Below are 112,364 nucleotides of genomic sequence, written 5' to 3' on the forward strand. Positions count from 1 at the left end.
GATCAACCCCGTTGCCCACGTCACGAGGGCCGCGTAACATTCATTCCGGCAACGTCGGCCCGACCTAGTTCAACAGCGATCGGGACATCCCCCCGCTGGCTGGCGGCTGGAAAAATCCCGCAGCCGCGTAAGCTTGGTCACCTGAACCGGTGGCTTGAAACCGGTATCACCTCAGTCAAAGTGATGCGCGGAACCGATGTCGTGTGTGCGTGGGCCGCGCCGGTACGATGACACGGCGCCTCAAGCGCGCCCGGCGCGGACACGCCACATGGGACACCACGATGGGCGGTCGGGAATACGTCAGCCCGGGTTCTTTTGAACGAAGGCTACCAGAGCTAGTTTATCTAAATCACCGGCCAAGGCTCTGGCCTAGGCGTCGGGCTTTCTACGTGCCACGCGACCTTTTTGCCTTCGATCCGCAACAGCCGCCGCATCTGGATCATTCCCGGCACCACGCCATAACATCACAGTCACCGATGGACGAAATCGCCCGCTACCTCGCCGACCTCGATCGCGTGCTGCTCAAGAGCCCGCGACACCTGAAGCGCTTCATGCGCTCGCGTAGCTTGAAGCCGCCCTCCAGCGACGAGCTTGTGGAGCTGACGTTCCACAAGGCCATCACCGCGAGCCGGTCGCTGCCGATCGAGTACCGGCGCAAGAGCAAGGCTTGGCTGATCGAGCGCGGCTATGAGCCGCTCGATGACGGGGAGCTATGAACGTCGAAGTGATCACGTAGTAACGCCGCCTCAGTTGGAGGCCTCGTGTTCGTGGTTCGTTAAATCAACCCGCCCGGCGCGCTTAGCATCAAGGCGCGAACTCGATAATTTCTTCGCCCGCCAAATCGGTTTCAGTTCCAAAGATCACATCGAAGTGGCCCCACGCAGGCGCATCCGCGCGTCAGATTTTTGGACCGCCTCTAGCGGATCAGCACTGCGATGGCGGCCATAAACCCCAGCACCAGAATGGTGCCAGCCGCGAGGGCAATTAAATCGACCGAAGGGTTATGAAGGTGAAGGCGCACCGTAGCCTCCTCGCGTATTGTCCTGCATCAGGCCCCGCCGCATTGGGGCGTCTAGGTGGGGTGCGACGATGGGACCACGCGGCCGAAGGGGAGGGCCGCGCATTAGGCAACGGTCGCGGTGGTGGTCGGTTCCAATCCGATGATTTGTCGTTAACCGGACGGCCATCGGCCTCGGGCGCGCCGCGGACGCTGGACAGTCATCAACGCCGCGATGGCGATGATTCCGATGGCGTCGACTACGAGCGTGTAGGTCTCCAACAGTCGCTCCCTCGTATGGGTGCCCAGCGTCCGCAGCCTAATCGATTTTACCATCGCCCCTCGGTTCGCTTTGCGACATAGCCCAGGCATCTGCGCCCGCAGGAAAATTTTCCCTGGTCTAAGGCCGCCTCAGTTGGCGGCCTTTCATTTTGGCTTGCCCAGTCTGGTGCTGTCCTAATTAGGACACCCGAGAATCCGAATTAGGACCTCAGAATTTAGTACCTTTTCCGTTTTACGGGCATAGAGTTAGCAGGCGGACCGGACTAATCCAGCCCCACTGTCCGGGAAGCAGGCGGCCCTACCGCGCGCCCCCGCGAGGCGGGGTCGCTGCACGATGGCCAATAAAAACGCCGCCCGCTTAAATTGAACGCGGGCGGCGGTTTATCCAGCCCCGAGAGGGAAGACGCAAAATCTCGGTAACGGCTAGTCTACCAGAATTAACCTCTGGTTCACCAAGATTTAGGAGCGAGGGTTAAGGCTCATCGTTCAAACAAATAGGTCTTAGCGTCCTCTAGGGCCGCCCCTGTTGCGACACGCCGACGGCGTTACCGAGGCGCGAAAAGGAAGTTGTTGCAATAGCCTTCCTTCTTCCAAAACCACTCGCCATCCCGGCGTTGGTGAATGGCCTCAGCGAACATTGAGACCGGCAGCAACCGTCCGGCGGACACAAAGCGCCCCTCATACCCACGCGATTGCAGGAAGGAGAGCACGGTGCTCACCGATGCGTCGCCAAGGTGGCGCCCCTCGCACTCGAACAGCAAAAGCGGCCTGTCTCGATCGAGTATCCGCGTGGCGCCGCGGAAAACATCGAGCTCGGCTCCCTCGACGTCGACTTTCAAGAAGGACACCCGCTCCGATGCCGGAAAGAAGTCATCAAGCGCGACCACTGGAACGGTCGCCTTGGTGAATGCGAGGTCGGCCACGGCGAACCGGTTGAGCGAGGCGCCCGGCTGATGGCCGTCCGGGATGAAGAGTGGAAGAAGGCCCGGTGCCGCAGAGACGGCCTTGGCTTCGACCTGGACATTGTGCAGGCCGATCGAGGCACAGGTGCGCGCGAGGCGCGCGGCCAGATCTATTTGCGGCTCGAAAGCAACCACGCGGCCGCCGCGGCACCAGCGCGACAACCAAAGGGTAAAGCTTCCCTTGTTCGCGCCGATGTCGCAGGCGATCCCGGCCCGATGGGCGATGTGCGATCGAACAATCGAAAGCTCGGCCCTGTGATCCCGGAACCGTGTCTTGAGAGACCGGACGAAAAAACGAGAGATTTCGGCGAGGGATGCCCCAGCGTCATCCATTGGTGGTGCCCCCTAAGTTGCAACCCGCATGCATGTCACGAATTCATTTGCCACAATAAATAGAAGCGCAACCGGTTTCGGTGGCCTTTGGTTTGGTCTTTGCCACAAAGACAACGAGTGCCGCGCCTGGGAGACGAGGGCGCTGATTGAAATGATTTCGTTGGATCCAATATTCGGCGTCTGGACTCAATGTTCTCGTTATGTTCTAGTGATGATGATCCTTGGAGGTGACTCATGGACATCGAGAAGCAGCGTGAAGTGATACGGCTCTGGAATCAGCTCAGGAAGGTCGAGGGCCCGGCGGCGGAAGAACTCCGCATCCAGATCCTCGAGGCCTTTGCGGAGCGGGGCAAGACGAAGCGAGCCGCTTGAGTAGCTCGAACGGGATATTGGGGGTTAGCGCAGATACCTGACCACCATCCGCGTCGTCTCATCAACGAGGGTCCTGACCACCTTGTCCGACAGCGTGTCGGTCTGGTTCAGGACCGCGTTGTGCGCGACCGCCTCGATCGCGCTGACGCAGACGAAGGCCGCTAGCTCCGGATCGATCTAGCGCAGCTCCTTGCCGCGGCTCTCGAGGTAGGCGCGGACGAGTGCGAGAATCTCGCGTTGAAGGCCTCGACATCCCTGAGCTGTCCAGTGCGCGGGATCTGCTCGGCAAGCACGCGATGCAGCTTCGGGTCGATGCGGTGCGCCGCGACCGCGACCGCAACGAGTTTGCGCACGGCCTTCTCGATCGGCAGCGCGATCGCCTCCGCGAGTGCCGCGCGGACGATGGTGGCCTAGCGGCCGGCGCGATCGCGATCAGAACGGAGCGGTCTGTCGGGTGACGTGACGGCATCGACCGCCGCGCGGCGGCGAGATGGGGCCGTCTCCCCTTGAAGCCCCTTGGGGCGTTTCCTCCGACCCGGATTCTTGCGGGCCTAAGCTTATGCGTGGCCCTTGATCTCGTAGTGGCCGGGCACGCATTTGTAGCGCTCGATGCGCCAGTTGACGTGATAGATCGGATGCTCGCCCATCCATTTCGCAAGGCCTGCCTGTGCGCCGGTCGCGCACTGCATCATCGAAATCTCGGGCGTCATGTTGCTATCGGTCACGATTTCCTCGACGCAGCTGCCTGAGGCAGCCGCGCCAAGTCGGCAGAGTACTGCTACGACGGTCACAAACATGCATGTCACCTCTCGGGTTGTTTCAGGCCACGAGGAAGATGCAAGCGGAGTGCCACAGCCTGTGTCTGCGGTGACACGCCGGCCATGCGGACATGAGCCAGCTTCCAGTCCATTTGACGATTCGGATCGCAAAGGAATGCCTCTCAACCCGAAGCCGGACAAATACGGGGAGGCCACAGGAATGAGCGTTCGTGAGAGCTGCGTCGCGGGGACTGTGCTTCTTGCGGACAGCCGTCAGGCTCGATGCTGCGGATACCCGCCAAAAGAGTAGGCCGCCACGAATGATCAGGAAACGCGAGGGTCCACGTGGAAGTAGGTCCGACCGGGACCTGATGGCTGTGACGGTTGAGACGGTGAGGGGACGCATTCCAGTGATCGCCGGCATCATCGCCGATGCCACGCGCGCGCCGCGGCAAGCTGGTGCGCGACATGAATGTCGCCGCGCTTCAACAGTTCGCAGACCCCGTGATGATGGCACCCGACAAGCCGATCTCCCGCGCCGTCGGTGCGTTGATGGATTCCTCCTGCACGCTCGGTGCTCATGGCTCGATCGCCGCGATCCACAAGCGGCTCTTGACGCTGTGGAACGCGATCATTGTCGACAATAGTCCGCCTGTCGAAATAACCGATGGTCCGATGCCGCGCCGATCCGCTTTTACCTGCGGATGCGGCGCTGCTACATTTTACGCGTGATCCGGCACGGCCCGTGCGGACGCAACAGGACGAAGAAACAAACCGATAAGGGAGGGGCAGACGTCCCATGAAGGATTTTGCAGGAAAGATCGCCGTCGTCACCGGGGGCGGAACGGGGATGGGGCGCGAGCTCGCGCGCCAGCTCGTGGCCGAGGGCTGCAACGTCGCGATGTGCGACGTCTCGGAGGCCGCGATGGCCGAGACCAGGCGGCTATGCGAGGCCGAGAAGCTGCCGCAGGGCCTGCGTGTCACGACGCATGCGGCCGACGTCTCGATCGAGGATCATCTGACGCGCTTTCGCGACGAGCTCGGCGAGCAGCAGATGACCGACAGGATCCATCTCCTGTTCAACAATGCCGGCATCGGCGGCGGCGGCAGCCTGTTCACCAACACGCGCGAACAGTGGGAGCGCACCTTCAACATCTGCTGGGGCGGCGTCTATCTGGGGGTGCGCACCTTCCTGCCCATGCTGGTCAAGGCTGACGAAGCCCATATCGTCAACACCGCCAGCGTCAACGGCTTCTGGGCCTCGATCGGCATGAACCAGGCGCACACCGCCTACAGCTCGGCGAAGTTCGCGGTGAAGGGATTTACCGAGGCGCTGATCAACGATCTTCGCCTGCATGCCCCGCACGTCAAATGCTCGGTGGTGATGCCCGGTCACGTCGGCACCTCGATCGTCTCCAATTCGCGCAAGGTGCAGAGCGCCGACGGCTCCGAGCGTCTCAACTCCGACGAGGTCGCGCTGACGCGCAAGCGCATGGTCGCGGCCGGCGTGCCAGATGCTGACAAAATGGCGGACGAGGACATCCAGGCGGCGTTCGCCGAGCGTGCTCGCAGCTTCCTCGAGGACGCGCCGACGACCGCCGCGGAGGCAGCGCGAACCATTCTCGACGGGGTGAAGGCAGAGAGGTGGCGTATCCTGGTCGGCGAGGATGCGAAGCGTCTCGACGAACGCGTGCGCGCCACGCCCGAGCAAGCCTATGATCGCGCCTTCTACGAAAGTTTTACGCAGGAGGTGGGCTGGCGGCTGGGATGAGTCTGCGCGCGAGTGCGCGCGATATAGGAATGATGTTCATCATGGCAAGAGGCGCGCCCGTGAATATCTTTGCCGAATGTCGCGCGCGTGTGTCTTCGTATGAAGAAACGGAATGTCACGCATGCGACATCATCCGTGCGTTCAAGCGATGGTGATCTCAAACGAGCTTCTGTTGAACAGAGCCAGCTTGGTTGTTGAACTAGAATAGTTTAGTCAATCAATCGAAATACCAGCGATGAAGCGCTCACGATGATACCCGCATGCCTCTCCGATGACTGGACCCTGTGGCCGGAGAGGGAGGACCTCTCCGCCGAATTCACGCGGCTGCTGACGGCAGCTCAGGAAGGCGGCGCCACGATCGCGGAATGCCTGCTGATCGCGCGGCGCTTGCGGCGGGGCGATGAATTATCCTGGCATCGCGAGTGGAAGAAGCTCGCGCGGGTCAATCGCCAGCGCGCCGAGGCGGCGTTCGCCGAAGGCCACAGGGCGAGCGCACAGCGTAACTGGCTGCGGGCGATCAACTACTACAGCGCCGCGGCCATGCCGCTCGATCCGGCCGACGATCGTCGCTGGGTCGCGGTGCTCGCGATGCAGGAATGCGCCCGAAGCTATCTCGCTGCGCGCGATCCGGCCGGCGAGGTCGTGACGCTGCCCTGGACGGACGGTCATTCATTGCAGGGTTATTTCCTGCCGCCGCCCGCGGCGAAGGGGCCGACGCCGACCGTGATCTGCATCGGTGAGCCCGGTCATCGCAAAGAAGAGTTCCTGTACAAGCTTGCGCCGCATGCGCGCGAGCGCGGATTGTCTCTGCTTGCGATCGATCTCTTCGGCGAGCAGCGCGACGATTATCTGGACGAGCTGTTGCGCCGGCGCGACCTCGAGAGCTCGATCGCCAGCGCGATGGACTATCTGGCAACGCGGAGCGACGTCGATTTCGGTCGCGTCGCGATCGTCGCCGACGGTTGGGGCTCGTCCTTCGTGGCCCGTGCGGTGCTGCAGGAGCCGCGGCTCGCCGCAGCGGTGTGCGATGGCGGCTTGTGGGACCTTCATGAGCGCGCGTTCCTGGCGAGCCGTTTCGCGATGAGCGATGTGAGCATCGTCCCGGTGCCGCATTCGCCGCTGATGGCAAGCAGCCTCGATTGTCCGGTGCTGATTACAATAGGCGACGAGGGCTGGCTGAAGCCGGAGCGGGCGCGCCAGATCGTCCGGCAATCCCGTCCCGGCTCGCAGGACATCATGCTGAAGGTGTTTTCGTCGGAGGAGACCGGCGCGGCGCAGGCCCATGCCGACAATCCGACGCTGGCCAACGAGTACATCTTCGATTGGCTCGAATCACGGCTCGGGCTGGCCGGCCGGCACATCTAAGATGTCGGCTGCGGCGTCGTCAGAGGTTGTGAGAGATCCGGACGCAGGCCTTTTCCAGGCGCATCTTCAACGTCGCAAGCTTGGCGGTGAATTCGGTCAGCTCGTGCTCGTCGAACTCCTGAAAGACGAATTCGCGGATCGTCTTGTATTGCTCGTTCAGGCTGGCGATGTGCTTCTGGGTCTTCTCGACCAGCGAGAGCCGCACCACCCGGGCATCGGTCGGTGACGGCCGGCGGCGCAAGAGGCCCTTCTTTTCCAGGAGCTTGGACTGGGTGGTGACGAACGACGGATCGACGTGGAGCAGTTTCGAAACCACGTTGACGGGTACGCCGTCGTCCTTGTCGAGGTCGGAGATGGCCATCAGGATCAGCCATTGCGGTCCGCTGATGCCGAGCGTCCTGGCCCAGAACTGTCGCAGCTCCTCGAGGTACATGTTGATCGACGATATCTCCCAGGTGAAGCGCCTGATGATATCCAGATTTCCGATGGAGCGCAGGCGCGCTCCCTCCTTCCTCGTCGCGGACACTGCCTCACTCCCGTGAACTGATTCTTCTGGTCGGTGTCATTGTCATCGACCGCATACTTCACGCAAGTCTGCCCTGACGCAAGTGCAGAGCAAAGTAATTGTGTCACGAAAATTACACAGGTGACCAGCTCAGCGGATTGACTCAAGGGGAAGTGTTGCCCCGGGAGCACAGAGGTAGTGAAACCACAAAGCTGATCTAATAAACTATTTTGATTAATGGAATGGCGCAGGCATATTCGGCTTCGACGGTGGGGGGTACTCAATCGTCCCGTTGCAGGTGGTTCGCCAAGTCCCTCGCGTTCAAGCGGGTGTGTCCGAAGGCGCGAAGCGGCCGAGCGGTTTTAGAGGCGGGGATCTGGGGGGCCTGACGGTCCTGTCTCCGCAAAAATGAGCAACTTGGAGGTTTAAATGAGAGTGGCGAAGAGCCTTTTGCTCGGCACTGCGGCGGGTCTGATCGCCGTCGGCGGAGCCCAGGCGGCCGATCTTCCGGTCAAGGCCAAGGCGGTCGAATACGTGAAGGTCTGCTCGCTGTACGGCGCGGGCTTCTACTACATCCCGGGCACCGACACCTGCGTGAAGCTGGGCGGCTATCTGCGTGCGGAAGTCGCGCTCAACGCGGGCGGCAACTACAACGGCCAGTACAGCAACGTATTCGCGGCGAAGAACCGCCTGGTCAACTACTACTCGATGCGCGCTCGTGAAGATCTCAACATCGACACGCGCACGGCGACCGAGTACGGCGTGGTCCGCACCTATTTCGATGCGGTCTTCACTTGGACGACCGGCAACTATGTCGGCACCGGCAGCGCGACGGGCGCCACCCAGTACAGCGGAACGCTCGGTCTCAACGCCGCCAATAACGGCCTCGTGGGCTCGACCAGCGGCAATGTCAACGGCACCGACGGCAATCTCTCGGGCGGCGCGCTCGGCGTCTATTACGCGTTCATCCAGTTCGCCGGCTTCACGATGGGTAAGTCGGTGTCGCAGTTCGACGCGCCCTGGATCAACTATCCCGGCAACAACTTCGACCAGCTGGTCGGCGGCAGCGGCTCGACCAACGGCGTCAATCAGTTCACCTACACGGCCGATTTCGGTCAGGGCATCACGGCCGCGATCTCCGTGCAGGACCCGACCCAGGTCTACCAGACCGCGATCTGGAACACCGCCGGCATGTCGACCACGGGCGTCCTCGGCGGCGCCTACGGCACGAACAATTTCGGCGGCACCACATCGCCCGACATCGTCGGCATGGTGCGCGTCGACCAGGCCTGGGGTCTGTTCCAGGCCTCGGTCGCAGCGCACGACAACCACGCCGCCTACTATGGCGCGACCGAGGCGACGGGCCATCCGGAAGACAAGTGGGGCTGGGCCGTTCAGCTCGCTCTGTCGATCAAGAACATCCCGACCGGCGCAGGCGACGTGATCAACGTGTCGGGCGTCTTCACCGAGGGCGCGAGCCGCTACAACTTCCAGGAGCTGGCGGCGACCAGCTACTCGATGTTCGGCAGCTCCAATGCCGCCTATCAGAGCATCGGCTTCGCCGGTGTGTCGGATGCGGTGTTCGGCCCGAACGGCAACCTCGAGCTGACCAAGACCTACGGCTTCCGCGGTGCCTACACCCACAACTGGGATCCGTACTGGAACACGGCGCTGTACGGTGCCTGGGCTGCGGTCAGCTACAGCGGCACGGCGAAGGGCCTGATCTGCGGCAGTGCCGCGTTCGCCACCCTGACAGGCACCTGCAACCCGGACTTCAACATCGGCCAGGTGGGTGTCATCACGCGCTGGACGCCGGTGAAGGGGCTGACCTTCTCGGCTGACTTCACCTACAGCCATCTCGACCAGAAGTACTCGGGCTTCATCACGACGACCGCTCTGACGTCGGTCGCCAAGCCCGCGGCTACCTACGAGCTGAAGGACCAGGACACCTACAGCCTGCTGCTGCGCGCCCAGCGCAATTGGTAAGTCCTGACATTCGGATCTGACGCGAGCCCCGGCGGGAAACCGCCGGGGCTTTTTCCAGGGGGGAGACGTTCGGAAAATCCGGCAGCGTCTCCACGCAAGCGACGAAGACGAGCTATGCGATTCGATCGTCTTCAAACTTATTTACTTACCTGAGTTACTAAGCTATATGGCTCTTAGCCGATTACGAAAGTCACGGCTCTTAGCTTCATGCTAAGCCTCCAGAAACCTCCGGCAATGCCCTGCCGGAGGTTTTTAAGTTTTTGGCAGATCGCGGTTCGCCTCAGCCGCGCATCAAGCGCGCGCGTGAATTCGGCCGGTAGGCGAGGCGGCTGTGACCGGCGCAATAGGGCTGGCCATCGGGCGACGCATTGCCACAGAAGCAGAAATCGTCCGCGCCCGGCGTCGAGATCGGCCAGCGGCAGCGGTTCTCGCCGAGCTCCATCAGCGAGCAGCGATTGGCTTCGTCGATTGCCTCCAGGATCACGGGCGGTTCGGCCTCGCCGTAGATCGTGGCGAGCATCTGATATTGCAGTCGCGGCACTGCCTTAGGTGCGCGTGCCGGCGCGAAGCTCCTGTCCTGGAGCTTGCGCTCGTCGCTGGTCCTGCCGCGCGTGAGATTGAGCCGGGAGAGCTTGCCGATCACGGCATTGCGGCTGACGCCGATGTCGGCGGCGATCTCGCGGCAGGAGAGGCCGGCTTCGAAATGTTGTCTCAGGAGTGCAATTCGTTCGTCGGTCCAGGTCGGTGAAAGAGCAGGCATCGGTGACGGTCCCAGGTTGCAGATGATCGCCGGCCGCCGTCCAAGATCCGTCAGCTTCCCTCGCTCCTGCGCCTCACGTCCTGCCATTGTCGCGAATCGACAGCAGCCCGTCCTTGATGGCGAGACGGATGCCTTCCTCGATCAATGTACGTGCGACGCCGGGAACGCTGGTGCCGTGGGTGCCCTGTCTCACCAGTTTTTCGAGATACGTGATGGTCGAGAGCGCCAAGGTAACTGGAATGCGGTCAGTCTCGGCTTTTTCGGTGGCCATGGCCCGAACGCTAGCCTCTTACTCGGATACATAAAAGTAACGATTAAGACTCTATTTAGGTTTGAGCCTGGAAGTCAAATCCGGACCACAGCAGAGCCAGAGGCCGTTGGAATCGCTTGGAAAAATCCTCACGCGCCAGCCGCGCCGCGCGGAGGCTCCGGGCGGCGGACAAGCTGGACAAGGGGAAAGAGGCGGTGCGGGCCTAGCCGTGCACGACCGATTTGGCGATCATGCAATGGATGCCCTTGGAGCCATTGACCGTCTGCGTCACGCGCAAATCGGCGGCCAAGCTGCATAGCGTGTAGGCGTCCGCGCGCGACAGGTTTCGCTTCTCGCCGAGCAGCGCGATCATGTCGCGCAGCGCCCGCACCACGCACTGGTCGAGGTCCGGGTCCATCGCCATGGTCATGTAGTGCGACGGCGTCTCCGCGCGCGGATAGTCGAGCTTCATGTCCTTGCGCAGCGTGAGGCGGAAGCGGCCTTGCAGCGCGGTCTCGATCGCGGTGACGCAGACCTCGCCGTCGCCCTGCACGCCATGGCCGTCGCCACAGGAGAACAGCGCGCCCGGCACGAACACCGGCAGATAGAGCTTCGCGCCCGGGACCAGCTCCTTGTTGTCGAGATTGCCGCCCATCGCGCGGGGAATGAGCGAGGAGATGCGGCCCCAGGCCGGCGGCGGCGCCACGCCCATCACGCCGAAAAACGGCTTTAGCGGCAAATCGAGGCCCCAGGGCAGGCGACCAACCATGCGCGTCCGATCCAGCGGGATGTTGAGGATGCGCGTCTCGTGGAAATCGTCGGGCAGGGTGCCGGACAGCGGCTTGATCAGATTCCAGCCCCAATCCTGCCGGAGCTGAATGTCGAGGATATCGACTTCGAGCACGTCGCCGGGCTCGGCGCCGCCGACCGCGATCGGGCCGGTGAGGATGTGGCCGGGCAGCATGCGTTCGCATTTCGCATGCACGTCGAGCATCTCGGGCGGGACGTGAAAGCGGTCGCGGTCGGGCATCACGTCGGGCCCGCCGCTGATGGTGTCGACCGTGACTTCATCGCCGCTTTGGATCGTCAGCGCCGGCCTGAGTTTCGCCTCGAAGAAGCCCCAGTGGCAGGTTTCGGCGCTCGAATGCAGGTGGTGATGGGTCATTGGCCACGTCCCGGTTTCATCAGAACTCGTCATGCCGGGCTTGACCCGGCAATCGATCCTCTTTCAAGAAGATTTCTGAAGATGGATGGGCCGGTCAAGCCCGCACGTGACCTCATCGATCATTCCAGCGAGGCTCCCCCTGTTTTTCGTCCTGTCCAAGACGCTCGGCGTGGCATTGTTGCCGATCAATTTCATCGTCGAGCTCGGAATTCTATCGCTCATTCTGCTGTCGACGCGCTATGCGGCGCTCGGCCGCAAGCTCGCGGCTACCGCACTGGTTCTGCTGGCGCTCGCTGCTTTCTCGCCGCTCGGCAATCTCCTGCTTTATCCGCTGGAGTCGCGTTTTCCACCGTGGGATCCGTCGCGGGGCGCGCCCGACGGGATCATCATCCTCGGCGGCTCGGTCGATCCGGATTTGTCGGCAACGCATGGTACGCCGATCGTGCGCCACGCCGCCGATCGCATATTGGCACCGGCCGAGCTGGCGCGGCGCTACCCGAACGCGCGCATCGTCTTCACCGGGGGCAACTCCGACCTGATCTCGGGCGACGCCAAGGAGGCCGACTGGTCCGGCATCGCCCTTGAGAATATCGGCATCCCCAAGGAACGCCTGATCCTGGAGCGGAACTCGCGCAATACCTATGAGAATGCGCTGCTCACGAAGCAGCTCGTTGCTCCGAAGCCCGGCGAGCGCTGGCTCCTCGTCACCTCGGCTTTCCACATGCCGCGTTCGGTCGGACTGTTCCGCAAGGTTGGATTTGATGTCGAGGCCTATCCGGTGGACTGGCGGATGGGAGGTCGCGAAGATCTCTTCAGCTTCAGCAATTCGGGCCGTGATGGATTGAGCCGCACCGATGTTGCCGTGCGCGAATGGATCGGGCTCGTCGCCTACCGCCTGATGGGCCGGACCGCCGATTTGCTTCCGGGCCCGCGAAGAGATTAGAAACGAGGACAACACAACAATCACCGGCGCAGCAAACGCCGGGCCGGAGGATGCCATGCAGCAAGCGAGTGCAGAGACGATCGATCTTGCCGGCCTCGTTGCCGATCTCAACAGCCTGTTGCGGCTGAAGACGACGGTGATCGGCATGAAGCTGTTCGCACGCGCCGCCGACATGGAGGCGATCCCGAAAATCCGGCGGCCGAGTTCGATCCACACCACCGACCAGATCGTCAGCATGGCGGCGCGGCTGGGATGGACCGTCGGCATCACCGCGGACGATCTCGTCGGCGCGCAGTGCCGCGCGGTGATCGGCCTTGCGCCGCAGGACGAGAAATGGCTCGCCGGTGAGAATTATGTCGGCGTCTGGCACGGCACGGCGGAGGATGCGCGCAAGCGTCAGGAGGCGCTTGATGTGGTGCCGTTCGGCCAGTATCAGGCGCTCGCGGTCAGCCCGCTGGCGAGCGGCCGGCTCGTTCCGCCCGACATCTGTCTCGTCTACGCGACGCCGGGGCAGATGATCATCCTGATCAACGGGCTGCAATATACCGGCTACAGAAAATTCGAATGGGGTGTGGTCGGCGAGACCGCGTGCGCGGATTCCTGGGGGCGGGCGCTCAAGACCGGAGAGCCTAGCCTGTCCTTGCCATGCTATGCCGAACGGCGCTATGGCGGCGTGCCGGACGAGGAGATGCTGATGGCACTGAAGCCGGAGCATCTCGCCAAGGCGATTGAGGGCATGAAGGCGCTGGCCAGGAACGGCCTGCGCTACCCGATCCCGCCCTACGGTATTCAAAGCGACGTCCGTGCCGGCATGGGCGTGAGTTACGGAAAGAAGTAAGGGTCGCACATGAGCTCTACGAAATTCGACATCGTCGTCTACGGCGCGACCGGTTTCACCGGCCAGCTCGTCGCCGAATATCTGGCGGCGCACTACAAGGGCGACAAGGCACTCAAATGGGCGATGGCCGGGCGCAGCCTCAACAAGCTCAAATCGGTGCGCGACGCAATCGGCGCGCCCGCGGACACGCCTCTGATCGTGGCCGATGCCTCTGACGCGGCATCGCTGAAGGCGATGGTTGAGCAGACGATGTCGGTGATCACGACCGTCGGACCGTATCAGCTCTACGGTGAAGAGTTGCTCGCAGCCTGTGTTGCCACCGGCACGGATTATTTCGACCTCTGCGGCGAGCCGGTCTGGATGCGGCAGATGATCGACAAGCACGAAGCGGCGGCCAAGGCGAGTGGCGCCCGCATCGTGTTTTCTTGCGGCTTCGATTCCGTGCCGTTCGAGCTCGGCGCGTTCTTCGTGCAGGAACAGGCCAAGCGCGTGTTCGGCGCGCCCGCCTCGCGCGTGAAGGGCCGCGTGCGTGACATGCGCGGCACGCTGTCCGGCGGTACTGCGGCGAGCGCGAAAGCGACCTTCGATGCCGTTGCCAAGGATATCAGCCTCGTCGCTATCCTGAACGATCCGTTTGCGCTCACGCCCGGCTTTACTGGCCCGAAGCAGCCGAAGGGCAACAGGTCTATCCTCGAGGAGGACCTGCAGTCCTGGGCCGCACCCTTCATGATGGCGCTGATCAACACGCGCAACGTCCATCGCTCCAACATGCTGATGGGCTTTCCCTACGGCAAGGAGTTCGTCTACGACGAGATGGTCCTGACCGGTCCCGGCGAGAAGGGCGAGGCGAACGCGAAGCGCGTGATGGCAGCCAATGCCGAGAAGACCGGCCCGAGCGCGCCGAAGCCGGGCGAGGGGCCGTCGAAGGAAGAGCGGGAGAACGGGCTCTTCAATTTGCTCTATGTTGCAATCGCGCCGGACGGCCGCATGGTTCGTGCCGGTGTCACCGGCGACCGCGATCCCGGCTACGGCTCGACCTCGAAGATGATCTCGGAATGCGCGATCTGCATGCTGCGTGACACGACCGACGTTGCCGCCGGTTTCTGGACGCCGGGCGCAGCGATGCAGCACAAGCTGATCAAGCGGCTCCAGGATCACGCTGGGCTGACGTTTGCGGTAGAGGCGTAAGGTCCGCGGTCTTGCAGGAAACGTGATCCGTGTCGTCAAAGTTCGACATCGTCGTCTATGGCGCAACCGGATACACCGGCCAGCTCGTCGCCGAATACCTCGCTGCGCAATACATGGGCGACGGCGCGCCGACATGGGCGATGGCTGGGCGCAGCAGAGACAAGCTCGCTTCCGTTCGCGACGCGATTGGCGCACCCGGCGATACGCCGCTGATCCTTGCCGATGCCGCCGACCCCGCGTCGTTGCGGGCGATGATCGATCAAGCCAAGCTCGTAATCACCACTGTCGGTCCATACCAGCTTTATGGCTCCGATCTGCTCGCCGCCTGCGCCGCATCGGGCACCGACTATATGGATCTCTGCGGCGAGCCGATCTGGCTGAAGCAGATGATCGACCGGCACGAGGCGGCAGCCAAGGCGAGCGGCGCGCGCATCATCTTCTCCTGTGGCTTCGATTCCATCCCGTTCGAGCTCGGCGCTTTCTTCGTGCAGGAGGAAGCAAGGCGCGTGTTCGGAGCGCCAGTGCCCCGCGTCAAGGGGCGCGTCCGCGACCTCAGCTGGAAGTTCTCCGGTGGCACTTCGGCGAGCGCAAGGCTCACCTTCGAAGCGGTTGCGCAGGATCTCAGCTTGGTGTCGATCCTCAAGGACCCCTTTGCTTTCACGCCCGGATTCGAGGGGCCCAAGCAGCCGCGCGGCAACAAGCCTGTTTTCGAGGAAGACCTGCAATCCTGGTCCGCCCCGTTCGCGATGGCGACGCTGAACACTCGCAATGTCCATCGCTCCAACATGCTGATGGGATTCCCCTATGGCCGGGATTTCGTCTACGACGAGATGGTGCTGACGGGAGCGGGGGACGAAGGGCAGGCCAACGCGAAGCTCGTCATGGCCGCCAACAGCGAGAAGACTGGCCCCGAGGCGCTCAAGCCGGGCGAGGGGCCGTCGAAGGAAGAGCGCGACGCCGGTCACTACGACCTGCTCTATGTCGCGATTGCGCCCGACGGCCGACAGGTTCGCGCGGCGATCAAGGGAGATCTCGACCCGGGCTACGCATCAACGGCGAAGATCATCTCCGAATGCGCGATCTGCCTGTTGCGCGATGCGACGGATGTCCCGGCCGGCTTCTGGACGCCCGGTGCGGCCATGCAGCACAAGCTGATCAAGCGCCTAGTCGATTACGCCGGGCTGACGTTTGTGGTGGAGAAGTAGCCGCAAATTGTAGGGTGGGCTAAGCGACCTGTCCGCCGTAGCTCGGAGAGCGAAGGCGGAAGCGTGCCCACCATTTCCATCGCAACTGCGGAGAGATGGTGGGCACGGCGCGTTGCGCCTTTGCCCACCCTATGGCAGCGTGCCGCTACACCGCCCGTGCGTCATACGCGTACATGAACTCCATGCTTTTCGATCCCAGCGGCAGCAGCCACTTCATCATCTGATTGCGGATGAACGCGCCGGTGGCGCTGAATTCGCGCTTGCTGTTGCCGTTGCGGCGGGCGATCGCGACGATCTTCTCGGCGCGCGGGCGACGCTCGGCCTCGAAATTCTGGAAGGTGACGCCGAGCTCCTGGCCGTCCTGCATCAGCCGCGCCAGCCGCATCGCGTCCTCGAGCGCGAGCGAGGCGCCCTGGCCGGCATGCGGGCTCGTCGCATGCGCGGCGTCGCCGATCAGCAGGGACCGCTTGCGCGACCAGGTCGGCAGCGTCGCGACGTCGAGCGTATCCGTCACCACGATGTTCTCGGCCGCCTCGAGGATGGCCGGAATGGGATCGTGCCAGCCCCGGTGGAAGTCGCGCAAATGCTGCTTGATCGTTGCCTGATCCTGCGCGCGGAACGCGGCGGCATCGATGCCGTGCGCGGGCTGCGTGCTCCACCACATCGCCCCGTCATTCGGGTCCGGACTGCAGAAGCCGTAGCCGAAGAAGCCACTCTGACCGAACGTGGTCACGACACGCTGGCCGACCGCCGTGCCGTCGAGCACCGCGCGCGGCACGAAGCCGCCGAAGCCGATCAGGCCGGTGTCGAAGGGGGCCGGCCCGTCCGGGATCACCTGACGGCGCACCATCGAGTGCACGCCATCCGCGCCGATCAGGAAGTCGCCCTCGGCGGTGGAGCCGTCGGCGAAATAGGCGATGATGGGCTGATCGCCGCGGTCCTCGATCTTGATCAGCCGCTTCTCGAAATGGAGCGACACGCAGGAGCACCAGGCCTTGTCGACCAGGATCTCGTTCAGCGTGGCGCGGCAGACATTGACCGCGGGTTGGCCGAAGCGCCGCTCCATGTCGCGGTTGAGCGAACCGAGCCTCTGGCCGCTCTGCGAACAGAAGTCGAAGGATTCCGCGACCGAGCCGCGGCTGATCAGCTCGCCGGCAAGGCCGATCTCGTCCATCACCTGCATGCCGTTCGGAGCGATCTGCAATCCGCCGCCGATGCCCTTGGAATAGGGCCAGGCCTCGTAAATCGCGGACTCGATGCCGGCACGGCGCAGCAGGACGGCGGCGACAGGCCCGGCGATGCCGGCGCCGATGATCAGGGCCTTGCGGGGACGGTGGGACATGGCTTGCTCCAGACGTTTCCGTGGTGCTAGGAGAAATTATGGTCGCTAAATCTCTTAGTGACTAAGATATATATCGAGTAAGAGAAGAGGTCGGCCTTGTCAAGGACGAAGGCGCGGGCGGCGTTGTTGGGGGAACTGGAAGAGGCGATGCGGCGATCGTCGGCGCAGGGCGTGCTGTATGGCCAAACCGTTGCCAACGTTGCCGGAATTGCCAATTCCGACCTCGAATGCATGGATATCCTGCATCTCGAAGGGCGCGTGACCGCCGGGCGGCTCGCCGAAGTCACCGGGCTCACGACTGGCGCGATCACGGGCGTGGTGGACCGGCTCGAGAAAGCGGGTCTCGTGCGCCGCGAGCGGGATGAGACTGACCGGCGCAAGGTCTTCATCGCGGTGGTGCCGGAGGCGGCGATGAAGATCGGGCAACTTTACGTGCCGATGCAGCAGGCGATGGAAAAGGTCTGGAGCGCCTATTCCGACGAGGAACTGCGCCTGCTGCTGCGCTTCGCCAATGACGGGTACAAGGGCGTGCTCGCCGCCACGTCAGCGCTGAAGAGCCTTCTCGATACGCCGCCAGAGAAGCGTCCCGATCTCAAGCTGAAGAAGCTTCGTCGCCAGCCCTGATCTTGTAGACCTGGGCCGCCGCGATCATGCCCCACATGGCACCGAGCATCATCCAGAAGTGACGCCAGTGGTCGGTGTCGATCACGAAGCTTTCGCCGACGGTGCCGACGAAGGCGGAGAAGATCGCCAGATATGCCCGCTGCCAGGGCACGCGAACGAAGATGTGGCGGAAGCCCATGATCACGGTGGTGAAAACCAGCGCCGGATAGCAGATGCCGGAGAGCCAGCCGCCCGACATGAAGGCATTCAGATAGGAATTGTGGGTGTCTTCGGGGAAGTAGCGGTGGAATTGCAGCGGGCCGATGCCGAACGGCAGGTCGAGCGCCATCTCGGCGCCGAGGATGTGCCGGCCGAACCGGCCGAAACGGCCTTCGTCGTAGCTCTGGTCGAAGCTCGCGCGCTGCTTGAACATGTCCGCGATGGAGTCGAACGACAATAGGATCGCGATCAAGGCGAGGCCGAGCACCGCGGCGACGATGGCCATGATGATGATGCGCGAGCGTTGCGCGTTGCTCCGGCTGGTCAGTACCATCAGCACCAGCATGAAGGCGGCGGTCACGACCAGGCCGCCCCAGGCGGCGCGGGAGAAGGCGAGCAGGATGGCCAGCGCCATGATGCCGAACGCGAGGACGTTGCGGAACGCCTTGGCCAGGCGATCTGAGACCGCGCTCTGCAGCGAGAACAGCGCCGGCAGGATCAGGAAAGCGCCGAGCACGTTGGGGTCCTTGAAGGTGCCGCGCGCGCGTTCATAGAGCGTCAGGAGGTCGTGCCCGCCGGGAACCAGGTTGAAATAGCCGGCGATGGCGGAGAGCGAGGCGACCATCGCGCCAACCACGAGGCCGCGGCGGAGCATGTCGAGCCTTGCCGCCGTGTCCTCGGAGGTGACCATGGCGAAGAACACCACGGTGACCGCCATGTACCAGGACGTCGCGATCCAGCTGACGACCTCGGACTGCTCGAACAGGGGGATCGCGCTGATGGTGTAGCCGACATTGAGCGTGACCAGCAGCAGCACCAGCGGCATGAGCGCGAGCCTCAGGCGCAGGCCGGTGGCGAAGAAGATGACGGTGGCGAGCAGCGTCGCGATCTCGTAGGGACTCGGCTCGATGAAGACGATGGCGCCGGAGGCACCCACCAGCCACACCAGCGCGCGCTGGAGGACGAGCACACCGGGTGCAGCCGGCGCGACTGGGTTCACTCCACCGGCTGTCGCCGCATACGCCATCACACGCTCACACGTTACGCAACTCACTCACCCTGTCATCGCCCGGCTTGACCGGGCGATCCAGTACTCCGCGGCGCATGTTGCAGGAGTTGGCTGTCGCTGCGCGTTACTGGATACCTCGCCCAGTGCGCAAGTGCGCACAAGGCGGGGCATGACGGAAACTCAATACGCGTTCTCGCTCTTGGTCAGCAGCGAGATCGGCGTTTGCAGGAAAATGTAGAGGTCGAACAGCACCGACCAGTTCTCGATGTAATAGAGGTCAAACTCGACGCGCTTCTGGATCTTCTCTTCATTGTCGATCTCGCCGCGCCAGCCGTTGATCTGGGCCCAGCCGGTGATGCCGGGCTTGACGCGGTGACGCGCGAAATAGCCGTCGACGGCTTCGTCGAACAACCGGCTCTGGAGCTTGCCCTGCACCGCGTGCGGACGCGGACCGACCAGGGAGAGATTGCCGGAGAAGAGCACGTTGAAGAGCTGCGGCAGCTCGTCGAGGCTGGTCTTGCGGATGAAGCGGCCGACGCGGGTGACGCGCGGATCGTTCTTGGTCACGACCTTCGAGGCGGTCGGGTCGGCCTGGTGGTGATACATCGAGCGGAACTTATAGACGTCGATGCGCTCGTTGTTGAAACCAAAACGCTTCTGGCGGAACAGCACCGGGCCGGGGCTGTCGAGCTTGATTGCGAGTGCAACCAGCGCCATTACCGGCAGCGCCGCGAGCAACGCGAGGCTGCCGACGATGAGGTCGAACAGCCATTTCATCACCAGATCCCAGTCGGTGATCGGCGCCTCGAATACGTCGAGCGTCGGCACCTCGCCGAGATAGGAATAGGAGCGGGGACGGAAGCGCAGCTTGTTGGTGTGCGCGGATAGGCGGATGTCGACCGGCAGCACCCAGAGCTTCTTCAGCATTTCCAGGATGCGCGTCTCGGCCGAGATCGGCAGCGCGAACAGCACGAGGTCGACACGGGTGCGGCGGGCGAACTCGACGATGTCGTCGACTTTACCGAGTTTGCGCGCGCCCGCGCAGGTGTCGAGCGCGCGGCTGTCATTGCGGTCGTCGAACACGCCGAGCACGTGGATGTCGGAGTCCTCCTGCGCGTTCAACGCCTCGACCAGTTCCTCGCCATTGCGGTCGGAGCCGACGATGATGGTGCGGCGGTCGAGCCGGCCCTCGCGCGCCCAGCGGCGCACCAGCGTACGCAGCACCAGGCGCTCGGCGATCAGCGCGGCAAGGCCGAGGAAGAAGAAGGCGGCAAGCCACAGCCGCGACATCTCGCTGCCGAGCTTGGCGAAGAACGAGGCGCCGATGAACAGCAGGAAGACGAACGACCAGGACGAGATCATCCGCGTCATCTGCCGAAGCTGTCCACGGAAGAGCTGGACCTGGTAGATGTCGGCGGACTGGAAGCAGATCACGGTGGCGACGGCAACGCCGACGATCGCTGCGACATATTCCCAGCGGAAGCCCGAGAGCGGCATGACATAGCCGACATAGAGCACGATGCCGACGAGGCTCAGCAGCGCGAAATCGACCACGCGAACGAAGCCGGCGATCACGATCGGTGAATAGGCGCGGGCGACCTTCTGGTTCACGATCTCGAGCGCGGCCGGCGAGAGGCGGCGACGGCGTTCGACGAACGGCTTTTCAGCCGGTTTCGCCGCAGCGCTGGTCGCGGCATCGAGCATCGAGCGTGCGTTGAGCGGTTCCACGGGTGTCTAGGTCCATTCCAAAAACCCGCGGCGCGACCTTGCACCCGGGCGAGCATTCCCCGGCTCTTCGCTTATCGGACAAATCGGAAGATTCTCTAAAGCCGCCCTTAAGAATGGTTAATGATTGGCAAATGCGTCGCGGTAGCCCGCGAGCACGCCATCGACCATCGCCTGCTGGGAGAATTGCGCCGAGATCCGTTCGCGCAGCGACACCGCACGCTGCGCGGTCGCCTCGGAATCTGCGAGTGCGGCCGCGATCGCTTCCGCCATGGCGTCCGCGTTGCTGGGAGTGAACAGGGCTGGGCTGTCGGCGCCGAAGATCTCGGGAATGCCGCCGACCCGCGCCGCGATCATGGGAATGCCGGCCGCGCCCGCCTCGATCACGACATAGGGCATGGAATCGCCGCGCGAGGGAACGACGAGCAGCCGCCCCCTGGAAAAGCCATAGCGGGCCTTGACGTGGCCGGCGAAGCGGATCGCACCGGTCAGGCCGAGTTTCTCCACCTGCGCTTTCAGCGCCGCCGTCTCCTCGCCGTCGCCGCCGAGCGTGAGCGTGACCTTTTTGCCGTTGGCATGCAGGCGCGCGACCGCATCGACTAGGAGGTCAGCGCCCTTGATGTGCCTGAACTCGCCGACATAGGCGAGGTCGGTGGCATCATCGGCGGTGACGACCGGCTCGAATTCCTCGGGCGTGACGCCGTTGAACACGCAGTGGACCACGCCCTTCGGCGTGCCAACGATGCGCTGATAGGTATCGCGGGCAAATGCGCTCTCGAACAGGCACAGGTCGGTCGAATCCATCAGCGCGCGCTCGAGCCGCGCGTAAAACTCTCCCTTTAAGGTGTTGAGGGGATAGTGCAGCGAACCGCCATGCGGCGTGTAGATGCGAATGATGTCGTCCGAGCGTCGCCGCATGCGGACGAATGCGCCGGCCTTGGCGCCGTGGCCATGCATGACATCCGGCTTGAGCTTGGCGGCAAGGCGCCGCATGCGCAGCCACACCAGAAAATCTTCCGGCGACGGCTCGCGGCGGATCGCCAGCCGGTGCACGCCGAGTTTCAGCCGTGGCGCAAGCTCGGAGAGCGCCTTCTCGGCGCGCTCGCCGCCGGTGAGGCTGTCGGCAAGGATCCCGACATGATGACCGCGATCGACCTGTCCGTTGGCGAGGTCGAGGATGTGGCGGAAGATTCCGCCGACGGGGGCGCGCACGGCGTGCAGGATGCGAAGCGGCTGGTTGGAAGAGGGGGGCATGTTCAGAACCAGCGCTCGAAGGCAAACAGTCCACTGAAATACATGCTGGATTAAGGGGCCTCGTGGTTAACAAAAGGTGTTGTCGTGGTGTGCGCCACGCGCAGCAGTGCACGATTAACCCAGCGGCAACCTTAATGGAGTGTAATCGCGCCGGTTGAGGTAGAGTCGCGGCGTTGCCCTGCGGGAGTGTGAGATGCGTTTGGCGTTCTGGCGTGCCGGCAAGGACAAGGCGGTGATCGAGCGGGCTGTCTCCAAGCCCAAAATCAAGCCCGAGCCCAACGCCAAAGCTGAAGCCCGGCCTGCACCCGCCGCGCTGAAGCAGGCGCAAGTCGAATCCGGTGACATCGATCTGCACGCGCTCGGCGGCGCACTCGCCCGCAAGCGCGGCTGGATCATCGTGCCGACGGTGCTGGCGCTCGTTGCCTCGGTGGCCGCAGTCAACCTGGTGACGTCGCGCTACAAGTCGGAGGCGCGCATCCTGATCGACGGCCGCGAGAATGTTTTCCTGCGTCCGAACAGCGACCGCGCCGAGGAGCGGCAGGCGCTGGACGCCGAAGCCGTCACCAGCCAGGTGCAGCTCGTGCTGTCGCGCGATCTCGCGCGCGAGATCATCAAGAAGAACAAGCTCGCGGAGCGGCCCGAATTCGATCCGGTGCTGCAGGGCATTTCGCCGCTGAAATCGCTTGCTGCGCTGGTCGGCATCGGCCGCGATCCGTTCTCGATGACGCCGGAAGAGCGCGTGCTGGACGCCTATTACGATCGCCTTCAGGCCTACGCCGTCGACAAGTCGCGCGTCATCGTGGTCGAATTCCAGTCGGCCGATCCGGAGCTCGCCGCACGCGTCGCCAACTCGATCGCCGAAGGCTACCTCGTGCTGCAGCAGAATGCGCGCCAGGACCAGGCGCGCAATGCGAGCCAGTGGCTCGCGGGCGAGATCGAGAACTTGCGCAAGAAGGTTTCCGACGCCGAGGCCAAGGTAGAGGACTTCCGCTCGAAGTCGAGCCTGTTCGTCGGCACCAACAATACGACGCTGTCAAACCAGCAGATGGGCGAAGTCAACACCCAGCTCAACAATGCCCGCGCGCTGAAGGCCGATGCCGAGGCCAAGGCGCGCCTGATCCGCGAGATGCTCCAGAGCGGCAAGCCGATCGAGGCATCCGAAGTGCTCAACTCCGAACTTATGCGGCGGCTGTCCGAGCAGCGCGTGACCCTGCGCGCCCAGCTTGCCGAGCAATCCTCGACGCTGCTTGGTAACCATCCGCGCATCAAGGAATTGAAGGCACAGCTCGGCGATCTCGATACTCAGATTCGCGACGAGGCCGGCAAGATCTCGCGCTCGCTGGAGAATGACGCGCGTATCGCTGGCGGCCGGGTCGACAGCCTCACCGCAAGCCTCGAGCAGCTCAAGAAGCAGGCGACCTCGACCAACGGCCAGGACGTCCAGCTCCGCGCGCTCGATCGTGAGGCCAAGGCGCAGCGCGACCTGCTCGAGACGTATCTCGCCAAGTACCGCGAGGCCAACACCCGCGAGACCATCGACACCGCGCCGGCGGAGGGGCGCGTCATCTCGCGCGGCATCGTGTCGAACACGCCGGCCTATCCGAAGAAGCTGCCGATCGTTCTGATCGCGACGCTGGCAACGCTGCTGCTCTCTTCCGGCATCGTCGTCACCGGCGAGCTGCTGCGCCAGACCGCGCCGCGCGCCATCGCCGCGCTCACTCCATCGGCGCCGGCGCCGGCGCCGGAGCCGGTGCGCCATGAGCCGGTCATCGATCCCGTATTGGCTGACGATTCCATAGTGGCGGACGATTTCGTGGTTGTTGAGCCCGCGCCGCTGCAGCCGGAAATGATCCCCGAAGCGGACGTCACCGAATTTGCCGAGATCGAGCAACTGGCCGAGCGCCTGCGTGCCGCGGGCGCGGCGGCGAAGAAGGTCACGGTGCTGGGTACCGCCGCGGGCGAGGCCATCACGCTGTCGACGCTGACGCTTGCCCGGCACCTGGCGCGCGACGCCCGCGTCGTCGTAGTCGATCTTGCTGCATCCTCGCCAACGATTGCCGCCGTGTCCGTCGATGCCTCGGCGCCCGGCCTTGCCGAGCTGATGCAGGGCGAAGCATCGTTTGCGCAGATCATCACCAAGGACAAGCTGTCCCGGCTGCACCTCGTCATGGCCGGCCGTCCCGGCTTCGACCGCAGCCTGCTGCAGTCGCCGCGGGTGACGCTCGCGATCGATGCGCTGCTCCGGGTCTACGATCACGTGCTGCTCGATGCCGGCAGCGCCTCGGACCTGCCGGCGGAACTCTTGACGACCAGCGCGCGCGCCGTCGTGGTGCCAGAGGTATCGATGGCCGCGGACGCGCGTACGCTGATGTGCGAGCAGCTCAGGGCGGTGGGGTTCAGCGAAGTGACGATGCTGAGCAAGCCCGTGCAGCCGTCGGATGCGCCGGAAGCCGCGCCGCGCGTCGTGGCGGCATAGGGGTTCTTTCCCTCTCGCCGGAATGCCGCCAGCATTGCCGAAGCTACGCGGCGCGGACGATCGCGCTTCGGTAGAAGTACAAATTGTCCAGGCAGGTCGTTTTGCGCGCGCCGCAAGCCTTACTGTAAGCCGCGCTTGTGCAGGCTGACGATCACCATACGGATGATGCAGTCCGATATCGATTCGCCCTGCCGTCGCAGCCTCTGCAGCCAGTGCCACGTCGCCGCGTCGATCTCGGTTCGCCAGTTGCCGTTCGGCAAACGTCGTCCGGTCGGCGGCTCGATGACGCTGGCGATCAGGGCCCGACACTCCTCGGTTATTTCGATATCCGGCATCGCTTGAATGGAATGTAGTCTCAGCGCGCCCGGGTGTTGCCCAACCCGACAGTCTGCGCCAGTTAAATTGCGGCAATGCTGTTTGGGCCAGCGCTGGCCTTGCCCGAGAGGGCGCGTTCGCTTGCGCGGACGTCAGTCGTTCTCGGTTATGGCGACGATGGTCTCGTCGCGCGGCAGGGCACACACGACCCGATAGTCATTTCGCAGCGTGATCGTCAGCCACAACGTTTCGTCGTCATGCGCGCCGATCACAACGAGACCTTCGAGGTAAGCCGCTTCGTGGTCGTCAGCAACGGAAAAGCCAGCGCGCCTCAGTACACCGCGCTCCTGTTCGTCAAACTTCACGATCGTCGTCTTGGATTAGAGGAGGCCCCGCGCTCGCCCTTCTATCCGGGCCGGGCGCCGAAGCCTTGTTAATTTCTGGCAAGGAAAAGCGGTCGCGCTGAACCTCTGCTCGCGCCATTTCGTCGGTCTTATTGTTCATCCGCCAGTTGCGGAACTTAGCACCAGCGGCACCGTCCCCAGCGCGCGCAGCAACCACCGCACCCTCCACAGCCGCAGCCACCGCAGCCACGCCAAACCCGGCAGCCGCGGCAACCGCCACAACCTCGGCAGCCCCGGCAGCCCCGAACAACAACGACGGCCATTTGCATGTTGCTGCCGACGCTTTCCTTGTCGAAGAGATGGAACGTGGCGAGACTGACGTCCGCCATTTCCTCTTCGCCAAGAACGAAGCGCTGGTTAGGCGATGTATCATCAGATTGAGGGCTGGCAGCGGTGGGTGTCGTGGCTGCGGATGCGCTCCCAGTCAGCGACAGACCTAGTCCGGCCAGTGCCGTCACGGTGGCGGCCGCGGCTGCAGACCCTTGTTTCGCAGTTTGATTTACCCGTGGCATAGTCGCGTCCTTGGAAGTTGTTGAAGGGGCAACTTAACGTGGCAAGTGTCCGTCTACGTCCAAGAATGTCGACAGAGTGCAAAGAGTTCCCCGTCCATGCGACTCTTTTGACGCTTCCAAGGACCACACGTCCCGTCCGCGACGCGTGCCGGAACCGACTCTACTTGCGACGAGTCCCCGCCGGCAGGGTCGGGGCCGGAATGGAGTACCGTTCCGTGGAGTAGCGTTGTACGAACAATCGCGAACGAACGGCGATGGTCGGTCAAGCGCGGTCACAATGGCAGGGTTGGGATATCCGCAGATGGTCCCATTGCCGTCGCGCACAATAATTCATTGACGAACCCATCAAGGTTCGGTCGAAGCCGAACGAATGAGGTTCATTGGGAATAACCAGAAGCCGACGCGCGCCAGGCGTTTCGCGGCGAGCAGCGGCTTGAGACAGCATGTTACCTAGGTTGGCCGTTGAAGTCCGGGAGAGTTTATCCACTCGTCGATATGAGCTGCCGTGTCAGCTTGGCTGGCCTTTCTCAACAACTCCTCCCGCTCCCTGCCAGGCATTGTCTTCGCCTGCTCGCGGCGCTCCCTCGCGAATTTCGCGAGCTGGTCTTGAGGAGATACTGTCGGCCCAAAAGCGTGTCGCATGACGCTGCTCCAGCGAGTGGATGGCGATTGCAACTTTGGAATGCTGGCTGACGTGATGCTACTGCGTTGGAGCTTGTACCTTCTTGCCTACGAAAACCAGTCTCATTTTTGTGAATGAGCCTGGAAAAACCTGACCTTCAATAATCCGTCATAAGTCATGTCGCGATATTTCGCGACAAGTGCGGTTCAATCCACGCCGCGCCAGGCTTCCGAGAACCGTGCAAGCCTATCAATAGCCCTGGATCGCTGATGCGCTATCCGCTACCCGAACGCCCGTCGCAGTTTCCGTGCGAGATCGAACAGCATCTGGTTCTGTTTCACCAGCCGCTTGCCATGGCTCAGCGATGATATCGCCATCGCCGCGAGCTTGCCGCGCGAAGTCAGCGGGACAAAGCTGTCGAAGATCTCTTCGTCGTCCTTGCAGAACATGCGCTTGTAGTCGTCCGAGCCGATGCCGAGGTCGAGTGCGTGGTAGCCGCGCTCGCCGTAGCGGTCGATGATGTAGCGCATCAGGATCAGGCCGGGGCTGTAGCGAGCGTTTTCGGACAGCGTGTAGGTGTTGAACATCATCGAGAAGCGCTGGCCGTCGGCTACGCCCGCGAAGATCGCGATCACCTCGTCGTCGCATTCGAGCGCGTGGATGTCGATGATGCGGCCTTCGCCGCGCGGCATCAGGCATGCGCCGCGGATGAACTCCTCGACGCCCGGCTCGGCGAACACGTTCGGCAGCTTCTGTTCCGCCATCCGCGCCGGCTTGATGCGGAAGAACCAGTCGAGCAGGCGGGTGACGTCCTCGTCGGTAGAGGCGAGGTGATAGCGATAGCCGGCGAGCGCCTGGAGCTTCTTTTCCTTGCTCTTCAGGCGGCGGCGCAAGGAGTTGCTGATCCGCGACGCCGGCGGGCCACCCGGCTCCATCACGAGCCGAGGGCAGCCGTTGATCGAGCCCTGCCGCTGCAACAGCGCAAACGGGTTCTGCTGGTCGTGCCAGCGCAGCGGCTGCTGCGTCAGCGCCAGCACGTCGACATGTTGGCCCAGTGGCGCAAACAGTGCGTCGAGATCGGCTGCGACGGCCTGCGCGGCGAACTCGACGTTCCACAGGCCCATGTTGAAGGTCGTATGCTTGCCGCCCATGAAGCAGGCAGTGCGCACGCCATGGCTTTGGCGGAGTGAGAGCGGAAGCAGCACCAGCGGCCGGTGCTCGGCGTCGTAGGCGATCACGATGAAGGGGCGGGCGGCTTCGTGTTCGCCGACCAGCCGCTGCCACGGGCTCAACAGATCGAAGCGTTGATAGGGCGTCGAGAGGTGGCCCGGCTCCTCGAAGGCGCGCCAAACCGGCTCGGCCTCTCCGAGGTCACTGATGACGCCGACATGAGCGATGCGGCTCGCTTTCGACCGCGCTGGCGCTTCTGCCGTCCGGCTTTGCATCGCCGCAGCCATGGTCATTCGCGAAACCTGTCGAGAAACAAAAAATGCGTAATTCGGCCCTTGGCCGACCTTTGCAAACAAATGTCAACAAAGGGTAAGGACAATGGCAGAGAGGCGCCGCCGGCGAACGCGCGGGAAGGTGGGACATTGGCATCCGACGACAGATGGCTGGAGCGGCTGCGCCTTGAACTGGCCTGGTTCACCGGCCAACCCCTGCTGCGCGGGCGCGGCGTTGGCGCGATCCTGCGCTTCGAGCGCGTGCGGCCGCGGCGGAGTGGGGCGTTCCAGCCACTGCGTGCAAGCGAGGTCACCCCGCAATTCCTCGACCGTGCCATTCGTGCGCTGAAGCGCTGGCAGTACGATTTCCTCGGCATGGACGACGTCTGTCGGCGCGCCGTCACGCTGCCGGAAAAGCGGCGCTTCGTGGCGCTGACCTTCGACGGGGCCGGCAAGGACCTGATCAACTTCGCCTGTCCGGTGCTGGCGCGCCATGGCGTGCCCTTCACGGTCTACGTTCCCACCGCCTTTCCCGATGGTGTCGGCGAAGCCTGGTGGCTCGCACTCGAACAGATGATCGCGCGCGAAAGCCGCTTCAGCTTCATGATGGGCGAGAGGGAGCAGCGCTTCGTCGTCACCAGCAGCGCCGACAAGCAGGCGCTGTTCACGTTCATCGAGCGCTGGCTGCGCACGCTGTCGCCGGCGGACCTGACCGTCGCGATCAACGATCTCTGCACACGCCACCGGGTCGATCTCGCCGCCATCTCGCGCGAGGCCTCGATGAATTGGGAGGACCTGGCGAAGCTCGCGGCCGATCCGAATGTCACGATCGGCAGTGCGACCGTCAATTATCCGGTTCTTGCCAACATGAAGGATCCGGCGGCCCTGCGCGAGATGACGATGGGCAAGGCGGTGGCGGAAGCCGCCTTTCGCCGCGAGATCCGGCACCTCGCATTCCCGTTCGGCGATCGCTCATCGTTCCGCCGCAGCCACGTCGTGATGGCGGAGGAGGCGGGGTTTGCCAGCGCGGTGTCGACCATTCCGGGCATCGTGGATGCCGAGGGGCGCACCAATCTGCGCGCGCTGCCGCGGATTTCCTGGGATGGCCGGGTGCGCTCGCTGCGCATGCTCCGGGTGCTGGTGTCGGGTGTCGCCTTTGCCCCGGTGAGACCGACCGGCAGCGCGCAAGCCGGTTAGGCGCGGTCGGGCCGCTGCATCCAGCTCACGATCGGCATCGCCGGCAAGACCCAGCCCATGCCCGCCACCACGTAGTAGATCGCCTGCCGCCAGCCGGATTCGGCGATCCACGGCATCTGCGCCAGCGCCATGCCGAGCAGGGCCCAGACGGCGGCCAGCACCAGAAGCAGGATGGTACCGAGGAACTTGCGGGTGCGGATCGTCATGAGGCGAGCTTTGCGGCTTTTTGCGTAACTTGCGCTGCGGGAGCGGGGGACTATAAGGGGCACGCAGTCCGGTTCAAGCCTTGGTTTTGCTCCTGAAATGACGACGATTTCCGCCCCGACCAAGCCGCATCGCGCCGTGCGCTGGTGGCTCGTTTCCGTGGCCGCGCTGATCGCGCTGATGGTGCTGGTCGGCGGTGCGACACGACTGACCGAATCCGGGCTCTCGATCGTCGAATGGAAGCCGGTTACGGGCACCGTGCCGCCGCTCACGGAGGCGCAGTGGACCGACGCGTTCGAGGCCTACAAGAAGATCCCGCAATATCGCGAGCTCAATGCGGGCATGACACTCTCCGAGTTCAAGGAGATCTTCTGGTGGGAATGGAGCCACCGGCTGCTCGGCCGCTTCATCGGCGTCGCCTATCTCCTGCCGTTCCTGTTCTTCCTGTGGCGCGGCGGCCTGTCCGGCGAGCTGAAGCGGCGGCTGTGGCTGTTGTTTGGATTTGGCGGGCTACAGGGCGCGGTCGGCTGGTGGATGGTGGCCTCGGGCCTGACAGAACGTGTCGAGGTGTCGCAGTATCGGCTGGCGACGCACCTGATACTCGCGCTCCTGATCTTTGCCGGCATCGTCTGGACCGTGCGGCGGCTTGCCGACCGGCCGCAGATCACGGCTCCCGCGCGGCTGCGGCTGACGAGCGCGCTGCTCGTGGTCGTGACCTTCGTGCAGATCTATTTCGGCGCGCTGGTTGCTGGCCTGCGCGCCGGGCGCGCCTACAATACCTGGCCCGCGATCGACGGCGCGTTCATTCCGTCGGCGGACCGGCTGTGGTTCGAAACGCCGTGGTGGCGCAATCTGTTCGACAATGTGCTGACGGTGCAGTTCGAGCACCGCATGACGGCCTATGCGCTGTTCGCGCTGGCGGCGCTGCATGCGTTCGATGCGGTGCGGTCGCGCGCCGGTGCGGCTGCGGGCGGCGCGCTGTGGCTGTTTGCGGCCGTGAGCCTGCAGGCGGTGCTCGGCATCCTCACGCTGATCAATCAGGTGCCGATTGGGCTGGCGCTCGCACACCAGACGGTCGCGATCGTGGTGCTGACGCTTGCGGTGATGCAGGCGGAGCGGCTGGCCTCGCGGCAATCGGCGGAGGCGCAGCCGCGCGCGGTTCCGCTCGGTCAGGCCGGCTGAACACTTTCAGCCCGGCTAACAATAGCCGTAGATGCCGCAGGCGTAGGGCAGTCGCCAGAAATAATCGACCTGCGGTCCGCCGTAATACGCGCCCTGATAGTCGTAGTCCCAGGGGCGGCCGTAATAACCCGGCAGGGTGCTCGAGCCCGGCAGCAGCGGCGTGCCCGGCAGGTTGCGGATGTAGCTGCCGACGCCATAGGCCGGCGAGATCAGCGCATCCGGATCGGTCTCGACATAGACCTGCGGCGGTGGTGGCGGCGCGACGGCCCGCCGCCTCGGTGTGGCGGCGAGATCGGCTGCACTGACGCTCGAAACCGTCAGCATCGCCGCAAGGGCGGGTACCATCCAGCGCAGCATCGTCGGCTCCGAATCAAAGGGGGCAATCCAGCGACTATGTATGCGGCAGATATGGTTAAGAACTGTTAACTGGCTCCGCATTCCGAGGTCGCGCTTGCGCGCGCCCCGGAAATGACGCTGGATGTTACGCGCTCAGCGCCTGCTCCAAGTCAGCAATCAAGTCTTCCTTGTCCTCGATGCCGACCGAGAGCCGCACCACGTCGGGGCCGGCGCCGGACTTCGTCTTGGCGGCGTCGTCGAGCTGGCTGTGCGTGGTCGAGGCGGGGTGGATGACGAGCGAGCGGGTGTCGCCGACATTCGCAAGGTGCGAGAACAGTTGCAGCTTCGACACCAGGCTGACGCCGGCGTCATAGCCGCCCTTGAGGCTGAAGGTGAACACGGCACCTGCGCCCTTCGGCGCGTATTTGCGTGCGAGCTGGTTGTACTTGTCGTTCGCCAGACCCGCATAGCTCACCGAGGCCACCGCCGGATGGCCGGAGAGGAATTCGGCGATCGCTTTCGCATTGTCGCAGTGCTTCTGCATGCGCAGCGGCAGCGTCTCGATGCCGGTGAGGATCATGAATGCGTTGAAGGGCGACAGCGCCGGTCCAAGGTCGCGCAGGCCAAGTACCCGGCAGGCGATCGCGAAGGCGAAATTGCCAAAGGTCTCCTGCAGGCGGATGCCGTGATATTCGGGCCGCGGCTCCGACAGCATCGGATATTTGCCGCCCGTGGACCAGTCGAAGGTGCCGGCATCGACGATGATGCCGCCGAGCGAATTGCCGTGACCGCCGAGAAACTTCGTCAGCGAGTGCACGACGATGTCGGCGCCGTGGTCGATCGGGCGGATCAGATAGGGCGAGGCCAGCGTGTTGTCGACGATCAGCGGCACGCCCGCCTTGCGCGCCACCGTCGAGATCGCCTCGATATCGGTGATGCTGCCGCCGGGATTGGCGATGGACTCGATGAAGATCGCCTTGGTGCGCGGGGTGACCGCGCGCTCAAAGCTTGCGATGTCGTCGGGATCGGCCCACACCACGTTCCAACCAAAGCTCTTGAACGCATGCGTGAACTGGTTGATCGAGCCGCCATAGAGTTTTCGCGCGGCGATGAATTCGTCGCCGGGCTGGAGCAATTGCTGCAATACCACGACCTGCGCGGCATGGCCCGAAGACACCGCGAGCGCCGCCGTGCCGCCTTCGAGCGCGGCGACGCGCTCCTCGAGCACGGCATTGGTGGGATTGCCGATGCGGGTATAGATGTTGCCGAACGCCTGCAACCCGAACAGCGAGGCGGCGTGGTCGGCGTCGTTGAAGACGAAAGAAGTCGTTTGATAAATCGGGGTCGCGCGCGCACCGGTGGTGGGATCGGGCTGTGCACCGGCATGCACGGCGAGGGTTGAAAATCCCGGAAGGCGATCGCTCATTCGTGGCGTCCTGTTTCTTGTGGTCTGAAATCGCGCGGCATGCTGATCGGCGCCGCGCCTGCCGTCAAGGCAGGGCGTCACATCAGGATGAACTTGCTACGCATTGTCGCGTTCGCGAAATGAATGCTTCGCGCGTGCGTCAGCTTTGCTCGCTCTTGTTTTTGGCGGCACGATCCGATGCGGCGGTGTCGCCGCCGCCGACGCTCATCCGATTGAGGGATAGCCGCATGCCCTGCGTCGGTGCCGGCGGACGCTTGGAGCTCAGCGTACGCGAGTTGACGCCCATCCAGGAGATCTCCGATGACAGGCGGCCATATTCGATCTTGGGGCAGCGGTTCATCACCACCTTGATGCCGGCGGCCTCGGCCTTCTCCGCGGCCGCATCGTCACGCGCCCCGAGCTGCATCCAGATCACCTTCGGCAGCGGATCGAGCGTCAGCGCTTCCTCGACCACGGGCATGATGTGGCTAGAGTTGCGGAAGATGTCGATCATGTCGACGGGGCGGCCGAGATCACGCAGCGAGGCGACGAACGGCTTGCCGAGCAGCTCCTTGCCGACATGGCCGGGATTGACCGGGATCATGTCGTAGCCGCGCTGGGCCAGATATTTGAACGCGAAGTAGCTCGGCCGCACATTGACCGGCGAGGCGCCGACCATCGCGATCGACTTCACGCTATTGAGGATGGCGCGGATGTAATTGTCGGGATAGGCGTCGTGGTTCATATCTCGTCTTTTTCCTTGTCATTGCGAGGAGCGAAGCGACGAAGCAATCCAGTCTAGTTTACTCGGTAGGATTCCTGGATTGCTTCGCGAAGCCTGTAGACCGGGGCGCGCTTCGCGCGGACTCGTTGGCTCGCAATGACGATTTCATTCATCCCGCCATTTCGGCGCGCGCTTCTCGATGAACGCGCCGATACCTTCCTCGGCGTCGCGCGCCATCATGTTCTCGGTCATCACCTGTGCCGCATAGCGATAGGCCTCGGCAAGGCTCATCTCGGCCTGGCGGTAGAACGCCTCCTTGCCGAGCTTGACGGTGTGTGCGGATTTCAGCGCGACCTGCTGCGCCAGCGCGATCGCGGCATCGCGCTCGGTACCCGCAGCGACCACGCGATTGACGAGGCCGATCTCGCGGGCGCGCGCGGCCGGGATCGGCTCGCCCGTCAGCAGCATCTCCATCGCCTGCTTGCGCGGCACGTTGCGCGACAGCGCCACCATCGGCGTCGAGCAGAACAGGCCGATGTCGACGCCGGGCGTGGCGAAGCTGGCCGCTTCGGAGGCGATCGCGAGATCGCAGCTGGCGACGAGCTGGCAGCCGGCCGCGGTTGCGATGCCCTGCACGGCAGCGACCACAGGCTTGGGCAGACGCACCACCGCCTGCATCATCGCGCTACAGGCGTTCATGATCTGCGCAAAATAGGCGCGGCCACGATCCGGATCGGTGCGGCGCGCGGTGAGCTCTTTCATGTCGTGGCCGGCAGAGAATGCGGGGCCATTGGCTGCGATGACGGCCGCACGGATGCGCTTGTCCTCCGCGATTGCGTTGAGGCTCGCATGCAGCTGTCCAATCATCGCCTCCGAGAGGCTGTTGCGCGCAGCGGGGCGGTTCAGCGTGAGCACGGCAACGGTGTCGACGATCTCGCGCAAGAGAATCGGCGGTTCCGGCGAAGGGGGGCGGGCGGGCTGGACGGACATCGGATATTCCAGTTGGATGATGCAGATAACTTAATGTAACAGGCGAAGTGAAGCGAGGGTGGGAACAGCATGGCATCGGCGAAAATGAGCGTGGCGGAGGTCGAACGGTTTCTTCGCGACGAGTTTCCCCAGGCGTTCAGCGGCGACGACATCACGATCGAAAGCGCGGACGGCCAGACCTGCCTCCTGCGCCAGCGCTACAGCGAAAGGATGCTGCGGCCAGGTGGAACCGTGTCGGGCCCGACGCTGATGGCGCTTGCCGATTTCGCCATGTATGTGGTGCTGCTGTCCGCCATCGGCCCGGTCGGGCTCGCGGTCACCACCAATCTCAACATCAACTTCCTTCGCAAAGGCCAGCCGGGGCAGGACGTGCTCGCCGAAGCCCGGCTGCTCAAGCTCGGCAAGCGCCTGGCGGTGGGCGAGGTGAACCTGTTGTCTGGGACCTCACCCGATCCGATTGCGCACGTCACGTCGACCTATTCCATTCCAAATATTTGAGCTTTTCGCGGGTATCAAAATACCATATTTTTAAACTATTGAATCTACTTATCTAATTTCCGTTGCCGGGCATTGACCGTTGCGCGTCGCTTCTCTAGAAAGCCGCGCAGTCCGGTGCGGTGTTCGCGCCGATGTCTCCCTCCACGGAAATTCTGACATGAAAACCTTTTCGGCAAAGCCGGCCGAGGTGACGAAGAAGTGGGTGCTGATCGACGCCAAGGGTCTGGTCGTCGGCCGTCTCGCCACCATCGTCGCCATGCGGCTCCGCGGCAAGCACCTCCCGACCTACACCCCGCACGTTGATTGCGGCGACAACGTCATCATCATCAACGCCCAGCATGCGGTCCTCACCGGCCGCAAGCGTGAGCAGAAGACCTACTACAAGCACACCGGTTATGTCGGCCACGTCAAGGAGCGCACCGCGCGCCAGATCCTCGAGGGCCGTCATCCCGAGCGCGTGCTCGAGAAAGCCGTCGAGCGCATGATCCCGCGTGGTCCGCTCGGTCGCGTCCAGATGGGCAACCTCCGTGTCTATGGCGGGGCCGATCATCCGCACGAGGCGCAGCAGCCCGAAAAGATCGACATCGCCAAGTTGAACCGCAAGAACACGAGGGCCGCATAACATGGCCGAATCCATCCAGTCGCTCGACCAGCTCGCGCAACTCAAGACGGCCGCGCCCGATGCGCCGAAGCACGAGAAGAAGGTCGACAAGCTCAACCGCGCCTATGCCACCGGCAAGCGCAAGGACGCGGTCGCCCGCGTGTGGATCAAGCCGGGTGCTGGCAAGGTCATGGTCAACTCGCGTGAGGTCGAGGTCTATTTCGCTCGTCCCGTGCTGCGCATGATGATCCAGCAGCCCTTCGTTGCGGCCGCGCGTGCCGGCCAGTACGACGTGATCTGCACCGTCGCCGGCGGCGGTCTGTCCGGCCAGGCCGGCGCCGTCCGTCATGGCATCTCCAAGGCGCTCACCTATTTCGAGCCGGAGCTGCGCACCGTGCTCAAGAAGGGCGGCTTCCTCACCCGTGACTCCCGCGTGGTCGAGCGCAAGAAGTACGGCAAGGCCAAGGCCCGCCGGTCCTTCCAGTTCTCCAAGCGTTAATCGCTTCGGTAACATTCGTCGCGAAAGCGGCTTCAATGAGATGCAAAAGGGCGCTGATTTCAGCGCCCTTTTTGTTGTTCGTTTGTACGCAAATTCATGGAGTCTTTCGCGAAAACTTGGCCCTGGATGAAAACCTGAATGGAACTCGCGGGACATAGCGTCGCATCTGGAAGGGCGCGCAAGTCGGCTGGGCCGATCGCGCAACTGCTATGTTTTGAAGGGGGCCGACATGATGTCGCTCGATAGCATCACGCTCTATTTGGTCGCCACCATGGTTGCCGCACTGCTCGGCGCGATGATGGTGTTTTTCGGCAAGCAGGAGAACAGCCCCGCGCTGAAATGGTGGGGCACGGCATATCTGCTCGGTGCGGCCTCGGTGGCGCTGTGGACGGCGGCTGGCGACAAGGTCGGTCCGCAAGTCTATCTCGCGTTAAATGCGGTCGGCTTTGTCGCCTGCGGCATGGTGTGGAACGCTGCGCGCGTTTTCCATGGCCGCAAGCCGAACTGGCCGGGCCTGCTGCTCGGCGCGCTGGCCTGGGTCGCGGCGGTCACGCTGCTCGATCCCGCCGCGTCCACGCTGCGCATGGTGATCGGCGCCGGCATCGTCTCGGTCTATGCTGCGCTGACCGCAAGCGAGCTCTGGGTCGAGCGGCGCAAGAGCCTGCAACGGCGTTGGCCGGCCTTCGTGGTGCCGGTGGTGCATGGCTGCGTGCTGATGCTGCCGATCCTGATCGGCGGCTTCCTGCGCCCGCACGATGCGAGCTTCTCGGCCAGCATCTGGGTCACCGTGTTCGCGGTCGAGCTCGTGCTCTATGCCGTCGGCACCGTGTTCGTGATCTTCATGCTGGTGTCGGAGCGCACGGTCACTGCGCACAGGACCGCAGCCTCCACCGATCCCCTGACCGGCATGCTCAACCGCCGCGGCTTCTCCGAGGCGTGCGGGCGGGTGATCGAACGTGAGGCCAAGGGCGGACGCCCGGTGACCGTGATGATCTTCGACATCGACCACTTCAAGTCGATCAATGACCGCTTCGGCCATCCCGCCGGCGACGAGATGCTGAAACTGTTCTCGACCGTCGTCATCAGCAATCTGCGCATCTCGGATCTCTCGGGCCGCATCGGCGGCGAGGAGTTCGCCGCGCTATTGCCGTGCTCGCTGGAGGAGGGCGTGCTGGTCGCCGAGCGCGTGCGCGAGGCGTTCGAGTCCTCCGGCGTCGTGGTCGAGGAGGGGCCGGTCGACACCACCGTCAGCATCGGCGTTGCCGGCGGTCCGGCCGGCACCGAGCTCGAAGTGCTGCTGGCGGCCGCCGACACGGCGCTCTATCAGGCCAAGCGCGGCGGCCGTAACCGCGTCGAGGCTGCGGAGGAGCTGCCGCTGTCGCTGGAGAACTGGCGGCGCCAGAGCGCAGCGCGCGTCGGTGTGCCGCGGACGCAGCCGGCCACGGCCTGAAGCGCGGGAGGTTCTGCGGTAATCCTCTGTTTACCATTCGATCCCTACCATTGCGGTCATGGAATCGATCCGTCGACAGAATCCGCAGGCCGCCCTGATGTCACTCGAAGCCGCTGCGGCCTCGGCACGTGGCGGTTTCGCCTGTCTGTTCTCCACCGCCGACGAATACGAGACCGCCGTCATCAGCGAGCGCCGCGCGCAGGGGCGCTATACCCAGAGCCGCAACTACTGGCCGCTCGCGCTGTTCGCCGGTTGCGCGCTCATCGTGACAGGCACCGTCCTCCTGTTCGCCTGAGAGCGCTGCATTTTCCGGTCAGGAGGGCGCCGTTTCGGCGCCTTTTTCTTTGTCGCCGGCTGCGGTAGACAGGCCCATCAAACAAGAAGGGTGGAAACCGATGGTCACCGAGATCGCGCAAATCGACGTCAAGCCGGGCAGCGAGAAGGATTTCGAGGCTGCAGTCGCCAAGGCCAAGGCCGCGTTCGGCCGCGCCAAGGGCTTTCACGGCTTCGAGCTGCACAAGTCGATCGAGAAGCCGCAGCGCTACCGGCTGATGGTGAAGTGGGCGACGCTGGAAAATCACACCGTCGATTTCCGCGGCTCGGAGAATTTCACCGAATGGCGCGGCCTGGTCGGGCAGTACTTTGTTGCGCCCCCGGAGGTCGAGCACACCGAGACCGTGCTGACGACCTGAGCGGCCTCACGCCGCTTCGGCGTGGGCGGACGCCGTGGTCTCATAGGTCTTGAAGTGATCGATCATCACCTTGGCGATGGCGACCAGCGGTAGCGCCAGCGCGAGGCCCCAGATTCCGAAGACCACGCCGAGCAGGATCTGGAACGCGAACAGCGTGGCCGGCGGAATGTCCAGCGCCTGGCGCTGGAGGATCGGCGTCAGCACATAGCTCTCCATCGCGTGCACGCCGAGGAACAGCAGCAGCGCCGATAGCGCCGGGATCCAGCCCGAGGCGAGACTCGCCAGCACGACGACGACGCCGGCAATGATGGCGCCAACCGTCGGGATGAAGGCGAGCAGGCCGGCCTGAATGCCGAGGATGAACGAGCCGGGGATGCCAATGATGGCGAGCCCGATCCAGGTGACGACGCCGACTGCGATCATGACGATGATCTGCGCGATCAGCCAGCGCTCCAGCGTCTCGCTGATGCGGTCGACGATGAGGGCGGCACGAGCGCGATGCCTGGCCGGCGCGAGGAACAGCAGGCCATCGTGATAGAGGCTGGGCTGGGCGGCGAAGGCCAGCCCCAGGAACAGCACGATGAAGATGTTGCCGACGGCACTGATGGTGCCGAGCAGCAGCTTGAAGGTCTGGCTCACGATCGCCCCGCCGCTGGAGGCGAGGGCGCCTGCGCCCGGCAACTGGCCGTGCGGGGCCGCGCTTGGGGCAGGCGGCGCCTCCGACGCCGCGTTGGCGGCGGTGGACGTCGCATTGCCGATGTCGAAGAAGCTGGTGTCGATGCCGTGGTTCTCGAGGAAGGACCGGACATGCGTGATCTGCGACTTGATGGTGTTGCTGAGGGCCGAGGCCTGTTCGGCGATGGTCGCGCCGCCGAGATAGGCAACCCCGGCGAGCATCACGGCAAGCGCCACGCAGACGATCGCGAGCCGGGCCGGATGTGGCCAATGAACACGCCGGCCGAGCGCGTTGGTCAGCGCGTTGAGGCCGACGCCAAGCAGCATGCCGGTGAAGATCAGAAGCAGCGTCGCGGCAAAATACCAGGTGAAGATGAGCGACGCGGTGAACAGCACGACGCCGATGCCGCCGACCGTAATCGCCCAGGCCAGATCGCTTCGGGTCCGGGAACGCTCGTCTGCGGGCATGGTCACATCGTTTCCTTGTCAGAAGGCAGCACGCACCTTTCGCGAAATCCGGCCGGGGATCAAGCCGGCGCCGATGCCGGTTGGACGCTGGCCGGAGCGGGGATGGTGGTCGCGATGTCCCGCGATGACGCGCCCAGCCCGGCGGCAGGGGTGTCCAAGGCCTCGATTGCCGTCGGGCGGGACATTTACGCGAAAATAGCATTGCCGTCCCGCAGTCTCCTCGGTTGAATTTGTTCCATCCGATGGGCATGTTTAGAGAATCTTCTTCGGCGGGGAGGTCGGAACGGGAGATGAGAAAGCCGGTCGTCGGCGTGATCGGGAATGCCCATCGCGTCGAGAATCGATTTCAGGTCCAGATGGTCGGTGAGCGCAATTTGCGCGCGATTGCCGAGGTCTCCGGCGGCTTGCCGCTGATGTTTGCGGGCTCGCCGGACATCACCGATATCAGTGCGCTGCTCGATACCGTGGACGGCGTCATCCTCACCGGCGCCCGCGCCAACGTCCACCCAACGCGCTTCAACGTCGACCCCTGCGAGAAGCACGAGCCCTACGACATTCACCGCGACGAGGTGGCGCTGGCGCTCTCGCTCGCCTGCGTCGCCCGCGGCATCCCGCTGTTCGGCATCTGCCGGGGCCTGCAGGAGATGAACGTCGCCTTCGGCGGCTCGCTGCATCCTGAGATCCGCGAGCTGCCCGGCCGCATGAACCACCGCATGCCGCGGCTGGAGAACGGCGAGATCCATCCCGATCCGACCGTGGTGTTCGCAGACCGCCACGAGGTCGACCTCACGCCGGGCGGTGCCTTTGCCAAAATCCTCGGCTGCGAGAAGATCCGTGTCAATTCGCTGCACGGCCAGGGCATTTTGGAGCCGGGCAAGCGCGTCATGATCGAAGGCGTTGCCGAAGACGGTACCATCGAGGCGATCCGCATCGCTGAGGCTCCGACCTTTGCGCTCGGCGTGCAATGGCATGCCGAATACGACCCGCAGCGCAATCCGATCAACCGGAAGATATTCGAGGCGTTCGGCGAGGCGCTCGTCGAACGGCAGCGCGCGACGGCTTAGCGCTCCTCGATAGACGAGGGGAGTCGGAGCGAGTCTGCTTCCGCGTCGTCATCACCCGTGCGTGAAGTCACCGGGTTTCAACCCGAGTGCTTTGACGGCTGCTTCGGGAAGCGCTCCGAACGCTTCGACCCGTTCATTCGGAGCCATCATGGTAGCGATGATTGCTGCGGCTCTTGCCGGATCTCCTTCGGCGACAAAGAAAACCGAGCGAACGGGCGCGCCGCCGCCTAACGGCTCAGTTGTAACCAGGACAACCTGACCATTTGCCATGCTCTCCTATACCCCCGTTGCCGCGTCCTTTCCACGATCGTGTCGATCGATCGTCACCAAAGCGGCGGTGCAGCAACGATCAGGCGCACCAGAGCTAATCCTCCTGGGCTATTGCGCTGTCTTGGCACAAACGCCAACTAAATGAGTTGTAGATGGCACAATCGCTCCGGGAGTGAGGGCGTGGCCAGCCGAAGGGTAAACCAGGATCTCCCCGTCATCGCGCGCTTCGAGGTGCGTCACCGCAATTACCTCGCGCCAGATGGTTCGATCCAGCGACCGCTTCCTTCTTTCGCCTCCGATTCCAAGCTGCTGATTGAGCTTTACCGGTCGATGGTGCTGCTGCGCCTGTTTGACCGGAAGGCTGTTGCGTTGCAGCGCACGGGCCGGCTTGGGACTTATGCCGTTTCGCTCGGCCAGGAGGCTGTGTCGGTCGGGATCGCAAGCGCGATGCGTGAGGAGGACGTTCTGTTGCCCTCCTATCGCGACAACGGTGCGCTGCTCTGGCGTGGCGTCAAGCTGGAGGAGATCCTCCTGTTTTGGGGCGGCGACGAACGCGGCAACCAGTTCTCTGGACCTGTCCATGACTTCCCGTTCTGTGTTCCCGTCGGATCCCAGGCGCCACATGCCGCTGGTGTCGCCTACGCCCTCAAGCTGCGCAAGGAACCGCGCGTCGCCGTGTGCCTGTTCGGCGATGGGGCCACCTCGAAAGGCGACGTTTACGAGGCGATGAATTTTGCCGGCGTGCACAAACTGCCGCTCGTCTTCGTCGTCGCAAACAATCAATGGGCCATATCGGTACCGTTGCGACTGCAGACCGCTTGCGAAACGCTGGCACAGAAGGCAATCGCCGCAGGCTTCATCGGTGAGCAGGTCGACGGCAGTGACGTGGTGGCGATGCGGGCCGCTGCTGAGGAGGCCGTTGCCGCTGCGCGAGATGGCAACGGACCCCGGTTCATCGAGGCGGTCACGTACCGGCTCGGCGACCACACGACATCCGATGACGCGGCGCGCTATCGCCCGGCCGAGGAGGTCCAGGCGCATTGGAAGGAAGAGCCGATTGCGCGGCTGAGGACCTATCTCGTCGCCCAGAAAATGTGGAGCAAGGCGGACGAGGAGCGGCTCGCCGCCGAATGCCATGCGCGCGTCGAGGCGGCGGCCGAACGCTACCTGGCGACAGTGCCGCGCCGTCCCGAAACCATATTCGATCATCTCTTTGCTGATCTGCCTGAGGCCTATGCCGCGCAACGCCGCGAACTTGCGGGAGAGCACGATGCCTGAGGTAACGTTGGTCGAAGCCATCAACCTGGCTCTCGCTCGGGCGATGGAGGTTGATCCTGACGTGGTCGTGCTTGGCGAGGACGTTGGCGCCAACGGCGGCGTCTTCCGCGCAACCGCAGGCTTGCAGAAGCGCTTTGGGGCGGAGCGGGTCCTCGATACGCCGCTTGCCGAACTCCTGATCTCTGGGCTCTGCGTCGGCATGGCCGCGCAGGGACTGAAACCGGTCGGCGAGATCCAGTTCATGGGGTTCATCTATCCCTGCCTGGATCAGCTCGTGAACCATGCGTCCCGATTGCGCAATCGGACCCAGGGACGGCTCACCTGTCCCATGGTTCTGCGCACGCCGCACGGCGCCGGCATCCGCGCGCCCGAGCATCATTCCGAAAGCACCGAGGCAATGCTCGCCCATATTCCCGGTTTGCGCGTCGTCATGCCTTCCTCGCCCGAACGTGCCTATGGATTGTTGCTCGCCGCCATCCGCGATCCCGATCCCGTTGTGTTTCTGGAGCCGACGCGCCTGTACCGTGCGGCCAAAGGCGAGGTGGAGGACAATGGCGAAGCCTTGCCGCTGGATGCCGCTTTTGTCCTGAGGGAAGGTCGCGATCTCACGCTGATTAGCTGGGGAGCCATGTTGAAGGAAACCATGGCTGCGGCAGAGGCGCTGTCGGCCGAAGGCATCGCGGCGGACGTCATCGATCTCGCCACGCTCAAGCCCTACGACGAAGACACCGTGCTCGGTTCGGTCGCCAAGACCGGCCGTTGTGTCATCGTGCACGAGGCAGCACGGACCGGCGGATTTGGCGCCGAGATAGCCGCGACAATTGCCGAGCGCCGCCTGTCCTCGCTGCTTGCGCCTGTGACCCGCGTCACAGGCTACGACACGGTCGTTCCAATGGCGCGCCTGGAGCAATACTACATGCCTTCGGTCGAACGCATCATGACTGCCGCCCGCAAGGTCTGCCAGTTCAGCTAGATGTCGACGGACCGGATTTTATCGGACTTGGGCCCATGCGCCAGTTCACGTTGCCGGATCTCGGAGAAGGCCTCGAGGAGGCGGAGATCGTGAGCTGGTACGTTGGCGAGGGCGATCACGTCGTCACCGATCAACCGCTCGTTTCCGTCGAGACAGACAAGGCGGTGGTTGAGATACCGTCTCCGTCGAGCGGGCGCATCGCGCGCGTGTTTGGCGCCAAGGGCGATATCGTCAAGGTCGGCGCGCCGCTCGTCGAATTTGCCGAGGGCGCCGAACAGGACACCGGCACCATTGTTGGCGAGCTAGGTAGCGGCGAAAACGTGCCCTCTGCAGGAATGCCTTCCGGGCCCTCGACCGCACCGCAGGTGTTTCCGGCTGTCCGTGCACTCGCGCGCAAGCTCGACGTCGATCTTGAGAGCGTGGTGCCCACGGGACCTGGCGGCACCGTCACACGGGCCGATGTCGAGCGGGCTGCAAAGGTTGTGTCCGAAGGCGGCTGCGCCGAGCCCCTGCGAGGCACGCGGCGTGCCATGGCCCAGCGCATGGCAACAGCCCATGCGCAAGTTGTTCCCGCCTCGGTGACCGATGAAGCCGACATCGACGATTGGCCGACGGGCGAGGACGTGACGATCCGTCTGGTGCGGGCCATTGCTGCCGCCTGCACGGCAGAGCCCGCGCTCAATGCCTGGTACAATCCCGGCGCAGGAGAACGGCGCCTCATGGCGCGTGTCGATCTCGGCATTGCCGTGGATACCGAGGGCGGCCTGATTGTTCCTGTGTTGCGCAACGTCGCAGGGCGCAGCGTATCGGAATTGCGGATGGGACTTGACCGGTTGCGGGCTGATGCCATCGCGCGCTCGATACCGCCTGAAGAGCTGCGTGGCGCGACGATTACCTTATCGAACTTTGGAATGATCGGCGGCCGGTTCGCAAATCTGATCGTCGTGCCGCCCCAGACGGCCATCATTGGAGCCGGACGGATTTTTCCGGGCGTCGTCCCGCATCGGGGACAGCCTGCCGTAAGACGGATGCTGCCGCTGTCGCTCACCTTTGACCATCGCGTCGTGACGGGCGGTGAAGCCGCCCGCTTCATGGTCGCACTCAAGTCCGATCTTGAGCAGATGTCGTGAACGCTGTCTGCAACGCGCTCGCACCAAAGTCCTTCGGTCGCCTCAATCCATCGCATCGCACAACGACACCGATGATTCCCTTTATGCCTTATCCGGGCATTGAGGTTCCGGAACGGAGCGCCATATCTTCGGCAAGGGAGCCCTTGCCGTGCAGACCATGAAGGCGGCCCTCGTTGCGGCGATTGGCGTCGTGGCTTTGATCTTCTGCCTCCTTCCCAGCTCAGCGGAGGAGAGCGGTGGCCGTCTTGCACTGACTGTCACGATCGACGGAGCCATTGGCCCTGCGTCGGCCAGCTACGTGAAGGAAGCATTGGCCAAGGCGAGCGAGCGGCGCGCCGAGGTCGTGCTTCTGAGAATGAACACTCCCGGCGGTCTCAATTCCAGCATGCGCGAGATCATCGCGGATGTGCTCGCCTCGCCCGTCCCCGTCATCGGCTACGTCGCTCCCTCCGGCGCCCACGCGGCGAGCGCGGGGACCTATATCCTTTATGCGACCCACATCGCGGTGATGGCGCCGGGCACCAATATTGGTGCTGCGACCCCGGTGCAGATTGGCGGACCGCTCCCGGGGCTGCCGAGCGGAGAACCGGAGAAGGGCGCCAAGGACAAGAAGGACGGTGATCAGAAGAGCGAGCCCAAGGATGCGATGACGGCCAAGGCGACCAACGATGCGGTTGCCTTTATCCGCAGCCTTGCAGAGCTGCGCAACCGGAATGCGGAGTGGGCGGAGAAGGCGGTCCGTGAGGCTGCGACCCTCTCTGCCAACGGTGCGCTGGAGGCCCATGCCATCGATCTCGTCGCGCGCGATCAGGCAGACTTGCTGAGGCAGCTGGATGGGCGTGTGGTCGAGGTTGCAGGCGGCAAGACGCAGCGCCTCGCGACGAAGGATGTTGTCGTTGAAGCCATCGACCCCGGATGGATATCCCGCTTCCTGGCGGTCATCACCGATCCGAACGTGGCGTTCATTCTCCTGATGGTCGGCATTTACGGCCTGATCTTCGAGTTCATGTCGCCCGGTGCAGTCGCCCCGGGAGTCGTCGGCGCGATCTGCCTGCTGATAGGCCTCTATGCACTCAATCTGCTGCCGATCAACTATGCCGGCCTCGCGCTGATGTTGATCGGTATCGTGCTTCTCACCATCGAAGCCTTCAATCCGACCGTGGTGATCGGTCTCGGAGGGATCGTCGCTTTCGTGCTGGGAGCACTGATGCTTTTCAGGGTTGAGGCGCCCGGCTACCAGCTATCGTGGTGGGTGATCGGCATAACTGCGGCTGTGTTCATCGGCTTTGCTCTCGTCGTGCTTGGTTCGCTTCGGCGCATCGGCAGGGCTCCTGAACGGGTCGGCGCGCAGGCCATGCGAGGCTTGCCCGCCAAGGTGCTCGACTGGAACGGGAACGAAGGTCACGTCTTTACCCACGGTGAGCGCTGGCAGGCGCGGGGCGCCGAAACGTTCAAGCCCGGAGAGACGGTCGAAGTCGCGAGCGTCGTCGAGCTGACGCTGCTGATACGGCGTGCGCCGGCCCGCACCGGCGAGGGAGGTACATCATGATGCTGGAATATCTGACCTATGCGGCGCTTGCGCTGCTTGTCATCATATTTCTATCCCAAGCCATTCGAATCTTGCGCGAATACGAGCGTGGCGTCGTCTTTACACTCGGCCGCTTCACTGGCGTGAAGGGCCCCGGCCTCATCCTTCTCATTCCGGTCGTGCAGCAACTCGTAAAGGTCGATCTACGTGTGATGGTGCAGGTCGTGCCGCCCCAGGACGTGATTTCGCGGGACAACGTGTCGGTCAAGGTCAACGCCGTTCTGTACTTCCGCATCGTCGATCCCGAGCGGGCCATCATCAAGGTCGGCGATTACATGGCCGCGACCAGCCAGCTCGCCCAGACCACGTTGCGCTCGGTGCTGGGCAAGCACGAGCTCGACGAGATGCTTGCCGAACGCGACAGGCTGAACGCCGACATCCAGGAGATCCTCGACAAGCAGACTGACATCTGGGGCATCAAGGTCACCGGCATAGAGATCAAGGACGTCGATATCAACGAAACCATGGTGCGCGCGATTGCCAAACAGGCCGAGGCAGAGCGATTGCGGCGGGCCAAGGTGATCAATGCGATGGGCGAGCAGCAGGCTGCCGAAAAGCTCGTCGAAGCCGGCCGGATTCTCGCGCAGGAGCCGCAGGCGATGCAGCTGCGTTACTTCGCGGCTCTGCACGACATCGCCGGCGAGCGGTCGTCGACAGTCGTCTTTCCGCTACCGACGGGCTTGCTCGACCATTTCATGCCGCGGCGTGACAATCCGCAGGCAGGATGACCCATCTTCGGCCCCAATGGGCGCGTCGAATATCGATCCCAACTTAAACGGGAGGAAAATTCGATGACGAAGCATGCCGTCAGACCAGCCAGCCGCCGCCAAAGCCGCAGATTGATGCTCTCGGTCCCGCTGGTCGCCTTCGCACTCGGGTCATGGGGAATCGGTGTGGCGGCGCGGGCCGCGGAGCCGGCGACGACCGGCGGCTTGCCGCACATTCTCGTGCTCGCGACGGGAGGAACGATCGCAGGTCAGGCCGACCCCCGAGCGACGGGGGCGTACAAGTCCGGCCAGATCACGGGCGACCAACTGGTTCAGTCCGTCCCGGGTCTGGACAAGCTGGCGACGCTGAACGCCGAACAGGTTTCGTCGATCGGATCCCAGGACATGAACGACAAGGTCTGGTTTGCGCTGGCCCGTCGCATCCAGGACGCCTTCGACAAGAATGAAGCCGATGGAGTCGTGATTACCCACGGCACGGACACGCTCGAAGAGACCGCGTTTTTTCTGGATAACGTTGTTCGCGGCGACAAGCCGGTGGTCATCGTCGGCTCGATGCGTCCGGCCACGGCAGTCAGCGCGGATGGTCCCGGCAATCTCTACGAAGCGGTTCAGGTGGCGGCAGATCCCCGCGCCCGCGGGCGCGGGGTCATGGCCGTGTTGAACGACAAGATTCAGGGCGCTCGCTCGGTCACCAAGACCAACACGACGAGCATCGAGACGTTCAATTCACCCAATGACGGGCCGATCGGCTATGTCGACACGGCCGGCGGCATTCGTTTCATGGCGCAGGCTCCCGGCTTCAAGCGCACGGCCTATCAGCTCCCGGCAGGCGAGCAATTGCCCCGCGTCGAGATCGTGTACTCACATGCCAACATGGACGCCGTTCCGATCGAGGACGCCATCTCTCACGGCGCAAAAGGCATCGTGCTGGCCGGTGTCGGCGATGGCAACAGCTCGAAGCAGGCGCTCGATGCGCTCGAACAGGCGGCGAAGAAGGGGATCGTGGTCGTCCGTTCCACCCGGGTCCGATCCGGCTTCGTCACCCGAAATGTCGAGGTTGACGACGACAAGAATGGCTTCGTCGTGTCCGAGGACCTCAACCCCCAGAAGGCGCGCGTTCTTACCCAACTGCTGATCGCCGGTGGCGTGACCGCTCCGGCCGAGCTGCAGCGAGCCTTCGCGGCGACTTGGTAGGCGAGCTGTCGCGCGGACCCAGTGCGTAGGATGGGTAGAGCGCAGCGAAACCCATCGTCCTTCCAGGGTGAGATGATGGGTTTCGCAAGGGCTCTACCCATCCTACGGCTCTCAAAACGAAAAGGCGCCCCTCGCGGGGCGCCTTTTGCTTCCGGTATCCTATGCGAGCCGATCAGCCCGAATAGTACATGTCGAACTCGACGGGGTGAGGGGTCATTTCGAAGCGCTCGACTTCGGTCATCTTCAGCTCGATGTAGCTGTCGATGAAGTCGTCGTCGAACACGCCGCCGGCCTTCAGGAAGGCGCGGTCCTTGTCGAGGTTTTCCAGCGCCTCGCGCAGCGAGCCGCACACGGTCGGGATCTGCTTCAGCTCTTCCTTCGGCAGATCGTAGAGGTCCTTGTCCATCGCCGGACCCGGATCGATCTTGTTCTTGATACCGTCGAGGCCGGCCATCAGCATCGCGGCGAAGCCGAGATAGGGATTGGCGAGCGGATCGGGGAAGCGCACCTCGACGCGCTTGGCCTTCGGCGAAGCGGTGTAGGGGATGCGGCACGAGGCCGAGCGGTTGCGCGCGGAGTAGGCGAGCAGCACCGGAGCCTCATAGCCCGGCACCAGACGTTTGTAGGAGTTGGTCGTCGGGTTGGTGAAGGCGTTGATCGCCTTGGCATGCTTGATGATGCCGCCGATGTAGTTGAGGCAGGTTTCCGACAGGTCGGCATACTTGTTGCCGGCGAACACCGGCTTGCCGTCCTTCCAGATCGACTGATGGACGTGCATGCCCGAGCCGTTGTCGCCATAGACCGGCTTCGGCATGAAGGTGGCGGTCTTGCCGTAGATGTGGGCGACCTGGTGGATGCAGTACTTGTAGATCTGCAGGTGGTCGGCCATCAGCGTCAGGGTGTCGAACTTCATGCCGAGCTCGTGCTGGGCGGAAGCGACCTCGTGGTGATGCTTCTCGACCTTGACGCCCATCTTGGCCATGGCGCCGAGCATTTCGGAGCGCATGTCCTGCACGGAGTCCTGCGGCGGCACCGGGAAGTAGCCGCCCTTGGTGCGGACGCGGTGGCCGAGATTGCCGCCTTCATATTCGGTGTCGGAGTTGGTCGGCAGTTCGGAGGAGTCGAGACGGAAACCGGTGTTGTAGGGGCTGGAGGAGAAGCGCACGTCGTCGAACACGAAGAACTCGGCTTCGGGACCGACGAACACGGTGTCGCCCACGCCCATCGACTTCACCATCGCCTCGGCCTTCTTGGCGATGCCGCGGGGGTCGCGGTTGTAGGGCTCGCCGGTGGTCGGCTCGAGCACGTCGCAGGTGATGACCATGGTGGTTTCGGCGAAGAACGGGTCGATCGTCGCGGTCACGGGATCGGGCATCAGGCACATGTCGGACTCGTTGATCGCCTTCCAGCCGGCGATCGAGGAGCCGTCGAACATCGTCCCTTCGGCGAAAATGTCTTCATCGATCATGCTGACGTCGAACGTCACATGCTGCCACTTGCCGCGCGGATCGGTGAAGCGCAGGTCGACGTATTTGACGTCGTTGTCCTTGATCGATTTCAGGACGTCTTTGGCGGTCTTCATGCATACCCCTTTTGGCTCTGCGGGTCGGTTTCCAGACTACGAGCGACCGTGTCCGCGCTCTTTGACCTGCGCGATTGCACAAACGAAATCGGGCCGCCGAAGCAGCCTTATTTCTTGTTGGAACGTCGCAGAATGCGGGATAGCACCCGCCTCAAATAGCGTCCAGCCCGGATTCGCCGGTTCGAATGCGGATCGCCTCTTCGATATTGGAGACGAAGATCTTGCCGTCGCCGATGCGCCCGGTTTGGGCGGCGCGGCGGATCGCGTCGATCGCGCGCTCGACCAGGTCGTCGCCGATCACGATCTCGATCTTCACCTTGGGCAGGAAGTCGACGATGTATTCTGCGCCGCGGTAAAGCTCGGCATGACCCTTTTGACGTCCAAAGCCCTTGGCCTCGGTGACGGTGATGCCCTGAAGGCCGACTTCCTGGAGCGCTTCCTTCACCTCGTCGAGCTTGAACGGCTTGATGATGGCTTCGATTTTCTTCACTGCGCGCCTCCCGGCCTTTCGATCAATTAGCAACGTCTTCGTCAGGATGCGCTTTTCTCACGCATGGACTGTCTTCGCTGTCCCGGGTCGCCTGACTAGCCCGACAAGCGGCCGGCCACACCTTAGATTATATTCCAGGAAGCAGGACAGGCCGAAGCGGCTTCCTCGGAAGCAGGGTCTATGCCAAGTTGCAGATCCCCTGATTATTGGAGCGTTATCAGCCTTTTAACGAGCATCTCTGATAGGTGGTGCCGACCGGCTCAAAATAGCGAAGACTACGAAATAGGCAAACGGTTCAAAGTCTGTGCAGATGCCCGTTTCAGGTTTCGCTTCGGCACGGAAAATGCCTGTTGAAGAGGCGTTTGTACCAGGGAAGTGGCATGGAAGTTCTGACCAACGCTGAAATGCAGCGGGCCGACCAGCTCAGCATCGCGGCCGGCACTCCCGGCTTCAAGCTGATGCTGAGCGCAGGCCAGGCGGTCGCCGAGGCGGCTCAGGCGCTGGTTGAGGAGGGGCCGATCCTGGTCGTCGCCGGGCCCGGCAACAATGGCGGCGACGGTTTTGTCGCGGCCGCCGAGCTCGCCGCCCAGGGCCGCGAGGTTTCGGTGATCCTGATGTGCGAGCGCGATCAGCTCCAGGGCGATGCCGCCTCCGCCGCTCGCGGCTGGAAGCATCCGGTGCTTCCGTTCAATCCGCAGGCGATCGGCAGGCCGGCGTTGATCATCGATGCGCTGTTCGGTGCGGGGTTAAGCCGCACCATAGATGGCGAGGCGCACGAGATGATCGCGGCGATCAACGCCAATGGTGCGCCGGTGCTGGCGGTCGATCTGCCGAGCGGCATCAACGGCACCAGTGCGGGCGTGATGGGCGTTGCCGTGAACGCCACCGAGACCGTCACCTTTTTCCGCAAGAAGCCGGCGCATCTGCTCTTGCCGGGCCGCGTGCATTGCGGCCACGTGCGCGTGGTCGACATCGGCATCGACGCGCAGGTGCTCGACGAGATCCGGCCGCAGATATTCGAGAACGATCCGGATTTTTGGGGGGCGGCCTTTCCGGTGCCGCGCATCGACGGCCACAAATACGCGCGAGGGCACGTGCTGGCGGTGTCGGGTGACGCGGCCGCCACCGGTGCGGCGCGGCTCGCCGCGCGCGGGGCGCTGCGCGCCGGCGCAGGGCTCGTCACGCTGGCCACCCCGCGCGATGCGCTCGCGATCAATGCCGCCGCGCTCACCGCGGTGATGGTCCGCCCCGTCGACACCGCGGTCGAATTCGCCGAGCTGCTCGGCGACAAGCGCTACAACACCTGCATGATCGGCCCCGGCGCGGGCATCGGCGAGCGCACCTGCGACTTCGTCCACTCTGCGCTCTCGGCGCAGCGGCATCTGGTGCTGGACGCCGATGCGCTGACGAGCTTTGCCACAAACCCCGAGCGGTTGTTTGAATCGATCAAGTCCTCGCGGGACACGGCGGTGGTGCTGACGCCCCACGAGGGCGAGTTTCCGCGCCTGTTCTCCGACCTCAGCAACAAGCGTCCGGGCCGTTCAAAACTCGAGCGCGTGCGCGCCGCCGCCGAGCGCTCCGGGGCGGTCGTGCTGCTGAAGGGGCCGGACACCACGATCGCCGCGCCCGACGGCCGCGCCACCATCGCTGCCAACGCGCCGCCATGGCTCGCCACTGCGGGGGCCGGCGATGTGCTCTCCGGTATTATTGCCGGGCTCCTTGCCCAGGGCGTGCCCGCGTTCGAAGCCGCCAGCATGGGCGTGTGGATGCATGGCGAGGCGGCCGGCGAAGCCGGCCCCGGGCTGATCGCGGAAGACCTGACCGAGACGCTGCCGGCCGTGCACCGGCGGATCTATAACGCGCTGGGGGTGGAGTACTGAGCCTTCACTCCACCGCGTACCAGCGAACCAGGCGCGGCGCGGCCCAGTCGGTGGCGATGGACGCGATCAACCAGCGGCCGGGCGCGCTGGTTGCGAACGCGATGCGCTGGGTCTGGCCGGGTTCGATCGCGAGCGTATCGAGCCAGTAGGGCTTCCAGCCGTCGTCGAGGCGATCGAGCAGGCGGAAGTGGTGGCCGTGCAGGTGGAAGACGGTGGCAACGGCGGTTGGGTTCTTCAAGGCCAGCACGACGGTGCGGCCGGCCTTGGCACGGAAGGCGGGGGCGGATGAGGCGGCGAAGCTCGACGGACGACTCCAGCCGGCTTCTGCCGCGCTGAGCGCGACATCGAACCGCAGCGCGCCCTTGAGGTCGAGATTGGCGGGAAGGCCGTTGGAGGGCAGCGGGGCCGGGGGTGCCAAGCGGCTCGCGCGGAGCGGCGGTTCGGCCGAGGTCAGGACGCGGGCGACCGGACGGGCCTCCTTGCCGTCGTGCAGCAGGATCGGCGTGGCAGAGCCGGGCGCCGCGGTGCCGTCGAGGAAGACATCGGCCCGGCTGCCCGGTGCGAGCACCAAGGCGCCGTTGCGGGCCGTGAAGGGTTCGGCCGGCTGGCCGTCCAGGGCCATGACCAGAACTTCAACGCGATCGAATTTGACCGCAATGACAGCGCGTTGGCAGCCATTGATCACGCGCAGCCTCAGCCGCTCGTTCGCACGGAGGGTGAAGTCCGGTGCGATCTTGCCATTGACGGTGAAGATCGGCGCGATCTCGCCGCCGGTAGCCCCGGGGACGATCGCGGCGCCGTCTGCGGCGAGCCGCCAATCTTCGACCAGAAACGGCTCGTCACGGTCGGCCACAGGCGGCTCGGCCTCCTGAACAATGATGGGAAGCGGCCGGACCGGCTGCTTCATGCCATCGTCGAGCAGGCGAAGGTCCGCCATCAGGGTCCCGGCGTGAGGCATTGAAAAAATTGAGGTTTCCGTCCCCCCTGAAGTGACGGCCGAGCGGCCGAGCAGCGGTTCGGCTGCACTCTGCCCATCCAGCCCGTACCAGGCCGGGGCAACCGGGACGGGCAGGTCGTTCCGGAATGTCACCTCGCAGCGGTCGCCGCGCTTGAGACGGACGTCGCCGGCAGGATTTAGCGCCGCCAGCTCCCAGACCGGTGTAGCGGGCTGTCCGGGCTGCAACGCCAGCGTCGCGGGGCGTGCCTGGAGGGTGAGGCTGGCCGTCGCCGGCGATGCCGCGCTGCCCGGCGCCAGGCCCGCGGCCGAGGCCCCGAGGCCGGCCAACACCGCACGTCGCGTCGGGTGTATAATCCGCGTTGTCATGGGCCGATGCGGACCATGCCGCGCTGGATAAGTCCAGCCGCCGTGCCTACTTAAAGCGTGCCTCCGCACGGCCATTTTTTTGCTGCGAACAGTCGGGCACATGCTATAAGCCCGGCCGCCCGCGGCATCGCGGCCGGTCTTGATGCAAATTCACGCGGGCGTGGCGGAACTGGTAGACGCGCTGGATTTAGGTTCCAGTGACGAAAGTTGTGGGGGTTCGAGTCCCTCCGCCCGCACCAAGCGCTCTATCCAAGCGTTTGCACGGATTACTGATGGAGCTGTCTCCTCGCGGCGTTTGCCCCCGAGGAGCCGGGTCCGATAAACCACCGGCGGAAGGCGTTAGCCTTCGCGCCGGATCGATTAATGACAACGTCCCGACGCAATGCGCGCCGGGACCGAACGAGAAGAAGATTGGACGCCATGCAGGTCACAGAGACCCTCTCGGAAGGATTGAAGCACGAGTTCAAGATCAGCGTTCCCGCGTCTGATCTCGACGCCAAGGCCGGTGCCAAGCTCGTCGATCTCAAGGACAAGGTCCGCATCAACGGCTTCCGTCCCGGCAAGGTGCCGGTCGCTCACCTCAAGAAGGTCTACGGCCGTTCGGTGATGGCCGAGACGATCGACCAGACCATCCGCGACACCAACACGCAGATCTTCTCCGAGCGCGGCTTCCGCCTCGCGACCGAGCCGAAGATCACGATGCCGACCGAGCAGGCCGCGGTCGAGGAGCTGCTCTCCGGTAAGACCGACCTGACCTACACGGTCGCGATCGAAGTGGTGCCGGCGATTGCGCTCGCCGACTTCAAGAGCTTCCAGGTCGAGAAGCCCGTCGCCGATGTCTCCGACGCCGACGTCGACGAGGCGATCAAGCGCATCGCCGATTCCAACCGTGGCTACGCCGCGAAGGCCGAGGGCGCGAAGGCCGAGTCGGGCGATCGCGTCACCGTCAGCTTCAAGGGCACCATCAACGGCGAAGCCTTCGAGGGCGGCACCGGCGAGGGCATCCAGGTCGTGATCGGCTCCAACACCTTCATCCCGGGCTTCGAGGAGCAGCTCATCGGCATCGCCACGGGCGAGACCCGTACGCTGAAGGTGTCGTTCCCGAAGAACTACATGAACGACAAGCTCGCCGGCCAGCCGGCCGAGTTCGAGACCACCGCGACGCTGGTCGAAGCGCCGCAGGACGTCGCCATCAACGACGAATTCGCCAAGACGCTTGGGCTCGAATCGCTGGACAAGCTGAAGGAAGCCGCGCGCGAACGGCTCGCCGCCGAGTTCGCGACTGCGACGCGTCAGCGCGTCAAGCGCGCGCTGCTCGACCGCCTCGACGAGGCGCATCGCTTCGACGCGCCGCCCTCGCTGGTCGACGAGGAGTTCAATCTGATGTGGAACTCGGTGAAGGCCGAGATGGACTCCGCCGGCAAGACCTTTGCCGACGAGGACACCACTGAAGACGCTGCGAAGGAAGAGTACCGCAAGATCGCCGACCGCCGCGTGCGTCTCGGCCTCGTGCTGTCGGAGATCGGCGAGAAGAACAAGATCACCGTGACCGACGACGAGGTAGGCCGCGCCGTAATCGAGCGTGCGCGCCAGATGCCCGGTCGCGAGAAGGAAGTCTGGGACTTTTATCGCAACAACGCCAACGCGCTGGCCCAGCTTCGCGCACCGATCTATGAGGACAAGGTCGTCGACTTCATCCTCGAACTCGCCAGCGTGACCGAGAAGAAGGTCTCGCGCGAGGAGCTCTACAAGGACGACGAGGCTGACAAGACCGCCGCCTGAGGGCTTTGAGACAGCCTTCTGTTAAGGATGATCGGTACAAGAGGTCCAGCTAGCCAGGTGGCCGGCTGGGCCTCTTTGCGCGAATCAGCTTCAACTCCCTCACGGATTAAGCCTTAATGCGCTCCGCACTTGTCTGGCGCGAATTGGGCTATATCTGTCGCTACACCCTTTACCCAAGTCTTCCTTCTACTAAAGTTCCTGCATCACGGGACGTCCATCGGCCTTCACGGCAAATCCAGCCAAGACTGGCGATGTCTGCGTCCGAAAAACCTAGGTGACTCATGCGCGATCCGGTTGAAACCTACATGAACCTCGTGCCCATGGTGGTCGAGCAGACCAACCGTGGCGAGCGCGCCTACGACATCTTCTCGCGCCTGTTGAAGGAGCGCATCATCTTCGTGACCGGGCCGGTCGAGGACGGCATGTCGACGCTGATCGTCGCGCAGCTGTTGTTCCTTGAGGCGGAAAATCCGAAGAAGGAGATCTCGATGTACATCAACTCGCCGGGCGGCGTGGTGACGTCGGGCCTTGCGATCTACGACACCATGCAGTTCATCCGCCCGCCGGTCTCGACGCTGTGCACGGGCCAGGCCGCTTCGATGGGCTCGCTGCTGCTCGCCGCCGGCGAGAAGGACATGCGCTTCTCGCTACCGAACGCGCGCATCATGGTTCACCAGCCGTCCGGCGGCTTCCAGGGCCAGGCCACCGACATCATGCTGCACGCGCAGGAAATCCTGAACCTGAAGAAGCGGCTCAACGAAATCTACGTCAAGCACACCGGTCAGACCTACAAGACGATCGAGGATGCTCTGGAGCGCGACAAGTTCCTGACCGCCAACGACGCCAGGGATTTCGGCCTTGTCGACAAGGTCATTGACAGGCGCGCCGAGGAACCGGCGACTGCGAAGGCCCAGTAGGATTACCACCATTGCACCAGCGATCCCCGCAATTGCGGGGGATCGTCAGGGACGCGTTCACGTTAAGGGCGTGTTCGCAAGCGCGCAAAACCGCTTTTTGCGCCCTGCAGCAAGCAGAAAGTTCCGCTTTCGTGCTTGTTTTTCGTGGCAATCCAGCAACGGGCGTGCGATTTCGATCACTTCTTCCGTGCCAAGACGTGAAATCACGGTATTGTCACGGGTAGCCAGCGACCCCCCGATTAGCGAATTCTTGATAGTCGGGTGACAGCATGGTTGGCTACGCTTGATCGGCTATGATCGCGGGAGAATCGAGTGACCGTGATTCGCACGGGATGTAGCGCGTAGGGTCTTTTTTGGTACGGAATTTGCTCTATTTGAACCTTGTACCGGCCGCTGTGTCGGGATGGGGCGATCGAGCGGACGGGATCGAACCGCGGACGGAGACATGAATGAGTAAGGTCGGCACGAGCGACTCCAAGAACACGCTATATTGCTCGTTCTGCGGCAAGAGCCAGCACGAAGTCCGCAAACTGATCGCGGGTCCCACGGTCTTCATCTGCGACGAGTGCGTTGAGCTCTGCATGGACATCATCCGTGAGGAGAACAAGTCCTCGCTGGTGAAGTCGCGCGACGGGATTCCGACGCCGAAGGAAATCTGCAAGGTGCTGGACGACTACGTGATCGGCCAGAGCCATGCGAAGAAGGTTCTGTCGGTCGCGGTGCACAATCACTACAAGCGCCTCAACCACCAGACCAAGCACAACGACGTCGAGCTCGCGAAGTCGAACATCCTGCTGATCGGTCCGACCGGCTCGGGCAAGACGCTGCTCGCGCAGACGCTCGCCCGCATCCTGGACGTGCCCTTCACGATGGCCGACGCCACGACGCTGACCGAAGCCGGCTATGTCGGTGAGGACGTCGAGAACATCATCCTGAAGCTGCTCCAGGCCGCCGACTACAATGTCGAGCGCGCCCAGCGCGGCATCGTCTACATCGACGAAATCGACAAGATCAGCCGCAAGTCCGACAACCCCTCGATCACGCGCGACGTGTCGGGTGAGGGCGTGCAGCAGGCGCTGCTCAAGATCATGGAAGGCACGGTGGCCTCGGTCCCGCCGCAGGGCGGCCGCAAGCATCCGCAGCAGGAGTTCCTGCAGGTGGATACCACCAACATCCTGTTCATCTGCGGCGGCGCCTTTGCCGGCCTCGAGAAGATCATCTCGGCGCGCGGCCGGTCGACCTCGATCGGCTTCGGCGCCCAGGTGCTCGCGCCGGAGGACCGCCGGACCGGCGAGATCTTCCGCCACGTCGAGCCCGAAGACCTCCTGAAGTACGGCCTCATCCCCGAGTTCGTCGGCCGTTTGCCCGTCGTGGCGACGCTGGAGGACCTCGACGAGACCTCGCTGAAGAAGATCCTGACCGAGCCGAAGAACGCGCTGGTGAAACAGTACCAGCGGCTGTTCGAGATGGAGAACATCGAGCTGACCTTCGCCGACGAGGCGCTTGGCGCGGTCGCCCGCAAGGCGATCGAGCGCAAGACCGGCGCACGCGGGTTGCGTTCGATCCTCGAGGCGATCCTGCTCGAGACCATGTTCGACCTGCCGGGGCTCGAAGGTGTGGAAGAAGTCGTGATTTCGCGCGAAGTCGTGGAAGGTACGGCGCGTCCGCTCTACATCTACGCCGATCGGTCCGATCGCGCCGTCGAGAATGCCAGCGCCTAAATTGCGGCGCTGGTACGCTCCAATCGTCTCCTTAGAAGTGATGGCTGCGGAATCCTGTTTCCGCAGCCGGTGTTGCGTCGCTTGCTTGCGTGCGTAAGCGCCGAATGGCGCGCGTTTTTCAATGACTTGACACCCCCCGGGGCGATAGCCACCTAATGTCGGCGGCGAGTAGGAATTCTCTTCAAGATTCGCCTCATTTCGATCCGGCAAGGCCGGTCCAAGCTTAAGGACTTAACGGTTTTGCGGATCACCTCGGCACCTTGTGGCGGTTGCGCATAAGCAAAGCGGACTGCGTGCAAGGGGGCAAAGCAAAAGGAAAAGGCCATGACTAATCCAAAACCCCGGCCAACCATCGTCCATGGCGAGGCGCATGCTTATCCCGTGCTGCCGCTGCGCGATATCGTCGTCTTCCCGCACATGATCGTGCCGCTCTTCGTCGGCCGCGAGAAGTCGATCCGCGCGCTCGAAGAGGTGATGAAGAACGATGCCCTGATCATGCTCGCGACGCAGAAGAACGCGTCCGACGATGATCCGGCGCCCGGTGCGATTTACGAAACCGGTACGCTCGCCAGCGTGCTGCAGCTCCTGAAGCTTCCCGACGGCACCGTGAAGGTGCTGGTCGAAGGGCTCGAGCGCGCGCGCGTGCAGAAGTACACCGACCGTGCCGACTATTACGAAGCGACCGCAATCGCGCTCGCCGACACCGATGCGAAGTCGGTCGAGGCCGAGGCCTTGGCGCGCTCGGTCGTGTCCGACTTCGAGAGCTATGTGAAGCTCAACAAGAAGATCTCGGCCGAGGTCGTCGGCGTCGTGCAGGCGATCACCGATTTCGCCAAGCTCGCCGACACGGTCGCGTCCCATCTCGCCGTCAAGATCGCCGACCGCCAGGGCATCCTGGAAACGTTGTCGGTCACGCAGCGCCTCGAGAAGGTGCTGGGCCTGATGGAGAGCGAGATCTCGGTGCTGCAGGTCGAGAAGCGCATCCGCTCGCGCGTCAAGCGCCAGATGGAGAAGACGCAGCGCGAGTATTATCTCAACGAGCAGATGAAGGCGATCCAGAAGGAACTCGGCGACGACGACGGTCGCGACGAGCTCGCCGATCTCGAAGAGAAGATCTCCAAGACCAAGCTCTCCAAGGAAGCGCGCGAGAAGGCGCAGCATGAATTGAAGAAGCTGCGCCAGATGTCGCCGATGTCCGCGGAAGCGACCGTCGTGCGCAACTATCTGGATTGGCTGCTCTCGATCCCGTGGAACAAGAAGTCCAAGGTCAAGAAGGACCTCGAGGCGGCGCAGGCCATCCTCGACTCCGACCATTACGGGCTCGAGAAGGTCAAGGAACGCATCGTCGAGTATCTGGCGGTGCAGTCGCGCGCCAACAAGCTGACGGGACCGATCCTGTGCCTCGTCGGGCCTCCCGGTGTCGGCAAGACCTCGCTCGGCAAGTCGATCGCGAAGGCGACGGGGCGCGAATTCGTGCGCGTCTCGCTCGGCGGCGTGCGCGACGAGGCCGAGATCCGCGGTCACCGCCGCACCTATATCGGCTCGATGCCCGGCAAGATCATCCAGTCGATGCGCAAGGCGAAGTCGTCCAATCCGCTGTTCCTGCTGGACGAGATCGACAAGATGGGCGCCGATTTCCGCGGCGATCCGTCCTCGGCGCTGCTCGAGGTCCTCGACCCCGAGCAGAACTCGACCTTCAACGATCACTACCTCGAGGTCGATTACGATCTGTCCAATGTGATGTTCATCACGACCGCGAATACGCTCAATATTCCGGGCCCGCTGATGGACCGCATGGAGATCATCCGGATCGCGGGTTACACCGAGAACGAGAAGGTCGAGATTGCGCGCAAGCACCTGATCCCGAACGCGGTGTCCAAGCACGGTCTGGAGTCGAAGGAGTTCTCGATCGATGACGACGCGCTGCTGCTTCTGATCCGCCGCTACACCCGCGAGGCGGGCGTGCGCAATTTGGAACGTGAGCTCTCGACACTCGCCCGCAAGGCGGTGAAGGAGCTGATGATCTCCAAGAAGAAGTCGGTCAAGGTCACCGAGAAGACTCTGGAAGAGTTGCTCGGCGTGCCGAAGTACCGCTTCGGCGAGATCGAGAGCGAGCCGCAGGTCGGCATCGTCACCGGCCTTGCCTGGACCGACGTCGGCGGCGAGCTGCTGACGATCGAAGGCGTCATGATGCCCGGCAAGGGCAAGATGACGGTCACGGGCAATTTGCGCGACGTGATGAAGGAATCGATCTCGGCGGCGGCGTCCTACGTCCGCTCGCGCGCGATCACCTACGGCATCGAGCCGCCGCTGTTCGATCGGCGCGACATCCACGTGCACGTGCCGGAAGGTGCGACGCCGAAGGACGGTCCGTCCGCGGGCGTGGCGATGGCCACCGCGATCATCTCGGTCATGACCGGCATCCCGGTCCGCCATGATGTCGCGATGACCGGCGAGATCACGCTGCGCGGCCGCGTGCTGCCGATCGGCGGCCTCAAGGAGAAGCTGCTCGCCGCGGCCCGCGGCGGCATCAAGACGGTGCTGATCCCCGAGGACAACGCCAAGGATCTCACGGAGATTTCCGATGCGATCAAGGGCGGCATGGACATCATCCCGGTCTCGCGGCTGGATGACGTCATCGCCAAGGCGCTGGTCAAGAAGCCGGTGCCGATCGTCTGGGAAGAGGACACCAAGGTGACGGTGAAGCCGGACGGCGACGAAGCCGCCGGCGGCCTGACCGCTCACTAAATCCGATGAAATGAGATAAAACGGCGCCTTCGGGCGCCGTTTTTGCTTTTGGGGGGTCCATGAAGATCGACGGGCAGTGCCATTGCGGCCGGATCACCTATGAGGCCGAGATCGACCCCGAGGCCGTCTCGGTCTGCCATTGCCGGGACTGCCAGGCCCTGACCGGCTCGCCGTTCCGGGTGACCGCGATCTGCGCAGGGGAGGCGATCCGGCTGACCGGCGGCACGCCAAAGGTCTACGGCAAGCGCGGCGACAATGGTCGGATGCGTTTGCAGCACTTTTGCGGCGACTGCGGGTCCCCGCTGTTCACGAGCGGTGAGGGCGACCAGGCCGACGATTGGGGCATCCGCTGGGGCAGCATCCGCCAGCGCGACGGCTTGCGGCCCGTTCGGCAGATCTGGTGCCAGTCGGCGGCGGTGTGGATCGATGCGGTGCCGGGGTTGCCCGGGCGGCCGCAGGATTGATGTCCAGCTCGTTAGGGCTGGGCACTTGCCCCTTCGGGGCACGTAGGGCTAAAGAGGCGGCGAGGGCGGTTAGCTCAGCTGGTTAGAGCATCTCGTTTACACCGAGAGGGTCCGCGGTTCGAATCCGTGACCGCCCACCACACAAATCAAACAGTTAGCGCTCTTCGAAGGCGACCTTGCCTTCTGCGATGGGCTGCGTCACTGCGGCGGGGTCGAAATGCCTCGCCTTAACCACAATTCCGAGCGTACATCCGGCAAATCCGGTGATGGCAGGGCAGTTTCAGTGACGGCTCAGTCCCACAATTCGGCAGAACAGGAGTACGAGGAGCAGGTTCGCATCCTCGTTCGCATCATTTCAGCCTCCACCCTCGGGCTGCTTAGTTTTGCTGCGGGCCTGCTGATTGGGACCTTCTTGTTTTCCTGATCCGGGATGGCCGTCCTTCAGGGTGGCAGTGACAAATCAATCAACGTCCGTTGGTCGGTTTGACGCGTGCGAAGGCGGGCTTTTTTTCGCCGCGAGCTGCGGCTCCGCAGGCAGTCCAGTTGACACCCGAACCGAGTTGGCGGGCGCTCTTGCCGCCTTCGCCAGGCGTGCGGCGCCCAAAAAGGGCCTCCGGCGGGTCCAAAATTGCCTTCATTCGGTCATCTTTTCGATCCCCGCCCGAACCACCGTTCCAGCTCCCTGTGATCAGCGTGGAGTATCGCCGTGACGAGTGATCTTCGCACGAAGCTGGAAAGGTACGAAGCCAAAGCCGCGCATTGCATGAAAGCGGCCCAGGAAGCTCCTGATGAGGCCGGTCGGGCCTTTTACGAGGAGCTTGCTCACTACTACGACGAGCTCTCCGCGGATTTTCGCCGCGTCCTTGCCAAGCGAACCGGGGCCGCGCTGGCAGCCGAATGAGCTGACGCGTTGCGGCGCCGGAGCCCTGGGCGGGGAAAGGGGCTGCGGTTCGAATTACGAGCGTTTGCTATCTCGCGGGCACCCGCCGGTGCCGAAACGGCTGACCAATGACCGCTCGCTGTGCTTCTGCGGCGATTGGCGCAGTAACCAATGGCTCGCGTGCGATGCGCGCCAGCCGCGCGCCGCGGTCCCCTCAGTTACACACCTCGTGTTCAAAGACGTTACCCGTCGCAATTCTGGAGTTTGGGTTCAATCCTCCCGCGGTCCTCACGACGTGGCATCCCTTAGCCACGGGCCGACACCCCGCTTGGTTGCAGATGATCTGCCCGCTTGTCTGATGCGTTGCCGGTGCGGACTCGAGTTTCTTGCGCTCAGCATCCCGCTTGGCCTCGTCATCGCGCGTCGCGACCGGCTTCTTCTCCTGCACCTTCTCGCATTCATTGTCGTCATTGACGCGGTAGCCTGCGCGGCAGGCGATCTTGACGCAGGCATCGCCGTCGGCCTTGAAGCCGTGGTCGCAGACCAGCGGACAGATCCGGCCCGGCTTGGCCTTGATCGCATCCAACGCCTCGAAGCTCGCGACCTTGGCGTCGAATTTCGTGCCGGCGTACTTGTTGAACAGCGTGAGCGAGCGTTGTGACGAAGCGTTCCAGTCGCCGTCTGCCGAGGCTGTGAGACAGCCGACGCGGCGCAGCTCCGATTGCACCAGTTTGGTCATCTCCTGCGGCGACATCGCCGGCGGCGTCGAAGAGGGGGCGACCGCCGCGACCTTCTGCTCCGCGCTGACCGAGGCTTGTTTCTCGGCGGCCTGTTTCGCGGCCTCAGTGGCGGCCTTGTCGCTCGCGAGCCTCTCTGCGAGCGCCTTCTCGACGGCCTGCTTCTCGGCGAGCGCCTTTGCTGCTGCCGCCTCGGCGTCCTTCCGGCGCTGCTCGGCTGCGGCCGCCTTGGCTTCCTCGACCTGCTTGGCCTTCTCGGCGGCAATCCTGGCGTCCTCGGCGTCCTTGGCGGCGGCAGCCGCCTTCTGCTGCTCGGCCTTGTTGGCGCGCTCGGCTGCGAGCCGGGCCTTTGCGTCCTCGGCCTGGCGGGCCTTCTCGGCCGCAGCAGCGCGCGCCTCTTCGGCTGCAACATTCTTCAGTTGCGCGCGAGCGAGGCCGGCATAGAACCCGTCGGGATAGGCCTGAAGGAAGGCTTCCCACGCGTCGCGGTTGCCCGCCTGGAGTGCCAGCTCATAGTCCCGGCGGATCGAATCCTGCGGGCTCGCTTGCGGTCCTGCTGTGACGGGCTTCGCCGCGACGAGCGGGACATCATCGCCGCCGAGCGAGCCGTAGACGTAGGGCTCCTGCTTGTAGCCTGTGTTCTTCAGGACATCGTCGCGCACGAAGCCGAACGCCTTGCGCAGGTCGAGCCCGGGCGTGGGGAGGCGCTCGACCAGGGCCGCAGCGAACGGACTGTTCCTGGAATCGCCGTCCGAGGCGGTCGAGCCCGCCTTGGCGGCGAAGGCGATCATGGTGTTCGGGCTGGTCGGCTCGACCTTGGCAAGGCCACGGCCGATGGCGCGCGCGGCCATCGTCCGCTTCATGGTTTTGGAGAAGGGATTGTCGCGGCAGGCATCGAGGATGACGAGACGAAGCTGCTTGGCGGTCTCGACGGCGAACAGGGCGCGCTCCAGCGGTAGCGTTTCGTCGAGGACATCGCTGTCCGTCTCGAGCGTGGCATCGGTGGGGATGAGATAATTGGTGCCGTCCAGCTCAATGCCGTGACCGGCATAGTAGACGACGGCCACATCGGCCTCACGCGCCCTGCCGCCAAAGTCGCGCAGCGCCCGGCGCATCTCCGCAGCATTGAGGTCGAGCTTGATCTCGACCTGATCGAACCCGGCCTTCTTCAACATGCCGCCGACAAGGGACGCGTCGTTCACGGGGTTGGCGAGCCTGGGCGCGCTCTTGTAGGCGGAGTTGCCGATCACAAGCGCGACGCGCTTTTCCGCGTGCGCCGATCCGCAGGCAAGACAGAATACGGCCAGTAAAAATAGAAAAATCCGAATCGCGCCCATTGCAGCCCCAAATCGCAATGTGATCAGAGTAGTCAGAGCATGCCATCAAGGCAAAGCCCCATTTGTGATGAACGTCACAGGCGCCCGCGCGGGAAGGATTGGCCAATGTGTGCTCTGCATGCGTTCACGCAACACGACTGGTTGCAAAGCTTCGTAACTCCCTCAACCCTCGAACGGCTCGGGGGATTGCGCCAGGTGAACATTAGTGGCGTACAGGATTGACGGGGTGCGCGACCCAGGCGTCCGTGGGTTTCCAGCGGTGCGTCTGGCCACAGCGCGGACACCTCAGGGGGATGTCGACGTCAGGCAGGGTCTCAAACACAACGATCTCTGTCGTCAGGCCGGTTAGCACGGCCTGGCCCGTGACAGGACAACGTATCAAAATATCTGACATATCGAACCGCTCTTGCGGCGACTAAACTCATGCTAAAGAATTATGACGCGTGCCTCGTGAGGCCAAGCGATGAAGAAGAACGACGTAATTTGTTCTGAGTGCGGCGCCGGTGGCGATGAGCATCACGTAGATGGGAATGACCGATGGAACAGCCAAGCGGACACGCAGAGAACGCCGACCAGATCGCCTATTGGAATGGCCCGAGCGGACAGCGCTGGGCCGACCGCCATGCGGCGCAGGAGAGTTTGCTCGGACCGATTGCCGAAGCGCTGATCGACCGCGCCAAGCCGAGGCCCGGCGAGCGCGTGCTCGATGTCGGCTGCGGCTCCGGTGCGACGACGTTCGCGCTTGCGAAGGCGGTGGCGCCGAGCGGGTTCGCGCTCGGCCTCGACGTATCAGAACCGATGCTGTCGCAGGCGCGTGCGTTGGCGCCGAAGGGGCTGCCGCTCGACTTCGTGTTGGCGGATGCAACGGTCTATCCGTTCGAGCCGGCGAGCTTCGACCTCCTGGCGTCGCGCTTCGGCGTCATGTTCTTCGCCGATCCGATCGCGTCCTTCACCAACCTCCGTCGCGCGCTAAAGCCGTCCGGGCGTCTGGCCTTCGCCTGCTGGCGCGAGCCGCGGGAAAATCCCTGGATGATGGCGCCGCTGATGGCGGTCTACAAACACGTGCCGAAGATGCCGCCGGTTGGTCCCGAGGAGCCCGGTCCGTTCGCTTTCGCCTCGGAGGAGCGCGTGATGCGCATCCTCAAGGGGGCCGGCTTCGTCGACGTAGCGATGGAGCCGCACAATCTCGCCATGGATGTCGCGATCGGCGGCGGGCTCGAGGCAGCCGTCGACGGCGCCCTGCAGATCGGCCCGGCCAGCCGCGCACTTCAAGGCCACCCGCCGGAGACCTATGAAGCCGCCAAGGCCTCAATCCGCGAGACGCTCACGCCGTTCCTGAAGGGACAGTCAGTGGCGCTCCAGGGCGCGATCTGGATCGTGACGGCGAAGGCGGCGTAGGGGGCGGGGTTTCTCGCCGTCATTGCGAGGAGCGGAGCGACGAAGCAATCCAGGCCGTCTCCGCGGCGACAGTCTGGATTGTTTCGCTTCGCTCGCAATGACGAGGTGGACGCACTCTCGCGCTGCATCCGTCATGCCCACCTCACACCACATCATCCGGAGCCAGCGCACAGCCGTTGTCGGGCCGCGTCTCCACCTGGAGCGTGGTGTGGCCGATGCGGAAGGACGTCCTCAGCAACTGCGCCGTCTCCATCAGGAACGCATCGCCCGCCGCGCCGCCGGGCATGACGAGGTGGCAGGTCAGCGCCGTCTCGGTTGTGCTGATCGGCCAGACGTGGAGATCGTGGATCGCTGATACGCCGGGACGGTTCAGCAGAAATGCCCTGATGGCGTCGAGGTCGGTGCCCTTTGGTGCCGCCGCCATCGACATGTCGATGGAGCTGCGCAGCAGGCTGGTCGTGCTCCACAGGATAATGGCGCAGATGATGAGGCTGGTCACGGGATCGAGCCAGAGCCAGCCGGTCCAGATGATCAGCGCCGCCGAGACGACGACGCCGAGCGAGACCGCGGCATCGGCGGCCATGTGCAGGTAGGCGCCTTCGATGTTGATGTCGTCCTTGCGCCCGCTCGCAAACAGCATTGCGGTGGCGCCGTTGATGAGGATGCCGATGCCGGCGACCACCATCACGGTTACGCCGGCGATCGGCTCCGGCTCGCGCAGGCGCAGGATCGCCTCCCAGCCGATCGCGCCGGTCGCGACCAGCAGGAACACCGCGTTGGCCAGCGCCGAGAGGATGGTGGAGGCGCGCAGGCCATAGGTGAAGCGGCCGCTCGGCGCACGCCTGGCCGCGACCGATGCGCCCCAGGCCACGACCAGACCGAGCACGTCGCTGAGATTGTGGCCGGCATCGGCAAGCAGTGCGGTGGAATTGGCGATATAGCCGTAAACCGCTTCGGCCACGACGAGGGCGGTGTTGAGCGCAATGCCGATCGCGAAGGCCTTGCCGAAATTGGCGGGCGCGTGGACGTGCGCATGGCCATGATCGTGGCCGTGATGATGATCATGGCCATGATCGTGGCCGGCGTGGTCATGACCGGCTTGATGGTCGTGGCTGCCCACCTCTATCGCTCCTCCGCAGCGGCCAAGTCAGCGGCCATTGTAGGCGTTTCGCTCGTTCCGTCACGGCGGAACAGCACATAGAGCGCCGGCAGCACCAAGAGCGTCAGCACGGTCGAGGAGATGATTCCGCCGATCACCACTGTCGCCAGCGGCCGCTGCACCTCGGCGCCGGCGCCGGTGGCGAGTGCCATCGGTACGAAGCCGAGCGAGGCGACCAGCGCGGTCATCAGCACCGGGCGCAGGCGCGTCAGCGCGCCTTCGCGCACCGCGTCCGCGACCGAGCGGCCCTCGCGGCGCAGCCTCTCGATGAAGGCGATGATGACGAGGCCGTTGAGCACGGCGACGCCCGACAGCGCGATGAAGCCGACGCCGGCGCTGATCGACAGCGGGATGCCGCGCAAGAGCAGCGCCGCGACGCCGCCGGTGAGCGCGAGCGGCACGCCGCTGAATACAAGCAGCGCATCGGTGGTCGATCCCATGCTCATGAACAGCAGCAGGAATACGAGTAGCAGCGCCACCGGAACGACGATCGTGAGCCGCTTGGTCGCAGAGACAAGCTGCTCGAACTGCCCGCCCCAGCCGATCCAGTAACCCGGCGGCAGCTTGACCTTCTGCGCCACGACGGCCTCCGCCTCGGCGACGAAGGAGCCGAGATCGCGGCCGCGCACGTTCGTTGCGACCACGACGCGGCGCTTGCCGTTCTCGCGGCTGATCTGGTTCGGTCCCGGCGCGACCTCTACCGCGGCCAGAGAGGAGAGCGGCACGTAACGCAGCGGTGCGCCCGTTGCTCCCGTCCATGCCGTCCTGGTCAGCGCCGCACCCTCCGGTGCGGGGGGCAGGGAGATGGGAATGGCCTTGATCGCATCAAGGTTGGCACGCAGGTTCTCCGGCAGGCGCACGACGATGTCGAAGCGGCGATCGCCCTCGTAGAGTTTGCCGGCTGGCTTTCCGCCGACGGCGATTTCGACCACGTTCTGGACGTCGGCGACGCTGAGGCCGTAGCGCGACAGCGCCTGCCGGTCGAGCTTGACGGTCAGGATCGGCAGGCCCGCGACCTGCTCCGTCTTGATGTCGGCGGCGCCTTCAATGCCACGCAGGACGGATTGCACCTGCTGCGCGATGCCGAGCAGGATATCGAGGTCGTCGCCGAAGATCTTGACGCCGACGTCGCTGCGCACGCCCGCGATGAGCTCATTGAAGCGCATCTGGATCGGCTGCGTCATGCCGTAGGTCGTGCCAGGCAGCGTGTTGGCGGCACGCTCGAGCTCGTCGACGACGTCAGCCTTGGACTTGCCGGGGTCCGGCCATTGCTCCTTCGGCTTCAGCATGACGTAGGTATCGCCCGCGTTGGGCGGCATCGGATCGTTGGCGACCTCCGCAGTGCCGAGCTTGGAGAACACGGTCGAGACCTCAGGCACCTGTTTGAGTGCGCTCTCGAGTCGAAGCTGCATCTCGACGCTTTGCGTCAGGCTGGTTCCGGGAATCCGGATCGCCTCGATCGTCACGTCGCCCTCATCCAGGCTGGGGATGAATTCGCCGCCCATCCGCGTCGCGGCAAACAGGCTGCCGGCGACGATGACGAGAGCGGCGAGGGCGACGCCGACACGATAGCGAATGATCCGGTCGAGAAGCGGAACATAGACCCGCTTCGCGGCGCGCACGAAGATGTTCTCCGTCTCCGACACCTTGCCGGTGACCAGGATCGCGATCGCGGCGGGAACGAAGGTGACGGACAGCAGAGCCGCGCCGGCCAGCGCCATCAGCACGGTCAGCGCCATCGGCGTGAACATCTTGCCCTCGGTGCCGGTCAGGGTCAGGACCGGAAGGTAGACCACGGCGATGATGAGCGTTCCGAACAGGCTCGGCTGGATCACCTCGCTGGCCCCGGCGCGGATCGTCTCGGTGCGTTCCGCAAGCGACAGCAGGCGTCCGCGCCTGTGTTGTTCCCCCGCGAGCAGGCGGAGGCAGTTCTCGACGATGATGACGGCACCGTCGACGATGATGCCGAAGTCGATCGCGCCGAGGCTCATCAGATTGGCGCTGACCTTGGTTCCGACCATGCCGGTGATCGTCAGCAGCATCGAGAGTGGAATGACGCAGGCGGTGATCAGCGCCGCGCGGATGTTGCCGAGCACAAGGAACAGGACGGCGATGACGAGGGCGGCGCCCTCCAACAGGTTCTTCTCAACCGTCTCGATGGTCGCTTCCACGAGATGCGTTCGGTCATAGACCGCGCGCGCGACGACGCCGTCCGGCAGCGACTTGGCGATCTCGCCAAGCCTTGCCGCGATCCGCTGCGCCACCGAGCGGCTGTTCTCGCCGATCAGCAGCATCGCGGTGCCCAGCACGGTCTCCTGGCCGTCGACCGATGCGGCGCCGGTGCGCAGATCGCTGCCTTCCTGGACGTCGGCGACGTCGCGAACGCGAACCGGCACGCCGCCGCGGGAGCCGATCACGATGTCGCGGATCTCATCGATGGTTGCGACCTGGCCGGGCGCACGGACCAGATATTGCTCGCCGTTGCGCTCGATGTAGCCGGCGCCGACATTGGCGTTGTTGGCGGCCAGGGCGGCGAGCACGTCGCGGAAGCCGAAATTGTAGGCCATGAGCTGGCCCGGGTTCGGAAGCACGTGGAATTGTCGCTCGTAGCCGCCGATCGAATTGACCTCGACCACACCGGGGACGGTGCGGAGCTGCGGCTTGATGATCCAGTCCTGGATGGTCCGGAGCTCGGTCGGCGTGTAGTCGCGGCCGCTCGCGGATTTCGCGCCCGGCTTGGCGCTGACCGTGTACATGTAGATTTCGCCGAGCCCGGTCGAGATCGGTCCCATCGCGACTTCGGTCCCGGCCGGCAGCTGGTCCTTCACCTGCTGAATGCGTTCATTGACGAGCTGGCGGGCGAAGTAGACGTCGGTGCCTTCCTGGAATACGACCGTGACCTGGCTCAGGCCATAACGCGAGATCGAGCGCGTATAGTCGAGCCTGGGCAGGCCCCCCATCACGGTTTCGATCGGAAAAGTGATGCGCTGTTCAGCCTCGAGCGGAGACAGGCCCGGGGCGTTCGTATTGATCTGAACCTGGACGTTGGTGATATCAGGGACCGCATCGATCGGCAGACGGCTGAAATTCCAGGCGCCCAAGGCGCCGGCCGCGAGCGTCAGGAGAACGACCAGCCAGCGCTGACGGATCGAGAAGGCAAGGAGACGCTCAATCATGATCGGCGTCTCCCTTGCCCATCTCCGCCTTCACGACGAAACTGTTCTCGGCGACGTAGCGCTCGCCGGCGGAAAGACCCGCCTTGATCTCGACATAGCGCGGATCGGACTCGCCGAGCTCGACCGGGCGCGCCTCGATCTTGTCGCCGTCCTCGCGAACGAACACGATGGTCCTGTTCTCCAGCGTCTGGATCGCGCTCCTGCGAACTGCAACTTTGACGTTGCGCGCGGCCAGGATGAGCCGCGCCGTGACGAACAGGCCGGGCCGCAGCCGGCCTTCCGGATTTGGCAGCACGACGCGCGCGAGCGCGGTCTGGGTCTCGCTCGAACCGATCGGCGCGAGATAGGAGATCGTGCCCTTGATCTCGCCGCGGCCGTCGTCGGGATCGATCAGTACCTCGTCACTGATGCGGACCCGCCGGAGGTCCTGGCGATAGATCGAGAGATCGACCCAGATGGTCGAGAGGTCGGCGACGACGAAGGCCGGCTTCTGCTCGGAGGCGTATTCGCCAAGCGAAATCTGCCGCTCGATGACGGTGCCGCCGATCGGCGCCTTGAGCTCGTACACGGTAAGGCTCTGGTTGCTCTCGATCGCGGCGAGCAGTTCGTCCTTGGCGACCCTGTCGCCGATGCGTTTCTGGATCGACTTGGCGATGCCGGGAAAGCGCGGCGTCACCTGCACCACGGCTTCCTGGTTGGCGCGCAGGATGCCGTTGAAGGCGAGGGTGTCGGTCAGCGTGGCGCTCGCGGCCTCCGCAAGGGTCACGCCGGCGGCGGCGAGCTTGACATCGGAGATTCGGATGCGGTCGGCGCCGTGCTCGTCCTGCTCGACATGGTCGTTCGGCTTCTCAGGCTTCTTCTCTTCGGCGTGACCGGCCGGCTCGACCTTGGCGGGCGCGAGCATCGCGTAGCCGTAGGCGCCGAGTGCCGCCGCGACGAGTGCCGCGAAGATGGTGGATGACGTCTTCATCTTGCGCTCTCCCGGGCGAGCGTGAAGGGATTGCCGACGAGGCCTTCGATGGTCGCAACGCCTGCGTGGAAATTCTGCAGCGCCTCCTGCTCGCGCAGGCGTGCCTGGGTGACGCTCGCCTGGGCGTCGAGCACCTCGAGCAGCGTGAAGCGGCCCTGGCCGTAGCCTTGCGAGATCGCCTCCGCAGCTTCAGTCGCTTTCGGGATCGCGGTCTCGCGCAGCACCGCAAGCTCGCGTAAGGAGCCCTCGAGCGAGTCATAGGCACGGCCAGCGATTACGATCAGTGTGTTGCGGTTGGCCTCGCGCTCGGCTCGGGTCTTGGCGAGGCTCTCCTGCGCCGAGAGGATGTTGCCCTGGTTCTGGTCGAACACGGGAATCGGGACCGAGACGGTGAGGCGCACCGCGTCGTCATTGGTCTCGTTGAAATGCCGCCAGCCGGCAGCGATCCGCACGTCCGGATAGGGTTTTAGTCGCGCCAGCAGCAGCTCGGCATTGCGCTGCGCATAGACCGCGGTCCAGCGCACCAGCTGCGGATTGGCATCGATCGCGGCAACCACCGATTTGAACGAGGGCGGACGTCCCGTGGTGTCGAGCCGGCCGGAGACCTCGGAGAACTTTGCCGCGGCATCGCCCATCAGCACGGCAAGCTCCCGCCGGGCGCTGGCCAAGGTCGCCTTGAGGCGCTCGCGATCGGCCTTGACCAGTGCGGAGGCGACCTCGGCGCGGCCGGTCTCTGCCGGAGAGGAGGCGCCCGCCTCGACGCGGCGGCGCAAGAGCGGCGTCAGCCGGTCGATTGCGGCAATCTGCTCGTCGAGGATCTGGATGCGGCGTTGCGCACCGAGCACGCTGAGGAAGGCGATCGCCGTCTCCGACAGCACCTCGAGCCGGATCGCCTTGCGCTGGATCGTGGCGACCTCGATACCTGCGGCGCCTGCGGCGATCCGCGCCTCGCGCTTGCCGAACAGCTCGAAGGCCTGGCTGATCTGGAGCGTGGTTTCGGCTGACTTCGTGCCGCGGTAGATGCCGGAGCCGAAGGAATTGTCCTGCTCGTAGGAGAGCTCCGGATTGAGCAGCGCGCCGGCCTGGATGCGCTGGCCCGTGGCAATGCCGACATCGCGTTCCGCCGCGGTGAGCCGCGGGCTGGCCGCGAGCGCGCGCGTCAGCGCAGCGCGCATCGTCAAAGTCTGGGCGTGTGACGTCAGCACCAGGGATGGGCTGATGAGAATAGCCATCGCGCACGCCATGCGCGCGGCCGTTCGCCTGCAAAACATGAATACGACCTGTGAAGGAAAGGGGCATGGGCGCGCTGCGCCCGGCTATCCGCTCAGGTCAGATGTTTGGGGGGCGGGGAGTCCGTATCGGGCGCGATGCCGGCAAGCGCGGCTTGACGCGGCCGCGGCGGTGCGGCGGGGAGCTCGACAACGGTGTCTGGCTGCGCCGGCTGCACGACCGCGACCGAGAAGCAGCCGTGACAATGGTGCCCAGCGAGTGCCTTGTGGTCGCCATGCCCAGCATGGCCGTCATCGAGGCTCGAGGCGATCTCCGAGCCGCCGGACGGGCTGGTCACATCGATATCATGTGCACCATGCAGCACGCCCGCGAGCAGGTACATGGTTGCAACGAACACGGCCAAGAGCCCGCGCAAAGTGCGCAGGTGAAAAAATCCAGCGGGCCGACGGATCGTAGACACGATGTCACTCATGTTGCGGTTTGAGTTGGCCTACCACGGCGGCCGGAACAGTGTCGACCCGCAATAGTGTTACGTGTGGGGAACTTGATGTCGCGGCGGACTGTTTCGTGCCATTGCGACGAATTCGCAACGCCTCTGGCGGGGTGGAGGCCTGAGGCCCCCAGGCCGGCTATTGTTGATCGGCGACGACGGGCGTCGTGCAATTGTATGGCGAATCCGATCACTCTATCTTGGGCCATGGCCGATCATTGCTGCGCACCTCCGCCTCTGAACCTCGATCGTCACCGCGGCGATAAATCCTATCGCCGGGTGCTGTGGGCGGTGCTCGCCATCAACGCCGCCATGTTCCTGGTCGAGATCGGGGCGGGATTCGCCGCAGGATCGGCGTCTCTCCAGGCGGATGCGCTCGATTTCCTCGGGGATAGTGCCAACTACGCCATCAGCCTGTTCGTCGTCAGCATGGCGCTGCGCTATCGCGCCGCCGCGGCCCTGGCGAAAGGATTGACGATGGGAGCCTTCGGCCTGTGGGTCATCGGCACCGTCGTCTGGCACGCCGCGCATGGTACGCTGCCGAGCGCTTTCACCATGGGCGCGGTCGGAGTGGCGGCGCTCGCGACCAACGCGGCCTCGTTCGCCTTGTTGTGGGCCTATCGCAAGGGCGACGCCAACATGCGCTCCGCCTGGATCTGCACCCGCAACGATGTCCTCGGCAATGTCGCCGTGCTGCTGGCCGCCCTCGGCGTATTCGGGACCGGCACGGGCTGGCCCGATGTCGTCGTGGCCACCGTGATGGCTGGCCTGGCGCTCCAAGGGGCATTTGTCGTGGTGCAGCAGTCCACGGCAGAGCTGAAGGTTCGTCCGATCTAGCGAACTGACCGGACCACTGCGTGCGCTAGGAACACCGACCGTCCGCCTGGACCGGTGGACAGGGCACCGAGCCGAATGAGCAAAAGACACGGCAGTCGCCAGTTTTGGGTTTTAGTCGCCTCCCGCATCCCTTGCAGTCGTGGAAGAACTGGCAGGAGTCCGTCGGCATCGTTTCGACCGCTTGATGGCCGCAGGCTGGACAGGTGAGCGTCGACTCGAGCCGCATCTTGGTAACCTTCAATCGTTGTCGCGGCCGTAATAGCTCTTGATGAGCCGGTACTGGCCACCCTTCGAGACATATTCCTGATGAAGGCAATTGTCGCCCCTGCAGAACCCTCCCGCTTCGCCGCAATGCAGATGCTCGAAGTGCAGCTTGATGATCTGCGCATGGTTCAGATAGGTCACGAAATAGTGGGCCGCACGCGGTGAGTTTCCACACATGTGGGTCACGGCGTTGCGAATCTCGGGCGGCAAATGATCGATGTGCTCGGGATTCCAGGGATCGTCGTGCCCGACCTGACTGCCGAGCGCAAATGCACGCGGGCCGCTGACGAGCAACAGCAAAACGCCGACCACAATTGCAGGGATGGGGTTGCGAAAGGTCAACATGCCAGCCTCCATCGTGACGGATGACTCGCGGTGTTCGCTGGCTGAGACTATCACAGGATTGGCGATTGGCACCAAGCAGCTTGGCATTCCCATGGCAATCCGGCGGGCGGGACGAAGACGGCTCGTTTGACGGCTTCCGTCAGCATCGTGTCTCGATCTTCTTGCTGATCTCTTCCGGTGAAGCAAAGATCACGTCGGCGCGGTCACCCATCATCCCTGCAGGGACAATCGCCGGTGAACCGCTTTACGGACCATCTTTGCTGGAATCGGTCTTCAGGCGTAAATTGCGCTCCCAGAAAGCGCGCGTCTTGCCGTCCGCCGTGGTAACCCGATAGGTGTCCCGGCAATGGGTAATCGCGGTCACGCGCTCGGAAGTCTGGGGCTCCCTCAAGTTCGGCACGCGTCCGCCTCCCATCATGCCGCCGCCCATCATCCCGCCCGTGCCGGATTGGGCTGTGACTGCGGGCGCTGCTCCGGGTTTGGTGGCGTCCTTGAGAAAGGCGAGCAGATCGGCGCGGTCGCGCTGCTCCTTGATGCCATCAAATGGCATGGCGTTATCCGGCACCATGCGATCCGGATCGGTCAGCCAGGCATCCAGCGAACGATCGTCCCAGATGATCCCGGAAGACTTCAGCGCGTCCGAGTATCGCTCGAAGCTCGCCAGACCACCCGCCTTGCGACCCCATAATGCGGCAAGGCTTGGACCGGTCATGTTGCGGTCGGGTTCGAGCGAATGACAGGCCGCGCAGACCCTGAACACCTGTCGGCCGCGCGCGACATCCCCTTGTTGGGCGAAGGCTACGGTCGGAGATGCAACCAAGACCACCGCGAGGAGGGCAAGCCTACTCATAGCCTGTTCCTTCCGCGCCCGGAGGCCAGGTATTTGATGAGCGCGGCCGCCGCCAGAATCAGGACGACGGCGACGAGCAGCCAGATCAGTCCCATGCCCCACATCATTCCATCCATCATGGTCCACCTCGTGCGAAGTCGCAGGCAAGGGCCCTGTGCGTCACGTGGCTCCGCCATTGATGCGTGGTCGCCGTGCGGCGAGACGGGAGTCCATCCTGAGAGCTCGTTAGCTTGCGATCGGGTTGGCCGATTCCGCTCCTCCTCACGTGAAGTCCGCGATCACCAGCGCAGCAACCGTGGTCCCAACACTGCGCCCGCGATGGTGCAAAGCACGATGGTGCTGCCGTACCAGACGGCGACAAACGGCACGGAATCATCGGTGCAGTGAAGTGCATAGGCGACGGCGCTGATCCCACCGGCCAGCAGACCGGCGAACGCGCCCGCCCGGCGCAGATCAGTCGGCGCCGCCTGGCGCACCGCCCACATCGTCAGCGCAAACGGTACGATCGCGATGACCGGGATCGATACCAGGCATTCGAGCCACGCCTCGCCCGTGACCATCCCGTCCCAATGCGAGGTTGGCGCCGAGCCGAGACTGATGAGGGCGAGCGCCACGATCGCGAGAAATGGCAGGACGACAATGATCGTACCGTGCTTCAGTGCGCCGCCCGGCCGGGATAGCCTGGTCAGGTAGACAGCCGCCGCGCCGGCGATGGCGACTGCGAAGGTGATCTTGAGAAGCAGGAATACCCAGGCGGCAGCCGTGTTCAATCCGGCGCGTGGGCCGAGGCCGATCAGGGTGGCGACGATCGTAAACGCCGATGCGAGGGCAACGGCCAGCACGATGCGCCGGCCGACCATCCCAGAGTCGACCGGATCGACACGGGCACTCAAGACATCAACGAGATCGTCGGTCTTCATGCACTATTCTCCGCGCTGCGCCGATAACCTTGGGCGCCGTACCTTTCAGACCATTCCAATTTATCACAATGTTTCATCGCCCGAGCGATGGGCCGTTGCCTCCATGAGTTCGGAGGCTTTTGCCATCCGGTTACAGCATCACGCGGACGTGATGGCTTATCGTCAGGATCAGCCATCGGCGACGCATTGGCCGATGGCTGCTCACTGCGAACCAGGATCGTGGTCTCGATCGGCCCCGGCTATTTCTTTTCGTCCTGCCTCTCGTCGGCGCCGTGGCCCGCTCGGCCCATGCCGCCTTGGCCGCAGCATTTCATCGCTTTCATGCCCGACATTGCACCATTTCCATCCGAGCCCATGCCCATCATGCCGCCGCCCGCGCTGCCCATTCCCATCTTGTCCGTGGCCGGGGGCGTCGACGGCCTTGCGGGTGAGTCCTGTGCCAGCACGGCAGAGCTGGTCGCGAGGCTCGCGGCAGCCAGCAGCAGGGCCAATGCCGAGAGATGACGCTTCACGAAAGATGTCTGCTTGATGATCATTGAAGATGCTCCTTGCGAGTTCAGTTGTTCGACCGACGTATTCAGAATGCAGAGACCCACCTTGCGTCGGCGGGTTTGCCGATGACGGAAGAGCGCTTCACGCGCGCTTCTTGCGATGAATTCGGAGCTCGTCGCCTGCCGGTTACAAGATCACGCGCAGGTGAAAGCCGTTGAGCCGAGCGGCGGGAATGCATCCTTACGATGATCCGTCGGCCACGCCGCGAGCTGCGAAGCGGCCTTTAACGTCAAGGCAAAATCGAACGAGAGTGATCGCCGCGATGGCGGCCAGCACGACCAGCAGCGCGGCGGTCACGGCGATGGCTGCATCGGCAAGCCGAACACCCAAGATCACCAGCGCACCGGTGCCCGTATCCATGCAATTCATCATCATCAGCTTCGCTCCGGTCTGCGACTCACGAACGCGATGCTCGTTTTGTCAGGAGCAGGCGCAAGAGAGCGGCGTTCGCGAGAAGGAGCAGCAAAGCCGTCAAGGCGCCGAGGACCGGTGCGGACGTCAGGATGATCAGGAGCTGTGCCGCAAAGCGGCCCGTGGCCCCAAGGATATGGTCGATCAAGCCTGTCGACGCCGCGTCGTGCATCGCGGACATCCTCTGATGCATTTCCGACATGTGTTCCATCGTCGCTGCTCTCCTGTGGTGACAGACTGCCTCATGGCGGTTCGTTCAAGTCGGTGCGGTCGGGTATTCACGACCGGACCGTAACGCGGGTGCGGATCCTGCACGTCCGCCAAGCACGGGAATCATCCGGACCAGGATTGTGTCGCGAAAGACGAAATGGTGAACGAGCGCCGCCAGCACGTGAAGGGAGATCAGGGCGAGCAAAGACCAGACCAGAAAGACGTGAACGTGGTAGGCCGTCATCGCGTCCACCGGACGGCCGATGGGAAGCGCCGATCCCACGGCATTGATGCTCGGCAGTCCGGGGACAGCCATGCAGCATTCCATCGAGGAGGCGACGATCCAGCCGGTCAATGGCGTCAGCAGCATCAGGCCGTAGAGCGTCCAATGCATGCCCTCGGCAAGGAGCAGGAGAATTCGTGAGCTTCCTGCGGTCGCTTTCGGCCATGGCAACATCGTCCTGAGGAAGAGTCTGACGATGACGAGCCCCAGGACCGTAAGACCTGCATATGCATGTGCAACGAAGGCTTCCTGGCGCGAGCCGCTTCCGTAGACGGCGTTCAAGCCGAAGTACAGCGCCAGCAGCATCGACCAGGCGCCCGCCCAGTGCGTCATGACCGAGACGATATTGGGTCTCTTCCATTGCTCCAGATGTTCGACCATCGGAATCCAACTGGCTTCGAAGAATGCGTGGGAGTGGTGTGCAGTGAGGTGAAAGGTAAACAGGTTACCGCTTGCGCGCGGTGCCGGTCCGGCTGCGTCGGAGATGTCCTGCGCAGCCGGCCTTGCGGTTTGGTTTGGATGGGAGCCGGAGGATTGCCGACCGGCGAGGACCCTGCATCAGAACCCTCGTGTCGGCGCGATCGAGGACTTCGGGCCGCCCACGTAACGCGGGCCTGAGACGTCGGAGGCAAGTGAGGCTGCAGGTCCGAATGCGGCGAAAGCGTCGTGCGCGGAGGATCGTGTATCGGCGGCCTGGTAGGAGGAGGGACCAACTTCGTTCGGCCAATAGCGCCGATCGGAAATCGTCGCGCCGGCGTTTGCCGCTGTGGTCATCGCGACCAGCGAGGCCAGCAGGGAAAATGCAAGAACGGGCTTCGTGAACTTCGTCGACATTGTTTGCTCCTTTGTCATGGAAGGCGCTCCGTGCGCGCTTCTGCAAAGGAGTTCGGAGCTTTTCAGGAGCCGGTTACACGGTCACGCCGAGGTGAAAACGAAGAATTGGCTGTGCGGCGGGGTTTGCTGCGGCGCGGAAGGTCGAGGCGCTGGATTGGAGGATGGAGCGACGCTCAGGCGTCGCGATCCCGTCTGATGAGCGCAGCCAGCGCCTTCAGGCCGCGGTGAATGCTGATCTTCACGTTCGATTCGGACATCCCGTAGCGCTCGGCGGTTTCGGCAACGCTCTTGCCTTCCAGCTTGACGGATTCGATCGCCTGACGCGCCTTCAACGGTAACCGGCCAAGAAGCGTCGTCATGTCGTGCGTTCCTTCCGCAGCCATGTGGTCGTCGCTCGCAGCGAGGTCCTGGTGGTCGTCGATCGGAACGTCCATCCGCGATGCCTTGCTGCTGCGAAGGTGGTCGATCAGCTTGTAGCGCGCAATCGCATGAAGCCAAGGCGTGAACAGCGCATTTGGATCGTAGGTGTGGCGCTTGAAATGGACCGCCAGCAGCGTTTCCTGGACCAGGTCTTCGGCCTCCTCCGCGCTCCGCCCGATCCCCGCGATTCTGCGCTTGTAGTAGGCTCGCAGGCGAGGCGCGAGCTTTCCCAGCAGGGCACGATAGGCGCCCGCGTCGCCGCCCTGGCTCGCGACCATCAACGCCTTGAGTTCGACTTCCTGGTTGGTCATGCCGGCCTCGGTGGATACCGGGTGATGGCATGAACGACAGTCCTGCTTTGTGACACCGCCATTCCGCTCATTGGGCTGCTTCCAGCGCGTCGGAGTGTTGTTCCGGGCTTTCATTGTTGGGCGACGGCATGACATTGGCGCCGGAGTCGGACGGCAGCCCAACGCCCTTCACCAGCCCGAAAATCGCGGGGATCACGATCAGCGTCAGCAGGGTCGACGAGAGCATGCCGCCGATCATGGGCACTGCAATGCGCTGCATGATCTCCGACCCCGTGCCGTTGCTCCACATGATCGGGAGCAGGCCGGCCATGATCGCGACCACCGTCATCATCTTCGGGCGGACGCGCTCGACGGCGCCTTCCATGATGGCCGCATAAAGATCCTTGCGGGTCAGGGCGCGGCCGCCGAGGGCGCAGCGTGCTTTGGTCTCGGCAAGCGCCTGGTTGAGGTAGATCAGCATCACCACGCCGGTTTCGGCCGCGACGCCGGCAAGCGCAATGAAGCCGACCGCGACCGCCACCGAGAGGTTGAAGCCGAGCCACCACATCAGCCAGAGCCCGCCGACGAGGGCGAACGGCAACGACAGCATCACGATCATTGTCTCGGTGATCGAGCGGAAGTTGAGGTAGAGCAGCAGGAAGATGATCAGCAGCGTTACCGGCACCACGATCTTCAAGCGCGCAGCGGCGCGTTCCAGATATTCGTACTGCCCGCTCCAGACCACGTAATAACCCGGCGGGAACTGGACGCTGGCCTGCACCGCACGCTGCGCCTCAGTGACGTAGCCGCCGAGGTCACGGTCGCGGATGTCGACATAGATGTAGCTCGCCAATTGCCCGTTCTCGGTCCGGATCGAGGTCGGCCCGCGCGTCGGCGTGACGCTGGCGACCTCGCCGAGGGGCACGGCGCCGCCGGCCGGCATCGGCACCAGGATGTCGCTGGCGATCGCCTTTGGATTGTCGCGCAGGTCGCGCGGATAGCGCATGTTGACGGTGAAGCGCTGCCGGCCTTCGACGGTCGTCGTCACCGTCTGGCCGCCCAGCGCGGTCGCGATCGTGTCCTGAACGTCCTGCACCATGATGCCGTAGCGCGACAGCGCCTCACGGTCCGGCGTGATCTCGAGATAGTAGCCGCCGAGGCTTCGCTCGGCATAGGCCGAGGAGGTCCCGGGGACCGCCTTGAGCACTTGCTCGATCTGCCGGGCAAGCTTGTCGATCCCGGCGAGATCGGTGCCGATGACCTTGACGCCGATCGGGGTGCGGATGCCGGTCGAGAGCATGTCGATGCGCGCCTTGATCGGCATGGTCCAGGCGTTGGAGACGCCGGGGAATTGCAGCGCCTTGTCCATCTCCGCTATCAGGCTGTCGACCGTCACGCCCGGGCGCCACTCTGCCTTCGGCTTGAGGTTGACGATGGTCTCGAACATTTCCGACGGCGCGGGATCGGTCGCGGTGGCCGCGCGGCCGGCCTTGCCATAGACCGAGGCCACTTCGGGAAACGAGCGGATGATCCGGTCCTGCGTCTGCATCAGCTCGGCCGCCTTGGTCACGGAAATGCCGGGCAGCGTGGTGGGCATGTAGAGCAGGGTGCCTTCGTCGAGGTTCGGCATGAACTCGGTGCCGAGCTGACGCGCCGGCCAGACCGACACGGCGAGCACGCCGAGCGCGAGCAGGATCACGACGATCCTCGCCCGCAGCACGGCCGCGATGATCGGCCGATAGATCCAGATCAGGAAGCGATTGATCGGATTCTTGTGCTCCGGAATGATCTTGCCGCGGACGAAGATCACCATCAGCGCCGGTACCAGCGTCACTGACAGAAGCGCCGCCGCCGCCATCGCAAACGTCTTGGTGAAGGCGAGCGGGCTGAACAGCCGGCCTTCCTGCGATTCCAGCGTGAAGATCGGCATGAACGACACGGTGATGATCAGCAGGCTGAAGAACAGCGCGGGGCCGACCTCGGCGGCGGCATCGATCAGGATCGCCACCCGCGATCGGTCGGGCTCGGCGCGCTCGAGGTGCTTGTGCGCGTTCTCGATCATGACGATCGCGGCGTCGATCATGGCGCCGATCGCAATCGCGATGCCGCCGAGACTCATGATGTTGGAGCCGATCCCGAGCAGCTTCATCGCTCCGAAGGCCATCAGCACGCCGACGGGAAGCATCAGGATGGCGACGAGCGCGCTGCGGACGTGCAGCAGGAAGACGATGCAGACCAGCGCCACCACGATACTTTCCTCGACCAGCGTGTGCCTGAGCGTGTCGATGGCTGCATAGATGAGGTTCGAGCGGTCGTAGACCGGGACGATCTCGACCGACTTCGGCAGGCTGGTCGCGATCTCCTTGAACCGCTTCTTGACGTTCTCGATCACGTCGAGCGCGTTCATACCGAAGCGCTGGAGCACGATGCCGCTTGCGACCTCGCCCTCGCCGTTCAGCTCGGCGATGCCGCGCCGCTCGTCCGGTCCGAGCTCGACGCGGGCGACGTCGCGCAGCTTGACCGGCGTTCCGTTGTCGGTCTTCAGCACGACATTGCCGAGATCGTTGATGCTCTTGAGATAACCCTTGCCGCGGATGACATATTCGAACTCGGAGAGTTCGACGGTGCGGCCGCCGACGTCGGCATTGCTGGCGCGGATGGCGTCGCGCATCTTCTGCATGGTGATGCCGAGATCGCGCATGCGCTGCGGATCGAGGATGACATTGTACTGCTTGACGAAGCCGCCGACGCTCGCGACCTCCGCTACGCCTTCCGCCTTGGCGAGGGCGAATTTCAGGTTCCAGTCCTGGATCGTCCTTGTGTCGGCGAGGTTCAACTCCCGGGACATTACGGCGTATTGGTAGACCCAGCCGACGCCGGTCGCGTCCGGGCCGATCGTCGGTGTTACGCCTGCGGGCAGCCTTGCCGCCGCACTGTTGAGAAACTCGAGCACGCGCGAGCGGGCCCAGTAGATGTCGGTGCCGTCCTCGAAGATGACGTAGACGAAGGAGACGCCGAAGAAGGAGAAACCGCGCACCACCTTGGACCTCGGCACCGTCAGCATTGCGGTGGTGAGGGGATAGGTGACCTGGTCCTCGATCACCTGCGGCGCCTGGCCGGCAAACTCGGTATAGACGATGACCTGGGTGTCGGAGAGGTCGGGAATGGCGTCCAGCGGCAGATGGATCAGCGCATAGAAACCGGCAGCGGCGGCAAAGCCGGTGCCGAACAGCACCAGCAGCAGGTTGCGGGCCGACCAGGCGATGACGCGCGCGATCATGGCTTGACTCCGATGGCCTTCTCGCCGGTGGGATTGTCGGCTTGCATCGGCCCTGCCTCATTGAACCCCTTGAGCGCGGCCTTCAAATTGCTCTCGGCGTCGATGAGGAAGTTGGCCGAGGTGACGATGGCATCGCCCTCGGCAAGCCCATCGCGGATCTCTACGTAGCCGTCGCCCCGTCGTCCGAGCTTGACCTCGCGCGGCTCGAAGCGGCCTTGTCCCTTGTCGATGAGGACAGCCTGCCGGCTGCCCGTGTCGAGCACAGCGCTCTCGGCGACCGCGAGGACCGGCGCCGGATTGCCGGTATCGATCTCGGCATCGACATACATGTCCGGAAGCAGCGCGAGGTCGGCATTCTCCAGCTCGATCCGCACCCGTGCCGTGCGCGTCTCCTTGTTGACCTGCGGATAGATCACGCTGATCCGCCCCTTGAAGCTCCGGCCGGGATGGCTGCGCGCCCGCACCGTTACGGGCTGGCCGACGGCAACGTTGCCGAGGTCTCGCTCGGCGACATCGACGATCGCCCAGACCAGCGAGATGTCGGCGATACGAAACAGCACGTCGCCGGGCTGGGCACGCATTCCCTCGATCGCGTTGCGCTGGAGCACGATGCCGTCGCGGGGCGACGACCATTGAATGGTGATGGGGACCGCGCGGCTCTTCTCCATCTCGGCGATGGCTGGCTCCGGGACATCGAGATTGACCAGCCGTTGCCGGGAGCCTCGGCCATAGGGTTCGATGCCTGCCGTGGCTTTCGAGGTGATCGTCGCAAGATATTCGGCCGCGGCGGACGACACCGCGGAGCTGTAGATGTCCATCAGCGGCTGGCCCTTCGCCACGCGGCTGCCGGTCGTTACATCGGCGACCTTCTGCACATAGCTCTCGGCGCGCATGGCGACGACCGAGACCCGCCGCTCATCGAGCTGGATTGTGCCGGGGACGCGAACCAGCGTCCTGATCTGGCGCCGCTCGGCAGGTTCGGATTTGACGCCGCTACGCTGGATCCGGCCGGGTGACAGCTTGACCGAGCCGTCGTCGCTGTCCTCGCCCTCATAGACGGGAATGTAGTCCATCCCCATCGAATCCTTCTTCGGCACCGCCGAGGTGTCGGGCAGGCCCATCGGGTTGCGGTAATACTTGATCTTGCGATCGCCCTGCGTCGTTGCCGCGTTCTTGGCCGCGTTCATTGTTGCAGGCTGCTCCGGCGCATCGACAGCCGCCGGCACGGCGACATAGTCGCGGCCGTCCTCGGTTTTCTTCGGTGTCGGCGAATAAAGCGGTTTGCCGTCGGGGTCCTGATAATAGAGCGGGGCGCTGGCGTCGGCCGCGCCGGCAGCGGACAGCAGGCGGCCGTTATCCGGCGGCAAGGCGCTGCCGGCGAACAGCCCGGCACCTGCCGCAGCGAGGATCGCAGCGGCAGCGCCGATGAGGCGGCTGCGGCTCATTGCTCGGCCGTGACGACGAGCTTGTTGTCGACCGTCCCGGTTTCGCCTTGCACCTTGGCGCCAAGCGAAAGCTGCCAGCGACCGGCCATGCCGAAGGTCGCCTTGAAGCGGTAGGTGCCGGGCTCGGTCCCCGGCATGGGCGTGACCTTGGTGGCCATCTCCTGCATGCCGTCCGGAGCCATGTCGAGCCGGCTGGCGAAGACCACCGCGTCGGGCACGGCCTTGCCGCTGGTCTTGTCGACCAGTCGCACCGTCACGATGCGATCGGCTCCGGCCTTGACGGTCGGCTGAATGAGCTGGAACTCGTAGTTCTTGATTTCGGCATGCGCGGCACCCGTAAGGGCAGCGCCGATCAGCACGGCCATGGCGGCGCGTGCGACGTTGAACGTTGTCATGATTTCAATTCCTCGATGGGTCTGATGGAGCCGTCAGGGCCGCAGGCGACAAGCCGCAAGGCGGCAGGCCGCGATGCGCGCACCGGGTTCGGCACGCGGGATCATCAGGCGCGTGAGCGCCGATCAGACCAGGGTTCGAGGCGGATGGTCGGGGGGCTTTGTGCCGAGACCGTCGACAGGAAGATCATTGCGCAGCACGCGCGCGCTGTGCTGAGCCTGACGCTCGATCAGGGCAGCAGCTCCGGACGGCGCGGGGACGGAGAGGTTCAGCATGCAGAGCGCCACGAACGGACAAGATCCGCCATCGCCGCCCTTGGTCTGTCCCGGACAGCACGGCATGTCCGCCATCGCCTGCGTGTCATCCGACGAAGCCTGCGCGTCGTCCGCCATCGCTTGCATGTCGTCTGACATCGCCTGCATGTCGTGGTGATGAGCGGCGCCGGACACAGGCGCGGCAAACGCAGGGGCGGCCAGCGGCGCGAGCAGAAGCCCGAGCGCGACCAGCAGCATGACCACAGCGTTGGCGAACCGTTTCAGCAGCATGCCTCATTGTCGCACGCCGTGACGGAACCTGCAAACCGTGCCCGCATCACGATTTGGCCAGAGACAAGCAGAGGCGCCTTCTGCTCGCCGGGCATATAATTCGTGTTAAGCAAATTCGGAAGTTTTGGAAGAGCGTGCGATCAGGCACTGGGCTCGGGCCGTTGCGACAACAGCGCATCGGCTGCCGCGTCTTGAAGGAGCCAGTCTTCCGTGGCTTCGATCGTGACCGCGACGCGACGACTCGCCTCCATCGCCAGCTCGAGCCATTTGATGGCTTCATCGATCCACTGGTCGTGGTGTGCGGGATCAGCGATGGCCTTTTCCCGAAATGCATCTGCCTGCTTCAGGCAGGCGGTTCTGCGGTCCACGCGGCTCTCCCGAGTTTCCCGCCCCGCTTGCATCTTTGATGCATCGCGTAGTGGACGTCGTTAACATAGGACAGGTGACGCGGCGCAAAAACGAGAGGCCCCAGCTCCGGCGCGAACCGGGGCTGGGGCCTGCTTGCGGTCGGCGTGTCAGCAGTTTTTCTGGAAACGCGCCCGCCAGCGCGGCGCCTTGACCGGCGGTAGCAAGTAGCTTTTGCCCTCGGCCGAGATCGTCAGCGACTGCTCGGAGCCCAGAAGATCTAAGACGCGATTTTCCAGGGCGCCCCATTTGTCTTCGTCAAGCTCGGGACGGCCGAGGTCCGGCTGGTTGAACATCGTGGTGTTCGGGGGGAAGGACTCGGGACCGGCATAGGTGAAGCCGGCACGTTGGCCGCTGCTATGGGCGGACAAGCGGACATCGGGCGCGCACGCCCCTAGAGATGAGTACAGTGCCTAGCGTGGGAGCGCCCGGCCTTCGTACATGAACGTCATCGGCTTTGGTCCCGGCATATAGCCGACATCGAGATCCTCGACGGCGAAGCCGTTGCCGCGGATCAGGTCTGCGATGGCGCGGTTGAGATGGCAGCCGCCCGCGATCACCTTCCAGGGCGGGGTCAAACGATCCTGCCACCATTGCACGCTCGCCTCAGGCGCACGGCCATGCTCGACGAACAGGAGCTGTCCGCCCGGCTTCAGGATGCGTCGTGCCTCCGAGAGTGCGCGACTGACATCGGGGATGCTGCACATGGTCCACGTCGTCACGACGGTGTCCACGCTCGCATTTTCCAGCGGAATGGCTTCCGCGGAGCCCTCGATCAGCTCCAGCCGGCTTGCATGCTGCCGACCGGCGTCGCGGGCGATCTCCAGCAGCTTTGGCGATGGATCAATGCCAATGATCTGTGTCACGCCCGGCCCGTAGAAGCCGAGATTGAGCCCCGGACCAATCCCGAGCTCGAGCACGCGGCCCGTCGCAGCGGATGCGACTCGGGTGCGATATGGCACGAGATAGGGCTGTCGCATCGCGAGCTGCGTCAGCCAAGGCAGGATCCTGTCCTGATAGAAGCTCATGCGAGTCCTCGGACATCTTATCTGTCGCGCGGGACCGTGCCGGTCCCGCGTCTTGCTGCGGTGAACGCTACGCCCGCTCTTCCCAGATCATGGCGAGATGCACGATGGTCTGTACCGCCTTCTCCATGTCCTGCCGGCTCACCCATTCCAGGCGCGAGTGGAAGGCGTGCTCGCCGGCAAAGATGTTGGGGCAGGGCAAGCCCATGAAGGACAGCCGCGAGCCGTCGGTGCCGCCGCGGATCGCTGTGCGCATAGGACGCAGGCCCGCGCGGCGGATCGCCTCGATGGCGTATTCGAGGATGTGCGGGTGACGGTCGATCACCTGCTTCATGTTGCGGTACTGCTCCCTGACCTCGAACCGGTAGGTCGAGCGCGGGTATTCCTTCATCACGTCCTTCACGATGCCCTCGAGCAGGGTCTCCTTCTCCTTCAGGCCCTCTTCGGTGAAGTCGCGCACGATGAAGGCGAGCGTCGCCTGCTCGAGCGCGCCGGTGATGCCGATCGGATGCAGGAAACCCTGTTTGCCTGACGTCGTCTCGGGCGAGCAGCCTTCCTTCGGCAGCCGCTCGACGATGGCGGCGGCGATCTTGATCGCATGCTCCATCTTGCCCTTGGCGTAGCCGGGATGGGCGCTGACGCCGTTGATGGTGATGGTGGCGCCGTCGGCCGAGAAGGTCTCGTCCTCGACGCTGCCGGCGCTCTCGCCGTCCATGGTGTAGCCGAAATCGGCGCCAAGCTTCTTCAGGTCGACATTGTCGACGCCGCGGCCGATCTCCTCGTCGGGCGTGAACAGGATCTTGATGGTGCCGTGCTTCACGTCGGGATTGTTGATGAAGAAATGCGCGGCATCCACGATCTCGGCGACGCCGGCCTTGTTGTCGGCGCCAAGCAGCGTGGTGCCGTCGGTGGTGATGATGTCGTTTCCGATCTGGTTCTTCAGCGCCGGGTGCTCGGCAAAGCGGATCACCTGGGTGGGATCGCCCGGGAGCGTGATGTCGCCGCCGCGATAGTTCTTCACGACCTGCGGCTTGACGTTCTTGCCGGTGACGTCGGGCGAGGTGTCCATGTGCGAGCAGAAGCAGATCACCGGCACCTTCTTGTCGGTATTGGCCGGGATCGTCGCATAGACGTAGCCGTAGTCGTCGAGATGGGCGTCCGCGACGCCCATGGCCTTGAGCTCGGTGACGAGCACGCGGCCAAGATCCTTCTGCTTCTCGGTCGAGGGCGAGTTGGGAGATTCGGGATCGGATTGGGTGTCGATGGTGACGTAGCGCAGGAAGCGCTCGGTCACGGTGTGCGTGAAGGTGAGGGAGGACATTTCTGTTCAAACCGCCGGGTCAGGTGAGCAGGCGATATACCAGAAAAGCGTCATTCAGGGGGCCGCATCGAAGCGGGCACGACGCAGGATCAGGCTTAACGAACCGTAGCGCTCAGATCGCTTCTTTCAGTTCCTTGACCGGCCGGAATGCGACCTTCTTGCTGGCCTTGATGTGGATCGGCTCGCCGGTGGCGGGATTGCGGCCGGTGCGGGCGGCGCGCTTGCGGACCTGGAGGATGCCAAGGCCGACGATGCGGACCCGGTCGCCCTTCTTCAGGTGCCTGGTGATCAGGTCGACCATGTCGGTGAGAATCGCCTCGGCATGCTTTTTCGAGAGGTCCTGGCCTTCCGCGATGCTGGCTGCGAGGTGCTTGAGCGTGATGGTGGCTGGAGCGGCTGCCTTCTTCGCCATGTCTGGCCTCCTCGTGTCTTGCCGGAGTCCTGAGGGGGGATGGCCTCGAAATCCGCGCAAGTTCCGGAACGCGTAGACGATTCGGGACTGGACTGACTACGCCGCTGGCGCGGCCGTTAAGCATGGTCAGCATGCGCCGCTCGTAGAAACGCGGGCGTTGCGGCTGTGGATGCAACGTCCTTGACTTCACCAAGTCCCGCCTTTAAGTCCCCCCTCGTTCCGCGGACATCTGCGCGTCACGCGGGAGTAGCTCAGTTGGTTAGAGCGCCGGCCTGTCACGCCGGAGGTCGCGGGTTCGAGCCCCGTCTCTCGCGCCATTTTTGGCGGAATATCAAGCCCTTAGACATACCACGATTTGGAACCTTCGACCACAAGTCCAAGGGATGCCGGCGACCTTGCACCTCTGTGCCGGTCTCGTTCGCCGCCGGTTTTGACCATTTGCCTCCGGATAGCTCCAGCGAAGCGTAAAAAGTGGTCTCCAAATCCGTGAATCGGAGCCTTTTTGACCGACGCCCACGCAGTTTGGCGCCTGTATCAAAGACGCCGTTGAGAAGGGTCGGGCTCAAGAGCGGAACAAACGTGAGGCTATCGATCGCCAGAGGCGGCCTACTCTTCTTCTTTGGGGTGGGACTCTGGGGTCTTGCGGCCTGGGAAGGCGACGGGAGCTGGTGGCATTTTTGCTATCGCTTGCTCTAGCTCGGTAGCGATAGCCCTGTAGCGCACGAGCAACCTTGTGAATACGTCCCGCTTAATTTGGCTCTTTGCAGCCTTCTGAAGGCGCTCGCATTCGGCGATTTGGACGCGGAGCAGTTCTAGGTGGGCCTTCATGTCCTTCATGACTTCTTGCGCTCCTGCGCCGCCTTGGCCTCGAACAGCGCGATAATGGCGGCAACCACGGCGATGCCGATCCCTGCCATTATCAGTACCATTTCGCTCATGGTTGCATTCTAGCGCAGGAATTACCGGGAGGTTCCTAAAGTTCAAACTGAGGGAAGAGCGAGGGGCCCGGCTCCGGTGCACGAAGAAACGGCCCCGACACAACCCTAAATGCCGGGGCCGTTCGAGGTCCCTTGGCGCGAGCACCAAGGGCCAACAGCCTAGACCAAAGCCGGCGTCGGATATGTCCACTTTTGGACATACGGCGTGGGTTTCCCGATTACGCCTAGCCCCCGCCGGCAGCGGATCGCTAATTCCTGCGGTTCGTGAACCGAGCGTTGCCGAGGCCGGTCCCGATTACACCCCAACATTCTACGTCCTGCAGTACCCGCCATTAGTTCGGCAAATGCCGAGCTGCACCTCGCCACCACCCTGTTTGTGTCGCGCGGTCATCATCCAGTGTCGCGCCCAAACGAGGAGCGACAGCGTGGCGGCGATCGCGGCGGCGGCCGGCCGCGGGAGCAGGTCCGTTACACCAGGGCTCTCTTGTCGAAGGACTTCAGACTGGTGAGACCGCAAGCTGAGCCGGAAAGCAAAAGGCCGCCCTGGGGCGGCCGTTTTGTCTCAAACCGGACCTTTCTCGTGCCGTCAGCGAATCTCCGACGAGCCCGAGCTGGTGACCACCACCGGTTTGCCCGCCTTGATCACATGGGTCGACTGAGCGGTCTGGCTGTAATCGGCATCGGTGCGGGCTGCGATCCCGAAGGCGGCCACCGCGATGCCAGCCACGAGCGCCACCACCACGATCTTCAGGTGGGTCGAACGGTCAGCAGAATGAATTGAGTGGTTCATCAGAGCCTCCCGACGGGCTTTACCGCCGTCTGTTGGCTCTTGTCATAAGGACGATCTGTTTCCGGATGGTTTCACCGGTTTCGCAAAATGGTTTCATCTGGCCGCCGGGTCGGTTTCGCCCCGGCGGCCGCTGGAACCGGCCTTAAGCCGCCGCGCGGGCGATATCGGCCCGGATCGGGCGGGCAGCCCAGACGAACAGGAGGGCGCCGACGGTGGTCGTGATCGCAGCCGAGAGCAGGGAATAGCGCACGGCGTCAGCGCCGTAGCCACCCTTCAGCGCATCATTGACCATCCCGACCGCGAGCGGGCCGACGCCCTGGCCGAAGCAGGTCGCGGTGAGCGCGATGAGGGCGGAGGCCAGCGCCCGCATGCTCGGCTTTGCCACGGTCTGCGCGATCGCGAAGATCGGTCCGAGATGGAAGCCGACCAGGAACGAGGTCAGCGCCAGCATCGCCACCATCACCGTGAAATCCTGCGTCAGCATGCACAGCGCGAACACGGGACCAGCGAGGCCCGATGTAATCGCGGGCGCCCACAGCTTCCAGCGATCGTCGAGGCGGCTCACCTGCGCCACCACGAAGCCGCCGAGCAGGGTGCCGGCCATGCCGGCGAGTCCCTTGAAGGTGCCGGCATAGGTGCCGATCTCGGCGCTCGACAGATGGTGCACGCGCGCAAGGAACGGCGGGATCCAGGCCGCGGTCGCGTAATTGGTGTAGGTGGTGAGGCAGAAGCCGATCAGCACGATGACGAAGCTCCGCTGCGAGGCAAGGAAGCGCAGCGTCGGCCCGAGCGGCTCGGGCACAAAACTCTCCTGCATCGCGCCGCGCTTCGGCTCGGAGATCGTCAGCCAGAGGACCGTGGCGAGCAGGATGCCGGGCAGGCCCGCGACGTAGAAGGCCATCCGCCAGCCATAGTGCTGGTTGACGTAGCCGCCGACGAAATAGCCGAGGAAGACGCCGAGATAGGTGCCGATGGCGTAGACGCCGAGCGCGCGCGGCCGCTCGTTCTTGGCAAAGAGATCGGCAACGATGGACTGCGAGGCCGGCGAGCCCGCGGATTCGCCGATGCCGACGCCGATTCGCGCCAGCGCCAGCGAGGTCACGCTCGAGGCCGCGCCGCACAGCGCCGTCATCGCGCTCCAGAACGCAAACGCGATGGCGACGATGTTGCGGCGGTTGAGCCGGTCGGCCATGCGCGCGATGGGGATTCCGAGCAGGGAATAGAACAGCGCGAAGCCGAAACCTGCGAGCAGGCCCATCATGGTGTCGCTGAGTTGAAACTCCTTCTTGATCGGCTCGATCAGGACATTGAAGATCGTGCGGTCGAGAAAATTCAGCGCATAGATGATGGTGAGCAGCCCCAGCACGTAATAGCGCCGTGCCGAGGGCTTTGCCGCGGCGGCCGTTTGCACCGACACTTGTGACGTCACATCGACCATCGCTTCCCCCAATTTGTCTTTGTTATTGTAATTGGTCCAGCTCGTGTTGGGGCTGGCTGATCAGCCTTCGCGGATGTAATTCCCCGCTTCGAACTCGACCGGCGGCGCGCTCGCGTCAAAGCAGACGCCGATGGGATCGCGGCCGGCCGCAAGGGCCTCGAGCTGGTCGCTCAGCATGCGCCGGATCATCAGGATGCCGCGGTCGCTCTGGCCAAAATGCTCCTCGGAGTGAACGGTCACCGGGCCCTGGCCGACCTGGGCCTCATAGTCGCCCGGGAATTGCTGGTGCTCGGCCTCGCTCATGTCCCACCAGAACTTGCCGTTGAATTTCGAGCGCATGCGGCCGATGTCGCCGGGGTTCTTGACGCGGCCGGCGACGTAGATGCGGAAGGAGGTGTCGTCGATCGGCAGGACCCAGCCGATCGACTCGACGCGGGCGAACTGCGCGACGCGCGGATTCGGCACCACGCGCAAGGTGGGCAGCGCGGCCTCGCTGACGCGGTAAAACACCTTGCCGTCGTCCTGCTTGCGTTCCGAACGGACGAGGACACCGCGCGGCGATTTCTCGAACTTCACCTCGGGGATCGAGGCCATCATGTTGGTGAATTGCGGACCGCTGAACGAGCCGTGCAGCACCGGCACGTGGTAGGGATCGACAACGTTCTCGAAATGCTGCAGCCAGTTGCAGGGGATGATCGCTGGCCCGCCGCCGCCGATCGAGGAATCATCGGCTTCGACGAGCTGGCCGTCGTCCATGTTTTCAAGGCACTCGTAGGCCGGCAGCACCGGGCGTTTCTCGGCCGGGCCCATATAGGCGAAGATCAGCCCGTAGCGCTCCTCGACCGGGTACCAGGGTTGGCGCACCTTGTCCTTGAACTGGCCGCCGTCGGGCTCGCAGGGCTGCTCGAGGCAGTGGCCTTCGGTGTCGAACTTCCAGCCGTGATAGCAGCAGCGGATGCCGTCTTCCTCGACCTTGCCGTAATAGAGCGTGGTGCCGCGGTGGCAGCAGCGCGCGTGCAACAGGCCGGCGCGGCCGTGCCTGTCGCGGAACAGGACCAGGTCCTCGCCCAGCGCGCGCACCTTCTTCGGCGTGTCGGTGGCGTCGCCGACAAGGCCCACCGGGTGCCAGTAGCGGCGGAGCAGCTCGCCCATCGGCGTGTCCCTTGCGACCGACGTCAGCTCGGCGCGCGTGTGCGCCGGCTTCATCGCATAGCCAGTGCCGAGATCGCGATCCCGCTGGGTGATGGTCATGCTGATCCTCCCGTCCGGCCTTCGCGGCCGGGTCATCTTTGATGTGTTGACCAAGTCAACGGCAGATCGATGACAATGTCAACGATACTCAAAACGCCTCTTAGTTGCATTTCGATTGCGCCGAGGCCGGACTTGGTCGCTCAGGCTTGGCAGGAACCGGCTTTCTTGGCAGAGGAGGGCCATGAGCCAGACACCGAGCAGGGGCGGGTCGACATCGCCCGAACCGGACGAAAGCGAGCTGCCGGCGCCGATCACCGTGATGCTGTCCTCGCGGCTAATGGTGCTCGCCAACCTGCTCAAGCGCGGCGCCATCCTGCGCTACAAGCGCCTCACCGGATTGTCGTCTGTCGAGTTCGGTCTCGTCGCCTCGCTCGGTCGCGGACCGGCGATGAGCGTGGTGCGGCTCGCCGAAGCCGTCGGCCAGGACAAGGGACAGATCAGCCGCGCGCTCGCTGGCCTGATGTCGCGTAAGCTGATCGCGAAGGCGCCGAATCCAAAGGACAGCCGCGAGGTGCTGGTCTCGCTGACCAAGGCCGGGCTCGCGGCGCATGATGCGATCGTCGCCGGCGCGCAGGAGCGCAATCGGCGCCTGTTGGAACATCTGAGCGAAGACGAGCTCCAGACGCTGCTGCGGCAGGTCGATGATCTCACGGCGATCGCAGCGGAGATGCTCGAGGCCGAGAAAGTTCAGCGCTGAACGTTACAGCAATCATTGGAAATGTTGGATCGGTTCTAAGACTCGCTCTAAGAGCCTTTCAATTAGCGCCATCGCGCTCACTCACATAAAGCGTCGCCACAACGCATGCCGTCATGGGACTGACGGCATGCGAATGAAATACGCATTTGGGGTGGCGCGTTGAACAGTCTACGTTTGCTGCGGTCGGCCGTTTTGGCGACCGCGTCCGTTTGGGTTTTGGTGCCACAAGCATCCTTCGCACAATCTTCCGCGCAGACCGGCGCGCAGAACTTGCCGGCGGTGAATGTTGCGGCGCCGGAAGCGCGCCGCCGCGCGGCGTCGACCGCTCCGCGCCGCGCGCAGCGTACCGTGCAGACTGTCAGCAACCGGAAGCCGCAGCCGCAGCCGCAGCGCAACGTTGGCGTCGTCGAGACGGCGCGCGGTCCCGTCCACGGCTACGTCGCTGGCCGCAGCTCGTCAGGCACCAAGACCGACACGCCGATCATGGAGACACCGCAGTCGGTGTCGGTGATCGGCGCCGAGCAGATCCGCGACCAGAAAGCGAACAAGCTCGACGAGGTCCTGCGCTACACCGCCGGCGTGCGCGCCGGAACCTTTGGCGCGGATACGCGCAACGACTGGTGGCTGATCCGCGGCTTCAAGTCTGACGATGTCGGACTGTTCCTCGACGGCATGCAGCTGTTCTACACGTCCTATGCGAGCTGGAAGCTGCAGACCCCCGACATGGAGCGGGTGGAAGTGCTGCGCGGTCCGTCGGCCGTGCTGTATGGCGGATCGAGCCCGAGCGGCATCGTCAATGTCATCAGCAAGCTGCCGCCGGCCGAGCCGATCCGCTATGTCGAGACCGGCGTCAATAATTTCGGCAATGCCTATGTCGGCTTCGATTTCGGTGGGCCGGTCGCGACGAGCTCCGGGAACGGCAAGCTGTTCTACCGCATGGTCGGTCAGGTCCAGAACGGCGCCACGCAGGTCAATTTCACGCCGGACAACAACTACTTCATCGCGCCGTCGGTGACCTGGAAGCCGGATGCCGACACGACCTTCACGGTGCTGGCGTCGGCCTCGAAGCAGGACACCCGCGGCATCAACTTCCTGCCTTATCAGGGCACGGTGACCAGCGCTCCGTTCGGTCGCATACCGACCAGCCTGTTCGTCGGCGATCCCGGCGTCGACAAGTTCACGCGCGAGCAGGAGATGCTCGGCTATCAGTTCGAGCGCAATCTCACCGGCGACCTCACGTTCCGGCAGAATGCGCGCTTTGCGCACGTCGACATCACGTATCGCGGCTATGTCGGAAACGGCTACACCAACCCCACGATCGGCGACCTCTTCCGTTACAATTGGTATGCGAAGAACACGGCCAATCAGGCCGATCTCGACAATCAGCTGGAGTATCGCTTCGACACCGGGCCGGTAAGGCACACCATGCTGTTCGGCGTCGACCTCAAGGGCTACCAGATCGACGACTACCAGGCTTTCAACTTCTTCGGAGTGCCTTCGATCAACGCCCTGAATCCGGTCTACGGCGTCGGCGACATTCCAATCACCGGGGATCCGTTCCGGAACTTCCTGATCACGCAGAAGCAGGCCGGCACCTATCTTCAGGACCAGATGAAGCTGGGGAATTTCACGCTGGTGCTCAGCGGCCGCAATGATTGGGTCGAGACGACGCAGGCCGCCCGCGACACGGGCGCCACGATCAGCAGTCAGAACGACAGCAGTTTCAGCGGGCGCGCCGGTCTGATCTACAATTTTGACAACGGCATCGCGCCTTACATCTCCTATGCGACGAGCTTTAATCCGATCATCGGCCTCAACGCGTCGAACCAGCTGTTCGTGCCGGAGACCGGCAAGCAGGCCGAGATCGGTCTGAAGGTCGCGCCAAAGGGATTCGACGGCTATTTCACGGTCTCGGCCTTCGATCTGGTCCGTCAAAATGTGCCGACGACGGTGCCGGGCAGTACCCCGGTCCTGCAAAACCAGACCGGCGAGGTGACCTCGCGGGGCATCGAGCTTGAAGCCGTGGCCAATGTCACGCGTGAGCTCAAGCTGATCGGCGCCTTCACGTCCTATCATCTCTTCACCAGCAAGGACCTCGATCCGACCCTTGTCGGCAGGACGCCGACCAACACACCGCAGATGCTGGCGTCGGGCTGGGCGGACTACACGTTCAAGGACGGACCGCTTGCGGGTTTCGGCTTCGGCGGCGGCGTGCGCTATGTCGGTTCGTCCTGGGCCGACGCCGCCAACACGCTCGAGGTTCCCGCGGTCGTGCTCGGCGATCTCGCGGTTCACTACGAATGGCAGAACTGGCGCACCGCGCTCAACGTGATCAACCTGACCGACAAGATCTACGTCGCGAGCTGCGCGTCGGCCACGTCCTGCTTCTACGGCGACCGCCGGCGCGTCACCGCCAGCGTCTCGTACACATGGTAACGGCGGGCGAGGGGATCCCGACGTGAAAGCGCGCACGATCAGGCTCTGGTCCGTGGTCCACACCTGGACCAGCCTGGTTTCGACCGTGTTCCTGCTTTTGCTGTGCCTGACCGGCCTTCCGCTGGTGTTCCATCACGAGATCGATGAGCTCCTGGGCTATGCCCCCCAGCCCGAAGCTCATGCGAGCGCGGCGCGTGCGACGCCCCAGCAAGTCGCCGACGCCGCGCTCGCCGCCGATCCGGGCCGCGTGCTGCAATATATCTCCTGGGACAAGGACGAGCCCGGGATCGTGATGGCGTTCACCAACAGCGCCCCGGACGGGGCGCCCGACAATGCGACCGTGCGTGCCTTCGATGCGGCGTCGGCGAAACTGCTCGGCCCGGTCGGCGTCGGCCCGATGCTGATCGTGCTCAAGCTGCACACGGACATGTTCGCCGGCCAGGCTGGAAAGCTGTTTCTCGGCGCGATGGGCCTGTTGTTCGCCGTCGCCATCATCTCCGGCGTGGTGTTGTACTGGCCGTTCACCCGCCGGCTGCGTTTTGCCACCATCCGTGACAGCGCCCCGCGGCGGGTCGTGTGGCTCGACTGGCACAATCTGATCGGGGTCGTAACGGTGGCCTGGGCGCTGGTGGTCGGGCTGACCGGTGTCGTCAACACCTGGGCCGAGCTGATGCTGAGCCAATGGAAGGCCACCGAGCTCGCCAGCATGGTCGCGCCCTATGCCGGCAAGCCGGCGCCCAGCCATCTCGCCTCGCTCGATGAGGTCGTCGCGCGCGCCAGGCAGGCGGCCGATGGCATGGAGATCGCCTTCATCGCCTTTCCCGGCACGCCGTTCTCCTCCTCGCATCATTTCGCCGCCTTCATGCGCGGGGATACGCCGCTGACGTCACGGCTGCTGAAGCCGGTGCTGCTGGACGGTGAAACGGGAGAGGTGGCCGACAGCCGGGCGCTGCCGATGTACCTCCAGGCCCTCCTGATCTCGCAGCCGCTCCATTTCGGCGATTATGGCGGCATGCCGCTCAAGGTGATCTGGGCCGCGCTCGACGTGCTGACGATCATCGTGATCGGCAGCGGGCTCTATCTCTGGCTGGCGCGGCGACGAAAGCGGGGCGCGACGCGGGCCGACGCATTCGCAAAACGAGTCCCGGTCTCGTCATGATGCATGGCTCGTCCGTCGGCTCCCGCCTGTGGATACGGGTCTTCGGCGCGCCGCTTCTGATTGCGCTGGCAACGTCGATCGGCCTGTTGGCGGCGCTGCTGTGGGGCGATGTCGGCAGATATGTTGCCTGGGTGACAGTCGGCTTCCCCGTCCTTGTCATCTTTGGGGTCTGGCTGCGTCGCAGCAGGAAAGCAGGATCATCCTAGACGCGCGGCCGCCTGCGGGGAGTGCTTCCGCTGAGCGTCTGCCCCAAGGTGGGGAGGGGTGAGGGCCGCTCTTGCTGGGCAGGCCGATCTGCTCCATACCAGCGCGGGGCGATTCCGGGATTTTCACTGTTCTGGGGGCGGCAAAGGGCCTAAAAATAGCGTGTCTTGCGCCCATTGGTGCACTGCGCTAAGGCTCAGAATAATTCCAAACCGGGACGAATCCGTGGCTCCCCCGAGGCCGCGGGAAAAAGGGCTCGCCAATGAGCGGCATTCTGCAGAACTATCTTCCACTCGTCGTCTTTATAGGGGTAGCAGGCCTCATTGGCCTCGTGCTGCTGATCGCCCCCTTCATCGTGGCGTTCCAGCAGCCGGACCCGGAAAAACTGTCGGCGTATGAGTGCGGTTTCAACGCCTTCGACGACGCCCGGATGAAGTTCGACGTCCGCTTCTACCTGGTCGCCATCCTCTTCATCATCTTCGACCTCGAGGTGGCGTTCCTGTTCCCGTGGGCGGTGGCGTTCGGCAAGCTCGGTGCGACCGGCTTCTGGTCAATGCTGGTGTTCCTCGCCGTACTCACGGTGGGATTTGCCTATGAATGGAAGAAAGGGGCACTGGAATGGGATTGAACCAAGCCACTCCGTCCGGTCCGGTTCTCGCACCGGCGCCCAAGGGCATTCTGGATCCGTCGACCGGCAAGCCGGTCGGTGCCAATGATCCGTTCTTCCTCGAAGTCAATCACGAACTGTCCGACAAGGGCTTCTTCGTGGCCGCGGCCGACGACCTCATCACCTGGGCCCGCACCGGCTCGCTGATGTGGATGACCTTCGGTCTCGCCTGCTGCGCGGTCGAGATGATGCAGGTCTCGATGCCGCGCTACGACGTCGAGCGCTTCGGCTTCGCGCCGCGTGCCTCCCCACGTCAGTCCGACGTGATGATCGTGGCGGGTACGCTGACCAACAAGATGGCCCCGGCGCTGCGCAAGGTCTACGACCAGATGCCCGAGCCGCGCTACGTCATCTCGATGGGCTCCTGCGCCAACGGCGGCGGCTACTACCACTATTCGTACTCGGTCGTGCGCGGCTGCGACCGTATCGTGCCGATCGACATCTACGTGCCGGGCTGCCCGCCCACGGCGGAAGCGCTGCTCTACGGCGTGCTGCTGCTGCAGAAGAAGATCCGGCGCACCGGCACCATCGAACGCTAAGGTTTTACGTCATGGACGACGGCAAGCTCGACGCCCTTGGGCAAACGATCGTTAGCGCGCTTCCGGGCGCCGCCACCGGTCACGCGGTGGCCTTCAACCAGCTCACGGTTGATGTCGAGGCCAGCAAGATCGTCGAGGTGGTCAAGTACCTCCGCGACGATCCGAACTGCCGTTTCGTCAACATCACCGACGTGACTGCAGTCGACTATCCGGAGCGCGATAAGCGCTTCGACGTGATCTATCACTTCCTGTCGCCGACCCTGAACGCGCGGATCCGACTGCGCGTTGCCGCCGACGAGACCACGCAGGTCCCGTCGCTGATCGACGTGTTCCCCGGTGCCGACTGGTTCGAGCGCGAGGCCTACGACCTCTACGGCGTGTTCTTCGTCGGTCATCCAGACATGCGCCGACTGCTCACCGATTACGGTTTCGAGGGACATCCGCTGCGCAAGGATTTCCCGCTCACCGGCTTCGTCGAGGTCCGCTATGACGACCAGGAGAAGCGGGTGGTGTACGAGCCGGTCCGGCTCAACCAGGAATTCCGCAAGTTCGATTTCCTCTCGCCTTGGGAAGGGGCTGACTATCCGCTGCCCGGCGACGAGAAGGCGGGGCCGAAGGTCTGATCATGAACGAACAACCTGAGAACCTCCGAAATTTCACCATCAACTTCGGGCCGCAGCATCCGGCGGCGCACGGCGTGTTGCGCCTCGTGCTGGAGCTCGACGGTGAAATCGTCGCGCGCGTCGACCCGCATATCGGTCTGCTTCACCGCGGCACCGAGAAGCTGATCGAGCAGAAGACCTATCTGCAGGCGATTCCCTATTTCGACCGGCTCGACTACGTCGCGCCGATGAACCAGGAGCACGCCTTCTGCCTCGCCGCCGAGAAGCTGCTCGGCATCGAGGTGCCGCGCCGCGGCCAGTTGATCCGCGTGCTCTATTGCGAGATCGGCCGCATCCTGTCGCATCTGCTCAACGTCACCACGCAGGCGATGGACGTCGGCGCGCTCACCCCGCCGCTGTGGGGTTTCGAGGAGCGCGAGAAGCTGATGGTGTTCTACGAGCGCGCCTCGGGCAGCCGCATGCACGCGGCCTTCTTCCGCGTCGGAGGCGTGCATCAGGACCTGCCGCCGAAGCTGATCGACGACATCGAGGCCTGGTGCGACCCGTTCCTGAAAGTGGTCGACGACCTCGATCGCCTGCTCACCGCCAACCGCATCTTCAAGCAGCGCAACGTCGACATCGGCGTGGTGCCGCTCAAGGAAGCATGGGAGTGGGGTTTCTCGGGCGTGATGGTGCGCGGCTCGGGCGCGGCCTGGGACCTGCGCAAGTCGCAGCCCTATGAATGCTACGCCGAGATGGAATTCGACATTCCGATCGGCAAGAACGGCGACTGCTACGACCGCTATCTGATCCGCATGGAAGAGATGCGCCAGTCCGTGCGCATCATGAGGCAGTGCATCGAGAAGCTGAAGGCTCCGGACGGGCAGGGCCCGGTTGCGGTTGCCGACAACAAGGTGTTTCCGCCGCGCCGTGGCGAGATGAAGCGTTCGATGGAAGCGCTGATCCACCATTTCAAGCTCTATACCGAGGGTTTCCACGTTCCGGCCGGCGAGGTCTATGCCGCGGTCGAGGCACCGAAGGGCGAGTTCGGCGTCTATCTCGTCTCCGACGGCAGCAACAAGCCGTACAAGTGCAAGATCCGCGCGCCAGGCTTTGCCCATCTCCAGGCCATGGATCACATCTGCCGGGGTCATTTGCTCGCCGACGTCTCGGCGATCCTCGGCTCGCTCGACATCGTGTTCGGAGAGGTCGATCGGTGATGGCGCAGGCGCCAATCCAGTTTGACCGTGCCTCGGGGGCCCTTGAAGGGGCCAACCTGTGGGAGCGGACGGCTGCCTTGGCGCTGGTGACAGGATCGAAGATCTCGTCGCATTTCTCGCACATGGGCTACATCGCCTGCGCCAACCTGCTGCGCAAGGCGCTGGCCGAGCGCAACATCGCGATCAAGCTCAACTCGGACGCGGTGTTCGAGTTCCCCTATGGCGACGGCTATTGGAGCAAGCTGCTCAATCGCTCGTATCATTACGAGGATGAGCTCGAGCTGCTGTTCGCCGGTTCCGCCGACGTCGACTACACGCTGATCGATTGCGGTGCCAATTACGGCTACTGGTCGGTATTGATTTCGAGCGCGCCGTTCGGCGCGCACAAGGCGATCGCGATCGAGCCCTCCTCGGACAATTTCGCCAAGCTGTCGAACAACGCGGCGGTGAACGACCATCGCTTCGAATGCATGCGCGTGGCGATCGGCGCCTCGCGCGGCACGGCGCGGCTGTCCGGCACCAAGCACGAGAAGTTCAGCATCGCGGGGCCGGGCGGTGGCGAGGAGGTGCCGGTCATCGCCCTCGACAACCTTATCGACGACGGCAAGGTCGCCGCGACCGGCAAATATCTGATCAAGCTCGACGTCGAGGGCCTCGAGATCGAGGCGATCAAGGGCGGCGCCCGGCTGCTCCAGGCCGACAGCGTCATCATGTGCGAGGAGCACGGCAGCGACCGCTCGCATGCGGTGTCGCGCTACATTCTTGAAGAAACTCCGCTGAAGCTGATCGTGCTCGATCCGCGCAGCAACCGGCTTGAAACCGTGACCGAGCTGTCGATCCTCGATCGCATCAAGGTCTCCACCCACGTCGGCTACAACGTTTTCGGCACCGCAAGCGCATTCTGGCAGGACAGGATCGATGCCCTGAATGCGAAGACCGCGCGCCGCATGCAGTGAGAGATTGAAGAGATGTCTGTCCGCCGATTAGCGCCCAAGGAAGTCCAGCCCGCGAGCTTTGCGTTCACGGAGGAGAACCTCGCGTTCGCCAAGCAGCAGATCGCGAAATATCCGGCCGGACGCCAGGCCTCCGCTGTGATCGCCATCCTCTGGCGCGCGCAGGAGCAGAACGAGGGCTGGGTGTCGGAAGCCGCGATCCGCGTCATCGCCGACATGCTCGACATGCCCTATATCCGCGTTCTGGAAGTTGCGACCTTCTACACGATGTTCCAGCTTGCCCCCGTCGGCAAGAAGGCCCACGTCCAGGTCTGCGGCACCACGCCGTGCCGGCTGCGCGGCGCGGAAGATCTCATCCATGTCTGCGAGAGCCGCATTCATCACGAGCCCTTCCATCTCTCCAAGGACGGCAATTTCAGCTGGGAAGAGGTGGAGTGCTTAGGCGCCTGCGTGAACGCGCCGATGGTGCTGATCGGGAAGGACACCTATGAGGACCTGACCAAGGACAGCTTCGGCAAGGTGCTCGACGGCTTCGCCTCGGGCAATCCGCCCAAGCCCGGCCCGCAGAACGGCCGCCAGTTCTCCGCGCCCATCACCGGGCCGACCACTCTGAAGGAGACCACCTGATGCGTGATCTCTCGAAGCCGGCAAGGGGAGGGAGCGAGGCCGTGAAGAAATGGGGCTTCATCGCCATGCACGCCGCCGTTGCGGCCGCTTTCATGTTCCTGCTCCAGCGCTTTGCGTTGAGCGCGACGCTGGAATCCAGTCTGCTCTGGGCGTTGACCTTCGCCGTCTGCGCCGCCGGGCTTGCCTACAAGCAGGCCAACCGTTGATCGGAAAGCACTGAAATGCTCGAGGACAAGGATCGCATCTTCAAGAACCTCTACGGCCTCCATGACTGGGGGCTCGAGGGCGCGCGGCGCCGCGGCGCTTGGGATGGCACCAAGGCCATCATCGACAAGGGCCGCGACTGGATCATCAATGAGATGAAGGCCTCCGGCCTGCGCGGCCGCGGCGGGGCGGGCTTCCCGACCGGCCTGAAATGGTCGTTCATGCCGAAGGAATCGACCGACGGCCGGCCGAGCTATCTCGTCGTCAACGCCGACGAGTCCGAGCCCGGCACCTGCAAGGATCGCGAGATCATGCGGCACGATCCGCATCTCCTGATCGAGGGCTGCCTGATCGCGAGCTTCGCGATGAATGCGCACACTTGCTACATCTATGTCCGCGGCGAGTTCATCCGCGAGCGCGAGCACCTCCAGGCTGCGATCGACCAGGCCTATGAGGCCAAGCTGATCGGCAAGGACAACGTCAACGGCTGGCCGTTCGACCTCTACGTCGCGCACGGCGCCGGCGCCTATATCTGCGGCGAGGAGACCGCGCTGCTCGAAAGCCTCGAGGGCAAGAAGGGCCAGCCGCGGCTGAAGCCGCCGTTCCCGGCCAACGTCGGCCTGTTCGGCTGCCCGACCACCGTCAACAACGTCGAGTCGATCGCAGTTGCGCCCGACATCCTGCGTCGCGGCGCGGCCTGGTTCGCCGGCATCGGCCGTCCGAACAATGTTGGCACCAAGCTGTTCTGCATCTCCGGCCATGTCGAGCGGCCCTGCAACGTCGAAGAGGCCATGGGCATTCCGTTCCGTGAGTTGATCGACAAGCATTGCGGCGGCATCCGCGGCGGCTGGGACAATCTGAAGGCCGTGATCCCCGGCGGCTCCTCGGTGCGCATGGTGCCGGCGGAGCAGATCATCGACACGCCGATGGATTTCGACTCTCTGAGCAAGCTGCGCTCGGGCCTCGGCACCGCGGCCGTGATCGTGATGGACAAGTCGACCGACCTGATCCGCGCGATTGCCCGCATCTCCTATTTCTACAAGCACGAGAGCTGCGGCCAGTGCACGCCGTGCCGCGAGGGCACCGGGTGGATGTGGCGCGTCCTGACCCGCATGACCGAGGGCCGCGCCCACAAGCGCGAGATCGACATGCTGCTGGAAGTCACCAAGCAGGTCGAAGGCCACACCATCTGCGCGCTCGGCGACGCAGCCGCCTGGCCGATCCAGGGCCTGATCGCGCACTTCCGTCATGAGATCGAAGCGCGCATCGACCAATATTCGCACAAGGCCGACATCGACGATGCCGGTGTCCGCGATCCCGTGAACATGGTCGCGGCGGAGTAGGAAGAATGACCAAGCTCATCATCGACGGCAAAGAGATCGATGTCCCGCCGGAGTACACGCTGCTCCAGGCGTGCGAGGCCGCCGGCGCCGAGATTCCGCGCTTCTGCTATCACGAGCGGCTGTCGATCGCCGGCAACTGCCGGATGTGCCTCGTCGAAGTGAAGGGCGGCCCGAAGCCGGTCGCAAGCTGCGCCTGGGGCGTGCGCGACTGCCGTCCCGGTCCCAAGGGCGAGCCGCCGGAGATCTCCACGCGTTCGCCGATGGTGAAGAAGGCGCGCGAAGGCGTGATGGAGTTCCTGCTGATCAACCATCCGCTGGACTGCCCGATCTGCGACCAGGGCGGCGAGTGCGATCTCCAGGACCAGGCGATGGGCTACGGGGTCGACACCAGCCGCTTCGCCGAGAACAAGCGCGCGGTCGAGGACAAGTATCTCGGGGCGCTGGTCAAGACCTCGATGAACCGCTGCATCCAGTGCACGCGCTGCGTCCGCTTCTCGGCGGAAGTCGCCGGCGCTCCCGAGATGGGCGCGACGGGCCGCGGCGAGGACATGGAGATCACGACTTATCTCGAGCATGCGCTGACCTCGGAATTGCAGGGCAATCTCGTCGACATCTGCCCGGTCGGCGCGCTGACCTCGAAGCCGTACGCCTTCGCGGCGCGGCCCTGGGAGCTCGGCAAGACCCAGTCGATCGACGTGATGGACGGCATCGGATCGGCGATCCGCGTCGACACCCGCGGCCGCGAGGTGATGCGCGTGCTGCCGCGCATCAACGAGGCCGTGAACGAGGAGTGGATCTCGGACAAGACGCGTCACGTCGTCGACGGCCTGCGCACCCAGCGCCTCGACCGGCCCTATATCCGTGAAGCCGGCAAGCTGCGCGCGGCGAGCTGGTCGGAAGCTTTTGCCGCGATCGCGGCCAAGGCGGCCCGTACCGACGGCAAGCGGATCGGCGCCATCGCGGGCGATCTCGCAGGCGTCGAGGAAATGTTCGCGCTGAAGGATCTGCTCGCCAAATTCGGCTCGGGCAATCTCGCGGTGCAGGGCGGCGACGCCTTCGATCCCGCGCTCGGCCGCGCCTCCTACATCTTCAATCCGACGCTTGCGGGCGTCGAGCAGGCCGATGCGCTGCTGATCATCGGCGCCAATCCGCGGAAAGAGGCGGCCGTGTTCAACGCCCGCATCCGCAAGCGCTGGCGTGCCGGCGGCTTCAAGATCGGCGTGATCGGCGCCAAGGCCGACCTGACCTACGATTACGACCATCTCGGCGCGGGGACCGAAACGCTCGGCGAGCTCGCGGCCGGCAAGCACTCCTTCATGGACGTGCTGAAGAACGCCAAGCACCCGATCATCCTGGTTGGCGCGGGCGCGACTGGACGTCACGATGGCGCGGCCATTCTTGCCGCCGCTGCCAAGCTGGCGCTCGACGTCGGCGCGCTGAAGGATGGCTGGAACGGCTTCGGCGTGCTGCATGAGAGCGCCTCGCGCGTCGGCGCGCTCGACATCGGCTTTGCCGCGACCGGCGGCGGGCTGAACGCGGCGCAGATGACGACGTTCGGCACACTGGACGTGTTGTTCCTGCTTGGCGCCGACGAGATCAAGGCGCCGGACAGTACCTTCGTCGTCTATATCGGCACCCATGGCGACCGCGGCGCGCATCGCGCCGACGTGATCCTGCCGGCGGCGGCCTATACCGAGAAGTCCGCGATCTACGTCAACACGGAAGGCCGCGTGCAGATGACCGGCCGCGCCGCGTTCCCGCCGGGCGAGGCCCGCGAGGACTGGGCGGTCGTTCGTGCGCTGTCGGAGGCGCTGGGCAAGAAGCTCGGCTACGACTCGCTGGCGGCGCTGCGCCAGGCGATCTTCAAGGCGGTGCCGCATCTGATCCGTCTCGACCAGATCGAGGCAGGCTCGGCCGACCAGATCAAGAAGCTCGCAGGCAAGGGCGGCACGCCGGAGAAGGCGCCGTTCAAGCCTCTCGTCGAGGACTTCTACCTGACCAACCCAATCGCGCGTGCGTCCGCCGTGATGGCGGAGTGCTCGCGGCTTGCCTCCGGGCAGATGCTGACCGCAGCGGAGTGAGCGTGATCTGATGGAATTCTTCGAAAGCGCATTCTGGACCGGGTTCCTCTGGCCGTTGATCATCATGGTCGCGGAGAGCGTGCTGGTGCTCGTCGTGCTCTTGGTCGCGATCGCCTATATCCTGCTGGCCGACCGCAAGATCTGGGCGGCGGTGCAGATCCGGCGCGGTCCCAACGTGGTCGGGCCCTGGGGCCTGTTCCAGTCCTTCGCCGACCTCCTGAAGTTCGTGCTGAAGGAGCCGATCATTCCGGCCGGCGCCAACAAGGGCGTGTTCCTGCTCGCCCCGCTGGTCTCCTGTGTGCTCGCGCTCGCCGCCTGGGCGGTGATCCCGACCAATCTCGGCTGGGTGATCTCCGACATCAATGTCGGCGTCCTCTTCATCTTCGCGATCTCGTCGCTGTCGATCTACGGCATCATCATGGCCGGCTGGTCGTCGAACTCGAAGTATCCGTTCCTGGCCGCGCTGCGTTCGGCGGCGCAGATGGTGTCCTACGAGGTCTCGATCGGCTTCGTCATCATCACGGTGCTGCTCTGCGCCGGCACGCTGAACCTGTCGGCCGTCGTGGAAGCGCAGCATGCGCGGGGCCTCGCCAGCCTGATCGGCCTGCCGCAGCTCACCATTCTGAACTGGTATGTGTGGCCGCTGTTCCCGATGTTCGTGGTGTTCTACGTCTCGGCGCTGGCGGAAACCAACCGTCCGCCGTTCGACCTCGTCGAAGCCGAGTCCGAGCTCGTGGCCGGCTTCATGGTCGAATACGGCTCGACGCCGTACCTCTTGTTCATGCTCGGCGAGTATGTCGCCATCGTCACCATGTGCGCGCTGGCGACCATCCTGTTCCTGGGAGGCTGGCTGCCGCCGGTCGACCTGCCGCCCTTCAACTGGGTGCCGGGGATCATCTGGTTCTCGCTGAAACTATTCTTCATGTTCTTCCTGTTCGCGATGGCGAAGGCAATCGTGCCGCGCTACCGCTACGACCAACTGATGCGTCTCGGCTGGAAGGTGTTCCTGCCGCTGTCGCTCGTGATGGTGGTCGTGGTGGCCGGCGTGCTGCATTTCGCCGGCATCGCGCCGAAGTGAGGGCCGTCATGGGTATCAACGTCAACGCCACTGCACGCTCGCTTTTGCTGTCGGAATTCGTCTCGGCGTTCTTCCTCGCCATGCGCTACTTCTTCCAGCCGAAGCCGACGCTGAACTATCCCTTCGAGAAGGGGCCGATCTCGCCGCGGTTCCGCGGCGAGCACGCGCTGCGCCGTTATCCCAACGGCGAAGAGCGCTGCATCGCCTGCAAGCTGTGCGAGGCCGTGTGCCCCGCGCAGGCCATCACCATCGAGGCCGGCCCGCGCCGCAACGACGGCACCCGCCGCACCGTGCGCTACGACATCGACATGGTGAAGTGCATCTATTGCGGCCTCTGCCAGGAGGCCTGCCCGGTCGACGCCATCGTCGAGGGCCCGAACTTCGAATTCGCGACCGAGACCCGCGAGGAGCTCTACTATGACAAGGCCAAGCTGCTCGCCAATGGCGACCGCTGGGAACGCGAGATCGCCAAGGCGATCGAGCTCGACGCGCCGTACCGGTGAGGTGAGGGCATGATCCTTCCCGCGCTGTTCTTTTATCTGTTCGCCGGCATCTGCGTCGCCTCGGCGGTGATGGTGGTTGTCTCGCGCAATCCCGTGCACTCCGTGCTGTTTCTGATCCTGGCCTTCGTCAACGCCTCCGGCCTGTTCGTGCTGATGGGCGCCGAGTTCCTGGCGATGATGCTGATCGTCGTCTATGTCGGCGCGGTCGCGGTGCTGTTCCTGTTCGTGATCATGATGATCGACGTCGACTTCACCGAGCTGAGCGAGGGCTTCATCGAGTACCTGCCGGTCGGCCTCGTGATCGGCGGCATCTTCCTGTTCGAGCTGCTGCTCACCGTCGGCTTCTGGGTCATCAACCCCGGCGTTGCCAAGACGATCACGGCGGCGATCCCGACCAATGTCAGCAACACCGAGGCGCTCGGCCTCGTGCTCTATACGAAGTACATCCATTACTTCCAGCTCGCCGGCATGGTGCTGCTGGTCGCAATGATCGGCGCCATCGTGCTGACGCTGCGCCACAAGGCGTACATCAAGCGGCAGGACATCAACGTTCAGAACGCACGCACGCCCGAGATGGCGATGGCGCTGCGCAAGGTGGCGTCGGGGCAGGGGCTGTCCGATACCGATGCGGCGGAGTGGGTGAAATGACGATCGGGCTCGGACACTATCTCGCGGTCGGCGCGATCCTGTTCACGCTCGGGATCCTCGGCATCTTCCTGAACCGCAAGAACATCATCGTCATCCTGATGTCGATCGAGCTGATCCTGCTCTCGGTCAACATCAACCTGGTGGCGTTCTCGACCTTCCTCGGCGACATCGTCGGCCAGGTCTTCGCGCTTCTGGTGCTGACGGTCGCGGCTGCGGAAGCCGCGATCGGTCTCGCCATCCTGGTGGTCTATTTCCGCAACCGCGGCTCGATCGCGGTTGAGGACGTCAATCTGATGAAGGGCTGAGCTCAGTCATGGTTCAGGCAATCGTTTTTCTGCCGTTGCTGGGCGCCATTCTCGCCGGCCTGATCTCTCTGGTCGGCGCGCATGGGCGCAACCCCTCAGGCGACACGGTCGAGCATCACGGCGATGGTCACGGTCATGGCGATGCCCACGCGGCGGCTGCCCATGACGACCATGGTCACGACGATCACGCTCATGGCCCGGCCGAACCGGCGGCGGCAGGCTCGCGCGCGGCCGAGCTGATCACGACGGGGCTCCTGTTCGTGTCGGCGGCGCTGTCCTGGTTCACGCTGGTCGATGTCGGCTTCATGCATCATGACGCGCGGATCCAGCTGCTGCCGTGGATCTTCTCCGGCGACCTCCAGGTCTACTGGTCGCTCCGGGTCGACACGCTGACGGCGGTAATGCTGGTCGTGGTCAACACCGTGTCCTCGCTCGTGCACCTCTATTCCATCGGCTACATGGACGAGGATCCGTATCGGCCGCGCTTCTTCGGCTATCTCAGTCTGTTCACCTTCGCCATGCTGATGCTGGTGACGGCCGACAACCTCGTGCAGCTGTTCTTCGGCTGGGAGGGCGTGGGTCTGGCCAGCTACCTCCTGATCGGCTTCTGGTACCAGAAGCCGTCGGCGAATGCGGCCGCGATCAAGGCCTTCGTGGTCAACCGCGTCGGCGATTTCGGCTTCGCGCTCGGCATCTTCGCGATCTTCGCACTCGTCGGCTCGACCGATTTCGAGACGATCTTCCATGCCGCGCCGGGCCTCACCGGCAAGACCATCAACTTCCTCGGCTGGCACGCCGACGCACTGACGCTGACCTGCCTTTTGCTGTTCATGGGCGCGATGGGCAAATCGGCGCAGTTCCTGCTGCACACCTGGTTGCCGGACGCGATGGAAGGCCCGACCCCGGTCTCGGCGCTGATCCATGCCGCGACCATGGTCACCGCGGGCGTGTTCATGGTGGCGCGCCTGTCGCCGCTGTTCGAGCTCGCGCCGAACGCGCAGGCCGTCGTGATGTTCTTCGGCGCGACCACCGCGTTCTTCGCCGCGACCGTCGGCCTCGTCCAGAACGACATCAAGCGCATCGTCGCCTACTCGACCTGTTCCCAGCTCGGCTACATGTTCGTGGCGATGGGGGCGGGGGCCTATTCGGTCGGCATGTTCCACTTGTTCACGCACGCCTTCTTCAAGGCGCTGCTGTTCTTGGGCTCCGGCTCGGTGATCTATGCGATGCACCACGAGCAGGACATCCGCAACATGGGCGGCCTCTGGAAGAAGATCCCCTACACCTACGCGGTGATGGTGGTCGGCACCCTGGCGCTGACCGGCTTCCCGCTCACCGCCGGCTACTTCTCCAAGGACGCGATCATCGAGTCCGCCTATGCCTCGCACAATCCGTTCGCGGTGTACGGCTTCCTGATGACGGTCGTGGCCGCCGGCCTGACCTCGTTCTACTCCTGGCGCCTGGTGTTCAAGACCTTCCACGGCGAGCCGCATGACGAGCAACACTACGAGGCCGCGCATGAGAGCCCGATCTGGATGCTGATCCCGATCGGCGTGCTCGCGGTCGGCTCGATCGTCGCCGGCTTCCCGTTCAAGGAGCTGTTCGCCGGCCACGGCATCGAGGAGTTCTTCCGCGAGTCCGTGAAGATGAACCCGCACATCATCGAGGAGATGCACCACATCCCCGAAACCATCGCCTTCCTGCCGACGGTGATGATGGTGCTGGGCTTCCTGGTGTCGTACCTGTTCTACATCCGCCGGCCGTATCTGCCGGTCGAGCTCGCGAACACGCAGCCGATGCTGTACCAGTTCCTGCTCAACAAATGGTACTTCGACGAGCTCTACGAGGTCATCTTCGTCCGTCCGGCGAAGTGGATCGGCTATCAGCTCTGGAAGAAGGGCGACGGCTTCATCATCGACGGCCTCGGTCCCGATGGCGTCTCGGCGCGCGTGCTGGATGTCACCCGCAACGTCGTGAAGATCCAGACCGGCTATCTCTATCACTACGCATTCGCCATGCTGATCGGCGTCGCCGGCCTGATCACTTGGTTCATGTTCGGCTTTGGAGGCCAGTAAATGACAACCTGGCCCATCCTTTCCGTCACCACCTTCCTGCCGCTGGTCGGCGCGCTGATCGTCTATCTCAGCCGCGGCGATGACGAGGCGGCGCAGCGCAACTCGCGCTGGATCGCGCTCTGGACCACGCTGATCACCTTTGCGGTGTCACTGATCCTGGTGGCGCGCTTCGATTCCTCGACCGCCGACTTCCAGTTCGTCGAGAAGGCGAACTGGCTCGCCACCGGCATCACCTACCACATGGGCGTGGACGGCATTTCGCTGCCCTTCGTGATCCTGACCACCGCCTTGATGCCGTTCTGCATCATCGCGAGCTGGAAGGTCACGAGCCGGGTCCGCGAATACATGATGGCGTTCCTGATCCTGGAAACGCTGATGGTCGGCACCTTCTCGGCGATCGACCTCGTGCTGTTCTACCTGTTCTTCGAGGGTGGCCTGATTCCGATGTTCCTGATCATCGGCGTCTGGGGCGGCCCGCGCCGGGTCTACGCCTCCTTCAAGTTCTTCCTCTACACGCTGCTCGGCTCGGTCTTGATGCTGCTCGCCATCATGGCGCTGTACTGGAACGGCAACACCACCGACATCCCGACGCTGATGCACACGGCCGTGCCGCGGTCTTTGCAGACCTGGGCCTGGCTCGCCTTCTTCGCTTCCTTCGCGGTGAAGATGCCGATGTGGCCGGTGCACACCTGGCTGCCCGACGCGCACGTCGAGGCGCCGACCGCGGGCTCGGTGATCCTGGCGGCGATCCTCCTGAAGATGGGCGGCTACGGCTTCCTGCGCTTCTCGCTGCCTATGTTCCCGCTCGCCTCGCACGACTTTGCGCCGCTGATCTTCACGCTCTCGACCATCGCCATCATCTACACCTCGCTGGTGGCGATGATGCAGGAGGACATGAAGAAGCTGATCGCGTACTCCTCGGTCGCGCATATGGGCTTCGTCACCATGGGTATCTTCGCCGGCACCATGCAGGGCGTCGCCGGCGGCGTGTTCCAGATGATCTCGCACGGCATCGTCTCCGGCGCGCTGTTCCTCTGCGTCGGCATCGTCTACGACCGCATGCATACCCGCGAGATCGCGGCCTATGGCGGCCTCGTCAACCGGATGCCGCTCTACGCCATGACCTTCATGATCTTCACCATGGCCAATGTCGGTCTGCCCGGCACGAGCGGCTTCGTCGGCGAGTTCATGACGCTGCTCGGCACCTTCAAGACCTCGATCCCGACCGCGTTCTTCGCCACGACGGGCGTCATCCTGTCGGCCTGCTATGCGCTCTGGCTCTATCGCAAGGTCGTGTTCGGCGCGCTGGTGAAGCCGTCGCTGATGACCATCAAGGACCTCACCTTCCGGGAGTGCGTGACGCTGTTCCCGCTGATCGCGCTGACGATCCTGTTCGGCGTCTATCCGAAGCCGGTGCTCGACATGTCGGCCGCCTCGGTCCAGCAACTCGTCAACAATTACAACACCGCGGTGACGGCCGTGAAGGCCGCCGCACTGCTCCAGTGAGCGGGCAGGTCAGGATATCGCCATGAGCTTTGAGACTGCAGGATATCAACTGGCGCCGGTCGTGCCCGAGCTCGTGCTCGCGGTCGGCAGCATGGCGCTCCTGATGCTGGGCGCCTATCGCGGGCAGGGGACGACCAGGGCGGTCACCTCGCTCGCGGTTTTGCTCCTGATCGTCGTCGGCGTGCTCGAATACCTGCAGCCGGCCGGCAAGCAGGTGACCTTCGGCGGCAGCTTCATCGTCGACGATTTCGCGCGCTTCATGAAGATCCTGGCGCTGATCGGCTCGGCCGTGACGCTGCTTCTGTCGACGGAGTTCCTCTCCGACCCGTCGCGCCGCATCTTCGAATATTCGATCCTGGTGCTGCTCTCGACCCTCGGCATGATGGTGCTGATCTCGGCGGGCGACCTGATCATGCTCTATCTGGGCCTCGAGCTGATGTCGCTCGCGCTCTATGTCGTTGCGGCCTCCAACCGCGACAATGCCAAGTCGAACGAGGCGGGCCTGAAGTATTTCGTGCTGGGTGCGCTGTCCTCAGGCATGCTGCTGTACGGCGCCTCGCTGATCTACGGCTTCACCGGCACGGTCAGCTTCGCCGGCATCGCGGCCGCTGCGACGACCGCGAATGTCGGTCTCGTGTTCGGCCTCGTCTTCCTGCTTGCCGGGCTCTGCTTCAAGATCTCGGCGGTGCCGTTCCACATGTGGACGCCCGACGTCTATGAGGGCGCGCCGACGCCGGTAACGGCCTTCTTCGCTTCTGCGCCGAAGGTTGCCGCACTTGCCGTCTTCACCCGCGCGACGCTGACTGCGTTCCCCGGCATCGTGCCGCAGTGGCAGCAGATCTTGGTGTTCGTCTCGATCGCCTCGATGGCGCTCGGCTCCTTCGCCGCGATCGGCCAGACCAACATCAAGCGCCTGATGGCCTATTCCTCGATCGGCCATATGGGTTTTGCCCTGGTCGGCCTCGCCTCCGGCACGGTCGAGGGCGCGCAGGGCGTGCTGATGTACATCGTGATCTATGTGGCGATGACGCTCGGCTCGTTCTCCGTCATCCTCGCCATGAAGCGCAACGGCCAGGCGGTCGAGCAGATCAGCGATTTCGCCGGCCTGTCGCGGACCAACCCGCTGCTCGCCTTCCTGTTCGCGATGTTGCTGTTCTCGCTCGCCGGCATCCCGCCGCTCGCCGGCTTCTTCGCCAAGTGGTACGTGTTCGTCGCCGCGATCAAGGCCAACCTGTTCACGCTCGCGGTCATCGGCGTGCTGACCAGCGTGGTGGGCGCCTACTACTATCTCGCCATCGTCAAGACGATGTATTTCGACGAGCCGGCCGGTCAGGTCGACCCGGTGCGCGTCGAGGTGCGGACGGTTCTGGCGGTCGCCGGCCTCTTCAACATCCTGTTTGCGCTGTTCGCGGGCCCGGTGGTGAGCGTGGCCTCCGCAGCGGCAAAGTCGCTGTTCTAGGATGGGGTTCGCGCTCGGTCCTCGCGCATCGTCCGCGGGCTACCGGCTCGCAGCCTTCGATCAGATCGGCTCGACCAATACCGAGGCGATCGAACGCGCCCGGGCCGGCGAGCGCGGCCCGATCTGGTTCGTGACGACAGAGCAAACGGCCGGCCGTGGCCGGCGCCAGCGCGCCTGGATCGCGCCGCGGGGCAATCTGGCGGCCAGCATCCTCGAAGTCATGGACGTCGCGCCTTCTGTTGCCGCAACGATCGGCTTCGCAGCTGGGCTGGCCGAGGAGGCCGCCCTGGAGAAGGTCAGCCTGGAGGCGGCACTGCGCCTTGGCCCGAACCGGCCCCGCTACGTCCTGAAATGGCCGAACGACGTCTTGGCCGGCGGCAAGAAGCTGGTCGGCATCGGGCTCGAGGCCGAGGCCGTCGGCGACCGCCTCGCCGTGGTCGCCGGCATCGGCACCAACGTCGTTGCAGCGCCTGAAGGCACGCCGACACCAGCGGTATCGCTGGCCGCACTCGGCGTTCAAATCAGCGCGGAAGAATTGTTCGCGGCGCTGTCGGACGCCTGGGTGGAGTTCCGCGGCATCTGGGACAATGGCCGCGGCTTTGCCGAGATCCGCCGCCTCTGGCTGGAGCGCGCCGCCGGCCTCGGCGAGAAGGTCGCGATCCATACGGGAACGATGACGCTCGAAGGCATTTTTGACACGATCGACGACACCGGCTGCCTGATCGTCCGCACCGCGGAGGGGCTGCGCGTGCCCGTGGCCGCGGGCGAGGTGTTCTTCGGCGCGGCCGCCTCCGTGGGAGCTGCGTGATGGCGAGGCCCGACGAACTGGTCTTTGCGCCGCTCGGTGGCGTCGGCGAGATCGGCATGAACCTGTCGATCTACGGCCTCGGCAACCGCCACCAGCGCGCCTGGCTCGCGGTCGATCTCGGCGTGTCCTTTGGCGATGAGGAGCATCTGCCGGGCATCGACCTGATCATGCCCGACATCAGTTTCCTGGAGAAGGAACGCAAGAACCTGATGGGGCTGGTGCTCACCCACGCTCATGAGGACCATTTCGGCGCCATCATCGATCTCTGGCCGAAGCTGCAATGCCCGATCTACGCGACGCAGTTCAGTGCGGCGCTGTTCGAGGCCAAATGCGCGGCCGAGCGCAACCAGCCGAAGATTCCGGTGACCGTGGTGCCATCCGGCGGCCGCATCGATGTCGGCCCGTTCAACGTCGAGTTCATCCCGGTCGCGCATTCGATTCCGGAAGCGCACGCGCTGGCGATCCACACTGAGGCCGGCACGGTGCTGCACACCGGCGACTGGAAGATCGACCCGACCCCGACCCTTGGGAGTCCGACCGATGAAAAGCGGCTGCGCGAACTGGGCGAGGAGGGCGTGCTTGCCCTGATCGGCGATTCCACCAACGCCGTGCGCGACGGCCGCTCGCCCTCGGAAGCCGAGGTCGCCAAGACCATCATCGAGCTGGTCAAGGCCGCCAAGGGCCGGGTCGCCGTGACGACATTCGCCTCCAACGTCGCGCGCATCAAGGCCGTGGCCGATGCTGCGAAGGCCGCCGA

111 protein-coding genes and 3 tRNA genes (1 of these 114 running past the window's edge) are annotated in these 112,364 nt (G+C 64.2%); 60 read left to right on the top strand and 54 right to left on the bottom strand.

Going from position 1 to position 112,364, the window contains the following annotated elements:
- Nucleotides 1-476: 476 nt before the first annotated feature.
- Nucleotides 477-716, top strand: a complete 240-nt coding sequence (locus tag K289_RS0105235; RefSeq protein WP_027550532.1) for a hypothetical protein — start codon at nt 477-479, stop codon at nt 714-716.
- A 1,108-nt stretch (nt 717-1,824) separates the two neighbouring features.
- Here K289_RS0105235 and K289_RS0105245 read toward each other — a convergent pair.
- Nucleotides 1,825-2,574 carry an FkbM family methyltransferase gene (locus K289_RS0105245; protein ID WP_027550534.1) on the bottom strand — a complete coding sequence of 250 codons (750 nt, stop codon included), beginning with the start codon at nt 2,572-2,574 and terminating at the stop codon, nt 1,825-1,827.
- 234 nt (nt 2,575-2,808) lie between these two features.
- Between K289_RS0105245 and K289_RS51415 the strand changes: the two genes are divergently transcribed.
- The gene (locus K289_RS51415) at nt 2,809-2,946 is read left to right on the top strand and encodes a hypothetical protein (protein WP_198024661.1); all 138 of its coding nucleotides are present in this window, start codon (nt 2,809-2,811) and stop codon (nt 2,944-2,946) included.
- Nucleotides 2,947-2,970: 24 nt separating this feature from the next.
- On the opposite strand, the gene K289_RS52820 is transcribed toward K289_RS51415, so the two are convergent.
- From K289_RS52820 to K289_RS0105265, 3 genes are all read right to left on the bottom strand, one after another.
- Nucleotides 2,971-3,123, bottom strand: a complete 153-nt coding sequence (locus tag K289_RS52820; RefSeq protein WP_371260792.1) for a hypothetical protein — start codon at nt 3,121-3,123, stop codon at nt 2,971-2,973.
- Nucleotides 3,108-3,299: a hypothetical protein gene (locus K289_RS52825; RefSeq protein WP_256379985.1), complete on the bottom strand. Its 192-nt coding sequence runs from the start codon at nt 3,297-3,299 to the stop codon at nt 3,108-3,110. Before K289_RS52825 ends, K289_RS52820 begins: the two co-directional genes overlap by 16 nt.
- A gap of 204 nt (nt 3,300-3,503) precedes the next feature.
- Nucleotides 3,504-3,671 carry a hypothetical protein gene (locus K289_RS0105265; RefSeq protein ID WP_245283845.1) on the bottom strand — a complete coding sequence of 56 codons (168 nt, stop codon included), beginning with the start codon at nt 3,669-3,671 and terminating at the stop codon, nt 3,504-3,506.
- Nucleotides 3,672-4,136: 465 nt separating this feature from the next.
- On the opposite strand from K289_RS0105265, the gene K289_RS0105270 reads away from it, so the two are divergent.
- The 3 genes from K289_RS0105270 to K289_RS0105280 all read left to right on the top strand — a co-directional run bounded on the left by K289_RS0105270 (nt 4,137) and on the right by K289_RS0105280 (nt 6,840).
- A complete protein-coding gene (locus tag K289_RS0105270) occupies nt 4,137-4,436 on the top strand; it encodes a hypothetical protein (RefSeq protein ID WP_027550537.1) in 300 nt (99 codons plus the stop codon).
- A 67-nt stretch (nt 4,437-4,503) separates the two neighbouring features.
- Nucleotides 4,504-5,475, top strand: a complete 972-nt coding sequence (locus K289_RS0105275) for an SDR family oxidoreductase (RefSeq protein ID WP_027550538.1) — start codon at nt 4,504-4,506, stop codon at nt 5,473-5,475.
- Between the two features lie 249 nt (nt 5,476-5,724).
- Nucleotides 5,725-6,840, top strand: coding sequence for a S9 family peptidase (locus K289_RS0105280; protein ID WP_027550539.1), 1,116 nt, complete (start codon nt 5,725-5,727; stop codon nt 6,838-6,840).
- A gap of 19 nt (nt 6,841-6,859) precedes the next feature.
- Here the strand turns inward: K289_RS0105280 and K289_RS0105285 are convergent, their stop codons facing one another.
- The gene (locus K289_RS0105285; RefSeq protein WP_027550540.1) at nt 6,860-7,366 is read right to left on the bottom strand and encodes a MarR family winged helix-turn-helix transcriptional regulator; all 507 of its coding nucleotides are present in this window, start codon (nt 7,364-7,366) and stop codon (nt 6,860-6,862) included.
- Between the two features lie 408 nt (nt 7,367-7,774).
- Between K289_RS0105285 and K289_RS0105290 the strand changes: the two genes are divergently transcribed.
- On the top strand, nt 7,775-9,331 hold the full coding sequence (locus K289_RS0105290; protein ID WP_027550541.1) for a porin: 1,557 nt from the start codon (nt 7,775-7,777) through the stop codon (nt 9,329-9,331).
- 280 nt (nt 9,332-9,611) lie between these two features.
- Here K289_RS0105290 and K289_RS0105295 read toward each other — a convergent pair whose 3' ends face one another.
- From K289_RS0105295 to K289_RS0105305, 3 genes are all read right to left on the bottom strand, one after another.
- A complete protein-coding gene (locus K289_RS0105295; RefSeq protein ID WP_027550542.1) occupies nt 9,612-10,091 on the bottom strand; it encodes a GcrA family cell cycle regulator in 480 nt (159 codons plus the stop codon).
- A gap of 73 nt (nt 10,092-10,164) precedes the next feature.
- The gene (locus K289_RS0105300) at nt 10,165-10,362 is read right to left on the bottom strand and encodes a hypothetical protein (protein ID WP_007603456.1); all 198 of its coding nucleotides are present in this window, start codon (nt 10,360-10,362) and stop codon (nt 10,165-10,167) included.
- 202 nt (nt 10,363-10,564) lie between these two features.
- Nucleotides 10,565-11,506, bottom strand: coding sequence for an acetamidase/formamidase family protein (locus K289_RS0105305; RefSeq protein WP_027550543.1), 942 nt, complete (start codon nt 11,504-11,506; stop codon nt 10,565-10,567).
- Between the two features lie 175 nt (nt 11,507-11,681).
- On the opposite strand from K289_RS0105305, the gene K289_RS0105310 reads away from it, so the two are divergent.
- From K289_RS0105310 to K289_RS0105325, 4 genes are read left to right on the top strand one after another with little or no spacing between them, the layout of a single operon-like run.
- Nucleotides 11,682-12,449 (top strand): YdcF family protein, encoded by a 768-nt coding sequence (locus K289_RS0105310; RefSeq protein WP_035684090.1) that lies wholly within the window; start codon nt 11,682-11,684, stop codon nt 12,447-12,449.
- A 55-nt stretch (nt 12,450-12,504) separates the two neighbouring features.
- The gene (locus K289_RS0105315) at nt 12,505-13,287 is read left to right on the top strand and encodes a DUF169 domain-containing protein (RefSeq protein WP_027550545.1); all 783 of its coding nucleotides are present in this window, start codon (nt 12,505-12,507) and stop codon (nt 13,285-13,287) included.
- A gap of 9 nt (nt 13,288-13,296) precedes the next feature.
- On the top strand, nt 13,297-14,475 hold the full coding sequence (locus tag K289_RS0105320) for a trans-acting enoyl reductase family protein (protein ID WP_027550546.1): 1,179 nt from the start codon (nt 13,297-13,299) through the stop codon (nt 14,473-14,475).
- 29 nt (nt 14,476-14,504) lie between these two features.
- Nucleotides 14,505-15,680: a trans-acting enoyl reductase family protein gene (locus K289_RS0105325; RefSeq protein WP_027550547.1), complete on the top strand. Its 1,176-nt coding sequence runs from the start codon at nt 14,505-14,507 to the stop codon at nt 15,678-15,680.
- Nucleotides 15,681-15,825: 145 nt separating this feature from the next.
- On the opposite strand, the gene K289_RS0105330 is transcribed toward K289_RS0105325, so the two are convergent.
- Complete coding sequence (locus K289_RS0105330; RefSeq protein WP_027550548.1) at nt 15,826-17,022, bottom strand: FAD-dependent monooxygenase; 1,197 nt, start codon at nt 17,020-17,022, stop codon at nt 15,826-15,828.
- 147 nt (nt 17,023-17,169) lie between these two features.
- On the opposite strand from K289_RS0105330, the gene K289_RS0105335 reads away from it, so the two are divergent.
- The gene (locus tag K289_RS0105335) at nt 17,170-17,646 is read left to right on the top strand and encodes a MarR family transcriptional regulator (RefSeq protein ID WP_051310496.1); all 477 of its coding nucleotides are present in this window, start codon (nt 17,170-17,172) and stop codon (nt 17,644-17,646) included.
- Here the strand turns inward: K289_RS0105335 and K289_RS0105340 are convergent.
- The 3 genes from K289_RS0105340 to K289_RS0105350 all read right to left on the bottom strand — a co-directional run bounded on the left by K289_RS0105340 (nt 17,615) and on the right by K289_RS0105350 (nt 21,832).
- Nucleotides 17,615-18,871: an O-antigen ligase gene (locus tag K289_RS0105340; RefSeq protein WP_027550550.1), complete on the bottom strand. Its 1,257-nt coding sequence runs from the start codon at nt 18,869-18,871 to the stop codon at nt 17,615-17,617. The genes K289_RS0105335 and K289_RS0105340 overlap by 32 nt on opposite strands.
- 162 nt (nt 18,872-19,033) lie before the next feature.
- A complete protein-coding gene (locus tag K289_RS0105345) occupies nt 19,034-20,581 on the bottom strand; it encodes an undecaprenyl-phosphate glucose phosphotransferase (protein WP_027550551.1) in 1,548 nt (515 codons plus the stop codon).
- A 117-nt stretch (nt 20,582-20,698) separates the two neighbouring features.
- On the bottom strand, nt 20,699-21,832 hold the full coding sequence (locus tag K289_RS0105350) for a glycosyltransferase family 4 protein (protein ID WP_027550552.1): 1,134 nt from the start codon (nt 21,830-21,832) through the stop codon (nt 20,699-20,701).
- 193 nt (nt 21,833-22,025) lie between these two features.
- Here K289_RS0105350 and K289_RS0105355 point away from each other — a divergent pair, with 193 nt between their 5' ends.
- A complete protein-coding gene (locus tag K289_RS0105355; protein ID WP_027550553.1) occupies nt 22,026-24,308 on the top strand; it encodes an exopolysaccharide transport family protein in 2,283 nt (760 codons plus the stop codon).
- A 119-nt stretch (nt 24,309-24,427) separates the two neighbouring features.
- Here K289_RS0105355 and K289_RS0105360 read toward each other — a convergent pair whose 3' ends face one another.
- The 3 genes from K289_RS0105360 to K289_RS0105375 all read right to left on the bottom strand — a co-directional run bounded on the left by K289_RS0105360 (nt 24,428) and on the right by K289_RS0105375 (nt 27,624).
- On the bottom strand, nt 24,428-24,643 hold the full coding sequence (locus K289_RS0105360) for a hypothetical protein (protein WP_027550554.1): 216 nt from the start codon (nt 24,641-24,643) through the stop codon (nt 24,428-24,430).
- A gap of 132 nt (nt 24,644-24,775) precedes the next feature.
- Nucleotides 24,776-24,988: a hypothetical protein gene (locus K289_RS0105365; protein ID WP_027550555.1), complete on the bottom strand. Its 213-nt coding sequence runs from the start codon at nt 24,986-24,988 to the stop codon at nt 24,776-24,778.
- 1,454 nt (nt 24,989-26,442) lie between these two features.
- Nucleotides 26,443-27,624 carry a GNAT family N-acetyltransferase gene (locus K289_RS0105375; protein ID WP_027550557.1) on the bottom strand — a complete coding sequence of 394 codons (1,182 nt, stop codon included), beginning with the start codon at nt 27,622-27,624 and terminating at the stop codon, nt 26,443-26,445.
- Between the two features lie 129 nt (nt 27,625-27,753).
- Between K289_RS0105375 and K289_RS0105380 the strand changes: the two genes are divergently transcribed.
- The gene (locus tag K289_RS0105380; RefSeq protein ID WP_027550558.1) at nt 27,754-28,800 is read left to right on the top strand and encodes a polysaccharide deacetylase family protein; all 1,047 of its coding nucleotides are present in this window, start codon (nt 27,754-27,756) and stop codon (nt 28,798-28,800) included.
- Here K289_RS0105380 and K289_RS0105385 read toward each other — a convergent pair.
- Nucleotides 28,797-29,006 (bottom strand): DUF2842 domain-containing protein, encoded by a 210-nt coding sequence (locus tag K289_RS0105385; RefSeq protein ID WP_027550559.1) that lies wholly within the window; start codon nt 29,004-29,006, stop codon nt 28,797-28,799. The two genes, K289_RS0105380 and K289_RS0105385, sit on opposite strands and share 4 nt — an antisense overlap.
- Before the next feature lie 97 nt (nt 29,007-29,103).
- Between K289_RS0105385 and K289_RS0105390 the strand changes: the two genes are divergently transcribed.
- The gene (locus tag K289_RS0105390; RefSeq protein ID WP_027550560.1) at nt 29,104-30,186 is read left to right on the top strand and encodes a COX15/CtaA family protein; all 1,083 of its coding nucleotides are present in this window, start codon (nt 29,104-29,106) and stop codon (nt 30,184-30,186) included.
- Between the two features lie 15 nt (nt 30,187-30,201).
- Here the strand turns inward: K289_RS0105390 and K289_RS0105395 are convergent, their stop codons facing one another.
- The 4 genes from K289_RS0105395 to K289_RS0105415 all read right to left on the bottom strand — a co-directional run bounded on the left by K289_RS0105395 (nt 30,202) and on the right by K289_RS0105415 (nt 33,641).
- Complete coding sequence (locus K289_RS0105395) at nt 30,202-30,543, bottom strand: hypothetical protein (protein WP_027550561.1); 342 nt, start codon at nt 30,541-30,543, stop codon at nt 30,202-30,204.
- Between the two features lie 124 nt (nt 30,544-30,667).
- Entirely contained in the window at nt 30,668-31,948 is a 1,281-nt protein-coding gene (locus K289_RS0105400; RefSeq protein ID WP_027550562.1) for an O-acetylhomoserine aminocarboxypropyltransferase, read from the bottom strand.
- Between the two features lie 139 nt (nt 31,949-32,087).
- A complete protein-coding gene (locus K289_RS0105410; protein WP_027550563.1) occupies nt 32,088-32,672 on the bottom strand; it encodes a CoA-binding protein in 585 nt (194 codons plus the stop codon).
- A gap of 144 nt (nt 32,673-32,816) precedes the next feature.
- Complete coding sequence (locus K289_RS0105415; protein ID WP_027550564.1) at nt 32,817-33,641, bottom strand: enoyl-CoA hydratase; 825 nt, start codon at nt 33,639-33,641, stop codon at nt 32,817-32,819.
- Between the two features lie 69 nt (nt 33,642-33,710).
- On the opposite strand from K289_RS0105415, the gene K289_RS0105420 reads away from it, so the two are divergent.
- The 6 genes from K289_RS0105420 (at nt 33,711) to K289_RS0105445 (ending at nt 37,381) form a co-directional block, all read left to right on the top strand.
- Nucleotides 33,711-34,139, top strand: a complete 429-nt coding sequence (locus K289_RS0105420; RefSeq protein ID WP_027550565.1) for a PaaI family thioesterase — start codon at nt 33,711-33,713, stop codon at nt 34,137-34,139.
- Nucleotides 34,140-34,296: 157 nt separating this feature from the next.
- Nucleotides 34,297-34,761, top strand: coding sequence for a 50S ribosomal protein L13 (gene rplM / locus K289_RS0105425; RefSeq protein WP_018642440.1), 465 nt, complete (start codon nt 34,297-34,299; stop codon nt 34,759-34,761).
- A 1-nt stretch (nt 34,762) separates the two neighbouring features.
- Nucleotides 34,763-35,239 carry a 30S ribosomal protein S9 gene (rpsI, locus tag K289_RS0105430; protein WP_027550566.1) on the top strand — a complete coding sequence of 159 codons (477 nt, stop codon included), beginning with the start codon at nt 34,763-34,765 and terminating at the stop codon, nt 35,237-35,239.
- Nucleotides 35,240-35,468: 229 nt separating this feature from the next.
- The gene (locus tag K289_RS0105435) at nt 35,469-36,689 is read left to right on the top strand and encodes a GGDEF domain-containing protein (protein ID WP_027550567.1); all 1,221 of its coding nucleotides are present in this window, start codon (nt 35,469-35,471) and stop codon (nt 36,687-36,689) included.
- 58 nt (nt 36,690-36,747) lie between these two features.
- On the top strand, nt 36,748-36,984 hold the full coding sequence (locus tag K289_RS0105440) for a hypothetical protein (RefSeq protein ID WP_027550568.1): 237 nt from the start codon (nt 36,748-36,750) through the stop codon (nt 36,982-36,984).
- A gap of 100 nt (nt 36,985-37,084) precedes the next feature.
- Nucleotides 37,085-37,381, top strand: a complete 297-nt coding sequence (locus K289_RS0105445; RefSeq protein WP_027550569.1) for an antibiotic biosynthesis monooxygenase — start codon at nt 37,085-37,087, stop codon at nt 37,379-37,381.
- A 6-nt stretch (nt 37,382-37,387) separates the two neighbouring features.
- Here K289_RS0105445 and K289_RS0105450 read toward each other — a convergent pair whose 3' ends face one another.
- Complete coding sequence (locus K289_RS0105450; protein WP_027550570.1) at nt 37,388-38,530, bottom strand: AI-2E family transporter; 1,143 nt, start codon at nt 38,528-38,530, stop codon at nt 37,388-37,390.
- A 284-nt stretch (nt 38,531-38,814) separates the two neighbouring features.
- Between K289_RS0105450 and K289_RS0105455 the strand changes: the two genes are divergently transcribed.
- Complete coding sequence (locus K289_RS0105455) at nt 38,815-39,588, top strand: gamma-glutamyl-gamma-aminobutyrate hydrolase family protein (RefSeq protein ID WP_027550571.1); 774 nt, start codon at nt 38,815-38,817, stop codon at nt 39,586-39,588.
- A 51-nt stretch (nt 39,589-39,639) separates the two neighbouring features.
- Here the strand turns inward: K289_RS0105455 and K289_RS48445 are convergent, their stop codons facing one another.
- Nucleotides 39,640-39,858: a hypothetical protein gene (locus K289_RS48445; RefSeq protein WP_084788553.1), complete on the bottom strand. Its 219-nt coding sequence runs from the start codon at nt 39,856-39,858 to the stop codon at nt 39,640-39,642.
- Between the two features lie 180 nt (nt 39,859-40,038).
- Here K289_RS48445 and pdhA point away from each other — a divergent pair, with 180 nt between their 5' ends.
- The 6 genes from pdhA to K289_RS0105485 all read left to right on the top strand — a co-directional run bounded on the left by pdhA (nt 40,039) and on the right by K289_RS0105485 (nt 46,749).
- Nucleotides 40,039-41,136 carry a pyruvate dehydrogenase (acetyl-transferring) E1 component subunit alpha gene (pdhA, locus tag K289_RS0105460; protein ID WP_084788554.1) on the top strand — a complete coding sequence of 366 codons (1,098 nt, stop codon included), beginning with the start codon at nt 40,039-40,041 and terminating at the stop codon, nt 41,134-41,136.
- On the top strand, nt 41,129-42,109 hold the full coding sequence (locus tag K289_RS0105465; protein ID WP_027550573.1) for an alpha-ketoacid dehydrogenase subunit beta: 981 nt from the start codon (nt 41,129-41,131) through the stop codon (nt 42,107-42,109). The genes pdhA and K289_RS0105465 overlap by 8 nt, the downstream gene beginning before the upstream one ends.
- A 35-nt stretch (nt 42,110-42,144) precedes the next feature.
- The gene (locus K289_RS0105470) at nt 42,145-43,239 is read left to right on the top strand and encodes a dihydrolipoamide acetyltransferase family protein (RefSeq protein ID WP_027550574.1); all 1,095 of its coding nucleotides are present in this window, start codon (nt 42,145-42,147) and stop codon (nt 43,237-43,239) included.
- Nucleotides 43,240-43,387: 148 nt separating this feature from the next.
- Nucleotides 43,388-44,788: a nodulation protein NfeD gene (locus K289_RS0105475; RefSeq protein WP_027550575.1), complete on the top strand. Its 1,401-nt coding sequence runs from the start codon at nt 43,388-43,390 to the stop codon at nt 44,786-44,788.
- Nucleotides 44,785-45,555 carry a slipin family protein gene (locus K289_RS0105480; protein WP_027550576.1) on the top strand — a complete coding sequence of 257 codons (771 nt, stop codon included), beginning with the start codon at nt 44,785-44,787 and terminating at the stop codon, nt 45,553-45,555. The genes K289_RS0105475 and K289_RS0105480 overlap by 4 nt, the downstream gene beginning before the upstream one ends.
- A gap of 63 nt (nt 45,556-45,618) precedes the next feature.
- On the top strand, nt 45,619-46,749 hold the full coding sequence (locus tag K289_RS0105485) for an asparaginase (protein ID WP_027550577.1): 1,131 nt from the start codon (nt 45,619-45,621) through the stop codon (nt 46,747-46,749).
- 172 nt (nt 46,750-46,921) lie between these two features.
- Here K289_RS0105485 and glnA read toward each other — a convergent pair whose 3' ends face one another.
- The gene (gene glnA / locus K289_RS0105490) at nt 46,922-48,331 is read right to left on the bottom strand and encodes a type I glutamate--ammonia ligase (RefSeq protein ID WP_027550578.1); all 1,410 of its coding nucleotides are present in this window, start codon (nt 48,329-48,331) and stop codon (nt 46,922-46,924) included.
- 151 nt (nt 48,332-48,482) lie between these two features.
- Entirely contained in the window at nt 48,483-48,821 is a 339-nt protein-coding gene (locus K289_RS0105495) for a P-II family nitrogen regulator (protein ID WP_007603495.1), read from the bottom strand.
- Nucleotides 48,822-49,201: 380 nt separating this feature from the next.
- Here K289_RS0105495 and K289_RS0105500 point away from each other — a divergent pair, with 380 nt between their 5' ends.
- Nucleotides 49,202-50,701: a bifunctional ADP-dependent NAD(P)H-hydrate dehydratase/NAD(P)H-hydrate epimerase gene (locus tag K289_RS0105500; protein WP_027550579.1), complete on the top strand. Its 1,500-nt coding sequence runs from the start codon at nt 49,202-49,204 to the stop codon at nt 50,699-50,701.
- A gap of 4 nt (nt 50,702-50,705) precedes the next feature.
- Here K289_RS0105500 and K289_RS0105505 read toward each other — a convergent pair whose 3' ends face one another.
- Nucleotides 50,706-52,025: a multicopper oxidase family protein gene (locus tag K289_RS0105505; protein WP_027550580.1), complete on the bottom strand. Its 1,320-nt coding sequence runs from the start codon at nt 52,023-52,025 to the stop codon at nt 50,706-50,708.
- A gap of 154 nt (nt 52,026-52,179) precedes the next feature.
- On the opposite strand from K289_RS0105505, the gene K289_RS0105510 reads away from it, so the two are divergent.
- From K289_RS0105510 to K289_RS43905, 8 genes are all read left to right on the top strand, one after another.
- Nucleotides 52,180-52,264, top strand: a tRNA-Leu gene (locus tag K289_RS0105510).
- Nucleotides 52,265-52,445: 181 nt separating this feature from the next.
- Nucleotides 52,446-53,807, top strand: coding sequence for a trigger factor (gene tig, locus K289_RS0105515; protein WP_027550581.1), 1,362 nt, complete (start codon nt 52,446-52,448; stop codon nt 53,805-53,807).
- A 281-nt stretch (nt 53,808-54,088) separates the two neighbouring features.
- Nucleotides 54,089-54,724 (top strand): ATP-dependent Clp protease proteolytic subunit, encoded by a 636-nt coding sequence (locus tag K289_RS0105520; protein ID WP_027550582.1) that lies wholly within the window; start codon nt 54,089-54,091, stop codon nt 54,722-54,724.
- Between the two features lie 449 nt (nt 54,725-55,173).
- A complete protein-coding gene (clpX, locus tag K289_RS0105525) occupies nt 55,174-56,445 on the top strand; it encodes an ATP-dependent Clp protease ATP-binding subunit ClpX (RefSeq protein ID WP_008547851.1) in 1,272 nt (423 codons plus the stop codon).
- Between the two features lie 324 nt (nt 56,446-56,769).
- Complete coding sequence (gene lon / locus K289_RS0105530; protein WP_027550583.1) at nt 56,770-59,193, top strand: endopeptidase La; 2,424 nt, start codon at nt 56,770-56,772, stop codon at nt 59,191-59,193.
- 59 nt (nt 59,194-59,252) lie between these two features.
- Nucleotides 59,253-59,657 (top strand): GFA family protein, encoded by a 405-nt coding sequence (locus tag K289_RS0105535; protein ID WP_027550584.1) that lies wholly within the window; start codon nt 59,253-59,255, stop codon nt 59,655-59,657.
- 63 nt (nt 59,658-59,720) lie between these two features.
- Nucleotides 59,721-59,797, top strand: a tRNA-Val gene (locus K289_RS0105540).
- A gap of 566 nt (nt 59,798-60,363) precedes the next feature.
- Entirely contained in the window at nt 60,364-60,558 is a 195-nt protein-coding gene (locus K289_RS43905) for a hypothetical protein (protein ID WP_035683943.1), read from the top strand.
- Between the two features lie 193 nt (nt 60,559-60,751).
- Here the strand turns inward: K289_RS43905 and K289_RS0105560 are convergent, their stop codons facing one another.
- A complete protein-coding gene (locus K289_RS0105560; RefSeq protein WP_027550585.1) occupies nt 60,752-62,611 on the bottom strand; it encodes a caspase family protein in 1,860 nt (619 codons plus the stop codon).
- 537 nt (nt 62,612-63,148) lie between these two features.
- Here K289_RS0105560 and K289_RS0105565 point away from each other — a divergent pair.
- Nucleotides 63,149-64,009, top strand: coding sequence for a class I SAM-dependent methyltransferase (locus K289_RS0105565; RefSeq protein WP_027550586.1), 861 nt, complete (start codon nt 63,149-63,151; stop codon nt 64,007-64,009).
- A gap of 142 nt (nt 64,010-64,151) precedes the next feature.
- On the opposite strand, the gene K289_RS0105570 is transcribed toward K289_RS0105565, so the two are convergent.
- From K289_RS0105570 to K289_RS0105590, 5 genes are read right to left on the bottom strand one after another with little or no spacing between them, the layout of a single operon-like run.
- Nucleotides 64,152-65,129, bottom strand: coding sequence for a cation diffusion facilitator family transporter (locus K289_RS0105570; RefSeq protein ID WP_027550587.1), 978 nt, complete (start codon nt 65,127-65,129; stop codon nt 64,152-64,154).
- Between the two features lie 2 nt (nt 65,130-65,131).
- On the bottom strand, nt 65,132-68,344 hold the full coding sequence (locus K289_RS0105575) for an efflux RND transporter permease subunit (RefSeq protein WP_027550588.1): 3,213 nt from the start codon (nt 68,342-68,344) through the stop codon (nt 65,132-65,134).
- Nucleotides 68,337-69,314 (bottom strand): divalent metal ion exporter adaptor subunit IhpB, encoded by a 978-nt coding sequence (ihpB, locus tag K289_RS0105580; RefSeq protein ID WP_027550589.1) that lies wholly within the window; start codon nt 69,312-69,314, stop codon nt 68,337-68,339. Before ihpB ends, K289_RS0105575 begins: the two co-directional genes overlap by 8 nt.
- Nucleotides 69,311-70,585 carry a divalent metal ion exporter subunit IhpA gene (gene ihpA, locus K289_RS0105585; RefSeq protein WP_027550590.1) on the bottom strand — a complete coding sequence of 425 codons (1,275 nt, stop codon included), beginning with the start codon at nt 70,583-70,585 and terminating at the stop codon, nt 69,311-69,313. The genes ihpB and ihpA overlap by 4 nt, the downstream gene beginning before the upstream one ends.
- Nucleotides 70,586-70,638: 53 nt before the next feature.
- Entirely contained in the window at nt 70,639-71,004 is a 366-nt protein-coding gene (locus tag K289_RS0105590; protein WP_027550591.1) for a hypothetical protein, read from the bottom strand.
- Between the two features lie 237 nt (nt 71,005-71,241).
- Here K289_RS0105590 and K289_RS0105595 point away from each other — a divergent pair, with 237 nt between their 5' ends.
- Entirely contained in the window at nt 71,242-71,871 is a 630-nt protein-coding gene (locus K289_RS0105595) for a cation transporter (protein ID WP_027550592.1), read from the top strand.
- A 25-nt stretch (nt 71,872-71,896) separates the two neighbouring features.
- On the opposite strand, the gene K289_RS52175 is transcribed toward K289_RS0105595, so the two are convergent.
- The 19 genes from K289_RS52175 to K289_RS0105690 form a co-directional block, all read right to left on the bottom strand.
- Nucleotides 71,897-72,097: a GDCCVxC domain-containing (seleno)protein gene (locus K289_RS52175; protein ID WP_084788555.1), complete on the bottom strand. Its 201-nt coding sequence runs from the start codon at nt 72,095-72,097 to the stop codon at nt 71,897-71,899.
- Between the two features lie 11 nt (nt 72,098-72,108).
- Nucleotides 72,109-72,480, bottom strand: coding sequence for a hypothetical protein (locus tag K289_RS0105600; protein WP_027550593.1), 372 nt, complete (start codon nt 72,478-72,480; stop codon nt 72,109-72,111).
- Nucleotides 72,481-72,724: 244 nt separating this feature from the next.
- Nucleotides 72,725-73,330: a cytochrome c family protein gene (locus K289_RS43910; protein WP_245283847.1), complete on the bottom strand. Its 606-nt coding sequence runs from the start codon at nt 73,328-73,330 to the stop codon at nt 72,725-72,727.
- A complete protein-coding gene (locus tag K289_RS52830) occupies nt 73,327-73,449 on the bottom strand; it encodes a hypothetical protein (protein WP_256379986.1) in 123 nt (40 codons plus the stop codon). Before K289_RS52830 ends, K289_RS43910 begins: the two co-directional genes overlap by 4 nt.
- Nucleotides 73,450-73,608: 159 nt before the next feature.
- Nucleotides 73,609-74,250, bottom strand: coding sequence for an NrsF family protein (locus K289_RS0105615; protein WP_027550594.1), 642 nt, complete (start codon nt 74,248-74,250; stop codon nt 73,609-73,611).
- Nucleotides 74,251-74,489: 239 nt separating this feature from the next.
- Nucleotides 74,490-74,786, bottom strand: a complete 297-nt coding sequence (locus tag K289_RS0105620) for a hypothetical protein (protein ID WP_027550595.1) — start codon at nt 74,784-74,786, stop codon at nt 74,490-74,492.
- Between the two features lie 196 nt (nt 74,787-74,982).
- The gene (locus K289_RS0105625; protein WP_156917812.1) at nt 74,983-75,162 is read right to left on the bottom strand and encodes a hypothetical protein; all 180 of its coding nucleotides are present in this window, start codon (nt 75,160-75,162) and stop codon (nt 74,983-74,985) included.
- Nucleotides 75,163-75,469: 307 nt separating this feature from the next.
- Complete coding sequence (locus K289_RS47675; RefSeq protein ID WP_051310497.1) at nt 75,470-76,087, bottom strand: cytochrome b; 618 nt, start codon at nt 76,085-76,087, stop codon at nt 75,470-75,472.
- A 177-nt stretch (nt 76,088-76,264) separates the two neighbouring features.
- The gene (locus tag K289_RS0105640; RefSeq protein ID WP_035683953.1) at nt 76,265-76,540 is read right to left on the bottom strand and encodes a hypothetical protein; all 276 of its coding nucleotides are present in this window, start codon (nt 76,538-76,540) and stop codon (nt 76,265-76,267) included.
- A gap of 173 nt (nt 76,541-76,713) precedes the next feature.
- The gene (locus K289_RS0105645; protein WP_027550599.1) at nt 76,714-77,271 is read right to left on the bottom strand and encodes a sigma-70 family RNA polymerase sigma factor; all 558 of its coding nucleotides are present in this window, start codon (nt 77,269-77,271) and stop codon (nt 76,714-76,716) included.
- A gap of 67 nt (nt 77,272-77,338) precedes the next feature.
- The gene (locus K289_RS0105650; RefSeq protein ID WP_027550600.1) at nt 77,339-80,530 is read right to left on the bottom strand and encodes an efflux RND transporter permease subunit; all 3,192 of its coding nucleotides are present in this window, start codon (nt 80,528-80,530) and stop codon (nt 77,339-77,341) included.
- A complete protein-coding gene (locus K289_RS0105655) occupies nt 80,527-81,975 on the bottom strand; it encodes an efflux RND transporter periplasmic adaptor subunit (RefSeq protein ID WP_027550601.1) in 1,449 nt (482 codons plus the stop codon). Before K289_RS0105655 ends, K289_RS0105650 begins: the two co-directional genes overlap by 4 nt.
- Nucleotides 81,972-82,370 carry a FixH family protein gene (locus K289_RS0105660; RefSeq protein WP_027550602.1) on the bottom strand — a complete coding sequence of 133 codons (399 nt, stop codon included), beginning with the start codon at nt 82,368-82,370 and terminating at the stop codon, nt 81,972-81,974. The genes K289_RS0105655 and K289_RS0105660 overlap by 4 nt, the downstream gene beginning before the upstream one ends.
- Nucleotides 82,371-82,493: 123 nt before the next feature.
- Nucleotides 82,494-82,913, bottom strand: a complete 420-nt coding sequence (locus K289_RS0105665; protein ID WP_027550603.1) for a hypothetical protein — start codon at nt 82,911-82,913, stop codon at nt 82,494-82,496.
- A gap of 140 nt (nt 82,914-83,053) precedes the next feature.
- Complete coding sequence (locus tag K289_RS0105670) at nt 83,054-83,281, bottom strand: hypothetical protein (protein ID WP_027550604.1); 228 nt, start codon at nt 83,279-83,281, stop codon at nt 83,054-83,056.
- A gap of 147 nt (nt 83,282-83,428) precedes the next feature.
- Nucleotides 83,429-83,689, bottom strand: a complete 261-nt coding sequence (locus tag K289_RS43920; RefSeq protein ID WP_245283848.1) for a hypothetical protein — start codon at nt 83,687-83,689, stop codon at nt 83,429-83,431.
- Nucleotides 83,690-83,731: 42 nt separating this feature from the next.
- Entirely contained in the window at nt 83,732-84,346 is a 615-nt protein-coding gene (locus K289_RS0105680) for a class I SAM-dependent methyltransferase (RefSeq protein WP_027550605.1), read from the bottom strand.
- Nucleotides 84,347-84,413: 67 nt separating this feature from the next.
- Complete coding sequence (pepT, locus tag K289_RS0105685) at nt 84,414-85,664, bottom strand: peptidase T (RefSeq protein WP_027550606.1); 1,251 nt, start codon at nt 85,662-85,664, stop codon at nt 84,414-84,416.
- Between the two features lie 112 nt (nt 85,665-85,776).
- Entirely contained in the window at nt 85,777-86,076 is a 300-nt protein-coding gene (locus K289_RS0105690; protein ID WP_027550607.1) for an HU family DNA-binding protein, read from the bottom strand.
- Between the two features lie 240 nt (nt 86,077-86,316).
- Here K289_RS0105690 and K289_RS0105695 point away from each other — a divergent pair.
- A tRNA-Asp gene (locus K289_RS0105695) sits at nt 86,317-86,393 on the top strand.
- Between the two features lie 289 nt (nt 86,394-86,682).
- Here K289_RS0105695 and K289_RS43925 read toward each other — a convergent pair.
- The 4 genes from K289_RS43925 to K289_RS0105720 all read right to left on the bottom strand — a co-directional run bounded on the left by K289_RS43925 (nt 86,683) and on the right by K289_RS0105720 (nt 90,493).
- On the bottom strand, nt 86,683-86,913 hold the full coding sequence (locus K289_RS43925) for a hypothetical protein (protein ID WP_035683958.1): 231 nt from the start codon (nt 86,911-86,913) through the stop codon (nt 86,683-86,685).
- Between the two features lie 687 nt (nt 86,914-87,600).
- Complete coding sequence (locus tag K289_RS0105710; RefSeq protein WP_027550608.1) at nt 87,601-87,804, bottom strand: hypothetical protein; 204 nt, start codon at nt 87,802-87,804, stop codon at nt 87,601-87,603.
- A 142-nt stretch (nt 87,805-87,946) separates the two neighbouring features.
- Nucleotides 87,947-89,242: an MFS transporter gene (locus K289_RS0105715; RefSeq protein ID WP_027550609.1), complete on the bottom strand. Its 1,296-nt coding sequence runs from the start codon at nt 89,240-89,242 to the stop codon at nt 87,947-87,949.
- 60 nt (nt 89,243-89,302) lie between these two features.
- A complete protein-coding gene (locus K289_RS0105720) occupies nt 89,303-90,493 on the bottom strand; it encodes an aromatic ring-hydroxylating dioxygenase subunit alpha (protein ID WP_027550610.1) in 1,191 nt (396 codons plus the stop codon).
- Between the two features lie 181 nt (nt 90,494-90,674).
- On the opposite strand from K289_RS0105720, the gene K289_RS0105725 reads away from it, so the two are divergent.
- The 21 genes from K289_RS0105725 to K289_RS0105830 form a co-directional block, all read left to right on the top strand.
- On the top strand, nt 90,675-91,190 hold the full coding sequence (locus K289_RS0105725; protein WP_027550611.1) for a MarR family winged helix-turn-helix transcriptional regulator: 516 nt from the start codon (nt 90,675-90,677) through the stop codon (nt 91,188-91,190).
- Between the two features lie 174 nt (nt 91,191-91,364).
- The gene (locus K289_RS0105730) at nt 91,365-93,626 is read left to right on the top strand and encodes a TonB-dependent siderophore receptor (protein ID WP_027550612.1); all 2,262 of its coding nucleotides are present in this window, start codon (nt 91,365-91,367) and stop codon (nt 93,624-93,626) included.
- Between the two features lie 22 nt (nt 93,627-93,648).
- Nucleotides 93,649-94,785 (top strand): PepSY domain-containing protein, encoded by a 1,137-nt coding sequence (locus K289_RS43930; protein ID WP_051310498.1) that lies wholly within the window; start codon nt 93,649-93,651, stop codon nt 94,783-94,785.
- Between the two features lie 466 nt (nt 94,786-95,251).
- Nucleotides 95,252-95,617 carry an NADH-quinone oxidoreductase subunit A gene (locus K289_RS0105745; protein WP_027550614.1) on the top strand — a complete coding sequence of 122 codons (366 nt, stop codon included), beginning with the start codon at nt 95,252-95,254 and terminating at the stop codon, nt 95,615-95,617.
- Nucleotides 95,608-96,195: an NADH-quinone oxidoreductase subunit B family protein gene (locus K289_RS0105750; RefSeq protein ID WP_027550615.1), complete on the top strand. Its 588-nt coding sequence runs from the start codon at nt 95,608-95,610 to the stop codon at nt 96,193-96,195. The genes K289_RS0105745 and K289_RS0105750 overlap by 10 nt, the downstream gene beginning before the upstream one ends.
- Before the next feature lie 11 nt (nt 96,196-96,206).
- Complete coding sequence (locus tag K289_RS0105755; RefSeq protein WP_027550616.1) at nt 96,207-96,818, top strand: NADH-quinone oxidoreductase subunit C; 612 nt, start codon at nt 96,207-96,209, stop codon at nt 96,816-96,818.
- A gap of 2 nt (nt 96,819-96,820) precedes the next feature.
- The gene (locus tag K289_RS0105760) at nt 96,821-98,017 is read left to right on the top strand and encodes an NADH-quinone oxidoreductase subunit D (RefSeq protein ID WP_027550617.1); all 1,197 of its coding nucleotides are present in this window, start codon (nt 96,821-96,823) and stop codon (nt 98,015-98,017) included.
- The gene (locus K289_RS0105765) at nt 98,017-98,973 is read left to right on the top strand and encodes an FkbM family methyltransferase (protein WP_027550618.1); all 957 of its coding nucleotides are present in this window, start codon (nt 98,017-98,019) and stop codon (nt 98,971-98,973) included. The genes K289_RS0105760 and K289_RS0105765 overlap by 1 nt, the downstream gene beginning before the upstream one ends.
- A 12-nt stretch (nt 98,974-98,985) precedes the next feature.
- Entirely contained in the window at nt 98,986-99,597 is a 612-nt protein-coding gene (nuoE, locus tag K289_RS0105770; RefSeq protein WP_027550619.1) for an NADH-quinone oxidoreductase subunit NuoE, read from the top strand.
- The gene (locus K289_RS0105775; protein ID WP_027550620.1) at nt 99,597-99,803 is read left to right on the top strand and encodes a hypothetical protein; all 207 of its coding nucleotides are present in this window, start codon (nt 99,597-99,599) and stop codon (nt 99,801-99,803) included. The genes nuoE and K289_RS0105775 overlap by 1 nt, the downstream gene beginning before the upstream one ends.
- Before the next feature lie 15 nt (nt 99,804-99,818).
- Nucleotides 99,819-101,144, top strand: coding sequence for an NADH-quinone oxidoreductase subunit NuoF (gene nuoF / locus K289_RS0105780; RefSeq protein WP_027550621.1), 1,326 nt, complete (start codon nt 99,819-99,821; stop codon nt 101,142-101,144).
- Nucleotides 101,145-101,149: 5 nt separating this feature from the next.
- Nucleotides 101,150-103,225, top strand: a complete 2,076-nt coding sequence (gene nuoG / locus K289_RS0105785) for an NADH-quinone oxidoreductase subunit NuoG (RefSeq protein WP_027550622.1) — start codon at nt 101,150-101,152, stop codon at nt 103,223-103,225.
- A gap of 10 nt (nt 103,226-103,235) precedes the next feature.
- Nucleotides 103,236-104,303, top strand: coding sequence for an NADH-quinone oxidoreductase subunit NuoH (gene nuoH / locus K289_RS0105790; protein ID WP_145928006.1), 1,068 nt, complete (start codon nt 103,236-103,238; stop codon nt 104,301-104,303).
- An 8-nt stretch (nt 104,304-104,311) separates the two neighbouring features.
- The gene (gene nuoI / locus K289_RS0105795; RefSeq protein WP_157283556.1) at nt 104,312-104,806 is read left to right on the top strand and encodes an NADH-quinone oxidoreductase subunit NuoI; all 495 of its coding nucleotides are present in this window, start codon (nt 104,312-104,314) and stop codon (nt 104,804-104,806) included.
- A 9-nt stretch (nt 104,807-104,815) separates the two neighbouring features.
- Nucleotides 104,816-105,454 (top strand): NADH-quinone oxidoreductase subunit J, encoded by a 639-nt coding sequence (locus K289_RS0105800; protein ID WP_027550625.1) that lies wholly within the window; start codon nt 104,816-104,818, stop codon nt 105,452-105,454.
- On the top strand, nt 105,451-105,759 hold the full coding sequence (gene nuoK / locus K289_RS0105805; RefSeq protein WP_008547737.1) for an NADH-quinone oxidoreductase subunit NuoK: 309 nt from the start codon (nt 105,451-105,453) through the stop codon (nt 105,757-105,759). The genes K289_RS0105800 and nuoK overlap by 4 nt, the downstream gene beginning before the upstream one ends.
- A gap of 8 nt (nt 105,760-105,767) precedes the next feature.
- Nucleotides 105,768-107,834 (top strand): NADH-quinone oxidoreductase subunit L, encoded by a 2,067-nt coding sequence (nuoL, locus tag K289_RS0105810; RefSeq protein ID WP_027550626.1) that lies wholly within the window; start codon nt 105,768-105,770, stop codon nt 107,832-107,834.
- The gene (locus K289_RS0105815; protein WP_027550627.1) at nt 107,835-109,340 is read left to right on the top strand and encodes an NADH-quinone oxidoreductase subunit M; all 1,506 of its coding nucleotides are present in this window, start codon (nt 107,835-107,837) and stop codon (nt 109,338-109,340) included.
- A 22-nt stretch (nt 109,341-109,362) separates the two neighbouring features.
- Nucleotides 109,363-110,799: an NADH-quinone oxidoreductase subunit NuoN gene (gene nuoN, locus K289_RS0105820; RefSeq protein WP_027550628.1), complete on the top strand. Its 1,437-nt coding sequence runs from the start codon at nt 109,363-109,365 to the stop codon at nt 110,797-110,799.
- A 1-nt stretch (nt 110,800) separates the two neighbouring features.
- Nucleotides 110,801-111,607: a biotin--[acetyl-CoA-carboxylase] ligase gene (locus K289_RS0105825; protein WP_027550629.1), complete on the top strand. Its 807-nt coding sequence runs from the start codon at nt 110,801-110,803 to the stop codon at nt 111,605-111,607.
- Nucleotides 111,607-112,364, top strand: the start of a protein-coding gene (locus K289_RS0105830) for a ribonuclease J (protein WP_027550630.1). Its footprint extends 913 nt past the window's final position; 758 of the gene's 1,671 nt are visible here — the first part of the coding sequence; its start codon is at nt 111,607-111,609; its stop codon lies off the right edge, out of view. Before K289_RS0105825 ends, K289_RS0105830 begins: the two co-directional genes overlap by 1 nt.

Source organism: Bradyrhizobium sp. Cp5.3 (assembly GCF_000426265.1).
GTDB lineage: Bacteria > Pseudomonadota > Alphaproteobacteria > Rhizobiales > Xanthobacteraceae > Bradyrhizobium > Bradyrhizobium neotropicale.

What these genes read in the sequence shown, in the direction of transcription:
- K289_RS0105235 (WP_027550532.1), top strand. Translation starts at nt 477, where the DNA reads ATGGACGAAATCGCCCGCTACCTCGCCGACCTCGATCGCGTGCTGCTC.
- K289_RS0105245 (WP_027550534.1), bottom strand. Translation starts at nt 2,574, where the DNA reads ATGGATGACGCTGGGGCATCCCTCGCCGAAATCTCTCGTTTTTTCGTC.
- K289_RS51415 (WP_198024661.1), top strand. Translation starts at nt 2,809, where the DNA reads ATGGACATCGAGAAGCAGCGTGAAGTGATACGGCTCTGGAATCAGCTC.
- K289_RS0105270 (WP_027550537.1), top strand. Translation starts at nt 4,137, where the DNA reads ATGCCACGCGCGCGCCGCGGCAAGCTGGTGCGCGACATGAATGTCGCC.
- K289_RS0105275 (WP_027550538.1), top strand. Translation starts at nt 4,504, where the DNA reads ATGAAGGATTTTGCAGGAAAGATCGCCGTCGTCACCGGGGGCGGAACG.
- K289_RS0105280 (WP_027550539.1), top strand. Translation starts at nt 5,725, where the DNA reads ATGATACCCGCATGCCTCTCCGATGACTGGACCCTGTGGCCGGAGAGG.
- K289_RS0105290 (WP_027550541.1), top strand. Translation starts at nt 7,775, where the DNA reads ATGAGAGTGGCGAAGAGCCTTTTGCTCGGCACTGCGGCGGGTCTGATC.
- K289_RS0105295 (WP_027550542.1), bottom strand. Translation starts at nt 10,091, where the DNA reads ATGCCTGCTCTTTCACCGACCTGGACCGACGAACGAATTGCACTCCTG.
- K289_RS0105300 (WP_007603456.1), bottom strand. Translation starts at nt 10,362, where the DNA reads ATGGCCACCGAAAAAGCCGAGACTGACCGCATTCCAGTTACCTTGGCG.
- K289_RS0105305 (WP_027550543.1), bottom strand. Translation starts at nt 11,506, where the DNA reads ATGACCCATCACCACCTGCATTCGAGCGCCGAAACCTGCCACTGGGGC.
- K289_RS0105315 (WP_027550545.1), top strand. Translation starts at nt 12,505, where the DNA reads ATGCAGCAAGCGAGTGCAGAGACGATCGATCTTGCCGGCCTCGTTGCC.
- K289_RS0105320 (WP_027550546.1), top strand. Translation starts at nt 13,297, where the DNA reads ATGAGCTCTACGAAATTCGACATCGTCGTCTACGGCGCGACCGGTTTC.
- K289_RS0105330 (WP_027550548.1), bottom strand. Translation starts at nt 17,022, where the DNA reads ATGTCCCACCGTCCCCGCAAGGCCCTGATCATCGGCGCCGGCATCGCC.
- K289_RS0105335 (WP_051310496.1), top strand. Translation starts at nt 17,170, where the DNA reads ATGCGGCGATCGTCGGCGCAGGGCGTGCTGTATGGCCAAACCGTTGCC.
- K289_RS0105340 (WP_027550550.1), bottom strand. Translation starts at nt 18,871, where the DNA reads ATGGCGTATGCGGCGACAGCCGGTGGAGTGAACCCAGTCGCGCCGGCT.
- K289_RS0105350 (WP_027550552.1), bottom strand. Translation starts at nt 21,832, where the DNA reads ATGCCCCCCTCTTCCAACCAGCCGCTTCGCATCCTGCACGCCGTGCGC.
- K289_RS0105355 (WP_027550553.1), top strand. Translation starts at nt 22,026, where the DNA reads ATGCGTTTGGCGTTCTGGCGTGCCGGCAAGGACAAGGCGGTGATCGAG.
- K289_RS0105360 (WP_027550554.1), bottom strand. Translation starts at nt 24,643, where the DNA reads ATGCCGGATATCGAAATAACCGAGGAGTGTCGGGCCCTGATCGCCAGC.
- K289_RS0105375 (WP_027550557.1), bottom strand. Translation starts at nt 27,624, where the DNA reads ATGACCATGGCTGCGGCGATGCAAAGCCGGACGGCAGAAGCGCCAGCG.
- K289_RS0105385 (WP_027550559.1), bottom strand. Translation starts at nt 29,006, where the DNA reads ATGACGATCCGCACCCGCAAGTTCCTCGGTACCATCCTGCTTCTGGTG.
- K289_RS0105390 (WP_027550560.1), top strand. Translation starts at nt 29,104, where the DNA reads ATGACGACGATTTCCGCCCCGACCAAGCCGCATCGCGCCGTGCGCTGG.
- K289_RS0105395 (WP_027550561.1), bottom strand. Translation starts at nt 30,543, where the DNA reads ATGCTGCGCTGGATGGTACCCGCCCTTGCGGCGATGCTGACGGTTTCG.
- K289_RS0105400 (WP_027550562.1), bottom strand. Translation starts at nt 31,948, where the DNA reads ATGAGCGATCGCCTTCCGGGATTTTCAACCCTCGCCGTGCATGCCGGT.
- K289_RS0105410 (WP_027550563.1), bottom strand. Translation starts at nt 32,672, where the DNA reads ATGAACCACGACGCCTATCCCGACAATTACATCCGCGCCATCCTCAAT.
- K289_RS0105415 (WP_027550564.1), bottom strand. Translation starts at nt 33,641, where the DNA reads ATGTCCGTCCAGCCCGCCCGCCCCCCTTCGCCGGAACCGCCGATTCTC.
- K289_RS0105420 (WP_027550565.1), top strand. Translation starts at nt 33,711, where the DNA reads ATGGCATCGGCGAAAATGAGCGTGGCGGAGGTCGAACGGTTTCTTCGC.
- rplM (WP_018642440.1), top strand. Translation starts at nt 34,297, where the DNA reads ATGAAAACCTTTTCGGCAAAGCCGGCCGAGGTGACGAAGAAGTGGGTG.
- rpsI (WP_027550566.1), top strand. Translation starts at nt 34,763, where the DNA reads ATGGCCGAATCCATCCAGTCGCTCGACCAGCTCGCGCAACTCAAGACG.
- K289_RS0105435 (WP_027550567.1), top strand. Translation starts at nt 35,469, where the DNA reads ATGATGTCGCTCGATAGCATCACGCTCTATTTGGTCGCCACCATGGTT.
- K289_RS0105440 (WP_027550568.1), top strand. Translation starts at nt 36,748, where the DNA reads ATGGAATCGATCCGTCGACAGAATCCGCAGGCCGCCCTGATGTCACTC.
- K289_RS0105445 (WP_027550569.1), top strand. Translation starts at nt 37,085, where the DNA reads ATGGTCACCGAGATCGCGCAAATCGACGTCAAGCCGGGCAGCGAGAAG.
- K289_RS0105455 (WP_027550571.1), top strand. Translation starts at nt 38,815, where the DNA reads ATGAGAAAGCCGGTCGTCGGCGTGATCGGGAATGCCCATCGCGTCGAG.
- K289_RS48445 (WP_084788553.1), bottom strand. Translation starts at nt 39,858, where the DNA reads ATGGCAAATGGTCAGGTTGTCCTGGTTACAACTGAGCCGTTAGGCGGC.
- K289_RS0105465 (WP_027550573.1), top strand. Translation starts at nt 41,129, where the DNA reads ATGCCTGAGGTAACGTTGGTCGAAGCCATCAACCTGGCTCTCGCTCGG.
- K289_RS0105470 (WP_027550574.1), top strand. Translation starts at nt 42,145, where the DNA reads ATGCGCCAGTTCACGTTGCCGGATCTCGGAGAAGGCCTCGAGGAGGCG.
- K289_RS0105480 (WP_027550576.1), top strand. Translation starts at nt 44,785, where the DNA reads ATGATGCTGGAATATCTGACCTATGCGGCGCTTGCGCTGCTTGTCATC.
- K289_RS0105485 (WP_027550577.1), top strand. Translation starts at nt 45,619, where the DNA reads ATGACGAAGCATGCCGTCAGACCAGCCAGCCGCCGCCAAAGCCGCAGA.
- glnA (WP_027550578.1), bottom strand. Translation starts at nt 48,331, where the DNA reads ATGAAGACCGCCAAAGACGTCCTGAAATCGATCAAGGACAACGACGTC.
- K289_RS0105500 (WP_027550579.1), top strand. Translation starts at nt 49,202, where the DNA reads ATGGAAGTTCTGACCAACGCTGAAATGCAGCGGGCCGACCAGCTCAGC.
- K289_RS0105505 (WP_027550580.1), bottom strand. Translation starts at nt 52,025, where the DNA reads ATGACAACGCGGATTATACACCCGACGCGACGTGCGGTGTTGGCCGGC.
- tig (WP_027550581.1), top strand. Translation starts at nt 52,446, where the DNA reads ATGCAGGTCACAGAGACCCTCTCGGAAGGATTGAAGCACGAGTTCAAG.
- K289_RS0105520 (WP_027550582.1), top strand. Translation starts at nt 54,089, where the DNA reads ATGCGCGATCCGGTTGAAACCTACATGAACCTCGTGCCCATGGTGGTC.
- clpX (WP_008547851.1), top strand. Translation starts at nt 55,174, where the DNA reads ATGAGTAAGGTCGGCACGAGCGACTCCAAGAACACGCTATATTGCTCG.
- lon (WP_027550583.1), top strand. Translation starts at nt 56,770, where the DNA reads ATGACTAATCCAAAACCCCGGCCAACCATCGTCCATGGCGAGGCGCAT.
- K289_RS0105535 (WP_027550584.1), top strand. Translation starts at nt 59,253, where the DNA reads ATGAAGATCGACGGGCAGTGCCATTGCGGCCGGATCACCTATGAGGCC.
- K289_RS0105560 (WP_027550585.1), bottom strand. Translation starts at nt 62,611, where the DNA reads ATGGGCGCGATTCGGATTTTTCTATTTTTACTGGCCGTATTCTGTCTT.
- K289_RS0105565 (WP_027550586.1), top strand. Translation starts at nt 63,149, where the DNA reads ATGGAACAGCCAAGCGGACACGCAGAGAACGCCGACCAGATCGCCTAT.
- K289_RS0105575 (WP_027550588.1), bottom strand. Translation starts at nt 68,344, where the DNA reads ATGATTGAGCGTCTCCTTGCCTTCTCGATCCGTCAGCGCTGGCTGGTC.
- ihpB (WP_027550589.1), bottom strand. Translation starts at nt 69,314, where the DNA reads ATGAAGACGTCATCCACCATCTTCGCGGCACTCGTCGCGGCGGCACTC.
- ihpA (WP_027550590.1), bottom strand. Translation starts at nt 70,585, where the DNA reads ATGTTTTGCAGGCGAACGGCCGCGCGCATGGCGTGCGCGATGGCTATT.
- K289_RS0105595 (WP_027550592.1), top strand. Translation starts at nt 71,242, where the DNA reads ATGGCCGATCATTGCTGCGCACCTCCGCCTCTGAACCTCGATCGTCAC.
- K289_RS52175 (WP_084788555.1), bottom strand. Translation starts at nt 72,097, where the DNA reads ATGCGGCTCGAGTCGACGCTCACCTGTCCAGCCTGCGGCCATCAAGCG.
- K289_RS0105600 (WP_027550593.1), bottom strand. Translation starts at nt 72,480, where the DNA reads ATGTTGACCTTTCGCAACCCCATCCCTGCAATTGTGGTCGGCGTTTTG.
- K289_RS43910 (WP_245283847.1), bottom strand. Translation starts at nt 73,330, where the DNA reads ATGAGTAGGCTTGCCCTCCTCGCGGTGGTCTTGGTTGCATCTCCGACC.
- K289_RS52830 (WP_256379986.1), bottom strand. Translation starts at nt 73,449, where the DNA reads ATGATGGATGGAATGATGTGGGGCATGGGACTGATCTGGCTGCTCGTC.
- K289_RS0105615 (WP_027550594.1), bottom strand. Translation starts at nt 74,250, where the DNA reads ATGAAGACCGACGATCTCGTTGATGTCTTGAGTGCCCGTGTCGATCCG.
- K289_RS0105620 (WP_027550595.1), bottom strand. Translation starts at nt 74,786, where the DNA reads ATGATCATCAAGCAGACATCTTTCGTGAAGCGTCATCTCTCGGCATTG.
- K289_RS0105625 (WP_156917812.1), bottom strand. Translation starts at nt 75,162, where the DNA reads ATGGATACGGGCACCGGTGCGCTGGTGATCTTGGGTGTTCGGCTTGCC.
- K289_RS47675 (WP_051310497.1), bottom strand. Translation starts at nt 76,087, where the DNA reads ATGGTCGAACATCTGGAGCAATGGAAGAGACCCAATATCGTCTCGGTC.
- K289_RS0105640 (WP_035683953.1), bottom strand. Translation starts at nt 76,540, where the DNA reads ATGTCGACGAAGTTCACGAAGCCCGTTCTTGCATTTTCCCTGCTGGCC.
- K289_RS0105645 (WP_027550599.1), bottom strand. Translation starts at nt 77,271, where the DNA reads ATGACCAACCAGGAAGTCGAACTCAAGGCGTTGATGGTCGCGAGCCAG.
- K289_RS0105650 (WP_027550600.1), bottom strand. Translation starts at nt 80,530, where the DNA reads ATGATCGCGCGCGTCATCGCCTGGTCGGCCCGCAACCTGCTGCTGGTG.
- K289_RS0105655 (WP_027550601.1), bottom strand. Translation starts at nt 81,975, where the DNA reads ATGAGCCGCAGCCGCCTCATCGGCGCTGCCGCTGCGATCCTCGCTGCG.
- K289_RS0105660 (WP_027550602.1), bottom strand. Translation starts at nt 82,370, where the DNA reads ATGACAACGTTCAACGTCGCACGCGCCGCCATGGCCGTGCTGATCGGC.
- K289_RS0105665 (WP_027550603.1), bottom strand. Translation starts at nt 82,913, where the DNA reads ATGCTGCTGAAACGGTTCGCCAACGCTGTGGTCATGCTGCTGGTCGCG.
- K289_RS0105680 (WP_027550605.1), bottom strand. Translation starts at nt 84,346, where the DNA reads ATGAGCTTCTATCAGGACAGGATCCTGCCTTGGCTGACGCAGCTCGCG.
- pepT (WP_027550606.1), bottom strand. Translation starts at nt 85,664, where the DNA reads ATGTCCTCCCTCACCTTCACGCACACCGTGACCGAGCGCTTCCTGCGC.
- K289_RS0105690 (WP_027550607.1), bottom strand. Translation starts at nt 86,076, where the DNA reads ATGGCGAAGAAGGCAGCCGCTCCAGCCACCATCACGCTCAAGCACCTC.
- K289_RS43925 (WP_035683958.1), bottom strand. Translation starts at nt 86,913, where the DNA reads ATGAAGGACATGAAGGCCCACCTAGAACTGCTCCGCGTCCAAATCGCC.
- K289_RS0105710 (WP_027550608.1), bottom strand. Translation starts at nt 87,804, where the DNA reads ATGAACCACTCAATTCATTCTGCTGACCGTTCGACCCACCTGAAGATC.
- K289_RS0105715 (WP_027550609.1), bottom strand. Translation starts at nt 89,242, where the DNA reads ATGGTCGATGTGACGTCACAAGTGTCGGTGCAAACGGCCGCCGCGGCA.
- K289_RS0105720 (WP_027550610.1), bottom strand. Translation starts at nt 90,493, where the DNA reads ATGACCATCACCCAGCGGGATCGCGATCTCGGCACTGGCTATGCGATG.
- K289_RS0105725 (WP_027550611.1), top strand. Translation starts at nt 90,675, where the DNA reads ATGAGCCAGACACCGAGCAGGGGCGGGTCGACATCGCCCGAACCGGAC.
- K289_RS0105745 (WP_027550614.1), top strand. Translation starts at nt 95,252, where the DNA reads ATGAGCGGCATTCTGCAGAACTATCTTCCACTCGTCGTCTTTATAGGG.
- K289_RS0105750 (WP_027550615.1), top strand. Translation starts at nt 95,608, where the DNA reads ATGGGATTGAACCAAGCCACTCCGTCCGGTCCGGTTCTCGCACCGGCG.
- K289_RS0105755 (WP_027550616.1), top strand. Translation starts at nt 96,207, where the DNA reads ATGGACGACGGCAAGCTCGACGCCCTTGGGCAAACGATCGTTAGCGCG.
- K289_RS0105760 (WP_027550617.1), top strand. Translation starts at nt 96,821, where the DNA reads ATGAACGAACAACCTGAGAACCTCCGAAATTTCACCATCAACTTCGGG.
- K289_RS0105765 (WP_027550618.1), top strand. Translation starts at nt 98,017, where the DNA reads ATGGCGCAGGCGCCAATCCAGTTTGACCGTGCCTCGGGGGCCCTTGAA.
- nuoE (WP_027550619.1), top strand. Translation starts at nt 98,986, where the DNA reads ATGTCTGTCCGCCGATTAGCGCCCAAGGAAGTCCAGCCCGCGAGCTTT.
- K289_RS0105775 (WP_027550620.1), top strand. Translation starts at nt 99,597, where the DNA reads ATGCGTGATCTCTCGAAGCCGGCAAGGGGAGGGAGCGAGGCCGTGAAG.
- nuoF (WP_027550621.1), top strand. Translation starts at nt 99,819, where the DNA reads ATGCTCGAGGACAAGGATCGCATCTTCAAGAACCTCTACGGCCTCCAT.
- nuoG (WP_027550622.1), top strand. Translation starts at nt 101,150, where the DNA reads ATGACCAAGCTCATCATCGACGGCAAAGAGATCGATGTCCCGCCGGAG.
- nuoH (WP_145928006.1), top strand. Translation starts at nt 103,236, where the DNA reads ATGGAATTCTTCGAAAGCGCATTCTGGACCGGGTTCCTCTGGCCGTTG.
- nuoI (WP_157283556.1), top strand. Translation starts at nt 104,312, where the DNA reads ATGGGTATCAACGTCAACGCCACTGCACGCTCGCTTTTGCTGTCGGAA.
- K289_RS0105800 (WP_027550625.1), top strand. Translation starts at nt 104,816, where the DNA reads ATGATCCTTCCCGCGCTGTTCTTTTATCTGTTCGCCGGCATCTGCGTC.
- nuoK (WP_008547737.1), top strand. Translation starts at nt 105,451, where the DNA reads ATGACGATCGGGCTCGGACACTATCTCGCGGTCGGCGCGATCCTGTTC.
- nuoL (WP_027550626.1), top strand. Translation starts at nt 105,768, where the DNA reads ATGGTTCAGGCAATCGTTTTTCTGCCGTTGCTGGGCGCCATTCTCGCC.
- K289_RS0105815 (WP_027550627.1), top strand. Translation starts at nt 107,835, where the DNA reads ATGACAACCTGGCCCATCCTTTCCGTCACCACCTTCCTGCCGCTGGTC.
- nuoN (WP_027550628.1), top strand. Translation starts at nt 109,363, where the DNA reads ATGAGCTTTGAGACTGCAGGATATCAACTGGCGCCGGTCGTGCCCGAG.
- K289_RS0105825 (WP_027550629.1), top strand. Translation starts at nt 110,801, where the DNA reads ATGGGGTTCGCGCTCGGTCCTCGCGCATCGTCCGCGGGCTACCGGCTC.